The following is a 115343-nucleotide window of genomic DNA, read 5'->3' on the forward strand; positions in this document are numbered from 1 at the left end:
AGCCTGCTTCTTCCACTCGGCGAAGACATCTCCGAGTTCTGGGAACTGTTCGTCTCTAACGGAATCCGACACAATTCGACCCTAACGAGAAACTGTCCATAATAGGTGCTGGCACACCGTGGAACAGTGAGGTTTCTTCTACGCTACACTGGGTGATCGTGGTTGAGGACGACCACCTGGCCCCCGTAGCTCAGGGGATAGAGCACCGCTCTCCTAAAGCGGGTGTCGGCAGTTCGAATCTGCCCGGGGGCGCCAGAACCACCTGTCCGAGCAAGATCCACTTGCCGATGTCGCCCAGACCCACTATCGCCGAGGCGGCCGATCGTATCGATCGGCCGCCTCGGTGATCGTCTTCCGGCCTGAATGATCCGCTCCTCGTGATCGGGATTCACGGACTCAGGCGGGGTCTATAGGCCAGGCTCTGCCGGGGCCTCGTTGCTCTTGCGGCGACCGTGATCGCGGGCGACGCGGACGACCATCGTCGGGCACTGCGAGTACGGCAGCACCGACTGCGAGGTCGAACCGAGCAGGAGGCCGGCGAATCCGCCGCGGCCACGCGAGCCGATGACGAGCACTTCGGCCGTGTCAGAGGCTCGGACGAGCACCTCGGCGGGCTGGCCGTCGAAGAGCGTCCACGTGACGTCGAGATCAGGGAACTCTTCGGCCAGCCGCTGTTTGGCGACGACGAGTTTGTCCGCGCCCTCGTTGACGAGGCGTTCGAGGTCGGCGGTGCTCGGCAGCCACTCGGGACCGATGACCGTTGTGGTGATCACGGCGACGATGTGCAGCGGTGAGCCACGGCGCACAGCCAATCGGGCCGCCTTCCACAGCGCCGGGGATTCGGCGCCGAGGGAGTCGACGCCGACGACGACCTTCCCGTCGAAGCGCAGACCTTCGATCGACTCGGCATTGGGGTCGTGGGTTTCGACCTCGACGCCGTCCTGTCGGATCGGCCGCGACGAGGTCGGGTGCGCGGGGCGCTCGGCCTGGTTGTCCCAGCAGGAGGGGACGACGACTGTCGGGCATGCGGAGTGCGCCGGCAGAGCGCTCGAGACCGTGCCGAGGAGACGACCGGCGAAGCCGCCGCGCCCGCGGGAGCCGACGACGGTGAGGCAGCCGGTCTTCGATTCGTCGATGAGCACACCGGCGGCGTCTCCGATCTCGATGACCGCCTCGACGGGAACACCGGCGGCCTTCACCTCGGCGGCGGCCTCCTTGAGCGTGTTCGTCACGGCCGCACGGATCGAGCTGTCGTCGATGGGCACATAGGACACGTCGATGGCGGCCGCGGCCACGCTCGGGATCGTGTAGGCGCCGACGAGGCGGATCGGACGGTCCAGGGAGCGTGCCTCTTGGATCGCCCAGGCCAGGGCATTGCGGCTCGGCGGCGAACCGTCGATTCCGACGATGACGGCTTCGGGCTCACCGGCCGGGGCCGGGTCGGGGTTCTGTGGGCGATCCTGCTCACTCATCGCAAGCTCCTTGGGTCGAAGCGAACTTCTGTTTCGTCCACCCTAGAGCACATTGACGGTGAGAACTTCACCTATGTCACATCGTTATCCGAATTGCGCCAACATATGGACAACACGGTCCCCTATCTGGGACGATGGCCCGTTTTCAAGCGGCGCTGGAGCTGTTGTCAAGCAGCGCTGGAGTACTCGAGGAATGGTCGCCACTTCTCGACGGGCTTGTCGATCCCACGCATCCACAGCTGACCCAGGCGGGGCTCCTGCGGCAGGAAGCTGAGCTTCCAGCCGATCTCGCTGAGAGTGCGATTGCCCTTGCGATTGTTGCATTCGCGGCAGCACGCGACGAGATTCTCCCAGGTGTTCGCTCCTCCGCGGGACCGTGGGACGACGTGGTCGACGGTGTACGCCGGTTTCGAGCAATAGGCGCAGCGGTGGCCGTCGCGACGCAGGACTCCGCGACGGGAGAGCGAGACGCGGCGGTTGCTCGGCGGGCGCACATAGCGGGTGAGCAGGATGACGGAGGGCTGATCGAGACTCATGTGCTCGGATCTCACCGGAATGTCCTCTGCGGCCAGGACTGTCGCCTTTCCGGTCAGCACGAGCACCACGGCCCGTGTGAACGGAACGATCGACAGCGGTTCATAACCGGCGTTCAGCACGAGAGTCTTCATATCTCGCCCCTCATCTTCTTCTCTACTGGGCCGAAACCGGCTGCCCCGGCCCCAGGGAACACAAAAGGCGCCGTGCTCATGGGCACGACGCCTGGGAAAGAGGGCACGGAGACAGATATGTACTCCGCACCAGAGACTGGAGCGGCTATTCGAATTATTCGACTATGCCCCATCTGCTTTCCTTCGCATCAGCGGTTGACACCACTTGGCGCCCACCATTTATGGAACTCAATCTTCTCCAGAGTAACGCCGCGCGCGCCCGTGACCCAATTCATACGGCTCGCGTCACGGAAACTTCGGTTTCCGTTCACCGAATCTGGTAGGTGCGAGCGGGCGCCCGAAGTTTCCGGGCATACGAAAGCTCCCCGTGCGACTCGAGGACCGTCGAGTCTCACGGGGAGCAATCGGAAAGAAGATCAGAGAACGCGGATGAAGGTGACGTTGCCCATCCAGCTGTAGCTGCGCTTCGAGGTTCCCGAGCTCGGCGAACCGGCATCGTACATCTGTCCGCCACCGGCGTAGATGCCGACGTGGCCGGGGTGCCAGATGAGGTCACCGGGCTTGGCTTCGGACTGCGAGACGATCTGGCCTGCACCCTTCTGTGCACCGGAGGTGCGGGGCAGGTTCACGCCGACGTGGCTGTAGACCCACGAGGTGTAGCCGGAGCAGTCCCAGCCGCTCTGGCTGGTTCCGCCCATGACGTAGGGGGTTCCGACGCCCTTCTGGGCCCAGGCGAGGACCTGCTCGGCCTTGGATCCGTCGATGGATCCGGCATCCGAGCCGGAGTCCTTGGATTCGCCCGAATCGGACGATCCGCTGTTGGCGGTGTCGTCGGAGGTTCCGGCGGATTCGTCGGAGGAGGGAGTGGAGGTTTCGACCGGCTTGGGCTTCGGCTTGGGCTTCGGAGCAGCTTCAGCGGTAATGGCCTTGCTCTCGACACCGAAGGAATCGGACTTCTTGTCGTCCTTCTTGTCCTTCGAGTCGTCGCCGATGGTGACGGTCTGGTTCTCGAAATCGACCTTCTGGGTGGTCTCGGCTTCTGCGGAGACCTTGCTCTGGTCGTCGGCTCCCTGGCCGGCGGCCGGCATCACTGCGGCGGTCAGCAGACCACCGCTGGCAGCGACAACTGCTGCGCGACGGCCGAAGACGCCTGAGTTGGCGTTCAGAAGTTCAGTGAGTTCGGTCAGTGGAGTCTTGACCTTGGCATCGGCGGCGCGGCGGCCATGCTGCTTAGTTGCCACGTTTTCCCTCTCGCACCTATTGGCTTTCCGGGCCAACCGCCGCTCTTGGTCCTTGGTATCCCACAGCGAGCGCGGCGTTCGGTTCTCGCTGTGCAGTCGTCATTGCGTGAACGACCTCCACAACTGTAACCAATCGGTGACTGATTGTCACGTTTTTGTCACAACCACCGGAGGGAAACCGTGATGTTTTCCATAAAACCCCAGGTCAGAGGCTCAAAATGGCTCGAAATATTCGTAACATTTTCTCGTTATACGACGTGACCCAGGGGTGGATAATCCACTCCCTGGGTCAGAGATCACAGTGATTTGTAACGAATCGGAGTTCGGGCACCCGCTCTTTCGTTACCGTTGCTCGGTCTCGTCGTTATCGAGACACAGCCTTGCCGTCACCGAGACACAACCTCGTCGCTACCGGCGAGACACAATCTCGTCGCTACCGGGCGGAGGCTTCTGGGCGTCTCAGCTGCGGTAGGCGAAGACGTGCGAGGCGGTCTCGACCGGAAGGTCGAGTACGTCCTGCGCGCCGGGCACCTGCACGGTGATGTATTCGCCGTTGCGAGAGATCTCGACGTCACTGCCCGGCAGGACGCCGGCGACCTGGAACTGCTGAAGCAGGTGGATATCGACCTGCAGGGGTTCGGCCAGCCAAGCGATCGTCAGCTTCTTCGCACCGTCCCGGCCGACTGCCGTGGCGAGGTCGATGACGTCGGTGGTCTTCGAGGCCTCGCCGCCGATGACGTCGAGTCCGGGGATCGGGTTGCCGTAGGGCCCGGTGGAGGTCTCCGAGAGCAGCGTCACGAGCTTGCGCTCGACCTGCTCGCTCATCACGTGCTCCCAGCGGCAGGCCTCGTCGTGGACGAGTTCCCATTCGAGTCCGACGACATCGGAGAGCAGACGCTCGGCCAGACGGTGCTTGCGCATGACGTCGGTGGCGATCCGTCGGCCCTCCGGAGTGAGCTCGAGATGGCGGTCGTTGCCGACGTGGAGCAGTCCGTCGCGCTCCATCCGCGCCACCGTCTGTGACACGGTGGGGCCGGAGTGATCCAGGCGCTCGGCGATGCGGGCGCGCAATGGCACGATCGACTGTTCCTCGAGCTCGATGATCGATTTGAGGTACATCTCGGTTGTATCAATGAGGTCGTTCACTTCTGACCAGCCACTCCACTCTTCGTCTTCAGGTCGTTTCGACCGTTTCAGGCGTTGTCACCATTTCGGGTCGTTCCGACCCTGCCCCGCCCCGCACAGGCGAACCCGTTCGCGGCCGTTGCGATCTGCCCCAATCCTATCGTGCGTTCAGCAATTCCCGTGATTCGAGGATTCGCCCCGTCCCGGAGGCGACCTCGGTCAGCGCCTGACGGCTCGACCGGGGTCTGCATCTGCCCGCTCGGGAAGAATTCGCACCGCCCGGCTCAGCCCGCGTTCGTGTAGGTCGTCTTGTGCACTGTGAAGAACTCGCGTGCCGCCCGAGCCTGTTCGCGGGGACCATAGCTCGACCCTTTCCGTCCGCCGAAGGACACGTGATAATCCACTCCTGCAGTCGGAGCATTGACCATGACCATCCCGGCATCGGCGTAACGCTTGAAGTGGGTCGAATATTTCAGGGAGGTCGTGAAGATGCCCGCGGACAGTCCGAACTCGGTGTCGTTGGCCACGGCCAGCGCTTCGTCGTAGTCGGCGACCTCGATCACCGAGGCGACCGGACCGAAGACCTCTTCGACGTTGATCGTGTCGCCCGGCTTCGTGCCCGTGACGAGTGCGGGCGCGAGGAAGTACCCCTCCGTGTCCGAATCGATGAGCTCACCGCCGGTGACCTCCCCGCCTTCGGCTCGGGCCTTGGCGATGTAATCGAGGTCCTGGTCGAGCTGGGTCTTGGAGACCACGGGCCCGATGGCGACGCCCTCGGCTCGGGCGTCTCCAACGGTCAGCGCCGCCATCTTCTCCTTGAGCAGCGCGACGAATTCGTCGTGGACACCGGAGGTGACGATGAGGCGGGAGGACGCGGTGCAGCGCTGGCCGGTGGAGAAGAAGGCTCCGTTGATCGCGGCCTCGGCGGCCGCTTCGAGGTCGGCGTCGCCGAGCACGACGAGCGGATTCTTCCCGCCCATTTCGCACTGCACTCTGATCTGGTGGGCCGCAGCCGATGCGATGACGGACCGTCCGACGGCGACGGATCCGGTGAAGGTCACGGCGTCGACCTTCGCCGAGGTGGTCAGTGCGTCCCCAACCACGGAGCCCGGCCCCATGACGAGGTTGAGGACCCCATCGGGCAGTCCCGCCTCGGCGAGGATATCGACCAGTGCGTACGCACTGGCGGGGACGAGCTCGGCAGGTTTGAATACGATCGTGTTGCCGAAGGCCAGAGCCGGGGCGATCTTCCAGGCCGGGATGGCGATCGGGAAGTTCCACGGGGTGATGATGCCGATGACGCCGATGGGCTCGTGCGTCATCTCGGCGATGAGCCCGGGGCGGACCGAGTCGACGACCTCACCGGTGTTGCGAATGGTCTCGCCGGCGAAGAACTTGAAGATCTGGGAGGCGCGCAGCACCTCGCCCTTGGCTTCGGCGAGCTGTTTGCCCTCTTCCCGGGCGAGCAGATCGCCGAGTTCGTCGGCGCGTTCGGCGATGAGGCTGCCAGCCTTGTCGAGGATCGCGAATCGCTGCTGTGAACCGAGGTCCGCCCAGGCCGGGGCGGCAGCGCGGGCGGCATCGATCGCCGAGGCGACCGTGGCGGCATCCGCGCGGGCGTAGCGGCCGATCACATCGGAGGGATCCGACGGGTTCGTATTCGTCGACCGGTCGTCGCTGGGTACCCGGGCTCCGCCGATGAGGTTGTCGAAGACGGCGTCGGGCCCGTACTGGGTGGCTGATGTCTCGGCCATGGATACTCCTTTGTATGTATAGGGCTTGTGTGCAGGCAGGACTCAGGGGTAGAGGCGGACGACCGACCAGGCCGAGGCGTCATCGAGGTCGGCCGCGTCGTGACTGCTGTCGGCGCGGCGGAAGACCCACCGGTCGTGGAACCGGTTCTGCTGACCCTGCCAGAATTCGATCTCGAAGACGCGCACGCGGAATCCGCCCCAATGATCGGGCCGCGGCACGTCCTGACCCTCGAACTCGGCCGCCGCTGCATCGTATTCGGCCTGCATCTGCTCGCGGCTGGTCACCGGCTGGGACTGCTTCGACACGGTCGCCCCGATCTGCGATCCACGGGGGCGCACGGCGAAGTAGGCGTCCGAGTCCTCGGGGGCGGCCACCTCGGCGACACCGCGGATGCGGACCTGTCGTTCCATGTCCTGCCACGGGAAGTTCACGGCGATGCGGGGGTCGGCCCGCAGCTGCCGGCCCTTCGCGGAGTCGTAGTCGGTGAAGAACAGCAGTCCGCGCTCGTCGAGGCCTTTGAGCAGGACGATGCGCGAGCTCGGGCCCCATTCGTCCAGGGTCGAGACGGTCATCGCATTCGGTTCGCGGACATGGTCGGCCGCCTCGTCGTACCACTGGCGCAGAAGGTCCAGGGGTGCGGTGTCCGGGTGTTCGAAGACGGCTGAGTCATAGGACTTCCGGGTCTGCGGGAGACGATCGACGGGCTCACTCATGTCTTCACTCTACGACGCGGCACGGACACGAGTCAGCCGGGTCCCGCCTCGGCGGGCGATCGAGCCGGGTCCCGCCTCGGCGAGGGCAGTCGAGACTCGGAATGTCGAGACGGCACGTCCGTCACATGACGGACCGGTGCCAGGCGCCGGGCGGGCCCGCCGTAGAATGTCGAGCGTGACTGCGACGAATATTGAGATCCCGAAGAACCTCCTGCCCGCCGACGGACGCTTCGGGTCCGGCCCGGCCCGCATCCGCCCCGCCCAGATCGAGGCGCTGACCTCGGCCGCGACCGAGGTGCTCGGCACCAGCCACCGCCAGGCTCCGGTGAAGAACCTAGTCGGCCGCATCCGCTCCGGACTGGCCGAGCTGTTCAGCCTGCCCGAGGGCTACGAAGTGGTGCTCGGCAACGGCGGGTCCACCGTGTTCTGGGACATCGCGGCCTTCGGCCTCGTCCGCGAACGGGCCGCCCACGCGACCTTCGGCGAGTTCGGACAGAAGTTCGCGAAGGCCACCGACACCGCTCCGCACCTGAAGTCGTCCCTCGTCCTGGGCGCCGAACCTGGCACCGCTGCGATCCCGACACCGGAGGCCCTGGCTGCCGCTGGTCTCGTGGACTCCCCCGCCGAGGCGGCCACCGGAGAGTCCGCCGCCGACGTCTTCGCCTGGCCCCACAATGAGACCTCGACCGGTGTGGCCACTCGGATCGCACGTCCGACCGGGATCGCCGAGGATGCCCTCGTCGTCATCGATGCCACCTCAGGTGCCGGCGGACTGGCTGTCGACATCGCCGAGACCGACGTCTACTACTTCGCCCCGCAGAAGAACATGGGCTCCGACGGCGGACTGTGGGTGTCGATCATGTCGCCGCGCGCGATCGCCCGCGCGCAGGAGATCAAGGACTCCGGACGCTGGATCCCGACCTCGCTCGACCTCGTCACCGCGATCGAGAACTCGGCCAAGGACCAGACCTACAACACTCCGGCCGTCGCAACCCTGCTGCTGCTCGCCGAACAGATCGAGTGGATCAACGGCAACGGCGGTCTGTCCTGGGCAGCCGAACGGACCGCTGAGTCCTCCGGGCTCGTCTACGACTGGGCGGATTCCGCCGAGGCGGCCCACCCCTATGTTGCAGACGCTGCGGATCGTTCGTCGGTCGTGGCCACCGTCGATTTCGATGAGTCGGTGAATGCTGCTGCTGTGGCCAAGGTGTTGCGGGCCAATGGCGTCGTCGACGTGGAGCCCTACCGCAAGCTCGGCCGCAACCAGCTGCGCATCGCGACCTTCGTCTCCGTCGACCCCGACGATGTGCGGGCACTGCTTGCCTGCATCGACTTCGTCATCGACGCCCTCAAGTAGCGCAGAGCCGCGACCGGCGGCTGCGGACGCAACGCATACGCAAGTTTCCAGTGTCGGCCGCCAGCACCTCGGCCGCGCAACTCCTCCACTCAGTGCCATAACGACCCGTTGCAAAGGGGTGTTATGGCACTCAGTGCGTCGGATGCGTTTGCCGCGGTAGGAGAAGCCACTCCGAGGACGTATTGCCGCTACCGGTGACGGATGCATGCGCCACGGGCGGAACTTGGGGCATCCCTCACCCTTCGCGACAAAACACCCCACTGCAACGATGCAATTAAGCCCTAACGGTGACGGATGCTTGCGAGCCTCAGGCGAAGAAGTGGATGAGCACGCCGATGCCGAAGGTGATGCCGGCGAGCATCGCGAGGATGAACTCGATGCCCGCACCGAGGCCGATCGCCTTGATCGACTCCCAGCTGGAGTTCCACGCCGTCTTTCCGTCCTTGAGGCGGGAATACTCGGCGAGGTAGAGGCCGGCGACGAAGCCGATCGGCAGGCCCAGCACCGGAATGACGAAGAAGCCGATGACGGCGAGCACCCCGCCCAGCAGCACCGAGGAGTTCGGCACCTGCATGGACTTGAGTTTGCGGCCCGTGAGCACGAGCGAGGCACTCATCCCGGCCGCGACGAACACGGCGACGATGGCGAAGATGATCCACGCGGTCGGTCCGCCGATGATGATCGCCCAGGTGAGAACCGCGATGGCGATGAGGATCGACCCGGGCAGCACCGGCACGATGATGCCCAGGCAGCCGACGAGGATCGCCAGGCCGACGAGCACCGAGGTGATGATGTCAGTTGTCACAGTCCGTCCGTTTCCATTGCTCGACCCTCGAATCCCTCGCCGAGGCGGTCGATCGAAATTCTATGACACGAACCTCCGGGCCCGCCGAGTGCCAACCCCCGCAGAGTGCCGGCTTCCGCCCGACACCGCCCGAGGTCGAACTCCCACCTGCGGACAGTTGCCCCGCCCGCTCGAACCCGTCAGTGTCCGCTGCCGCCCGGCGGCCTGCCCTGATAGCTCATGTGCAGCCGGATCCGCGACTTCGGATCCCGGTGGAGGCGCAAGTCCTTGGCCATGATCATCCACAGCAGGCCCACGGCGAAGGCGATGATCCCCGAGGCGGCTCCGACGACGAGCGCCATCCGCGGTCCGAAGGCATCGGCGACCCAGCCGGCCAGGGGTGCCCCGATCGGGGTGCCGCCCATGACGACGGCCGCGTAGATGGCCATGACTCGGCCGCGGTAGTTCGGCGCGGTGGTCGTCTGCACATAGGCGTTCGCCGAGGTCATCATCGTCAGCGATGCGAAGCCGACGAACATCAGCGAGGCGGCGAAGAGATAGTAGTTGGGCATCAGCGATGCCACGCCGACGGCCACACCAAATCCGCCGGCGGCGCCGAAGATGAAGCGCAGGCGGGGCTTCTCCCGCCTGGCCGAGGCGAGCGCCCCGGTCACCGACCCGATGGCCATGACGGAGTTGAGCAGACCGAAGCCGCTGGCGTCCTTGCCGAATTCGATCTTCGCCATCGTCGCCGTGTAGATGTTGAAGTTGAATCCGAAGGTCGCGACGATGAACAGCACGACGAGCACGACCGTGATGTCCGGGCGTCTGCGCAGATACTTCAGTCCGCCGAGGACTCCGCCCTTGCCGCGCCGACCGGAAGGATGCAGATTCGACTTGTCGAGCCGGAGGAGCACGGTGAGCGTCGCCGCGAAGCCGAGTCCGCTGATGAGGAAGACGGGACCGGGCCCGATGACAGCGGTGAGCACACCGGCCACGGCCGGACCGATCATGCGGGCGCCGTTGAAGGACGCCGAGTTGAGGCTGACGGCATTCGGCAGCAGCTTCTCACCGACGAGTTCGGAGACGAAGGCCTGCCTGGCCGGGTTGTCCAGGGTCGTGAGCATCCCGAGCGTAAACGCGAGCACGTAGACGTGCCAGAGGACGATGACGTCGGTGATGGTGAGGACGAAGAGGACGAGTCCGATGAAGCCCAGCAGCGCCTGAGTGACCATGAGCAGACGCCGTTTGTCGAACTTGTCGACGAGGTTTCCCGCGAACGGGAACATGATCAGCTGCGGTCCCAGCTGCAGCGCCATGGTGAGACCCAACGCCGAAGCGTTGTTGTCCGTGAGCATGGTCAGGACGATCCAGTCCTGCGCCGTGCGCTGCATCCATGTCCCGGTGTTGGAGATCAGGGCACCGGCGAACCAGTGCCGGTAGTTCGGCTCCGACAGCGACCGGAACATCTGGGACATCGAGTGGTTCAGCCCTCCTGGAACTCGAGCTCGCCGGAGTAGTCGTCGACGACCGCTTCAGCAGGCTCGTTGTTCGGCCGTCTCACATCGGTCTCCGAATGCGCACCGCACCCGGATTCGAGTCCGACCACGCGGCCGTCGAACGGCGACCACGCATTGGCGCAGACCCCGAACTTCTGGCGCAGCGATCCGGCTATCGGCATGAGGTAGCCGCAGCTGCCGCAGTGCCCGGCCGCGCGTGAGGCGAACTCGCTGTCGGGTCCGGCATCCGATTCCGACCACCGGCTCGCAGCCGCGCTCAGCCCGTCGGAGGAGAGCACGCGTTCACGACCGAGACCGAATTCGAAGTTCTGGATCTGGTCGACGTTGTCCGCCGAATTGTCCTCGGTCTGCTGGAAGCCCGGCTGCAGGTTCGGATCCTGGTCGAGCTTCGGCAGGGTGTCGCGCGGGCCCATATCGCCGGGTTCGAGCCGTTCCTCCCACGGCACCCACTCAGGGGCGACGAGAGCATCGGGCCCGGGCAGCAGCGCGGTTTCGCAGACCGTGACCTTCTTCGCACGCGGAGCGCGGGCGAGCACGGCCACCCACCGCCAACCGCGGTAGGTCGGGTCGGTGCACACGAAGTAGTGGGTGACCAGGCGGGTCGCCTCGGCCACCGTGCCCAGGTGTTCGCCGACGACGGCAGTGCCGGCCACCTCGGTGATGGCGGTGCGGGCGATGTCGATCGCCGCGGCCAGCTGGGTGTCGAGGACGACCTTCTCCGTGCCCGATCGCGGACGACCGGTCTTCGATGCCTTCGCCGAGGCGGCCGTGCCGGAATCCGCGGCGACCGCACTTCCAGCGGCGGTCGATTCGCCCGCAGCGGTCGGCACATCGCTGCCCGGGGCCGCCTCGGTGGTCTGTTCGGCGTCGTTCTCGGCGGGCGCGGCGGTCTGCCGGGCCAGCCAATCACTGAACAGTGATGACATCAGGACTCCAAATCGTCGGCAATCGCCCGCAGCAGGCTGGCGACCTTGTTCCCATGGGTGGGGTCCGGGTAACGGCCGTGCTGCAGTCCGTTGTTGAGGTCATCCAAAACTTTGATGACATCTTCAACCATAACTGCCATGTCCACGGCCGGACGTCGGCGGGCCTTGGCGACTTTGCCGGGAGTGGTGATCGGGCGGGCCTTGAGCACCTGCGCTCCGCGGCGGGAATCGACGACATCGTATTCGAGCCGGGTGCCCTTGGTGACTTCGACTCCCTCGGGCAGCACGGAGGAATGGAGGAAGGCCTGCGAGCCGTCCTCGGCGATGACGAAGCCGAAGCCCTTGTCGGCATCGAACCATTTCACGCGTCCGGTGGGCATGATGTCCTTTCTGTCTGTTCGTACCCGTTGAAGCGGGCTGATCGTACGGTGCCCGCAGGTGCGGGCTGTGTGTCGGTCGGCTGCGGAGTCGGATTCCGCGGCCGGCAAGCAGGTCGGGTGGTGTGGTCGCAGTGCTCGTGTGCCCTCATCGCCGTCAGTCAGACCATGCCGACTGCGGGACCGAGGGCATCGCATCGGCGCTGTGATCCCTGGCTCTCACCTGTCCGTGGAGGTCACGTGCAGGGTGGCGGTGAGCACCTTGTCCGCGGCGGGAGATCACGGGGGCGTACGCGATTGGGTGGTCGGCCGCCTCGGCGAGGTGGGGATCCGCACCATTCGATCACACTGTGCGGGTGGGGCTCATGCCCGTACCCGAACCTGCGGGGTGAGGCATGAGTGATGGTTTCAGCGGTGGCCCACCCCGGTCTGTCTGCGTCGGATGGCGGCTCGGATCATGGCCACGCAGGCGAGGATGACGGCGATGGGCACGAGGATCATGGGCAGGTAGGTCAGCAGCGGACTGGGCGTGAGTCCCATCCAGGCCTGGCCGAGGACGCCGATGAGGCCGAGCGCCCCGATGGCTGCGGCGGCAACCGCGGCGACGACGATGGTCGTGTCGACTCGAGTGGCTGACAATGCGCGTCCTTCCGTCCGATCTCTGATCCTTCTCTGCGCCTCCATTGTACCCCTCGCGATAGACTGATCTGCGATGTCAATGACCTTCAGCCAGTGGCTGTCCCACAGTGCAGATGCCGACTTCGAGTCCTTCGTCCGGACTCGACGCGACCTCCTCCAACCCGAGTCCCCGACGATGGCGGCCCTGGCCGCGGCCGCGTCCTCGCGCATCGGGGTCTCCCGCGGCATCGAAGCTCTCGATGCGCAGTCGCTCGAGGTCTTCATCGCCTTGGCCAAGGCGGCCCGGACGACGCCGGAGATCAAGATCACCGGCAATCCGCATATCGATCCCGCCCTCGCCGAGGAGGCCCTGCCCCGACTGCGCGACCTCGGCCTGGCATGGCCTGCCGGTGGGGATGCCGATGCGGGTGGGTCTGGTGGATCTGCGGGGTCTGGCGGGTCTGCTGGGTCTGCGGTTGGGGGCGTGTGGAAGATCCAGTCCGAGGCCATCACTCTGCTGCCCACCTCGGCGGCCGAATCCGCCCGAGCCTATCCCTGGCAGATCGACCCCTCATCGATCGATTCGAGCACGGCCGCGATCGGTCAGCCGCTCATCCACAACAGCGAACAGGCCGCCGTGGCCGAGGTCATCTCATCTCTGCGCGGCCTCGTCGATGAGCTCGCCGCCTCCCCGATCTCCCGGCTGACCAGCGGCGGCATCTCGAAACGGGACGTCTCCCGACTCGCCCGCACCCTCGAACTGGGTCTTGAGCAGACGATCACCCTGCTGCAGGCGGCGAAATCGCTGCACCTCATCGGCATCCTCGACGATGCGCTCGATCCGCAGTGGACAGCCGCCGACGATGCCGATTCCGCCCTCGCCGGCGATCGTGCCGAACTGTGGGCGGCGCTGATCGGGGCGTGGCTGCGCGATCTGCTCGACGTCACGCAGCTGGCGGCGGGGGCGAGCGAGAACGAACGCCTCACGGTGCTCGCTGCTCCGAAGAAGTCCCTGTTCAAGGGCTACGGGCTGTCGGTGCCGGCGATGCCGCTGCTGCGCTTCGCCGTGCTCTCCGTCCTCCATGACATCGGTCTGGGGTCGGCACGGTCGGCCGGGTGGATCCATGCCGAGGTGCTGCGTCGGCATCCGCTGCTGCCGGCGCACGAATTCGCGATGACCGAGGCCGTTCTCCACACCTGTGTGAGTTTCGGGTTGGCGACGACTCCGCTGCAGGAGCCGGATCATTTCGGTCCGAGCCGGTTCGGACTCCGTCTGGCCGCCGGACTGGATCGGGTGATGGCCGAGCATGCCGAGCAGGACCCCTCGATCCTGCCGTTGGGTGTCTCCGCCGATGCCCTGACAGTGCCCGGCGATGTCATCGCCGCGGTCACCGAGGGGCTGGGGGCCGAGGTCGACACAGTGCTCATCCAGTCCGATCTCACCGCCGTGGCCACCGGCCCGATCGAACCACGGGTCCACCGTATTCTGCGCAAGTATGCCGTCGTCGAGGCACGCGGCCAGGGCACCGTCTATCGCATCGACGCCGAGACCATCGAAGACACCATGCAGTCCGGGACCACCCCGGAGGAGGCCTTGGCCGAACTTGCAGGCATCAGTGCCGAAGAGCTGCCGTCGACCTTGGAATTCCTCGTGCAGAACACGGCCTCGAAGCTGCGCCGGGTGCGGGTGGCAGGGGCCCGGGCGGTGCTCATCGTCGACGACCCGGTCGACCTCGATGTCATCCTCTCCGATCAGGCGATGATGCCGGCCGGTCTCGAACGTCTGGCCCCGACCGTGGCGATCGCCCAGCTGGGCCCGGAGCGGACGATGCATCTGCTCGAGGCCGGGGATCATCATGCTCTGCTGCATTCGGCGGCCGGACCGGTGCGCAAACGTCGGGTGATCACCGAATCGGAACCCGAGGTCAGCGTGAGGCGACGTCCCCGGGTCAGCGACGGCCACCTCGGCGAATATATTCGGATCCTGCGGTCCGCACCGGCGGCGACCGCCCAGGTGAGCACGGATGAGCCTTTAGGGCATATGGATCGGCTGCGGGAAGCGGCGGAGGAGAAGCGTCGCGTGCTCATCCGGATCGCGGATTCCCACGGCAAGGAACGGACGATCGAGATGCTGCCGGCCACCCTCAACGCCGGCCGCGTCCGCGGAGCGGTGACGACCACCGGCGCCGAGGCTTCCCTGTCCGTCGCCCGCATCGTCTCCGTCGACCCCTCCCCCTAATTGCTACCTGACGGGGGCCCAGCAACCTGGCGCGAGGTATCAGGGCCCCGTCAGGTAGCTCGGAGCGGGAACAATCGAGGTGATGGACGTGTTGTGTCCTCTGGTGTCATCACACTTCGGGAAGGGAAGTATTGAATGAATGGTCCGTTGATCGTGCAGTCCGATCGGACTGTGCTGCTGGAATCGGGACATCCTCTGGCCGTCGAGGCGGCCGTGGCGATCGCCCCGTTTGCGCAGCTGTCACGGACCCCGGAGTACATCCACACCTATGAGATCACTCCGCTGGGGCTGTGGAACGCTCGCGCCAGCGGCCATGATGCCGAATCCGTCGTCGATGTGCTCCTCGAATTCGCGAAGTACCCGGTCCCGCATGAGCTCCTCGTCGACATCGTCGACATCATGGACCGCTTCGGTGTCCTCACCCTCATCGACCACCCGATCCACGGCTTGACCCTGACCTCGACGGAGACGGGACTGCTCGATGAGCTCGTCGGTCAGCCCGACCTCGTCGGCAAGTTCGGCAAACGCATCGATGCCGAATCCGTCCTCGTCCACCCCTCCGAGCGCGGCGAACTCAAACACGCCCTGCTGCAGCTGGGCCACCCGGTCTCCGACCACGCCGGCTACGTTGACGGCGAAGCCCACGAGATCTCCCTGTCCGATGATGCCCACGGCGGGCAGTGGCATCTGCGCGACTATCAGAAGCAGGCGATCGACCAGTCGCTGTCCGGTGAGTCCGGGGTCGTCGTTCTGCCGTGTGGTGCGGGGAAGACGGTCGTCGGTGTGGCCACCATGTCTCGGGTGCAGACGACGACGCTCATCCTCGTGACGAACTCGGTCTCGGCCAAACAGTGGAAGGACGAGATCCTGCGCCGCACCACCCTGACCGAAGACGAGGTCGGCGAATATTCGGGATCGACGAAGGAGATCCGCCCGATCACCATCGCCACCTACCAGGTGCTCACCACCCGGAGGAAGGGCTCGTATCTCCACCTCGAGCTCCTCGATGCCAAGGACTGGGGCCTGGTCATCTACGACGAGGTGCACCTGCTGCCGGCGCCGATCTTCCGGCTGACCGCAAGTCTGCAGGCTCGCCGTCGCCTCGGCCTGACCGCGACGCTGGTCCGTGAGGACGGACGCGAAGACGAGGTGTTCTCCCTCATCGGACCCAAGCAGTACGAGGTGCCGTGGAAGGAGCTCGAACGACTCGGCTATATCGCCTCGGCGGCCTGCCATGAGGTCCGCGTCCGGCTCGACGGCGGAACCCGAACCGCGTATGCCCGCGCCGACGGGGAGGACCGGTACCGGTTGGCCGCGACATCGGATGCGAAGCTGCCGATCGTCTCCGAGCTCGTCGCCGATCATCCTGATGCCCAAATCCTCGTCATCGGTCAGTACCTCGACCAGCTCGAGGAGATCGGAGCCGAACTCGGTGCGCCCGTGCTCACCGGGCAGACCCCGGAATCGGTGCGCCAGGAGCTCTTCCGCGAGTTCCGGTCCGGGGAGATTCCGGTGCTCGTCGTCTCGAAGGTCGCGAACTTCTCAGTGGATCTGCCGGCCGCCTCGGTGGCGATCCAGGTCTCCGGAGCGTTCGGGTCCCGGCAGGAGGAGGCTCAGCGCCTCGGACGGATCCTGCGTCCGAAGGAAGACAAGGGTTCGGCCACGTTCTACACGGTCGTCGCCGCCGATACCGTCGATGAGCATTTCGCGGCTCAGCGCCGCCGCTTCCTCACCGAACAGGGCTACAGCTACAGCATCGAAGTCCGCTGACTCTCCCCTCAATTGCTACCTGACGGGGGCCCAGCAACCTCGCGCGAGGTGGCTGGGCCGATCCTTCTATGTCTGTCAAGCCGGCGTGGGAATTGTTTCTAGCCCGTTGAGAATCTTGAAAACTCGACGCGCGAGATACCATTTGAGCTTGCGCTTGAGTTCCCTCTTCGACTTCTTCGTCGGGTCCTCACCAAAGCGCTGGGCAACATAATCCCTGGTTCTCTCATCGTGGATCATCCGGTTCGTGATCACCGTGTGCAGGGCCCGGTTCAACTGCCGATCCCCACCCCTGTTCAACCGGTGTCGTTGCGTGTTGCCCGACGAAGCAGGGATCGGATTCGCCCCTGCCAGGGCTGCGAACGCAGCCGCGTTACGGACTCGTCCCGGATGCGACCAGGCGGTGAAGAACACCGCGGCAGTGAACGTACCGATCCCGGGTTCGGCCAGCAAGACTGCCGCCGGACTGGCCTCAACAAGTTCAGCGAGCTTGTCATGGTTGTCCTGCAGATCGTCATCAAGATCGAGGACGCGTTGAGCTAAACGGACCGCTTCGTCCCGGGACGTGGCCAGGCCGATGTCTTCCTTCCTCGACCGCCACTTCGAGATCTCGACGAACTGGGCATCGGTCAACGAGTTACGGGCATCAATTCCCAGAGCGACAGTGCGCACCAACGCGGTCAGGGAGTTGATCATCCGGGTCCGTTCGGTGGTCATCGCGTCCCGGGCTGCCAACAGCACGCGCAGGCCCTGGCGGACTCCTTCGCCTTGGCGTGGCCACCGCAGCTGGTCGGTGTGTAGCGCCAGCACGGACTTCGCGATCCGGTAGGAGTCGAGCTCATCGCTCTTACCCACGCCGTACCGGGCTTTGGCATCCATGCGCCCAGCTTCGACCACGGGGTATTCGGTCGTGGCGATATGACCGGTCAGCACCGCCCCGTAGGATGCGGTTCCTTCCACGACCCACAGGGTGTCGAGGTCACCTTTCGTCCACCGGCCTGCCCAGGTCAGGGCCCGTTTGATGCCGGCCCGAGATGTCGGGAAGCTGCCGGTAGCCACGAGGATGCCGGTGTTGGTGATGATCGTGTAGACGTGTTTTCTGGCGTGTGTATCGACGCCGATGAAGAAGTTGTATAAGTGCGCGACAATGGACATAGCGGTTCGAAGCTCCCTGTTTGACCGATAGGTTGTGCGGCCGCTTGCGGCCGGTACCGGTCCGGGATGAGGTCACTTCGGAACAACACTGTGATGAGTCACGCCCCGGCAAGGGGCGGACAGCCTTCTGATCAAGTTACCGAGGTGGGCCGAGTCGGTGCCGGCCGCACCACCCATGTGATCGGACAAATCGGCCCGAAGACACCACCAAAAGGGGGTGGGTCACCGCCAGGTTGAGTCACGATCACGGGGTGGAGAGGCCAGCACCTACTCTGCCAGCCGGTCCCAGACCAGCCACTACCAAGACTCACAGCCGTCAGGTAGTTCGGGGAGACTCACCTCCGGTCGCGAACCACTCGGCCTTCGTCCCAGACCGGTGTTGTCGACTCATAGACTTCGCCGTCGGCCCCGAAGACGAGGAACCTGTCGAAGTCACGAGCGAACCAGCGGTCGTGAGTGACTGCCAATACCGTCCCATCGAACGATTGCAGCGCAGTCTGCAATGCCTCAGCGGAGACGAGGTCGAGGTTGTCGGTGGGTTCGTCGAGCAGCAGAAGGGTTGCGCCCGCGAGCTCGAGCAGCAGGATCTGAAAGCGCGCCTGCTGTCCGCCCGAGAGCGAATCGAAGGACTGTTCTGCAGCACCGGCCAGCTCGTAGCGGGCAAGTGCCCGCGAAGCCGGTTCTCGCGGCAGGCCTGCTCGATGTTCGTCCCCGCGGTGGAGGATGTCGAGCAGGGTCCGCCCGCGCAGATCCGGGCGGCCGTGCGTCTGCGCGAACCAGCCGGGGCGCACGCGGGCTCCGAGTCGCACTGTTCCGTCGTGGGCGACGGGTGCGATGTCGATGTCAGAGACCGGGCGGTGCTCGGGTTCGGGGTCGCTGCCGCCGGCTGCGAGCAGTCTCAGAAAGTGGGACTTTCCCGAACCGTTCGATCCGAGTACGGCGATCCGATCCCCGTAGTGGACTTCGAGGTCGAACGGCAGCATGAGGTCGGTGAGTTCGAGCTCATCGGCGACGATCGCGATCTTGCCCGTGCGTCCACCGCGCAGACGCATTCCGAGGTTCTGTTCACGCGGAATGGCTTCGGGCGGGCCGGCGGTCTCGAAACGCTCGAGACGAGTCTGCGCGGCCCGGTACCGCGAAGTCATGTCCGAGTTGTAAGCGGCCTTCTGCTTGTACATCTGCACCAGCGACCGCAGCTTCGCGTGCTCCTCGTCCCATCGCCTGCGCAGCTCCTCGAGCCGTTCGAACCGGTCCGACCGGGCCGCGTGGTAGGTGCCGAATCCGCCCGGGTGCACCCATGCTGTGTTCCCCGCCGCGGAGAGCTCGACGGTGATGATCTGCGTGGCCGCCTGTGCAAGCAGCTCACGATCGTGGGACACGAAGAGGACGCTCTTGTCCGTGTCCTTGATCTCGGCTTCGAGCCACCGCTTTCCCGGGACATCGAGGAAGTTGTCGGGCTCGTCGAGGATGAGGATGTCATCGGGTCCGCGCAGGAGCGCTTCGAGCACGAGTTTCTTCTGCTCCCCTCCCGACAGGGTGGTGATCTTACGGTCCCGGCAGCGGTCGTACGACATTCCCAGCGCCGAGGTGGTGCAAGTGTCCCACAGCACCTCGGCGTCGTATCCGCCCACGTCCGACCAATCGTTGATCGCCGTGGCGTAGGCCATCTGCACAGCCGTCGACTCGCTCTCGGGTCCGAGCAGCTTCTCTTCGGCCCGACGCAGATTCGCCGCCGCACGACGGATCGGCTTCGGAGCCAGTTCCTCGAGCGCCTCGGCGACGGTATCGGCGGAGATGAACTGACGCATCAATCCGATGCTGCCGGTATGCGAAACAGCTCCCTCATCAGGGACGAGCTCACCGGTGAGGATCCTCAGGAGGGTGGTTTTGCCGGCACCGTTGGCTCCGATGAGCGCGGATTTGGCCCCGTCCCCGACGCGAAACGACACCGATCCGAGCAGAGGCCTGCCGTCGGCGAGGGTGTAGGAGACATCGTTGATCTCGATATGGCCCATGTGGTCAACCTATCAACATCTCTTAACATCGCAGATGTCTTCGAGCTACCTGACGGGGGCCCAGCAACCTGGCGCCAGGTTGCTGGGCCCCCGTCAGGTAGTAATTACGTGGTGATGAGGGAGGGTTCGGACTTGGCGACCACCTCGCGGCGGGCGACGCGGCGGGCCAGGCGGGACTCGCCCCACTTGATGAAGCCGACGCCGCCGAGGATGAAGACTCCGCCGAAGAGCTGGATCGGGGCGGGCATCTCGAAGAGGACCAGCCAGGCGACGATGACGGAGAACGGGACCTCGACGAGGTTGACGAACGATCCGACCGTCGCCCCGACATAGCGCAGACCGAGGATCCCGGTGATGTAGGCGCCGACCGTGAAGACGACGATCATCGCCATCGGCACGACCCACGACATCGACACCCCGCCGAAGTCGACGTCCGCCGTCACCGCGTTCCACGGCATGATGCCGGCGAGCACGATGGCCGACATCGCCAGCGCCCCGATGCCCATGCCCAGACCGGTCAGCGCGACCGGTGGGATCGTGATCGTGTCCTTCGCTGAGACAAGGAAGTAGCTGGCCAGGCAGACCGCGGCAGCCATCGCCATGACCACGCCGAAGATGCTGATCGACGATCCGCGCAGGTTGAGCACGAGCAGGAGCCCGATCATCGAGACGACGACCCCGATGAATGTCACGGTCGCCGGCCGGGTCCGCGTTCGCGCCCAGATCCAGAAGACGATGAGCATCGGCGCGGTCATCTCCAGCAGCAGCGCCACAGCCACGGTGAGGTGTTCGACGGCGACGAAGTAGAACCCCTGGACGCCGGCCATCGAGACCAGGCCGTAGGTGACGACGGTGCGCCAGTGCGTGAGCACTTCGCCCCAGCGTCCGCGCAGAGCGATGAGGGTGGGGATGAGCAGCAGGACCGCGGAGCCGGCCAAGCGGATGAGCACCACCGCCCCCGGCGTCCACCCGATTGCGTACATCGTCTTCGCGATCGGCCCCGACACTGCGAAGAAGAACGCGGAGGCAAGAGTGAGCAGGAACCCTGCGATGACGGTGCGATTCATTCCTGACCTCCTGATGTGGTGAAACGTTGAGTGGCCTACGAGGACAGACGTCCCCGAGGTGGTGGTGCGGTGTTGAGTTGACAGTGCGACGCTGAGCGGATGGCGCGGTGGCGGATCATCCCCTCGCCGAGGCGGCCCGACGGCTGCTGGTTTCAGTATCGACCCTGAATTTGAAATGGGTCAAGTGCATTTTGGTCCTTACATCCTGTGGCAGAATGTCATTCACCATGGCTTTCATCTACGACATTCGCGCGAACCTCACGATGCTCGTCGACCTCCTCAACACCTCCGGCGACATCACGGACGGCGGTGACGAACTGACGACAACCGCGAAACTCCGCGAATTCGCGGCCCGGCACGACTTCTCCGGACCTTTGACCGCCACCAGAAGCGACGTCGACGAGACCCTGGAACTGCGCCGCAGATTCGCCGCAGCACTGGATGCGAGCATCGACGCCGAGACCGACGACGAGGTCGAAGCGGGGACGATCGCGGTCGTCGATGAGATCAATCTCACACTGAGCGACTCGGGGTCAGTGCCGCAATTGGTCAAACACGACCATTGGGACTGGCACCTGCACGCGACCGGCGCTCAAGCCAGCCTGGCCGACCGAGTGGCCGCCGATGTCGCTCTGGTCCTCATCGACCTCATCCGCTCCGGCGATCTCGACCGTCTCGGGCGCTGCGCCGCCGAGGACTGCCGCGCCTACCTCGCCGACTTCAGCCGCAATCGCTCGAAGCGCTTCTGCGATACCGGCAGCTGCGCCACCCGCACACACGTCGCGGCTTTCCGCGCCCGCCACTCCGACGCCGACTCCCACATCTGACCCGAGGAGCCGCCCATGTCGCTTCAGCCCTTGCGCATCACCGCCGGACGCAAGCTCGCCGCCGGCATTGCAGGCATCATCACCATGTCGGCCACGCTGACGTCGGGCTTCGCCATTGCGGTGCTGTCATTCCTTCCCGCGGATCCCGGAGGGCTGCTGAGCGAAAAAGTCGTCTTCAGCGCCCTCGCCGTCATCGTAGCCCTCGTCTCTGCCGCCATCAGCTTCCTGCTCGTACTCGCGGCCCTCGGCCGCTTCCGCACCGGCGGCAGCCTGTCCAGGTTCTTCCGATACCAGCTGGCGGCACTCGGGGCCGGCGGCGGGCTCGGCCTCGGCTTCGTTCCCACCATGACAGACGCGGCTCCGATCTGGTGGGTGGTTGCAATCGCCGCCGGCCTCGGACTCATCGCCGTCTCCCTGCTCGCATTCCGTAAGGCCCGTTATCCGATTCTCGACCGCCCTCCCTGCCCCAATGCAGCCTTGGCCGAAGGCAGCGTTATCGACTACTGGTCCGGTTCCTCGGCAAGAGCACCGAGCCTGACCGTGGTTCACTTCGTCGATAACAAGGGCCGGGACCGCTGGGCCCGTCACCTCGTCCAGCAGGACCCGTCACTACGAGGCACTGTCGGCCAGGTGATCTATGACCGCCACCGCCCCGAGCGGGTTCGGCGCTTCGCCGTCACCCGGCAGCTCTTCGACCTCCGCCCGCCGCGTGAGATCCGAGAGAATCCGACATCCCGGTCGGGCACCGTCTTCCCAATGCCACCCGACCCTCGCCCGCCGCGCCCATACTGAGCCGAACCCGCCCTACCCACACCCGCCCCGACGATCGTTTCTGAACGCAAACTGGTCGCGACCACATTTTTCACTGAAATCAGGCCTTCATTCCTGAGAGCGAATACCCGATCCAGGACTAAAAAGGACTTTCCTGAGAGTTTTCCAGTGACGCATGTCACATTTGCATTCAGCTGACCTCCAGCCCACTCCCAGAATCGGGTCCCAGACTGGAGCCATGACTACAGCACAGAACGACACCGACATCGAAGCCACCCTGCTCGTTGTCGATGATGAGCCCAATATCCGCGAACTCCTGTCCACCAGTCTCCGCTTCGCCGGCTTCGACGTCGTCTCCGCCGCCAACGGCGCCGAGGCGCTGCGCCTGGCCGAGCAGACCGACGTCGACCTCCTCGTCCTCGACGTCATGCTCCCGGACATGGACGGCTTCACCGTCACCCGCCGACTGCGCCAGATCGGTATGAACGCCCCCGTCGTGTTCCTCACCGCCCGTGATGACACCTCGGACAAGATCACCGGTCTGACCGTCGGCGGTGACGACTATGTGACGAAGCCCTTCAGTCTCGAAGAGGTCGTCGCCCGCATCCGCGCCGTCCTCCGCCGCACCCGCAATCTCGAGGACGAAGAAAACGCCGTCATCGTGGCGGGCGACCTCGAACTCGACGACGATACCCATGAGGTCCGCCGCTCCGGCATCCTCATCGACCTCTCCCCCACCGAGTTCAAGCTGCTGCGCTACCTCATGCTCAACACGAACCGCGTCCTGTCGAAGTCGCAGATCCTCGACCACGTGTGGGAATACGACTTCGGCGGAGACACCGGAATCGTCGAGTCCTATATCTCCTACCTGCGCCGCAAGATCGACGTCACCCCGGAGACCGATGCCGCCGGCCACCCCGTCGAGATGGAGTGGACACCGATGATCCAGACCAAGCGCGGGGTCGGCTACATGCTGCGCACACCGGAATCCAAGTAGTCGTCCATGCAAGGACGATAGATTACATACGTGGCAATAGAATCCCGTCCCTCCCGTCCCGGCTTCTGGGAAGAATGGTCTCTGACCACCAAGCTGCTGGCCATCATGATGCTGCTCATGCTGCTCGTCCTCACGGGGACGAGCGCTTGGGTGTTGGAGAACCTGCGCGACAGCCTCGTCCAGCGCACCGATGAACGACTCATCAGCGCCTCCGAGACCCTGGCGAAGCAGGCCTACCAAGATGTGTTCCAGAAGGCCGAACTCCAGTCCGGGGACGACGACGCCGAGGATGCGCCGTCGTCGACGACGATCGATTCGAATTCCTGGGATCAGCTCAAGAGCCTCCTGCCGGGCGGATTCTATGTGCAGTTCTACAACACGGACGGGGATCCGATCCGCGACCCCGTCGCCCCGGAGCCGCAGAACCATCCGATCCTGCCGAAGATCAACGAGAAGGAAGTCTATTCGCGCGGCGGCGAGCCATTCACCGTCGCCGGAACGAGTTCGCAGTGGCGGGCCCGGGCGATGAAGGTGAAGAACACCGACGTGCTCGTGTCCATCGCGGTGCCTTTCGACCGCGAAGTCGACAACATCAACGAGCGGGCCCGGAACACGATGATCGGCATCGGCCTGTTGGCCCTGGCGATGGTCGCCGGAGTCGGCTATTGGGCGATCAACAACACGTTCCGGCCGCTGCGCGATATCGAGAAGACCGCCTCCCGCATCGCCGCCGGAGACCTGTCCCAACGTGTGCCCAGCTATCCGCGCAACACCGAGCTCGGGCGGCTGTCGGCGGCACTGAATACGATGCTCGGGCGCATCGAGGACTCCTTCGACGGGCAGACCCGCTCGGAGAAGCGCATCCGCCAGTTCGTCTCCGACGCCTCGCACGAGCTGCGCACGCCCCTGGTCACGATCCGCGGTTATGCGGAGCTGTACCGGCAGGGTGCGATCACGAAGTCCGAGGACGTCGCCAATGCGATGGAGCGGATGGAGTCCGAGGCCAAGCGCATGGGCGTCCTCGTCGACGATCTCGTCGTCCTGGCCAGGCTCGACGAGCAGCGTGCCGCCGAGATCGGTCCGGTCGATCTGCACAAGGTCGTCCGCGATGCCGCCGCCGATGCCGCGGCACAGGCCCCGGACCGCGATATCAGCTTCATCGGACTCGACGGTGAGGACGCCCAACCCGTGCCGATGATCCGCGGCTCCGAATCGAAGATCCGCCAGGTCATCGTCAACCTTGCCGGCAACGCCGTGCGGCACACCCCCGAGCACGCGGCGATCGAATTCGCCGTCGGCGTCGTCGGTCTCCCCGAGTCCGTCGACCCCGATTCCGCGGACACCGGCGAGATCCGCGAGGGCGGCGCCCGCGGCCAGAACGGTCGCAATGGTGCGAAGAGCGGGGCGAAGGACAAACCCCGTGAACGCGGGTTCGTCACCGGAGGGGTCCGCATCTTCCGCCGAGGCGACTCCGCCGGACACGACCAAACCGACACCCAACCGACCCCCCGGACCGCTGCACAGTCCCCGACCAAGCCCGACCGTCAGGTGGGTCCCGAGAGTCCCGCCGCGAATGCGGAGCGGGGAGAGGGGCAGCACAACGGGCAGCTCAGGACACCGTCCAGATCACAGTCGGCGCAACCCACCGGTCCTCAGAATTCCGGATCGCAGAGTGGGGCAGCGGCCGATTCTCCGGCTATGTCTCAGTCCGATTCATCGACCGACCCCCAGTCCGGTTCGCAGTCCAAGGCTCCCGAGCCGGCGAACATCGTCCCCGATGTCACGGCGGCCGGATCGATCACGGTCGATGAGTCACTGCGAGGATTCCCCAACGGCAGGGTCCGCTTCGAGGTCAGGGACCACGGTGACGGTATCGACCCCGAGGTGGTTCCGCGCATCTTCGAGCGCTTCTACCGCCTCGACGTGTCCCGGACCAGGGACACCGGCGGGTCCGGGCTCGGCCTGTCGATCGTCAAGGCGATCGTGGAGAACCACCATGGTGCGATCTCCGTCCACGAAACTCCGGGCGGCGGTGCGACGTTCCGCATCGACCTGCCCATCTCCGACAACGGCGAAACCACTGCGGACACGCGAAAGGATGAGCGATGAACGAGAACACCGACCCTCAGAATCCGGATGAGGTGTCCCGCAGCTCCCGATCGGATGATCAGACACCGCCTCCGTCGGGGAATCAGGGCAGCGGTTCCGCCGGCGGGGGACGTCGCAGCCCATCGGCCGGTGGCTACCGCGGGTCCGGAGCCGAGGTTCCGCGCACCTTCCCGTCCCAGCCCAACGGTCCTGCACGCGTCAGTCCACCGGTCGCACCGCCGGAGAGACGCCCCGACGTTCCGTCGACTCAGGCGCAGAACCCTGTGGACGGATCCCCTCACCGAGGAGGCTCTCCCTCCCAGCAGCCGTCGCCGTATCAGCCGAACGGGCAGCAGCACTCTTCGTACCAGCCAGGCAGCCAACAGCAGGGCGGCCAGCAGGGACACCAGAGCGCCCACGGCAATTACGGCAGCCAATCGCAGCCGGGTCGGCAGAACGTCCAGCCGAATCAGACTCAGCACCCGTCCCCGTACGGGCAGCACCAGCAGAATGGTCCGCAGTCGTATCAGGGCCAGAACAACGCCGGACAGAGCAGCACCGGCTCGACCGCTGACGGCTCCGGTCCCTCGGCAGCAGTCGGCGCCACGGCGGGAGCCGGAGCAGCAGCTGCTGGCGTTGGGGCTTATCAGGCCGGGGTGAACTCTCAGCAGACAGGTTCCGCCGGCTATCCAGCCGCTCCTGGCCACCCGAACGGCCCCCAGAACCCGCAAGGTCCCGGGTACCCGAACGCTCCGGGCCAACAGCCTGGTTCCGGTCAGCAGGTCGCTTCGAACCCTCAGAACGCTCCCGGCCAGCCGACCGCCTCCAATGCCTACTCGGCGGCACCCGGCTCTGTCCCCTATTCCTCGGAATTCTCGGCCGTCGGTTCCCAGCCCGGACCCGGTGGGCCGGGGAATCCCAACGGTCCCGGTGGTCCGGTCGGACCGGACGGGTTCGGTCCGTACGGAGCTCAGCAGCCGCCTCGGCGAGAGAAGAAAGGACCCGGTTGGGGCGCGACGATCGCGATCGGCCTGGTGGCCGCGCTCCTCGGTGGGGCTCTCGCTTTCGGCGGAAACTATGCGCTCTCGTCGCTGCAGAACGACGAACCGCGCAAGGTCGCCGAGGAGACGATCGAGACCCCCGATTGGACGCAGGTCGCAGAGAAGACCTCCGACAGCGTGATGTCGATCCAGGTCGGCACTCGAGGCCAGGTCCAGGGGCTCGGCTCGGGCGCGCTGTACGACGATCAGGGCCACGTCATCACGAACAACCATGTCGTCGCGCCGGCGGACACCCCCGACGGCGAGATCGCCGTGACCATGAAGAACGGCGAGACGACGGAGGCGAAGATCGTCGGCCGCGATCCCTCGACCGATATTGCCGTCATCAAGCTCGAGCAGGTGCCCGACGGGGTGAAACCGTTGGTCATCGGCGATTCGAAGAAGCTGACCGTGGGCGACCCCGTGATGGCCCTGGGCAACCCGCTCGGCCTGGCCAACACCGTGACCACCGGCATCGTCTCCGCGCTCGACCGTCCGGTATCGACGGAGAACATCGGCGACGATGCCTCCTCGCAGGAGAAGGAGATGACGATCACGAACGCCATCCAGACCGATGCGGCGATCAACCCCGGCAACTCGGGTGGACCGCTGGTCAATGGTGATGGCCAGTTCATCGGCGTGAACTCGGCGGCCGCATCGCTGAGCCAGGGCGAGGGAGGTCAGTCCGGGTCGATCGGCATCGGATTCGCGATCCCCGCGAACCAGGCTGTGATGATCGCCGATCAGCTCATCTCCTCCGGCAAGGCCCAGCATCCGTTCCTCGGCATCACTCTCACCGACGGGCACATCAACAGCGGCGGGATCAGCCGAGGCAGCGCCAAGGTGCAGTCCGTGGCCGGTGGGTCTCCCGCGGCCAAGGCCGGAGTCAAGGACGGAGACGACATCGTCGAGGTGGCCGGAACCAAGGTGAACAATGCCATCGCCCTGCGTGCCCTCGTCCGCGCTCAGCCGGTGAACACCCCGGTCGAAGTCACCGTGGTCCGCGGCGGGAAGGAACAGAAGCTCGACGTCACGCTCGTGCTGCAGTAGGCACGTCGCCGAGTCGGTCCGCTGGCTCAGCGGTCAGCCGCCCGAACGTTCACCACTCGAGCGTCCGCGCGTGGGGATCCCGTCGTGACTCAGCCACCTGGAGGGTGTGGACAGCCGAACGCTGTCCACACCCTCTTTCCGTGCTCTTCCCCTCCTCTGTCGAGTCAGCCGACACTGATGTCGTCTCGCCCGACCGCGGCGGAACGTCTCTGACCAAGAGGAGTGATGATGAGTTTCGAAGTTGACGCCGAACGCGTCCAATCCGCTGCCACAGCCGCCGCGAACACCTCCCGCAATCTCGTGTCCGAATCCGACACGATGATGCGCAATCTGCTCGCCCTCCAGGAATGCTGGCGCGGCAGTGCGGCCCAGAATTTCCAAGCCGTGGTCAACCAGTGGGAGCGTGCGCAGAAGCAGCTCATGGAATCGCTCAACTCCGTCCACGGAGCGCTCCACACCGCGGCCCGGCAGTACTCCGAAGTCGAGGCGGCGAACTCGCGTCTCTTCGCCCCCTGAGCCGATCGGATTCGAGCGCCGGGACCTCTGCCGCTCATCCCCGAGTTTCTGCGGCCGGGATCTGTTCGTTCTCGTAGTCGGCGTCTGGCAAACTATCAGCCTTTCTCAGTAGACTTGAGAGCGATAGTTCGCGGCGGTGTTGGCCAAGAATCTCCGGACCGGAGTGGATCGGGTTGGCAGCGTCGGGTCAAACCAATGCAGGAGTCGACTACGGATGAGTATCTTCCAACGGATCGCGACGATCTTCGGTGCCAAGGCCAACAAAGCTCTGGATAAGGCCGAAAACCCCAACGAAACCCTTGACTATTCGTACCAGAAGCAGCTGGAGCTGCTGCAGAAGGTCCGTCGTGGTGTTGCCGATGTCGCCACCAGCCGCAAGCGCCTCGAGCTGCAGATCAACCAGCTCGAACAGCAGCAGAACAAGCTCTCCGGTCAGGCCGAGAAAGCCATGCAGATCGGTCGTGAAGACCTCGCCCGCGAGGCACTGACCCGCAAGTCGGGGCTGACCCAGCAGATCACCGACCTGCAGACCCAGCACGAAGGACTGCAGGGCGAAGAGCAGAAGCTCACTCTCGCCTCGCAGCGTCTCCAGGCCAAGGTCGACGCCTTCCGCACGAAGAAGGAGACGCTGAAGGCCACATACAACGCTGCCGACGCACAGACCAAGATCGGCGAGGCGTTCTCGGGCATCTCGGAAGAGCTCGGCGACGTCGGACTCGCCGTCCAGCGCGCCGAAGACAAGACCGCGTCGCTGCAGGCGCGGGCCGGTGCCGTCGATGAGCTCCTCGCTTCGGGTGCCCTCGACGACGTCACGGGAACCCAGAAGGACGACATCACCGCCCAGCTCGACTCCCTCTCCAGCGAGAACGACGTCGAGATGGAGCTCCAGCGGATGCGTGACTCCCTGCCTGCCGGGTCCGAGAAGCAGGACCAGAAGTCGCTCGAAGGTGAGGATCAGCAATGATCATCCGCATCATGGGCGAAGGACAGTTCGACGTCAAGAACGTCGACCAGGACCTGCTCCAGAAGTACGACAACCAGGTCGAAGATGCCGTCAACGCCGGCAACGAGGAAGCCGCCCGCACCGCGCTGAGCGCCCTCCACGACTACGTCACGGCCAACGGGCAGCCCGTCGCCGATGACTACCTCGGATCCTCCGATGTCGTCATCCCCTTCGTCGACGCCACCTTGGCCGAGATCGCCGAACTGCTCACCGGCGAGGGTTTCATCCCGGACCCGGCCTGAAACCACAGAGCACCGAAATGCACCCGGCCCATTGTCTTCGACAGTGGGCCGGTTCTGCCACTGCCAGAGAGGAACCCCGATGAAGAATCGCTTCGTCAAAGACAACGGACTGACCATGCGGATGGGATGGACGATCTTCCTCAACGGCCTCATCTATGTCGTCCTCATCCTCGCGATCTGGTGGATCTTCGGACAGAACATTCCCGGAGTCATCATCGCCGTCCTCATCAGCGCCGGCGCGTTCTTCTTCCAGTGGTACTTCTCCGACAAGATCGCCATGCGTGCCATGGGCGGACGGGAGGTCTCCCCCGAGGAGGCTCCGGAGCTGCATACGATCGTCGACCGACTCTGCCAGCTGGCCGATTCGACGAAACCCCGCGTGGCCGTCTCGAACTCTCCGATCCCCAATGCCTTCGCCACCGGCCGCTCCCCTGAGCGCTCGGTGGTGTGCGTGACCCGTGGTCTGCTCGAGAAGCTCGACCGTGATGAGGTCGAGGTCGTGCTCGCCCATGAGCTCTCACACGTCGCCCACCGCGATGTCACGGTGATGACGGTTGCCGGCGTCACCGGTGTCGTCGCCGCGCTGATGATGCGCGCCGGTTACTACATGAGCTTCGGACGGTCGAACAACAATAACAACGGCATTCCGATCCAGCTGCTCTTCATCCTCGTCGGTGCCGTCGTCTACGGGCTCTCGTTCGTCCTCATCCGCGCCCTCTCCCGATATCGCGAGTTGGCCGCCGACCGCGCAGCAGCCATCCTCACCGGTGCACCGTCGACCCTGGCGTCGGCGCTGACGAAGCTCAGCGGAGACATGGCCAAGATCCCGGAGAAGGATCTGCGGTCGTCCGCCTCGGCGAACCACCTGGCTCTCATCCCCGCCATCAGCGGAAAGGCCGCCTTCGGCCAGCTCTTCTCCACTCACCCCTCACTCGAGAAGCGACTGGAGCAGCTGGCCCAGATCTCCGCCCAGCTCTCCCGCCCCGAGTGAGCACCAACTGCACCTTTTGAACTGCGCACCACCGAATTAGGAGCTCCATGGGATTCTTCGACGCACTGCTCGGCCGGTCCAAACCGAAGCGGGCCAACCTCGACGACCTCTTCGCCCTGCCGCCGGCGGCACTGACTCTGCAGGCCGCGACCGGCTTCACCCCCACCGGTGTCGGGGCCGTCGCCTTCCGTCAGGTCGAGGGAGCCGCGTTCCAATCCGCCGAGTCCGAAAGCGTCGCCCTCATCGGCTCCGACCCGGCCGCCTCGGTGAGGCAGGAGAACGACGGGTTCGGGTTCACGTGGCAGGTCGTGGCCGATGAGAACGCCGAGGTGGTCAACCTCGTCACGAACATCCACGCCGTGAACTCGGCGCTGGTCAATCAGGGCTTCGACACGATGCTGCTGTGCACAACCGTGTACTTCGTCCATCCCGATGGACGCCGGATGGCGTTGGTCTACCAGTACAAGCGCGGAACCTTCTATCCGTTCGTGCAATTGGGCCCGAAACAGCGGGACAACCCCCTGGAGATCCAGGTCAAAGGCATCCTCTCCAACGAATTGCCCTTCGAAGAGGACACGTCGAACTGGTCGGCTCTGTGGGACGCCCCGGGCATCAACGACGCCCCGGGAGCTCCTGAGCTGCGGTAGGCAGTTCAGTCCGAACAGAGAACAGTTCAGTCCGAACAGAGAGCAATTCAGTCCGAACAGAGAGCAATTCAGTCCGAACAGACAGATGGAGGGCGTCCCTGCAGGGACGCCCTCCACTCATATCCGAAGCTGTCAGCCTTCCTCAGCTGCCACCTCGATGACTTCGCCGAGAGCTTCGATACGATCGCCGGGACGGATCGTAGCACCGCGGCGGGTCTCGACCTCGCCGTTGACGCTGACCTCACCGTCGGCGATCATGTCCTTGGCCATGGCACCGTGTTCGGCGATTCCGTGGAGTTTGAGCAGCTGACCGAGTCTGATCGACTCGCCGCGGATCTCGATCGTGTCCATCAGAACATGTCTCCGAATCCGTCGAACAGGCCGCCGCCGTCGCCACCGTCGCCTCCGAAGAAGCCGCCGCCGTCACCGCCGCCCGTGTCACCGCCCATATCGCCACCGGCGTCGCCCATGTCGCCGCCGTAGGCGCCGTCCCAGCCGCCGCCCATTCCGCCGAACATCATGGCACCCATGAGGACGCCGGGCAGCAGGCCGGAGCCAGCGTAGGAATTGAAGTAGCCGCGGTTGTATTCGGCGTAGGCCGGCCCGGCCTCCCAGTAAGCGCGACGGGTGTGTCCGTCACCGGTGACGACCTTGCGCACCAGCGGATCGGCGCCGACAGCGACGCGTTCGGCGTCGGCAGCGCACACGGGCACGGGGCGCAGCTGGCCGCCGGCCGGAGCCCAATCGATGTCTTCGGCCGAGGGACCGTGCTGCGGGTTGAAGAAACAGGGCGGACGACGCACCGGCAGGGGTTTGCCTTCGACCCGGGCGCGAACGCATTTGGCGGCATAGCGGCCGTCTTCGAGCGCCTCGGTGACGTGGCGGATGTCAGTGGGTTCGGAGACCTTCTCGAGTGTCTCCTTGGCGACGTCGTACGAGTCGAGCGCCTGCTTGTAGTCCTGCGCTCCGCCCGTGTCGAGGTCGACGCCAGCGGTGATGACGTCGAGTTCGGCGACTTCCTCACCGAATGCGGTGACGTCCTCTTCAGCGGTCTTCTTCACCTGCTGAAGTTCAGCGGCGTGCAATTCCTGCTGCCGCTTCTTCTCCTTGCGGTGACCGATGAAGAAAACGGCCCCGAGAACTACGAGCAGCAACAGAAATACTTCAGTCACGATCCATGCCTCCCAGGCTAGCTTTGTCCTCGAACAGTATGCCCGATGAAACTGGAAGACGTCTGAGCCTGTGCCCCACATCTGCTCAGTCCCCGGCCGTCGATGACGGCTCAGTCCCGGCGGTGGAAGACCGGTGCATGCAGGTCACGCGACGCCGTTGCGCGCGGGTCATCGAACACCGCCGCTCGCCCAGTGCGCCACCGCCTCAGACGGCCAGTGCGCCACCGCCTCAGACGAGGGCCACGAGACCTTTGACCAAGGCCGCGATCCCGCCTCCGAAAGCCAGGACGAGCATCCCGATCCGCGCTGCGCCCACGTCGATATGGCGGGAGAGCCAATCGCCTCCGGCGAGGCCCGCCACAAGGACGAGCCCGAGTCCGATCCAGACTCCGAGCTCCAGGTGAAGCCAGGTCCCTCCGTCGATGATCACCTTCATCACCACCGCCGAGGCGGTCCCGACGACGAGGAACGGCTGCAGGGTGGCCGCGAACGACCGTTGTTCCCAGTTCGTCAGCACAGCGAAGGCGCTCACCGCCGGCCCCCCGGCTCCTGCCGCGGCAGACATCGCCCCGGAGAAGAGACCGGCCGCCAGGCGTGTGCCGATGTTCGCGGGGATCGTCCGCCCCAGCTTCCCCAAGGTCAGTGAACTGATGAGGGAGACGATGATGAGTGCGCCGATGAGGATCTGCAGCGGCGGGGTCGGCATCGATGACGACAGGAGTGCGCCGGGGATGGTACCGATCACCGCGCCCAAGGAAAGATGCCGGAAAGGCGGCCATTCCACCTCTGCGAAGGTGCGGACGAAGACGGAGAATGAGGCGACGATTCCGCAGATGTTGACGAGGATGACGCCGCTGAACGGATCGAGGAGAAGGACGAGGAAGGGACCGCTGACCAGGCCGAATCCCATCCCGGTGACGCGTTGGGACAATGCGCCGAGGAACACGGCGAAGAGGATGAGCACGACAACGGGTTCCACTCGGTCGAGTTTAGTCCAGCCCGATTCCCGGCTGATCCTCAGTCTCACCGCTGATCGCGGGGTTAGAGTATTCACCATGAATGCCAGTCCCCTCTGGTCGCGGTTCAGCGCAGATCCCCGCTCGTATGGGCGGGTCCGGGCCTCTGATGCCGACCGCGCGGTCGTCAGTGATGTCCTCTCGGAGGGTTATGCTCTCGGTCAGCTCGACGTTGAGGAGTTCGATGAACGCACCGAGGCGGCTGCGAAGATCAAGACGCTCGGTGAAGTCCCAGAGCTGATCGAGGACCTCGTCCTCGCCGATCCGGCCGAGGTCGAGCCTGGCAAGCTCGATGATGCGGGCCGTGCGCAGGCACTGGCTCGCCTCGAGGCAGAGCGGGTGCCGATCACGCCGGAGCAGATCGATGCCGCGGCGCATAAGTACTACCGAGATCGGGTGCGTCGTGCACTGCTCGGTGCTGTTGCAGGACCGGTCGGGATCGTGCTGGCGATCTGGGCGATCTCGTCGATCGCATCTGGAGGGTTCATCTTCTTCTGGCCGATCTTCGTCATCATTCCCACGCTGCTCGGCGGACTGGGACACATCGCGCGCAAGGACGAGATCATCCGCAACCGGAAGAAGGAGCTCACTCGACGGGCCCGGGCTCAGCTCGGTGATGCTGAGGCCAAACGACAGCTCGAGGAGGGTGAGCCTCCCGAGCGGGATTATGAAGCGGACTTCGGTACGGGCCTGCAGCCGCCGCATCCCTCTCATCCGCCGTACTCTCCCGGACAGATCTCACGACGGGAAGAGCGGGACCGGCGCCGGTCGCATCGCCGCCATAACCGCGACAATCCCTGGGACTGAGGTTACGTTCCGGGTCTGGCAGGGTCTGGGCCTCTTCAGGCCCGGAAACTCCGTTTCCTACTCAGACCGGGAACCTCCGGGACCGTCTCAGGCCGGGCACGTCCGGAACCGTTTCAGACTTGGAAGATCCGGATCTGTCCGAACTCCTGTGCTTTGTGCGTGGTGAACCACATCGTGTGCGAGAAGTGCCGCAGGTCGTCGCCGTCGGCCTCGGCCTGCCAGTATCCCCACGCGGCCGCGGCTTTGCCGTGGGTGATCGCTGCTTCGAGGTGGCCGACCTCGTGAGAATGGCCGGACAACTTCAACAGCGCTTCGACGACGGCTTCCCGGCCCGTGTGGGTTTCGACGTCGGAAGGGTGAACGACCTGGAGCACGCAATCGTCGGCGATCACCTCGTTGAGTGCTTCTCTGTCGCCGTTGAAGAGATTCTCCTCGAACGTTGCAACGAAGACGTTCTTCGGACTGTTTCCGCAGGCGTCGGTTCCGGTGAAGGTCATGGACCCAGCCTATGCGGGCCCGAGCGGTGTCACAACGGGTCGGCGGGCCGCCTCGGCGATGATGGTCGCCGACGCACGACGAGCGGACACTTCCGCGTGAACGATCTGACCGTCGGGCCGGGACCCGAGAGTCCGAGCACGAAAACGGCCGTGCCGGCACCCTTGCGGGCACCGGCACGGCCGATCGAACAAGCGGTGGCTATCAGAAGCCCATGCCGCCCATTCCACCCATTCCGTCCATACCGGCAGCTGCGTCTGCACCTGCGGCGGCCTTTTCGGGCTTGTCGGCGACGACCGACTCGGTGGTGAGGAACAGACCGGCGATCGAGGCGGCGTTCTGCAGGGCAGAGCGGGTCACCTTGACCGGGTCGTTGATGCCGGCGGCCAGCAGGTCCTCGTACTCACCGGTGGCGGCGTTGAGACCGAATCCGGCTTCGAGGTTGGCGACCTTGTCGGCAACCACACCGGCTTCGAGGCCGGCGTTCGTGGCGATCTGCTTCAGCGGGGCTTCGATGGCAACCTTGACGATGTTGGCACCGGTGGCCTCGTCTCCCTCGAGTGCGAGGTCGGCGAATGCGGCCTTGCCAGCCTGGATGAGCGAGACGCCGCCACCGGCGACGATTCCCTCTTCCACAGCAGCCTTGGCATTGCGCACGGCATCTTCGATGCGGTGCTTGGTTTCCTTGAGCTCAACCTCGGTGGCGGCTCCGGCCTTGATGACTGCAACACCGCCGGCCAGCTTGGCCAGACGCTCCTGCAGCTTCTCACGGTCGTAGTCGGAGTCCGAGTTCTCGATCTCGGCGCGGATCTGAGCGACCCGTCCGGCGATCTCCTCGGCGTCTCCGGCACCCTCGACGATGGTGGTCTCGTCCTTGGTGATGACGACCTTGCGGGCGGTGCCCAGCAGATCGGTGGTCACGCTGTCGAGCTTGAGCCCGACTTCCTCGGACACGACCTGGCCACCGGTGAGGATGGCGATGTCGGCGAGCTGAGCCTTGCGACGGTCACCGAAGCCCGGAGCCTTGACGGCCACGGACTTGAAGGTGCCCTTGAGCTTGTTCAGCACCAGGACAGCCAGGGCTTCGCCCTCGACGTCTTCGGCGATGATGAACAGCGGCTTGTTGGACTGCTGGACCTTCTCGAGGACGGGCAGCAGGTCCTTCACGTTCGAGATCTTGGAGTTGACGATGAGGATGTAGGGATCCTCAAGGACAGCTTCCTGGCGATCGGTGTCGGTGACGAAGTAACCGGAGATGTAGCCCTTGTCGAAGCGCATACCCTCGGTCAGTTCGAGCTCGAGTCCGAAGGTGTTGGACTCCTCGACGGTGACGACGCCTTCCTTGCCGACCTTGTCGATGGCCTCGGCGATCAGTTCACCGATTGCGGGATCTCCGGCGGAGATGCCAGCGGTAGCGGCGATCTGTTCCTTGGTCTCGATGTCGATGGCGTTGTTCAGCAGGACGTTCGTGACGGCCTCAACGGCCTTCTCGATACCGCGCTTGAGGCTGAGCGGATCAGCACCGGCTGCCACGTTGCGCAGGCCTTCGCGGACGAGAGCCTGTGCGAGCACGGTAGCGGTGGTGGTTCCGTCGCCTGCGACGTCATCAGTCTTCTTGGCGACTTCCTTGACGAGCTCGGCGCCGATCTTCTCGTAGGGGTCCTCGAGTTCGATCTCCTTGGCAATGGAGACGCCATCGTTGGTGATGGTCGGTGCGCCCCACTGCTTTTCGAGCACGACATTGCGACCGCGGGGTCCAAGGGTCACCTTGACCGCGTCCGCAAGCTGGTTGAGGCCAGCTTCGAGTCCTCGACGAGCTTCTTCGTCGAATGCAATCATCTTTGCCATAGTGGCTTAGATCCTCCCTGATGGAGTGGAGTGGGCATCCAGAGCAGTCGTCAACGCCCGCGACGGCAGAGAGTGTGTCCGCATGTTCCATTCCACATATGGACCACGCTCTCGAGACGACTGGTGGGAACCCATCGGTTTTCACCAGTACTAGATTTAGCACTCTCCCCATGCGAGTGCAAATGTTTGTCGCCCGCCAAGATGGGCGAGGGCAGTTCAGATCCGCGAGTTGTCGGCGCGCGATGGAGGCGCAGCGGGCAGTTCGGCCCAGCGCGAAACGCTTGGCGCAGGCCCGATTGCCCACGATTTCGAACAGCCCAGTTTAGGGCGAGTAGCCCTGTTTTCAACATGGGCTGCTCAACTCACACTGGGCTGAATCGAAGTCCATGCGCACGGGTGCACCCGACGCGGCCCCCGCGCCCCGCGGGCACTGAAAAGCGCCGAGCAGTTGCCTGCTCGGCGCTTCCCCCGTGCGATTGGTGCCGGTCGGCCCGAAGGCCGTTCCGACTCCCCGCCGCAGCGGATCAGAAAACTGTGCTGACAGCAGCCAGTCTCAGAGGAGGGTGACGGACTCCGCCTGAGGACCCTTTTGTCCTTCTCCAACTTCGAACTGAACCTGCTGGCCCTCTTCGAGAGAGCGGTAGCCGTCCATCTGGATTGCGCTCCAGTGAACGAACACGTCCTGGTTGTCGCCTTCAAGGGTGATGAATCCATAGCCCTTTTCAGCGTTGAACCACTTGACGGTACCTTGTGCCATTACTTCTCCATACAGTGCAGTGCCATTGAAATCCCGCATCGCAGCCGCGATCAGATGACCCCACCCGAGATACGGAAGCTAGTAAAACTCAACTGACCCCGCGACTTCTCTCATTGACCTCTAGAGAATAATCTCGGTGAAGCACGAATAGAACACAAGGTGCTGTGCTTGCCTAGCTGTTGCAACTCTACCGCAGGCGCGCATCCCACCTAGAGCGGTTCAACACTGTTATAGATTCGTTACCTAAGGGTTTCTGCCCTGTTCACAGCGGGGATCGCGGCGAATGGAATCAGACCATTCGGTCAGGAATTCGCCGAGGCGGCCCACCGTCCCATGACCCGACCGCAACCAAGGAGTCCCTCAGCCTCATGGCCTCATGGCCTCATCGCCGAGGCGGCCGAGGCCGAACCGATCGCGCCGACTCAGTCGCGCTGCCGCGCCGCCGAATCGCTTCGGATCACTCCGAGTCCCCGCCTCCACTGGGTTCGGGTCCGCGATCGGCGATGTCCGAACAGATGACGACCGTGATGTCGGCTTCGAAGTCGGACGAGGCCTCGGTGGCGGAGACTCCCAGCGACTTGGCGACGAGTTTGGCCTGGGACGCGTTCTCCTCGCCGTTGTAGTACACGGTCGAATCAGAGAGGTTCGTCGAGTAGTTGCCGACCTGCCCGAGCTTCCAGCCCTTCTCTTCGACAGCCTCGGAGAACTTCTTCGCTGCACCGGAGACGCCGGAGCCGTTGAGCACGTCGACGGTGATCGAATCGTCCGCGACGCTGACTTCGCTCTCACTCGGTGAGGGTTCGGCCGACGCCGATTCGGAGGCCGGAGGGTCGGCGATCTTCGACTCGGGGTTGCCCATCGAGGAGAAGATGATGTTGATGGCGGCCACGACCAGCAGGACAGCGACCAGGGCGAGGATGATGACCAGCGAGATGGCACCGATGTTCGACGACGCCGCGGACTCCTGTCGATGGGCACCGCTGCGCCGGCCGGGCTCGATCTCGTCGAATTCGTCGGTCATGTCTACCTCGAGACGCGGGCTTGGGCGCGTTCGCTCTGCCGCGTGCTGCGGATACGGCGAAGGCGCTTGACCAGCATGGGGTCGCTGGCCAGAGCTGCAGGATTGTCGAGAAGCGAGTTGAGGATCTGGAAGTAGCTGGTGGCTGACATGTCGAAGCGCTCACGGATCGCGTGGTCCTTGGCGCCTCCGTATTTCCACCACCGCCGCTCGAACTCCAAAACGGCCACCTCGAGCTCGCTCAATTCTGAGGTGTCGTCGTTCGGCGGCATAGAGGTTGTGCTCCTTCGAGAGGTGTCTGTGCTTCTATCCTATCGCCGGATCGGCGGTACCGAAATTTCCGGCGCGCCGCCGAGGCTGTGAGGTCGATCGCGACCGGGGCACGGCTCGTGGGACGGCAACTCGCACATGCCCGGCGGCTGCTGCGCCCGCAACTGCATCACCCCGCCGCACGGCACCGGATCGGTGACCGTGTCGACGGGGTGAAGGGAACGACCTGCGCCGAGGCGGGGCCGCCTCGGCGAACCGGGTGACCCGATCACGAGGATCGGATCGACCCCACATTCGACCGCAAGAGCAGGGCCGCCTCAGCGGGATCGGATCAGCGGATACGGATGTTGACCTGCTTGATCTGGGTGAAGCCTTCGAGCATGCCCTCGAGCGAGGCCTCGCGGCCGAAGCCGGAGGTCTTCATGCCGCCGTAAGACTGGCCGGCCAGCTGGCCGCCGCCCTGGTTGACCTGGACCCAGCCGGATTCGATCCGGTTGGCCATGGTCAGGGCCGCGTCGACGTCCTTGGTGAAGACGAAGGCCGCGAGTCCGAAGTCGGAGTCGTTGGCCATGTCGATGACCTCGTCGATGTCCTTCCACGGGATGACCGAGAGGACGGGGCCGAAGATCTCTTCACGGCTGGTCTGCCAGTCGTTCTTCGCCTTCGAGAAGATCACGGGCGCGTGGTAGAAGCCGGGTTCGCCGACTTCCAGCGAATCGGAGCCGTCGTAGGCGATCTCGACGCCGTCCATCGACTTGCCCATCTCGATGTAGCTGGCGACCTGATCGTACTGCTTCTCGTTGATGATGCAGCCGATGTCGGTGGACTCATCGCGGGGGTCGCCGACCTTCATCTTCGACACCGCGTCGACGAGCTTGGACAGGAAATCGTCGTAGATGTCCTCGTGGAGGAACAGACGCGACCCCATGGTGCACGACTGGCCCTGGCGGGCGAAGCGGGTCGACAGCAGCACCTGCTCGAGGGTGTCGTCGTCGTTCGAATCCGGGAAGATGATGTTCGGGGACTTGCCGCCGAGCTCCATCGACGAATGCGCGAGACGGCCACCGGCCACCTCGGCGACGTGACGGCCGACGCTCGTCGATCCGGTGAACGAGACCTTGTCGACGTCGGGGTGGACGTTGAGGGCCTCACCGATGACCGAGCCCTTGCCGGTGACGACGTTGAGCACACCGGCGGGCAGGATGTCGGCGATGATCTCGGCCATCTTGAGGATGGTCAGCGGTGCATCCTCGGCGCATTTGAGGACGATCGTGTTGCCGGCGGCGATCGCGGCGGGGGTCTTGAAGGCGGCGATCATCAGCGGCGAGTTCCACGGCAGAATGCCGGCGACGACGCCCAGCGGCACACGCTTGGTGTACTGGAGCTGCTTGTCTCCGGCGGGCAGGGTGTTGCCCTTGACCTCACCGGCGACGCCGCCCATGTAGCGGAACAGGTCGGCCAGGGTGATCGTCTCCGGGCGAGCCTGGGTGCGGATCGCGTTGCCGGTGTCGAGAGCAGTCAGCTGGGCGAGTTCCTCCGAGGCGGCTTCGAGCGCATCGGCGCAGGCCAGAAGCTTCTTCTGGCGTTCCTTGAACGGCAGGGCCGCCCACTCGGGGAAGGCCTTCCGTGCGGCCTGGACGGCACGGTCGGCGTCGGCCTCTTTGCCATTGGGCACCTTGGCGATGACGACGTTGCGGTCGATCGGGGTGATGACATCGGTGGTGTCGCCGTCAGCGGCATCGACCCATTCTCCGCCGATGAGCATCTTCCAGTTCTTGGCCTCTGGGAATTCCGACATTTCGGTCCTTTCGTTCAACGATGAACTCCTTAGGCCGAGCATAACGCGTGGCGCTGAACGGCAATACACCGGTTCGGTAGGCGATCGCGCACACCCGATCTGCGCTCCGTGCACATGCGCGCAGGTCGATTCCCACCCTCGCCGAGGCGGTGCGGAGGTTAACGTCCACCTCCCCCGAAGCGGTGCGGAGGTTGTCGACTGCCCTCGCAGGGGTGGCGCCGAGGTTACCGTCCACCGTCGCCGAGGCGGTGCCGGGGTTCGCAAAGCTCGCCCCTCTCGCGTCTGCGCGGTGAATGGAGGATTGTTGGGTCGATCCACGGTGATATCGGTGAGGAAACCACTGCGGATCGACCAAACAATGATGTCGGTGGCGTCTTCCCGCCCCCGTCCGCTCCCTGAGGCGGCACTCATCGGTCGTGAGTGGAGCGCCCGTTCTCCCAGTCCTCTCAGGCGATTGCCGAACGGCTCGCTGGCTCGGCTCCATAGACGATGCAGACCGGAGACGACACCTCGGCCAGCAGCGCCGGTTCCGGCCGGTCGGATTCGCTGCCGCTGGTCTCGATGCGCACAATCCGGTGCGAACGTTCGAGCGCAACGTCGAGGCCCGGATACAGAGGGTGAGCCGTCGCAAATCTCGGCCGGACTCCCCCGGCGCCTACGTGCGTCCGCAATGCCAGTCGCCCGTCCTCACCGATATCCCAAAGAGCTGCAGTGTCCTCCTCCGGTCCTCCCGGAGTGGAGTCTCCGGCTCCGCTGCGGTTCGTCGCCCACAGAGTCGCACCGGCGTGGCCCAGCACGATCTCTCCCCCGCGACTGTCGCGGACGTCGTCGTCGGGCAGTGTAGGCACAATCTGCACGGCTTTCATCGCTCCGTGCTCTCGGGATCTCGCTCCGGTGACGACGGTGACGGTGCTGCCGAGTTCGCCGAGCACGTAGGCCCGGTCCATACGAGGGTGGATGACGAGATGGCGTGGCCCGCACCCCTGCCGCAGCCGGAGCTCATCGACGACCTCCATGCGGCCGGTGGCGCGGTCGATGCTGCATTTGAAGACAGTGTCGAGTCCTTTGTCCGGAACGAGGAAGTGCGAGGGGTCCTGCTCGCCGTCCGGCGCCACGGCTGTCGTTTCGGTAAATCCAGCCGACTCCACGGGTTCGATGAACACCGCCTGGTGCGGCTTCGCTCCAGCCTGATCGTCACTGAACGGACCGGGCTCTCCGGTGAAGGCCAGAACGTCGACGACGTCTGTAGGAGTGCCGTCTTCCAAGATCCGGAAGCTCGCCACCGTTCCCGAGGAATGGTTCGTCACGATCAGCCATTCGCCGCTCGGGTCGATGACGATGTGTGCCGGGTTTGTGCCCCCGGTGCTGTGCTGACCTAGTGAAACCAGAATCGGATCCGCCGCCCCGCCTGAAGCTTCCTTCACTGCATAGCTGCTCAACTCGGTCATGTCTCCGTGGACGGCATGCAGGACGGAGTTCTTTCGGTCGAGAGCGAGAAACGAGGGATTGATGACGGGGACCGTCTCGATGTGAGTCCACGGTTCTTGCGTGGCGTCGAAGACTTCGATGCCACGACCACGTGCATTGCGCTTCTCCGTCGTGCGTGTGCCGACGAATGCCAGGTCGTTCATTTTCATGCGTCGGCACCGGCGCTTTCCTGATTCTTCGCCGGCTGACGCTGCACCTTGGGCAGTTTCATGAACACCATCATCGCGGTGGCGATGACGAGCAGGATCCCGAAGAAGTACAGTCCGGCTCGGGCAGACCCGGTGCCGTCGACGATGAGCCCCTGAGCATAAGGACCGACGAATCCGCCGAGGTTGCCGATCGAGTTGATCACGGCCACTGCTGTTCCCGCGGTCGCCGCGTCGAGGAACCGGTTGGGCACCACCCAGAACGGTGACTTGAAAGCGTAGAGCCCGGTCAGCGCCAGGGTGATGGCAGCGATGACGAGGACGGGAGACTGCATCCAGGCGGCGAGGAACATCGAAATCGCTGAAGCACCCAGCGGCAGCCAGCAGTGCATCTGACGTTCTCCGGTGCGGTCGGAATTCCGCGACCACACCACCATGACGACCGCGGCGACGATATAGGGGATCATTCCGATGAGTCCGATCTGGATCGTCGACAGCGAGTCCGAGAGCCCGCTGATGATCTTCGGCAGCCAGTACCCGACGCCGAGACTGCCGACCTGGTAGATGAAGTAGATGGCGCTGAGGTAGAGGACCTTGGGATTGATGATCGTCTTCCAGACGCTGAGCTTGACCGTCGAGTCCTTCACCGCGTCGGCATCTGCCTGGAGCTCACCGAGCAGCCATCCGCGCTCTTCGATCGTCAGCCATTTCGCCTGGGCCGGAGAGTCGATGAGGAAGAACAGACAGACGAAGCCGAGCAGCACCGCTGGTATCCCTTCCAGGACGAACATCCAGCGCCACCCGCTCATGTCGAACCACGAGACGTTGGACATGATCCAGGTGCTCAGCGGGGACGAGATGATGTAGGAGACCGGGATCGAAGCGACGAAGAACGAGATCATCGTCGCCTTATGACGGGCAGGGAACCATGCACCGAGGTAGACGATGATGCCGGGGAAGAATCCGGCTTCAGCCACACCGAGGAGGAAACGGACGATGTAGAGCTGGATGTCGTTCTGGACGAACCCCATCACAACGGCAAGTACGCCCCAGGTGAGCAGGATCCTCGCAATCCATTTCCTCGCGCCGAACTTCGCAAGGAAGACATTGCTGGGGACTTCGGCAAGGAAATAGCCGATGAAGAACAGCCCGGCGGCGAATCCGAAGGCCTGACTGGTCAGAGCCAGTTCCGAGTTCATCTGCAGCGACGCGTAGCCGATGTTCGCACGGTCGATGTAATTGACGATGTAGAGGATGAAGACGAACGGCACGATGCGCCATCCGACCTTGGAGATCACGCGCTTTTCAAGCGTTGTCTGTTGTGAGTGTGTCATCTTCGACTCCATTGGATGATCGACATTGATCGATGTCGTAGGGGTTGGAACCGCTCTTGCGAATTGGATTCCGCAGTGCTGAGAGCAGCCCGGGAAGCTCCGGTGGGTGTCCTTTGCTGCTGAACGGGCTCGGGCGCTACTGCCCCGTCAGCCCGTCAGGCCGAGTTCGTCCGGTTTGGACGGGAGAACGACGATGCCGTCTGCGTCGGCGATGAGGAACTCGCCAGGGCCGAATTCGACTCCGCCGAAAGCGACCGTGACGTTCTGCTCACCTTCGCCGTCTTTGCGGGATCGCCGTGGGTTGAGGCCCAACGCACGGATGCCGATGGGTATGTCGCCGAGCGCGTGGCGGTCCCGAACGGCTCCGTTGACGACAAGTCCCGACCAGCCGTTGCGCGCTGCCCGCGCGGCCATATTGTCGCCGAGCATGGCTCCGGTGAGGTCTCCCCCGGCGTCGACGACGATGACGTGCCCCTCGCCTGGCTGCGAGACGATGTTCTTGAGCTGCATGTTGTCGCCTGGAGAGCGGAAGGTGACGATCGGGCCGCTGAAGGCTTCGCGGCCGCCGAAATCGGTCATCTGCAGCTCGCACGCTCGCAGATCACGTTCCAGCCGGTCTCCGAGCTCGACGGTGGCCGGAATCCGTTCATTCGGATTGTTCATGCTCGTTTCGTCCCTTCCTTTTGGGGGTGATCTGCCTGTTCTGTGTCGGGCGCGCTGTCGAGCGAGACTTGCAACGCGTATGGGAGGATGCCGCCGGCGCGGAAGTACCTCTGCTCCAACTCGGTATCGACACGAGTGGTGACTGTGAAATCCGTGGTCTGCCCCGAGGCGGGGTGCACCGCTCGCACAACAGCCGAGCCGGCGACCGAACCGTTGCTGTCCAGTCCGGAGATCGTGAATTCCTCCGTGCCGTCGAGGCCGAGAGAATCGATGGAATCTCCGCCTGCGAACTGCAGGGGAAGCACGCCCATGCCGACGAGATTGGATCGGTGGATGCGTTCAAACGATTCTGCGATGACTGCGCGAACACCGAGGAGGCTCGTGACTTTCGCTGCCCAGTCCCTGGACGACCCGGTGCCGTATTCTCTGCCCCCGAAGACGACGAGCGGCACTTCGCGATCCGCCGCGGCATCGGCGACCTCGTGAATCGGGCGGATGATCGGTTCAGCATCCTCACCTTGTCCGAGTGTGCCGTTCTCCGCCTCTTCGGCCAGGCTTCGTGTCTTTCCCCCGTTGCCGTAGGGAACCAGCCGGTTCGACAGGTGCATGTTCGTGAACCCGCCCAGCCGCATGACCTGCCAGTTACCTCGACGTGAGGCGTAGCTGTTGAGGTCGCGAGGCTTGACTCCGCGCTCAAGCAGGGCCTGACCGGCCGGGGTGACACTCGGGATCCGGCCCGCCGGGCAGATGTGATCGGTGGTCACCGAGTCCCCGACCACCACCAGTGCTCTAGCTCCGACGATGTCGTCGACGCCGCGGTTCGGGGCGTCGAGGAATGGTGGGCGACGGATGTACGTCGACTCCTCGCCCCAGGAGAAGATCTCGCCCGGGATCGTTTCCAGCATCTGCCAGTTCTCGTCCCCGTCGAAGATCGTCGAATAGACCTCGTGGTAGGTGCCCGGGTCGACCGAGTCCCGGACGACTGCTTCGATTTCGGTGTCCGCGGGCCAGAGGTCGGCCAAGAACACGTCGGTGCCGTCGTCGGCGGTGCCGAGCGGGTCGTTCGTCAGGTCGATGTGCGTCGATCCGGCCAGCGCATAGGCGACCACGAGCGGTGGTGAGGCGAGGAAGTTCATGCCGACGTCGTTGTTGATGCGGCCGTCGAAGTTCCGATTGCCCGAAAGCACGGATGCGACGATCCGGCCGTCTTCCCTGACCGCGCGCGTCGCCTCGGGCAGAAGATCGCCGGAGTTTCCGATGCAGGTCATGCACCCGTATCCGACCAGTCCGAATCCGATGTCAGACAGTGCATCGAGCAGTCCGGCTCTGTCGAGATAGTCAGTGACGACTCGGGATCCCGGCGCCAGGCTCGTCTTCACCCATGGGCGTGGTTTCAGGCCGCGGTCTCTGGCATTGCGCGCCAGCAGTCCGGCAGCGACCATGACCATGGGGTTCGAGGTGTTCGTGCACGAGGTGATCGAGGCGATGGCCACGTCGCCGTCGCGGATTCCGCGCGGTTCGCCTTCGTCGCCGCCAGTCGGCACAGCGGACGGGACCTGCGCCGACGAAACGGTACCGGCCTCGGCTCGTTCGGTCAGCCGGGCGGCGAGAAAGTCATCCGTGACTCTTGGGACGCCGCTCAGTTCGATCCGGTCCTGCGGACGACGGGGACCGGCGACACTGGCGGTGATCTCGCTGAGGTCGATGGTGACGTCGCGGTCGAACCGAATCGTCCGGTGCGGATCGTGCCACAGCCCCTGTTCCTTCGCGTACTGTTCGACGAAGTCGACGTGCCGTCCCGAACGTCCCGAGTCGGCGAGGAACTCCAGCGTGCGCTCGTCGATCGGGAACATCGCCGAGGTGGACCCGAACTCGGGGCTCATGTTGGCGATCGTGCACCGCGTAGGGACCGGCATTGCAGCAACGGCTGGGCCGTGGAATTCCACGATATTGCCGACGACGCCGAGCGCTCGCATGCGCTCGGTCACGGTGAGGACGAGGTCGGTGGCAGTCACTCCCGCCGGCAGTTCGCCGACGAGCCGGACTCCGGTCACCGGCGGCAGCAGCATCGTGATCGGCAGCCCCAGCATCGCGGCTTCGGCCTCGATTCCGCCCACACCCCAGGCCAGCAGCGACATGCCGTTGACCATCGTCGTATGGGAGTCGGTTCCGGCAACGGTGTCGGGGTAGGCGCGTCCACGGTCGAAATGGATGACCTGCGAGAGGTATTCGACATTGATCTGGTGCATGATCCCGGCGCCCGGAGGAATCACCTCGAGACCGGTGAACGCCTGCTTGCCCCATTTGAGGAATCGGTAGCGCTCCGCGTTGCGCTCATACTCGCGCCGGACGTTGAGGGCCGGCGCATCTGGGCGGCCGAAGAAGTCGGTGACGACCGAGTGGTCGACGGTGAGGTGGGAGGGAACGCCCACATCGACAGCCGAGGCGGGGCCGCCTGCCGCCACGGCGGCCTCGCGCAGGGCGGCTAGGTCGGTGAGTACGGGGACCCCGTTGGTGTCGTGGAGGAATACCCGGGAGGGGTGGAACGCGATGTCATGGTCCCCCGTCTCCTGACGGACGACTGCTTCGATGTCACGTTCGGTCACGACCTCGCCGTCGAGGTGGCGAATCAGGTTCTCGAGTATTACGCGCTGGCTGAAACCGAGTTCGTCGATACCGGAGATACCGTCGATGCGCCAGATCTCTGTCGGGCCGTACGCGGTCGAGATGGTGTCCCGGAACCTTTCGTTCGGACCCGACTCAGCATTTTCGACTCGCATCTGTCCCACATTTCTTCGTTGATTATAGGTTATAACCTGTAATCTACAACGAAATCCACGGCAGGACAAACGCATGGAGAGGGAAAGGGACCGCGGAGGTCAGCCGCGTCGTCGATCTACGGTGCCGCGCCTAAGGCGTTCGGGCCGTTCAGGCGAAAGCGCGACCGAACGATCAGCAGTCGGGCAAGGGCAGGCAGGCGGCCACCTGCTTCAGGCTTCGTCGTCGACCGATGCCGGCGATGAGGAGTCGGTGGCCAGCAGGCCGATGGCTCGGCGCCCGAGGCTGCCGGTGATATGGGCGGCCGCCCGGGTCTCGGCGAGAACCGGGTCTCCGGCTGCCACCGCATCTCGCAGTCCCTTGTGTTCGGAGTGGACGCGTGCCCGCCCTTCATCATCGGGCGTCCATGAGCGCAGGGTCTCGAGTCGATAGAGATCCGTGCGGTCCCAGAGGCTCTCGAGGAAGTCGATGAGGACCGGGTTGCGTGAGGCGTCGTAGATCGACCGGTGGAATCGCCTGTGAGCATCGAGGGCGGACTGGGACCCCTGGCCGGTCAGCGGCTCGAGCTCCGAGAGCGCCGCATCGATCGCCTCGATGTCCGCATCGGTGCGGCGCGCGGCGGCCAAGGCACAGGCCCTCGGGTCGAGCGCCGACCGCACCTCATAGAGGCTGCGCGCACCTTCCGAATCCACAGGCACGACCCGCGCGTCACGGTGTGAGCCGAGAACGACCAGACCTTCTGCGGCCAAGCGGCGCAGGGCCTCCCGCAGAGGAGTCGTGCTCAATCCCAGCTCGGTGGCCAGCTTCGCCTGTGAGATGACGCTGTCCGGACGCAGGTCGCCGGTGAGAATGCGCTCGCGCACCTCGGTGTAAGCGATATCGCTCTTGCTGTGGAACGCTGGCGCTGGTCGACCGACTAGGGTCATCACTCACTGTCCATTCATTCGGCCGGTCCGGTTCCATTCCAGCCTATAGCTTATTCGGACGTTCTGCCGCCCTCGGCGGCCGATCTCCGGAGCCCGCGCCGCCGTCGACCGTCAGACTTAGGTGAGCGCCGAGCCTCCGCACCGATGTCACACGTCGCGCCTGGCGCGGGAGCCGAGACGCTTCCACACGGTGATGACGATGACGACGAGAAGGATTCCGTAGAGCGACCAGGTCACGGGACCCGACACGAGCACCGAGACGTGACCTCCACCGGACATCATGGCATTGCGCAGGCTCGTCTCGGCCAACGGGCCGAGGACGACGCCGATCATGATCGGTGCGAGCGGAATTCCGTAGCGTCGCATGATGAACCCGACGATGCCGACGGCGAGGACGATCAGCAGATCGGCGATCGATGAGCTGGTCGCGTAGATGCCGAGCCCGCAGAAGACCGTGATCCCCGCGTAGAGGTACGGCTTGGGAATGAGCATGAGCTTGGCCCACAGCGGCGCGAAGGGCAGATTGAGGATGAGCAGAACGATGAGTCCGATGAAAAGGCTGGCGATGAGCGTCCACACCAGGTCGGAGTTGCGCTCGAACAGCATCGGTCCGGGCTGCAGACCGTACTGCTGGAAAGCCGCAAGCATGATCGCCGCCGTCGCCGAGGTGGGCAGCCCCAATGACAGCAGCGCACCCATGGCCGTGCCCGAGGTCGCATTGCTCGCGGCCTCCGGACCCGCAACTCCGCGAATCGCGCCCTTGCCGAACTGCGGACGACGGCGACGACGGTCGAGCTGGCGCTCCGTGCCGTAGGCCATGAAGGTCGGAACCTCGGCACCACCGACGGGGATGACTCCGAACGGAACACCGAAGGCGGTGCCGCGCAGCCACGCAGGCAGCGCCTCCTTGAATTCAGCAAGGGAGAGGAAAGGCCGTCCCGAGACCTCGACAGCGGTGAGCTTCTCGTCCCGATGGATTCGGGAGGCGACGTGCAGGACCTCGCCGAGAGCGAGGATGCCGACCGTGATGACGATGATGGAGATTCCGTCGAGCAGCTGAGGCGCACCGCCGGTGAAGCGGGAGGCACCGGAGATTCCGTCGATGCCGACGACGGCGAGAGCGAGGCCGATAGCCAGCGACGACAGCCCTTTCACAGCGGAGTCGGAGACCACCGAGGCGGTGGCGACGAAAGCGAATACGGCGAGCGCAAGGTATTCCGCGGGGCCGAACATAACCGCGATTTCGGCTAGCTTCGGAGCGAAGAACACGACGATCATCGTTGCCAGGAGACCGCCGATGAACGCACCGATGGCAGCAGTCGCCAGCGCCTGGGGAGCACGGCCGAGCTTCGCCATCCTGTGCCCCTCGAAAGAGGTGGCGATCGCCGTCGACCCGCCCGGAGTGTTCATGAGGATGCCCATGGTCGAGTCGCCGAAGAGTCCGCCGAAGTAGACTCCGGCGAACATGATGAATGCACCGGCAGGGTCGAGGCTGAAGGTGACTGGCATGAGCAGCGCCACGGCCATCGATGAGCCCATTCCGGGGAGAACGCCGACGGCCGTTCCGAGGAAGGCTCCGACGAAGACCCAGAGCAGGTTCATCGGCGTCACCGCCTGGCCGAAGCCCTCGAAGAGCAGGTTGAGTGAGTCCATCAGCTGTAGATCCCTTCGAAGATGCCGCCGGGCAGAGTCAGACCGAGACCGGCGCTGAATGCGAGTTGGATGGCCGATGAGAAGACCAACGAGATTCCGATGTCGAGCAGCCTGCGACGGCTGCCGAGTGCATGGGCGACCACCCAGAAGAGCAGCGCTGCGGAAAGGATCCAGCCCACGGGGATCAACAGGAGCGCGAAAGCGAGGAAACCGCCGATGACAAGTCCGAGCGACCGCCAATCGGAGTGGAAGCGGTAGTCGGCCGAGCGGGCTTCCGGCGGCGCACGGAACACCCCGATGGAGAGGAGGACACCGAGCACTGCGATCGCAATGGCGATGATGATCGGGAAGAAGCGCGGCCCGGGAGCCATGGCGCCTTCGGGAACATCCATGGTGACGATCCCGTATGTCAGATAGCCGGCGACGGCGAACAGCAGCACGGCGACGGTGAGCTCACTGCGGCCAGTCAAACGGCCGCGCACTGTGGACTCGCCGTGCGTCTGCGTCTCAGCGATCGTCATCGTCGTCTCCCTTCACGGTCAGCACGGGAATCCTCGCCCCGAGGATGATCGTCTGCGCGTCCGAACCCAGGAGGAATTTGCCGACCCGCGAACGCGAGCGGATGCCGATGACGATGAACTCCGCATCGATCTCAGCGGCCATGTCGAGCAATTCGGAGGCCATGTGGTGGTCGCGGCTGTCGCGCTCCAGCACGATGGCACCGGCGGACGCCGCTTCGGCGAGGACTGCATCGTCGTCGCTGCGAACATCGTCGAGCACGAAGACGTTCAGCGGCGCCTGCTTCCATTCGGCGATATCTCGGCCGTGGCGGAGGGCGGCTTCGCCCTCAGAGGTGCTCGTGTATCCGACAAGGATTGTCATTGTGTTTCTCTTTTCGCTGTGCCGCGCGATGGCGGTATGGGGCGTGTGCAAGTGGTTGGAGGCACCGAGGTTGTTGCGCGAGGTCCGAGCGCCGGGAGTCAGTACCCGAGGTCGGCCCAGATCTCGTTGACCGCTTCTGTCTCGGAGTCGACGTATTCGGCGAACTCGTCCTGGCCGGCGTAGCGGTCGACCCATCGGTTGCGCTTGATCGCGTCCTGCCATTCGGGGGTGGATACGGTCTCTTCGACGATCTGCCCGAGCTTCTCTTCGTCGTCGGCACTGAGTCCGGGAGGCGCGAAGACACCACGCCAGTTCGTCAGTTCGATGTCGTACCCCTCCTGCTTGAGGGTGGGCAGATCGATGGATGGCACGGGCTGTGGCGCGGAGACCGCGAGGGCTTTGAGGCTGCCCGATTCGATCTGGGCTTCGAAGTCCGCGTAGCCGCTGACGGAGGCTTTGATGGTTCCCGACAGCAGGGACGTTGCCAGTTCTGCACCGCCGGAATAGGCGATGTAGTTGACGTCCGTGGGATCGATGCCTCCGTCTCCGGCCAGCTGGGCTGCGATCATCTGGTCGAGTCCGCCCAGAGATCCGCCGCCGACCGCGAACTCACGAGGGTTCTTCTTCCACTCCGCGAGGAGATCGTCGACGGAATCATAGGGAGCGTCGGCAGGAACGACGAGGACGTCGTAGTCCTCCGTCAGTCGCGCAATCGGGGTGACGTCGTCAAGGTCGGTCGATGAGCCGTTGATGTTGATGGCACCGAGCATGGTGATGCCCATGACCATAAGTGTCGTGTTCTCACCCCGCATGCCGGCGAGCTGATTGAGCCCGATGGTTCCTCCCGCACCCGGGATATTGACCACCTGGGCATTGTTCACTATGCCGGCAGATCGCATCGCCTGTTGGGCTTCTCGAGCTGCCCCGTCCCATCCTCCGCCGGCGTCGGCCGGGGCGATGAGGTTGAGTTTGCTGGTCGCGTCATGCCCGGCTCCGCTGGCCGAGGCATTCACGGTGGCGAGGGCGATGATGACGGCTCCGGCCACGGCGAGGACGATCATGATGATCCTCTTCGGCCACGGACGCGATCGTTCGGGATTGAATGGCACTGGGCTGTCCTTTCGGGCGGTACGTCGTGCTTCGTGAGCCGGCTGAGGGCATGCCCGGTTCCGCCAGAACCATGAACAGCGGCCCCTTCGCCTCGCTCGTGAGAACAGTCGACCGGAACTCATCCGACTAGATGATCCGCATCACTGCTATTCGCTATAGGTTATAACCTATAAACCAAGAAGTGCAACTGCCGGATCGCTCTGCCCATAGCCTCAACGCGATCTCGTCCGCCGAGCATCGCTACACTCGTGCCCATGACGTCGACGCCCCCGCTGACAGAGATCATGTCCCCCGATTGGGCGAACGCCCTGACCGGAGTGGAAGAGCGCATCCACTCGATGGGCGACTTCCTCCGCGACGAGATCGCCGCCGGTCGCGCCTACCTGCCCTCCGGGGACTTCGTCTTCCGCGCCTTCGCCGAACCGCTGTCCGAGGTCAAGGTCCTCATCGTCGGCCAGGACCCCTATCCGACGCCCGGCCACGCCATCGGCCTGTCATTCGCCGTCGACCCCGATGTCCGTCCCCTGCCGCGGTCGCTGGGCAACATCTACAAGGAACTCGAGTCCGACCTCGGGATTCCGCCGGCCGCGCACGGGGACCTGCGCGCCTGGTCACGCCAGGGAGTCATGCTGCTCAACCGCGCCCTCACCGTCTCCCCCGGCGAACCCGCCTCCCACCGCGGCAAAGGCTGGGAGGAGATCACGGAACGGGCAATCACCGCGCTGATCGAACGCGATCAGCCGCTTGTCGCGATCCTCTGGGGCCGCGACGCCCGGAACCTCGCTCCCCTGCTGACATCAGGAACCGCCGAGGTGGCCATCATCGAATCCGCGCATCCCTCACCTCTGTCGGCACGGCGGGGATTCTTCGGCTCCCGACCGTTCTCGCGCACGAATGAATTGCTCGCACAGAAGGGCATCGACCCGATCGACTGGGCCCTGCCGGATCAGGTCTGAACTCGGCTCAGGCCCTGCCAGATCGGGCCTGAGCCCGGATCAAGGGTGAGCCCGAATCAGTGCTTGGCCCGGATCAGGTCTGAGTCCGGGACCGATCTGAGCCCGGATCAGATCTGAATCGGACCGGTATCGGCCTCGTCCGAGGCGTCCGCTTCTCCGGTCTCGCCCGATTGAGCCTTCTCTACCCCGGCCCCACTCGACTGAGCCTTCGGTCCTCCGGTCCCACTCGACTGGGTCTTCGCGCCACCGGGCTGCACCGAGTCGATGACAGAGGTCGACGTCTCGCCGCTGCGCACCTCTTCGACCTTCTCCTCAGCCGAGCTCTGACTCTTGAGGTTCTTCAACGGCAGCGCCAGATAGCTGCCGAGCACAGCGCCGACAGCGAGCGCAGCATTCGCCAGGATCGCGGTGAACAGCGAGGACAGACCCACAGCGAAGGAGACGTTCTCCGATTCCGACGCGATCTGATAGACAGCGGTGAAGATCGACAGCCCCTGCAGCAGGGTGTAGATGCCGGGAATCATCAGCACGATCGCCGGCGCTCCCAGCCGCAGCGCCAGCGGCCGCGACAAGAAACCGGTGACGGTGGCCGCCAGCAGACTGGCAAGCACATTGTCGATGTCCAACAGCGTCAGCGACATCATCGTGATGTGCGAAGCGAGGCCGACGAGCGCCGCCGGCAGGATGAATCGGCGCCTGGCCGACATGGCCACCGCACCGGACATCGCCACCACGGCCGCCGCGACCATCGACAGGATCGCCGTGACCACATGCGGACTCGTCTTCGGCACGAGCACCTCGATGTGGCTGAGCCCGATGGCCTGACCGCACACGATTCCCAGGGCGATGCCGGAGACGATGCCGGCCAGAGTCATGAATACCCCGACCACCCGCCCGGCCGCGGTCAGCGGGAAGTTCGTCAGCGCATCCTGAACCGCCGAGTACAGCGACTGCGTCGGCAGCAGCAGAACGATTCCGGCGGCCACGAGGTACTGCGGTGAGGCGATGATGCCCACATCGCCGGCGATGGTGGCGATGAGCGTCGCCGAGGCGGCCTGCAGCGCCGTGATGAAGAACGACGGCAGGTGGGTGCGTCCGAGCAGCTTGCCGAACTGGAACACGACGATCGCCATGATGATACCCAGGGGAATCGCGATCGGGCCTCCCCCGAGCAGCAGGACGAGGGCACCGACCATGAAGCCCCAGGCACCAGTGGTGAACCATTCGGGGAACGGTCGCCGCTGCGTGCGTATCGCGTCGAGACGACTGCGTGCCTCATGGAATTCCAAACGCCCGTCGACGAGGTCGGTGACGAGCTTGTGCACAGAGGCGAGCTTCGCGAAATGCGTGGACTCACCGCGGTTGACCCGCATCACCGTCAGCAGACGTCCGTCCGAAGTCGAATAGTGCACGACGAGCGTGTTCGAGGTCAGATCGACCTCGACGGTGGCCAGACCGCACGCGGTGCACGCGGCGATGACGGAGACCTCGACATCGCTGGTGCCGGCACCGGCGCGCATCATCATCGCCGCGATATCGGCGGCGAGGTCGAGGATCATCCGGGCTTCGTCTTCGCTCGGCTCGTTCGCCTGGACGGGCGCCTGGTACGGGGTGCCCTTGAGCGCGGTGACGATCGGGACCGGCTGCGTGTTCTCCGTCGTACCGGAGACGAGTTTGCCGACGGTGCGCCGGGCGACCTTCTGGGCGATGCGCTGAGACGCACCGAGGTGGTCGGTGCGGGATTTCGACCGCCCGCCGCCGCGTTCGGCCTTCGCCGCCTTCGCCGCGGCGGCCTTGGCGAGATCTTCAGGCTGAGGTTCCGGTGAGGAGTCCCTCAGTTCGGCAAGTCGCTGCAGGCGGGTGCGTTCGAGCAGTTCGCGCAGAGCCTGGGATCCGGCCTCCGGATTGCCGCCGGAGGCCGGGGCCGGGGACGAACCCCGGACAGGGCCCGGCTCGGTCGGATCCTCGACCCGAACCTCGGTGGTGGTGGCGTCTTCGAGTTCTCTGTCGCTCACGGCTCGCTGATGAGTGTCGGGCCGAGTGGGTCGGCGATGTGCGCGGTTCCTGAGGCGGCGTCGTAGTCGAAGACGCGACGGCCGGAGACGAAGGCGGTCTCGGCGCGGGAGTTCAGATCGAGCGGATCGCCGGACCAGATGACGATATCGGCGTCGCGGCCCACCGCCAGGGAACCGAGGCGGTCGTCGAGGCCGAAGATCGCGGCCGGGTTGATCGTCAGCGCTTCGATCGCGACGGTCGGGTCGAGTCCTTCCTTCACGGCCAGGGAGGCTTCGTGGATGAGGAAGTTGATCGGGATGACCGGATGGTCGGTGGTCAGCGCGATGCGCACTCCCGCCTCGGCGAGGGAGGCCGCGGTGGCCAGGGTGCGGTCGCGCAGTTCGACCTTCGACCGGGAGGTCATCAGGGGGCCGAGGATGACGTCGATGCCCTTGGCCGCGATGAAGTCGGCGATCTTGTGGCCTTCGGTCCCGTGGTTGATGACGAGGCGGTAGCCGAATTCCTCGGACAGGCGGATGGCGGTGGCGATATCGTCGGCGCGGTGGCAGTGCTGGTCCCATGCGAGCTTGCCGTCGAGGACGTCGGCCAGAGTCTCCTTGACCAGGTCGCGGTCGAACGGGGTGCCGTCGGCTTCGGCTTGCGCACGTTTGGCCTGGTAGTTCCGCGCTTCGACGAAGGCGTCGCGGATGATCTTGACGGTGCCCATCCTCGTCGATGGGGTGACCTTCTTCTCTCCGTATACGCGTTTCGGGTTCTCGCCGAGTGCGGACTTCACGGACAGATCCTGCGTCACGAGCATCTCGTCGACGATCCGACCCCAGGTCTTGAGGAAAGCGGTGCGACCGCCGATGGGATTGCCGGAACCGGGTTTGATGAGCGCCGAGGTGACACCCCCACGCAGGGCATCCTTGAATCCGAGATCGGTGGGGTCGATGCTGTCGAGCGCGCGCAGGCCCGCCCCGTTGGGATCGGTCATCTCGTTCGTATCGTCTCCGGACCAGCCTTCACCGTCCTCATGGACACCGAGGTGGCCGTGGGCTTCGATGAAACCGGGCAGGACCCAGCGTCCACCGGCATCGATGACCTCGGTGTCCGCTGGGAGGGAGGAGGTGTCGACGGAGCCGGGGGCCACCTCGGTGATGCGGCCGTCCCTGACCGTCAGCGTGCCGGATTCGATCGCCTCGGCGCGGTTCCCGGACGCATCGGCCACGGGCACGATCCGCGCGTTCGTGATGACGAAATCTGTGGCTGCTGGGACCGGGACTGACCGATACATTCTGCTCCTAGCGAGGGGGTCGGCGACGACGTCGGGCTGCGGTGTCGAGTCTACGCCACTCGATGTTTCGGCTGGGTGACCTCGGGGCCGTTCGCCGCGTTTGCGCACGGCCTCCGCCAAGGCGAGTTCCCGCCCCCTTCCCCTCCCAATTGCTACCTGACGGCGGCCCAGCAACCTCGCGCGAGGTTGCTGGGCCGCCGTCAGGTAGTTCTGGGGCGGACGGGTCCCCGCGTCGGGTCCGGCGTATAGTCTGGATGAATCGCCCGAAGAGAGAAGGATCCCTGATGCTTGAGCCGATCACCTCATACGTCGCAATCGGAGACTCGTTCAGTGAGGGTCTGATGGATCCCGACCCGCGGGTCGAGGATCGGTACCGCGGCTGGACCGACCGGCTCGCGCTCATGCTCACCGAGTCGTCGGTAGGCAGCCCGGACCTCTCCTATGCCAATCTGGCCATCCGGGGGCGGCTGCTCGACCGCATCGTCGATGACCAGGTGCCGCAGGTGCTCGAGATGAAGCCGGATCTCGTGAGCCTGTGCGCCGGCGGCAATGACTGCCTGCGTCCGAAGGCCGATATCGATGCCCTGGCCGCGAAGTTCGAACGCGCCGTGATCGCGATGCGTGAGGCCGGCATCGAGGTGCTCATGTGCAATGGCTTCGATACCGAATTCAGCACCCCGCTCATCCGTGCGGTGCGTCCACGAGTGGGAATCTACAACGCCCACCTGTGGTCGATCGCGCAGCGACACGGCTGCCATATGGTCGACCTGTGGGGGCTGCGTTCGCTCTACGCCGCGGAGATGTGGGCCGACGACCGCATCCACCTGTCGACGAAGGGCCACCATCTCGTCGCCGAGCAGGCTCTGGCGACCCTGGAGAGCGGCCGCTCCCTGCCGGTGAAGGGCTTCGGCGTTCCCGCTCGTCCGACGCGGGCGATCCGCGAGGTGATGAGCGAGGAGTCGCGGTGGGCCCGTGAGTACCTGGCCCCGTGGGTCGGTCGCCGGCTGCGCGGGCAGTCCTCAGGTGACACTCTGGACCCGAAGCTGGCGGAGCTCACCCGCGTCCGCGACCTCGTCGAACGTTCGCGTGAGGTCGACCGCGCCCGGGAGAACGGTGAGACAGGCGCCGCCGGCGAAGCGGGCGCTGCCGACCGGACCGGCTCGGGCGAAACTCACACAGGTGGAACCGGTGAGGTGAACGCACCTCGGGGTACCGAAGGATGAGCGTCGAGTCCGTGCGCATTCCCGAACTCGCCGCCGCCGGGACCGACGTGGCTCCGTCCTTCCGACATGTCTACGGGGACTCCCCCGAGCAGTTCGTCGAGGTCTATGGTGACCCGGCGACCGCCTCGGCGACGGTAGTCTTCGTCCACGGAGGCTACTTCCGACCCCGCACCGATCTGTCCCACGCCCGACCGTTGGCTCGGGCGCTGGCCGAGTCGGGAGTGCTCGTCGCGTCCATCGAGTATCGACGCCTCGGCGGTCAGCCGCTCCTGCTCGACGATGTCACCGCGGCCATCGAATCGGTGTGCGCCGAACTGCCGCGCTGGGGCGTGAGCGAACGAGCACAGGGCAATCTCATCGTCTCGGGCCATTCGGCCGGTGGCTGCCTCGTCCTCGCCTGGGCTTCGCACCTGCCCGACGAGGGACCGCGGATCCGTCTGCGTCCCCTGGCACCGGTGACCGATCTGCTGCGGGAAGTCGAGGACAACCTCGGCGATGGGGCAATCCTCGACTATATGGGTGTGCGGCCAGACGACGATCTGGACGTCTACCTGCGCCACGATCCGCGATCTCGGGCCGCCCTCATCCCGGCACGCGTCGACGTGCATTCGATCCACGGGGACGCCGATGCCACCGTCAACGTCGAATTCTCCCGTGTCTTCCCCGCCGCCCTGACCGAGCTGCCGGGTGCGAACCATGCCGATGTCATCGACCCCGATTCTCCATACTTCGCACAGATGAGGAACCTGCTGCTCGGCTGAAGGTGCTTCTCAGATCCCTTCGGGGCTGATTCCGGGGCCGTTCTCGATTCCGGTGCGGATGTCGAAGAGCTCGGGGAAGAACGTGAGATCGAGCGCTTTCTGCAGGAATCCGACTCCGCTCGAACCGCCTGTTCCGCGTTTCATGCCGATGATCCGCAACACGGTGCGCATGTGTCGGTAGCGCCAGTTCTGGAAGTTCTCCTCGAGATCGACGAGCTCTTCGCAGCTCTCGTATTCCTGCCAGTACTTCTGCGGGTTCTCGTAGATGATGCGGAAGACATCGGACAGTTCTTCGTCGAAGGTGTGGGCGACCGATTTGTCTCGGTCGAGGAGCCGCTGCGGCACCGGAAGACCGCGCCGGGCCAGGCAGGCGAGGAACTCGTCGTAGATGCTCGGTTCCTCGAGGTACTGCTCCAGGGCCGCACGCGCCTCGGGCTCACCGTCGAAGACCGGGAGCATGGCCCGATTCTTGTTGCCGAGCAGGAACTCCACGGCCCGGTACTGCCAGGACTGGAAACCGGAGGCACGGCCGAGCTGGTCGCGGAACCCGACATATTCGCTCGGCGTCAGAGTGGCGAGGACAGACCACTGCTCGGTCAGGGTCTTCTGGATGTGTTTGACCCGGGCGATGCGCTTGAGCGCGGTCTGCAGCTCATCGGCGGCGATGAGTCGCCGGGCGTCGAGGAGTTCGTGGATGACGAGCCGGAACCACAGCTCCGTGGTCTGGTGCTGGATGATGAAGAGCAGCTCATCGTGGTGTTCGGGACTGCTGACTGGATGCTGGGCGCCGAGGAGACGGTCGAGGTCGAGATACGACCCGTATGTCATCGACTCCCTGAGGTCGGTGTGGACCCCGGCTTCGAGGTCGCGTTCGTTCTTCTCGGCCGTCGTCCGAGCGTCGCTGCCCGGGTCATGGTTGGTGTCGGTCATGACCTCCAGCATAAGGGTCAGCCGGGTTGCCGCCTCTGCGGTTCGGCGACTTCCCGGACGTCATCGACCAGCTGCTTCCACTCCGGCGGCATCTGAGACTCGCCGAAGCGGACTCGCCCGTACCGGCTCTCGATGAGGTAGGCGAATCGATCAGCACCCGTGGCCTGCGGGGCATCATCACTCTGCGTCACACCATCGCTCTGCCCGCTGTCGGACCAGGGAAGTTCGGCGATGCGCGGGCCCAGGTCATCGCGTCGGGTGCTTGCGTCGATGTCGACCTCCCAGACGAGCAGCATCCCGCCGATACCGCCCGAGCGTTCGACGAGCAGATGCCCGAAACCACCGGCAGGCTTCTCGTTCACCAGCTGCTCCCCTGGTTTCCGCGGGCCGAACCTGCGTGGGAGATGCCCACGGTTTCCCACCCGGACACGATCGCATCGTGAACGTCGGATCCGGCGCCGAACTGGTCGGCCGCCGCGGCGATGGTGAGTTCTGCGAACTCCGCGAAATCGGTGCGCTGCGTGATCTCAGCCCCTGTGAGGACGGAGTACCAGACCTGTCCGACGCTTTCCCAGGACGGGCCGCCCACGGCGATGGCGGCGAGCGCGAAGGCCCGGTTCGGGATCCCGGAGTTCAGGTGGACCCCGCCGTTGTCGGAATCGGTGGTGACGAAGTCGTCCATATGCGCAGGCTGCGGGTCCTTGCCGAGGACGTCGTCGTCATAAGCCGTGCCGGGTTCGATCATGGAGCGCAGGGCACGACCGGTCACCTCGGGGGTGAAGATTCCGGCACCGATGAGCCAGTCGGCGTCCTCGGCATTCTGTCCTGCGTCGTGCTGTTGGGTCAGGGCGCCGAAGACATCGGCGCAGTGCTCGTTGAGCGCTCCCGGCTGGCCGAAGTACTCGAGGTCGGCGGTGTGGCTGATGACACCGTGGGAGAGCTCGTGGCCGATGATCGACAGCGAACCGGTGAACCCGATGAACACTTCGTCGTCGCCGTCGCCGAAGACCATGAGGCGGCCGTCGAAGAAGGCGTTGTCGTAGTCCTTGCCGTAGTGGACGCTGGCCATGAGCGGCATTCCCGCGCCGTCGAGCGAATCGCGTCCGAACACCTCGGAGAACAGAGCATACGAAGCGCCGAGCCCGTCATAGGCTTCGTTGACCGGCTCATCGTCGACGGGTTCTTCGCCCTCGGAGCGGACGAGTTCGCCGGGCAGCACCTCGGTGTTCTGAGCATCGTGGACGAGGCGCTGCAGTCCTGCAGGAGCGGGTGCGGCGAGCGCGGATACGTCTCTGCCGAGATCGGCCGGTGGGGTATAGCGCAGCCCGGCCAGGCGCAGGTTCCGACAGCTCTCGTCGGACATCCGGCAGCTTGCCGCGGCGGCCGCGGCCTTCGGGAACCGCTCGGTGCCGCGCTCGGCAATCGCATCGAGAAGGTAGGGCGGGACGACACTGTGAAATGGGACGACGCTCTGAGGGACCATGACTCCAGCGTGCCACTTTCGGCGACGAACCGATAGGGAGCCCGGCACATCTGCGCCGGGCTCCGGCGTTCAGCCCGATCGACCTGGCCGCGTCGAGGCCTCAGCCGATGACCTGAACACAATCCAAAGAAAGTATTGCAAAGACTTATTTGCAAGCGTATCTTTGCATTATGAGCGAGGACACCGGACACGACGCCACTCACGAGATCACCCACCCCGACGGCGTCCGCGAGATCAGCACCTCGGCCCTCAAGGGCCTGGCCCATCCCCTGCGGATGGCGATCTACGACGCGCTGTCGACGCAGGGCCCGCAGACGGCGACAGGCCTGGCCAAGCGCCTCGGCGAATCATCCGGGGCAACGAGCTACCACCTGCGTCAGCTCGCTCGGCACCAGCTCATCCGCGAGGTCGAGGGCGAACGGAGCGGGCGAGAGAAGTGGTGGGAGAGGATTCCCGGGGCCATGAAGGTGCCGGGCCCCGAACGCGACCTCGACCCGTCGGCACGGACCGCCTCGTCCTACGTCAACCGAGAGTTCGTGCGCAATGCGCAGCGCAACTTCGAACACTTCATCGATGCCGCCTATGACGGCCAGCGGATGCCGAAGTCGTGGATCGAAGCCGCGGTCAGCGAGACGAGCAATCTGCGCCTGACCAAGGAACAGCTCGCCGAGATCGCCGCCGAGTACGAGAGGACCACCATGGCGTTCATCAACAAGTACCGCGGCCGCAATGATCCGGGCTCCCGCCCGGTGCAGATCCAGTTCTACGCCTTCCCCCTGACCGATGGAGAGGAAACCCCATCATGAGCACGCTCACCGCACCCATCCGCCCTCCCCTGAACGGCATCGGCACTGCCGACGGCAGGGCATCTCACCAGCGCCGCATCGTCGAACGCACCATCACCGTGACCAGGGAGTTCGTCGTCGACAGCGGCGAGGACACCCGCGCCAGGGCATCCGGCCTCGAGGGTCTGGTCCTGCGCCTGGCGCTGTGGCTCATTGAGCGTCGCCGCGTCCGGGCCCTGCACGTGCAGGTCGACTCCGCGGAGATGTCACGTCGGGTCGACCACGCCAAACAGAGGCACATCGACCGCTATCACGGTCTGCCGTTCTGACGAGGGCGCAGATCGGACCGGCACTCCCGTTCTGTTGCACATGGTCGCGCGAACTCCTCCCCCGGCCCGCGCGCACCCGTCAGCGGAGCACGATCACCGCACGACCGCCTCGGCGCCGGTCCTGCCGTTGTCATCGAGCGGAGGGAACACGACGAGGGTGATGACGATGATGACCATGAAGAATGTGGTGAGGAATGTCGGGACCGGGATGATCGGGTCGAGGAGGACGAGCAGCGCGCAGGCCGGGACGACGGTGTTGACGACGGCATTGGCGTTGGCGCGGATGGCGACCACCCATACCCCGAGGACGAACACCACGATCGGCACTGAGACCGTGAACGTCGCCAGCACCGGATTCAGAGCGCTGGCACCGAGCTGGGAATCGGCCTCCACGCCGACCCCGGCCGAGAACGCACCGGCGGCGGCGAAGATGAAGTAGTGGCCGTAGCCGTATCTGAGCGATCCGCCGAGGCTGCCGATCGCCCGGTGATGCGGCGGCCAGAAGTAGATCCACCACATCGCCGCAGTGACGATGAGGCAGAGGACGCCCAGTGAGATCAGCGGGACGATGTCCTCGACTTCGCCCAACGCGTCGAAGACGGTGTTCGCCGAGGCCAGGAGGCTCTCGCCGAGGACGATGATCGTGAAGCAGCCATAGCGTTCGGTGATGTGGTGCGGGTGCCACGGAGTCTTGCCGCGGGCTTCGGCGATGACCGGCACAGCCACCTCGGCGAGGATGAGCACGACGAGGCCCACGGACCGGATCATGGAGTCGTCGATGGCCAGCCACATCACCCACAGGATCTGGGCCAGGCCGATACCGGCCGCGTAGATGATCGTCGTCCACCGTGCGACCCCGGCACCGCGGGAGGCCCGCAGCCATTGGGAGATCATGATGATGCGCATGAGCACGTAGCCGCCGATGAGCAGCCGGTAGTCATCGTTCTCGAAGACGGGGCCGATGCCGGCGGCGAGGATGAGCACCCCGCCCATCTGCACGATCGTGAGCACTCGGTAGAGCCAGTCGTCGGTGTCGAAGGAGGTCGCGAACCACGTGAAGTTCATCCACGCCCACCAGATCCCGAAGAACACGACCAGGTAGTTGACCACCCCATCGCCGAGGCGGCCCTCCGTGATCGTGTCATGCAGGTGTGAGGACGCGATCGAGACGGCGATGACGAAGACGAGGTCGAAGAAGAGTTCGAGCGTGCTGGCTGCCCGCCCCTCTTCACCCGGATCGCGCGGACGCATCGGACTGAGGCGGAACCGTGGTGCGGCTGAGTGCTGTGCGGTCATGGGATCCTCACCGGTCGGATTGAGTGCTCGCACATTCTATGGCCGTCCGGCCGACTCCGGCACCCCGCTGCGCTGGCCCAACACCCGCCGAACCGGCCCGCCCGGTTTTCCGCATACCCGCAGCCGCTCTCACCTCGGACTCCGCGAACGCCTCGGCCCCGCCTCAACTAAACTTGCCACGTGCTCAAACCCATCCTGTGGCCGGTGCTCGTGCCGTTCGCCCTCTTCGCCGTCGGCCTGGGTGCGATCATGCCGATCCTCGTGCTCGGGGCGCTCTCGCTGGGCTCGACGCAGGCGTTCGCCGCAGCCATCGTCGGCATCATGGGGGCCGTGTCGCTCATGGCCACGGTGCCGGCCGGGATCCTCATCGACCGCCTCGGCGATTTCCGGGCCATGTTCGTGGCCACGTGCGCGGCGATCATCGTGCTCGGCTCCATCGTCGCCGCCTTCATCTGGGATTCGCCGTATTCGCTGCTCGTCTACACGGTCGCGCTCATGGTCTTCGGCCCGGTCTCCGATGTGTGGAGCCTGGCCAGACAGGCCGTCGTCGCCGAGGTGATGCCGCCGGCCGACCTCGCGAAGGCGATGACCGCGCTCGGCGGCACGCAGCGGGTCGGCAACCTCGTCGGGCCGATGATCGGTGCCGGCCTCATGCTTATCTTCCCGATCTGGTCCGTGTTCGTCTTCTCCGGCCTCACCGCCGTCGCCGCTATCGCGATCATGACCCTGCCGATCGCCCAGATCCCCGGCTTCGACGACCATCCGCACCGCCCCGAGGCGGCCCCGACCTCATGTGCGGACGATCCCTCACCCGCCGATGCTCCCAACCCCACCGAGGCGAACGATCCGGCACACGGTGACGTCGCCCCTCCTCGGCGGGGGAAGAAGGATCGCCGGCCGCCGCTGGACGTGCGGTGGAAATCGGTCATCCTCACCGGCGTCACGATCATCGCACTGGCGGCGGCCCGCGCCGCCCAGCCGGTCGTCGTCCAGCTGTGGGGCGTCGAGATCGGTCTGCACAAGTCCTCGATCTCGCTCATCATCGCCTTCGGCGCCGGACTCGAACTCATCGTCATGTTCCTCGGCGCGTACATCAAGGATCACCTCGGTCGGGTCGCGACCCTCGTCGCATGCCTGTCCATCTTCGGCACCGGGTTCGTCATCATGGTCGCAAAACCGGATCTCGCCGGGATGGTCATCGCCGCCGCGGTCATGGCCTTCGGCAACGGCCTCGGCGCGGGCGTGAATATGACGATCGGCGCGGACCTCTCCCCCGCGGTCGGGAGGCCGCGGTTCCTCGGCATCTGGGCGATCTTCAACAACGGCGGCAAGCTCGGCGGGCCGACGCTGCTGTCCCTCATCATCACCGTGACCACCCTGCGGTTCGGGGTGCTCTTCCCGGGACTGCTCGCCTTCCTCGGTGCGGTGTGGATCCTCATCTGGGCCCGTCAGGTGGGTCTGCCCGGAAGGCGGAGGCGCCTCGATCCGCCGCGCACGGACTGACTCGACGGACTAGGCTGGAGATGACCGAATCGACGAAGTTCGGCTGACGGCCCGAAGCTGAAGGCACGCAGCGGCCGGCCCACAGCTGAGAGTCCGAACAGGATCAGGAGAGTCATCGATGGAAGCACTGGACGTCGGCGGATATGTGCTGGTGAGCCTCGCCGCACTCGTCTTCCTCGTCCTCCAGTCATGGTTCGCCGCCACCGTGGTCCGTCGCGTCGTCGGCGTCCCCACCGGCTGGCCGCGCACGCTGGCCGTCGGTCTCGTCATGAGCGCCGTCGTGGCCGTGACCGTCCAGTACCTCTACCGGGCCGGCACCGGGCAGAACGTCGACGGACTTGACGTCTCCCCCGGAGTGGCGGTGCTGTTCATGGTGCTCGCCCTCGGATGGATCTTCGCTCTGGGCGTCGGTGCCCTCGTCATGCTCGAAGCGGCCTTCCCGACCGGGTCCCTGCCGAGCCCGCAGTCGCTGTTCTTCGGGTGGAAATCTCGCCGTCGCCGCGGCCGCCGCTACGCCCAGGTCGTGTCCATCGCCGTGCGGCACGGGCTCGGCTCACAGCTGCGCGGCTTCGGAGGGGATTCGCCTGGTCGCGACGTCAAGACCGCACGAGCGCTCAAGGAATCCCTCGCCGAGGCGGGGGTGACCTTCGTCAAGCTCGGACAAATGCTCTCCACCCGCAGAGACATCCTCCCGCCGGTGTTCGTCCGTGAGCTCGAAACCCTCCAGACCCAAGTCACGCCCGAGCCCTGGTCGGTCATCGAACCGGCCATCGCCGAGCGGCTCGGTCGACCCATCGGAGAGGTGTTCGCACGGATCGGCTCCACGCCGCTGGCGGCCGCCTCGGTGGCGCAGGTCCACGAGGCGACCCTGCTCGACGGCACGGAAGTCATCGTCAAGGTGCAGCGGCCGAAGGCGCTCAATCAGGTCACTCAGGATCTCGACATCATCCTGCGGTTGGCGGGTTGGCTGAACAAGACCACGACCTGGGGCAGGGATCTGGGGGTGCAGTCGCTGGCCGCGGGATTCGCGAACACGTTGGAAGAGGAGCTCGACTATCGGATCGAGCTGGACAATATGGCCAGCATCGAGAACTCTCTCAAACGGTCGGGGAAATTCGACGTCACCGTTCCACACGGCTACCCGGGCCTCAGCGGCGAACGCCTGCTGGTCATGGATCGGCTGCCCGGACAGCCTGTCTCACGGGCGGGGGCGCTGCTGACCGAGCTCAGTGATGCCGAACGGTCCCGATTGGCCACCACACTGTTGGGTGCCACGCTCGAGCAGATCATCGGTGATGGGATCTTCCACGCCGACCTGCATGCCGGCAACATCTTCATCACTCCCGAGGGGAAGCTGGGGCTGCTCGACTTCGGTGCGGTCGGCCGACTCGATCCGGGCACGCAGACCTCGCTGGGACTCATGCTCTACTCGATCGACCAGAACGACAGTGCCGGGGCCACCGACGCCCTCATCGAACTCCTCGGGCGTCCCGACGGACTCGACGATCGGGAGGTCGAACGGGCCGTCGGCGAACTCCTGCTGCGCTACGGCGGCGGCACCCGTGCGGCGCAGGGTCAGAAGCTCTTCGACGACCTGTTCAATCTCGTGCTCGCGCACCGGTTCTCCGTGCCGGCGCCGATCAGCGCCGCATTCCGGGCGATGGCCTCCGTGGAGGGTGCGCTGCTGACGATCGATCCGCACTTCGATGTCGTCGCCGTGTCCCGGCAGGAGGGCAACAGGCTCGTGAGGTCGAAGCTCAAGGGCACGAAGATCACCGATGAGCTGCAGCGTCGGGCCCTGCAGCTGATGCCGATGATCGACCGCATGCCGCGCCGGATCAACAAGATCACCGAGGACCTCGAACACGGCCGGTTCTCGATGAACATGCGTGTGCTCGAGAATCCCTCCGACCGCAGCTTCCTCACCAGTCTGTTTCAGCAGCTCATCGTCGCCGTCCTCGCCGGGGCCGCCGTGGTGGGAGCGATCATGCTCATCACCAGCGATGAGGGTCCGCTGCTGACGAAGGACATCCACCTGTACTCGTTCTTCGGCTTCGTGCTGCTCTTCGGCGGCTTCGTGCTGAGCATGCGCTCCCTCATGCTCGTTTTCCGACGCGACGGCCAGACCTAGCCGGTCAACCAGCCGTCGCCCCTTCACCGCCACGGCGCAGCATCCGAGCTCGCAAGGGCCCAGCGGCTGACTTCAGGTCAGTATCGGATACTTTTCGCCAGTAGAAATGTCCGATAGTGACCTGGAATCGGCGGCCAGTGTCCGATAGTGACCTGGATTCAGTCCTCCTGCACGCACAGAAAGAGCCCCGCGCTCACTGTTTCCAGCGATGCGCGGGGCTTTCCCGAGCGGAGCCCCCTGTCAGACTCGAACTGACGACCTTCGCTTTACAAGAGCGGTGCTCTACCAACTGAGCTAAGGAGGCGTGGTGCGCACCGAGCGTGCGCGCCTACACGATAGTAGTCCATGGCCGGGCCCGGCCACAAAACCGCGGGGAACGAGTCCGGCAGGACACCGTCACCGAGGCGGCCCAGCCTCAACCTGTACCGCCCCCTCACCGAGGCGGCCCCGACCTCACCGTAGGCAATCCCCGTCCGATAGGCACCTCCCATCCTGCGGGGACGACGAAGGCCGGGCCCCACCTCGGCGGGGTCCGGCCTTCATTCGTGCACTGCCGGGCCGAGCGCCGCCCCGGACGATGTCCGATCCAGCCTCGGACAGGAACCGATCAGGTCCTCAGGGACTCAGCCTTTGAACTCTCCGGTGGCCTTGAGGATCTCGGTGGCCAGGGCCTGCGAGTCGCTGGTCTTGTCGGTGTGCTTGCCGTTGATGAGCACCCACGGGGTGGCTTCGACACCGTCGTCCAGAGCGGTCTGGCTCGACTGTTCGACGAACTTGTCGAAGGTGCGGTCCGTAACGCAGGACTTCACGGTCTGCTCGGGATCGGCCTTGAGCTTCTTCGAGGTGTCGACGCCGGCGTCCTCGGCCACCTTGAGCAGCTCCTCATCGGTGCGGCCCTCGGTGCCTTCCTCCGGCTGCTGAGCGTAGAGTGCGTCGAACAGGTCCATGGCGACTTCGGGCTGGCTGTCGACGACACAGGCGGCGAGGTTGGCGGCGCGGGTGGAGTACTCGTTGCCGCTGGACATGCGGTCGAGGAACGACACCGGCTTGTAGTTGACGACGATCGAACCCTCGTTGGCGAGCTTGCGCAGCATGCTCGCATTGCCTTCCTCGAAGGCCTTGCACCCGGGGCACTGGAAGTCGAGGTAGACGGTGACCGTGGCAGCGCCCTTCTTCGCACCCTCCTCGGTCGGAGCCGGCAGATCCGATTCCTCACCTTCCGGCATCTTCAGCGGCTGCACGAGCGTGTTGTCCTTGCCCACGGTGATTCCCTCGGAGACATAGTTCGAGGGGCTGACAGCGGGTTTGCTCTGCTGGAATACGAGCACACCGACCACGGCGAGCACGGCGACGACGACCACTGCGATCCCGGTGTACAGGATCGTCTTCGCGGTCTTCTCCTTCTTCGCCTGATTCGCCGCGATCTGGCGGGCGTTCTCGCGTGCGCGGTTCCGCTTGTCGTCCGCGGAGTTGTTCTTCGCCATTGTTCCTCACGTTGGATCGTCTGACATCGGTGCGGCCTGAGGCCCGAACGGTGCGGGACGGCTTCCGCGACCCGACGGCACCACTGTACCGAAACAGGTGCTTCGCCGACTCCCAGAAACATTCAAGGTTCAACTACAACGTTCAACTACCTCGGACTCTCCCGGCAATCAGTACGGATCGATTCGCACGATCGCACGGTCGCACAGTTGAACAAGTGCCCAGGCGCCCAGGCGAACTCCCACATTCCCGCCCGCGTCGAACCGACCGGACCGCGCCCGGCCAACCGGCCCGCACCAGACCGAACAATCAGTCCGACCTGCTCACACCGGTCCGGGCAAGTAGTCGAAGGGGTTGATCGTCAGCGGCCACCAGGACATGGCCGCCCCCGACTGGATGACCATGACGGCGAGGATGACGAGCAGCGCGATCACCGCCAAGGCGATGAGGCGGCCGAGCTGATTTCGAGTGGCTCCAGAGACGAGCAGACGTGAGCCGAAGCGCAGGCTCGAGGCTCCCGGCCCGACCCACAGCACCAGCGAACCCGCGGCGCCGGCCGCCCACACCGACCATTGTTCGGACGACCCGCTGGGCACGATCCCGGCGATGTCGAGCCGGGTGAGCACGAGCGCGGCGGCGGCCGCGATCGCCGGCAGGATGAGCGAGGCCACCGACGTCAGTATCGAGGCCAGCACGGCCCCCGGCGCCGAGGCGAGCGCGCGGAAGAATCCGCCCGAATCCGTTCCGCGGTCGAACCGGTACCGCTGGACCTTCCGGTCCAGACGTGTGCCGGTGCGGGCGAGCACCGACCAGATCAGGGCGACGACGCTGATGACCAGCGGGCCGAGCGGCATGACGGCGACGGCCAAGGCGACGAGTCCGAAGACGACCCAGCCGCCCGACTGCACTCGTCGGTACCCCATCGGCGTCCACGGCTGACCGCCGGGCTGCATCTGCTGACCGCCCTGCTGCGTCGGCTGGCCGCCGGGCCCCATGTGCTGGCCGCCGGGACCGGACTGGTCTCCCCACTGTCCCTGGGCAACCTGGCCATGCTGTCCGCCGGGACCGTTCGGTCCGACGAGGTTCTGTCCGTGGCCGGGTTGGACGAAGCCGGAACGGCCGAGGTCGGCACCGGCCATCGGGGAGCCCGGGCCCGCCTGGATGCCGCCGTTGGGGTTGCTGATCGGCGGTGCGGTCGCCTGCTGCGGCGGCTGCCCGTGCATCTGCCCGGGACCGTAGCCCGGTCCCTGGTTGGACCCGACACCATGACCGGACCCGGCATGATTGGTCGGTCGGCTGGATCCGGGGTACTGCGGCTGCCCGCTGCCGGAAGGGCCGGCTCCCGGGTACCCCGTGCCCGCGCCCAGAGCCGCACCCCCGAGCGCTGCCCCAGCGGCTCCGGCACCACCAAGGCCGGAACCGCCGTGACCGCTGCCGCCGTCGTCGACGGCAGGCATGACCGCGGTGCCGCTCGATGTCCGCTGCGGTCCGCCCGCGCCGGCACCGCCGCTGGGACCGGAACCGAGCTGCGGCATCCGCCCGGACTCGATGTCGACGAGAGCGTCGAGGATCATCTGCCCCGACGGACGACGTTCGGGTTTCGGGTCGAGGCAGGCGGAGATGAGCGGAGCGAAGTTCTTCGGCGCCCCGTCGAGGTCGAATTTGCCCATGGCCACACGACCGAGCACGGCTTCCAAGGGTCCGGAGCCATAGGGGTTGCGGCCGGTGGCGGCGAACGCCATGGTCGCGGCCCATCCCCACCAGTCGGTCTTCTCACTCGACGTCTTGCCGTCGGCGATCTCCGGGGAGAGATAGCCGGGGGTGCCCATGACCAGCCCGGTGGCGGTCACGCGCACTTCGTCGGCGACCTGGGCGATGCCGAAGTCGATGACCATCGGCTCACCGTCCATGATCATCACATTGGCGGGTTTGAGGTCGCGGTGGATGACGCCGGCATCGTGGACGGCGTTGAGAGCGTCGAGGAGGGCGTGGCCGAAGTGGACGAGCTCATCCTCGGCGAAGGGGCCGTTGTCGCGGACATCATCGGACAGGGTCTGCCCGTCGACGAATTCGGTGATGATGAACGGCTGCGCGGAATCGAGTTCGGCGTCGAGCACCTCGGCGATGCGGGGATGGCGGATCCGGCGCAGGGTGCGGGTTTCGCGGGCCAGACGCTTCCTGGCGGTCTCGTCATTGGCGATATGCGGATGGAGGACCTTGACCGCGACCGGGTTGTTTCCGCCGTCGACACCGAGGTAGACGACACCCATGCCGCCCGAGCCGAGCTCCTCGATGAGGCGGTAGCCTCCCAGTTCCTGATCCATCACCTGGCCAAGCCTAGTCGAGCGAGTACAGTTCATTCCAAGGACCGACACAGGAGGAGGCGCAGATGAGCACCGTCGACTCTGCCGAGCCCAGCACCGAGATCCCCTACGGCGACAGCGATTTCGTCGTCGTGGCCAACCGCCTGCCCGTTGACCGCGATCCCGACGACGAGAATCGCGGATGGCGCACCTCACCTGGGGGTTTGGTCACTGCAGTGGCTCCCGTGATGAAGGCCCAGGAGGGGGCGTGGATCGGGTGGACGGGCGTCGCCGACGAGGATTTCGAACCCTTCACCATCGACGGCATGCACCTGACCCCGGTGACTCTGACAAGCGAGGATGTCCTCAGGTACTACGAAGGGTTTTCCAACGCCACACTGTGGCCGCTCTATCACGATGTCATCGTCCCGCCCGAGTACCACCGCACGTGGTGGGATGCGTATGTGCGGGTCAATGAGCGCTTCGCGGCCAAGGTCGCCGAGGTGGCTGCGCAGTCCGCGACCGTGTGGGTTCACGATTATCAGCTCCAGTTGGTTCCGCAGATGGTCCGACGCCTGCGCCCTGACCTCGCGATCGGGTTCTTCAACCACATTCCCTTCCCGCCCTACGAGCTCTTCGCTCAGCTGCCGTGGCGCGACGAGATCCTCCGCGGCCTCCTCGGCGCCGACCTCATCGGGTTCCAACGGCCGGCGGACGCAGCGAACTTCCGCCGTGCCGTCCGCGGGCGTCTGGGATACGCGACGAAGGGGTCGACCGTCTCGGTCCCGCCGGGTGACTTCCTCCCGGCCCACCTCGTCCGCGCCGAGCCGTTCCCGATCTCGATCGACACCCCTTATCTCGAGGAGCTCGCCCGCGATCCGAAGATCCTCGAGCGGGCGAAGCAGATCCGCGAGGAGGTCGGCAATCCTCGGGTGGTCATGCTCGGCGTCGATCGGATGGACTATACGAAGGGCATCCGCCACCGGCTCAAGGCGTTCGGGGAGCTGCTCGCCGAGGGCCGACTCGATGTCGAGGATGTCGTGCTCATTCAGATCGCGACCCCGTCGCGGGAACGCCTCGAGCAGTACAAGATCATCCGCCACGACGTCGAACTGGCTGTCGGGCGGATCAACGGCGAGCAGGTCGATGTCGGATCGATTCCCGTGCGCTACCTCCACCATTCCTATCCGCGCGATGAGATGACAGCGTTCTTCCTCGCCGCCGATGTCATGCTTGTGACCGCTCTGCGTGATGGGATGAACCTCGTTGCCAAGGAATATGTGGCGTGCCGAAGGCGAGACGACGGAGCCCTGGTGCTCTCCGAATTCACCGGGGCTGCCGAACAGCTCAAGGGCGCGGTGATGGTCAATCCCCACGACATCGCCGACCTCAAGGCGGGCATCCTCGAAGCCGTGCAGATGGATGAGAGGACCCGCACGCGTCGGATGAAGCAGATGCGCAAGCGGGTCGCAACGGACACCGTGAGCCGGTGGTCGAAGAACTTCCTCGCCGAACTCGAGCACATCAAGGACAATCCCGAGGTCATCGTCCCCGAACGGCCCGTGGTGCAGAAGAACCGCACCGCACCGCCGCCGGATGTGCCGGCTGCCCCGTCCGATCGCGCCGACAGACCCGATGATGCCGAGTGGACAGACGATATCTCCACCGCCCGCTAGGAGACGAACAGTGACATCGAAGCCGACCGTGCTCGGTCCTGCCCCCTCCGCCACCGCCGAGGTGACCCTGCGTGATCTCGCCACCGCCGATTCGCTGCTGCTGGCCTTGGATTTCGATGGGGTGCTCGCACCTCTTCAGGACGACCCGTCGACATCCCGGATGGTCCCCGAATCGGCCTCGGCCATCGCGGCGCTTGCCGGTCTGCCGCGCACTCGGGTGGCACTGGTGTCCGGACGCGATATCGCCACCCTGCGACGCCTGTCCGAGGCGCCGGACTCGGCGTGGCTGATCGGTTCGCACGGCGCAGAGGCCGAGCTCGGCACCGACGCTGATCGCAATCCCGACACCGCAATGGGCCGGTCCCCCGAGCTCGCTCCGGCCGAGGCAGCGATGCTCGCCGCCATCGACGCACACCTCGACGCGTTCGAACACACTCTTCCGGGCGCTGATGAACGCCCCGGTTCGGCCGCGGCGACCACAGGTGCGGCCGCGACGACGGGTTCGGCCGCAACGATTGACGCGAGCGACTCAGGCCATGCCGACGGCCCCTCGGATTTCCTCATCGAGCGCAAACCCTATTCGCGGACGGTCCACACTCGCGGACTCGCCCCCGAGGCCGCCGCGGCCCTCCATGAACACGCCCTCGACGTGGTCGAGGAGTTCCCGGACATCCGTGTCATCGAAGGCCACGACATCACCGAACTCGCCGTCAAACAGGCGACGAAAGGCGACGGCATCGGGCTGCTCGCCCGTGCCGGCGAACCGACGGCAATGGGCTACCTCGGCGACGATGTCACCGATGAGGACGCCTTCGCGGCCCTCGACGAACTCACGGACTCCGGCGCTCTGAACGCTGGTCTCACCGTCAAAGTCGGGTCCGCCCCGACTCGCGCTTCATGGCGGATCGCCGATCCTGCAGCCGTGGCCGAACTGCTCGGCCGCCTCGTTGCCGAACGCACGGAATTCCTCCGCACCGTCCACGACTGAGGTCGAGCCGCCTCGCCGAGGATGATCCGGTTCGCGACCGGCATCGGACCACCTCGGCGCGCTCCGGTCGGTCCGACTCACCGTTCGGATCCACGTCACGGCAGGACCGCCTCGGCGAGGATGATTGCGATCGAAACCCGAGATCAGCGGCGCTGCGGGGGCACGGCGCTGGCCCGGAGGACGAGATCCGGGTCGACCGTGTAGTCGACATGTACGCGCGCGTCACCGGCGGCGATCATCTCGCGGATCTCGTCGATCGCCGACTGCGCCACGGTCGCCCAGTCGTAGACGACCTGCGACAAGGGCGGTTGGACGACATCGGCGTCGGGGACGTCGCCGACCGTGAGCAGGGACAGGTCCCTGGGAACGTCGAGTCGCAGCCGTTGGGCGGCCTCGAGCATGCCGAAGGACAGGGACGGGGCGCAGGCGATGACAGCGGTGCAGCGCAGGTCGAGCAGCTCCTCGGCGGCTGCGACTCCGGCCATGGCTCCGCCGGCAGCCTCGACGACGGGGGCCTGATCACGGGTGGCGGGAATGTGGAGGATCCCTGCCATCGATCTGCGGAAGCCGGCGATGCGGGCCGGGGCAGCCGAATCGCGCAGCACGGCGAGCCCGATGCGTTTGTGGCCGAGGTGGACCAGGTGGGCCACGGCGGTCTCGATTCCGCCGGTCGCGTCGAGGTAGATGCGCGAGATCCCATCGTCGTGGCGGGCATTCGAAATGCGGATGAGCGGCAGCCCACGTTCGGCGAGCATCCCCGCAAGCACACCAGCGGCACCGCCGCCGACGACGACGGCTCCGGAGATCGTGGGCCCGCCGTGTTCACTGCCGAGGATCGTCTCGAGGAGGGCCTCATTGCGTTCGGCGATGGCCTCGATGTGGACGACGGCGATGCCGAGTCCGAACATCCGGTTCGTCAGGATCTCCGCAAGCCGCGAATACGGGTCCACGTTGCCTGCTGACACTGCGGGTTTGATGAGCGCGATGAGCGACGAGCCGGCACCCGATCCAGCCCCAGCACCGGATCCTTCCCGTGTGCCGGATTCGGCGTACGGGGTCTGGCCGGCAGCGCCGAGGATCGCCAGAGCCTGCCGCACCTTCGCCGACGAGGCGGCCGACACCGATTCGGGATCGCGCAGAGCTCGTGAGGCGGTGGCTTTCGAGACTCCGGCAGTACCGGCGATCTCGGCGAGACGGACGTGCCGGTGCTCGGGCAGATGTTCGCTCATTGACGGGCCGCCGTCGTCGAAGTTCGGGCGACGAGTCGAGGACGGAACACCGGAGGCACCGAAGGCAGACCCGTCGTCGAGATCCGCAGGGTCTGCAGCGTCGCATCGATGAGGGCATTCGACAGCCCCTCGACGTCGAGGCCGAGCACCGTGGCCGGCGGGCCCGTGAACTTCATCGTCGGGGAATCGCCGAATCCGACGACCGACATGTCCCGCGGCACCTGCAGATGCCGGTTCCGCAGACCGTGGAGGGCTCCGTGCAGCTGCAGCGCGGACTGGACGATCACCGCTGTGCAGGTCGCATCCTTGAGTTCGAGCACCGCACGCGATCCGCCGGAGAACGACTTCGGCACCCGTGAGATCCAGTCCTCGAGGTTGAGCCCGAGATTTCTGGCCGGATGTTCGGCGAGGAAGCGGCGGATGAGCTGGACGGCCAGTTCACCGCTGTCGTTGCAGATCAGCCCGATGCGCCGGTGTCCGATCGCCCGCAGATGTTCGAAGGCCGTGGTCATCCCACCGCCGAGGTCGAGGCGCGCGGCGATGACCTCCGTACCGGCTTCGGAGACCTCCTCGGTGGCGGACTGTTCGGCGACGCGGATGCAGGGGATCTCCGTATTCAGACTCGTCATCGTCGTGGTCACCAGGGCCACTGCGCCCGCCTCGATTGCGGTCTGCAGCGGTTCCGGGTCGGTTTCGACGAGCGGGCGGGTGACGAGGAGATCATGATCCTGCAGGGCCTTGGCCACGCGGGTGCAGACCTGGACCTGCCAATGTTCGGGATTGCCTGGAGCGCTGACGGCCACGAGCCGCCTCGGCGCATCATGGAGCAGGGTCGAGCGCGAATAGCCGAGCTCGCTCATCGCCTCCAGCACCTTCGCCCGGGTCGACTCGGCGACGGCACCGCGGCGACCGAGCACCCGGGAGACCGTGGCCAGAGAGACTCCGGCCCTGGCGGCGACCTCGTCCAACGTGACCTTCATACGAGTCAGTCTACTTTCGCGCCGCGGTATGCGTCGGCGCACAGCCATCGTGCTGAGAATCACTCTACGCTTTGTCGAATTCACAGAGCACCCCAATCATCCACCCCTTAGGATGAGAGTGACTGAGCATCCCTGCCGGGTCACCGACGACCAGCTGCTCACGGAGTTATTCAGAAGTTTTAGGAGGACTTATGTCAACGGTGTCGTTGAATGGCCTCAGTCATGTCTACGAGAACACGACGTCCGAATCCGTCCACCCGTTCAATCTCTTCGTCGATGACGGAGAGTTCCTCGTCCTCTACGGACCCAGCGGGTCGGGCAAGTCGACGATCCTGCGAATGCTGCACGGACTTGAGACCCCGAAGTCCGGCACGATCCTCATCGACGGCGCGGATATCACCCACGCCGCCGTCAACGACCGCGATGTCACCCTGGCCCTGGAGAGCTACGCGCTCTACCCGCATATGAGCGTGCGCGACAATCTCGGCTTTGCGCTGCGCGTCGACGGCCTGCCCGCCGACGAGATCACCGAACGCGTCGAATCCGTGATGGACAAGATCGGGCTGAGCGACATCCTCGATTCGGTTCCCGGTGACCTCACCCAGCTGCAGCGCCAGACCGTGGCCCTGGCGCGTGCCGTGGTGCGCCGACCCAAGGTGCTCATCATGGACGAGCCCGTGGTCAATCTCGTCCCCGAGCAGCAGGCTGAGACCCTTGCTCTCATCAAGCAGCTGCAGCAGGAATTCGGGCTGACGACGATCTACGCCACTTCCGATCTCGAGGATGCGAAGGTCCTCGGCGACCGGATCGCCTTCCTCGATCGCGGACGGCTCATCGGCGTGGAGACACCCGACCTCGCCGAGGCGCTCGTGGCCTCGGTGTCCGACACGGACTCCTGAGCCGTGCCGGGAACCCTGCCCCCGCCGGACCCGTCAGCACAGGCCTCACCGTCGGCGACGACGCCGATCGACGCAACCGCATCGGTCGACGCAGCCGCATCGGTCGGGACCGCCGTTCCCGCACCGGAGATCCACACTGTCCGGAACGCCGATCATGCGGCCCTGGCCGAGCTCCCCTGGCACCTGCCCCTGGCCGAGTGGCCGGAGAAGCTCCTCGGCGGTCTGCCCCGCGGAATCTCCCGCCACATAGTGCGCTATGTCGAGATCGGAGACGAAGTCCTCGCGATCAAGGAGACCGACGATGCGCAGGCCACGCGTGAGTTCGACATCCTCGGCGCGCTCGGCAACCTCGACGTCCCCCTCGTCGAAGCCCGCGCCGTCGTCGGAAAGCGCAGGACCGCATCGGGCCAGGCACTCAAGGGCGCTCTCATCACCGCCTATCTCGAATTCTCGCTGCCCTACCGCGCGCTGTTCTCCCGGGACCTGGCCGAGGACACCGGCGGCCGCCTCGTCGACGCTCTGGCTGTTCTGCTCGTCCGCCTCCACCTCGTCGGCTTCTACTGGGGAGACGTGTCGCTGTCGAACACGCTCTTCCGCCGCGACGCTGATGCCTATGCCGCCTATGTCGTCGACGCCGAGACCGGCGAGCTGCACGACCAGCTCTCCGACGGACAGCGGAACTTGGACCTGCGGATCGCGCGGATGAACATCGCCGGGGACTTCCTCGACCTGCAGGCCGCGGGACTCGTCGCTCCCGAGACCGATCCGCTGGCGGCCGGTGAACGGCTCTGCGAGTCGTACAACGCGCTGTGGGCGGAGCTGACCCGGGTCGAGGAATTCAGCGTCAACGAACGCTGGCGCATCGACGAACGCATCCGCCGCCTCAACGACCTGGGCTTCGACCTCGGCGAACTGACCGTGACGACGGATCTCGACGGCATCAGCCTCCTCGTATCCCCGAAGGTCGTCGAACCCAACCACCACTCACGGCGTCTGCTGCGCCTGACCGGGATCGGCGCGAACGAGAACCAGGCCCGAGCGATGCTCAACGACCTCGATTCGTTCCGTTCGGCTCCCGAGATCGCCGAATTCGACGAACTCGACGAATCCCAAGCCGCCCGCCGCTGGCTCGACGAGGTGTACAAACCCCTCATCCAGGCGATCCCGGAGAACCTCACCCGCAAGCTCGAACCCGGGCAGATCTTCTACGAATTCGCCGAGCACCGCCGCACCATGGCGCGCGCCCGTCAGCGCGACATCCCCACGATGGAGGCCATCGCCTACTTCATCGTCGACTACCTGGCGAACCTCCCCGACGAGATCCGCTACGTCGACAGCAAGAAATTCTGACCCCCTCCCCGAGGCGGTCCTGACCTAAGCCGATGTTCCACAAGGTGAAACGGGGACGGCGGGGCCGCCTCGGCGGGCATACCTTTGAAGTCCACGGAGCGACACCGGTGTCGCTCCGGAACCGAACCCCGCCCGGAAGGATTCCCGATGTCGACGAACGAGCCGATGCCCACGAACGAGAACAACCCGTCGATCCCGTCCCTGTTCGACCTCAGCGGCCGCACGGCCGTCGTCGTCGGGGCCGGCTCCGGACTGGGGCAGGCCAGCGCGATCGGGCTCGCCGATGCGGGGGCGCACGTCGTCGCCGCCGACCTCAACCTCACCGGCGCCGAGGAGACCGCCGCCCTCATCGCCGCTCGCAGGAGCGGGTCGGCCGCCCACTCATCGGCGCAGGGTTCGGAGTCGGACGGATCGGCTGCACCGGGAGCGGACGGAACGGCCACGGCTGCAGCCGTTGACATCACGGACACGGCCTCCGTCGATGCCCTCGTGGACGCCTGGGCCGATGCCGAGATCCTCGTCATCACACCGGGAGCGAACGTGCGCAAACGCCTCGTCGACACCACCGATGACGAGTTCGACCGGGTCATCGACATCAACCTCAAGGGCACGTACCGGCTGATGCGCGGTTTCGGCCGTGAGATGGGTGAGCGGGGTCGCGGATCGATCGTCACCTACGCCTCATTCCGGGCGCTGGCCATCGAACCCGGCCAGGGAATCTATGCGGCAGCGAAAGCCGGTGTCGTCCAACTGACGAAGACGATGGCCAGCGAGCTCGGAGGCAAGGGCGTGCGCGTCAATGCGATCCTGCCCGGCCCGTTCGACACGCCCCTGACGCAGCAGATCAAGGCCGACGGCAAGTGGTGGGACGCGTATGCGGACAAGACCGCCCTGGGCCGCTGGGGTCGCCTGCACGAGATCGCCGGGCCCGTTCTGTTCCTCGCCTCGGACGCCTCGAGCTATGTCACCGGGCACTCGCAGCTCGTCGACGGCGGCTGGATGGCGCAGGACGGCCGGTTCACCCCCGACGTGTGAGATCCGCGACGCTGCGGGGCGGAGTGACCAGTGACCGCGCGGGGAACCGGCGAGACAATATTCATGATTATGCAAGAATATTCAGATGACCGTTTCGCACACTCCGCCCACCCCTCCGGCGCACACTCCCACAGGAGTGCTGCGGCAGCTGGGGCGACGTAAGTCGATCAGCGCCATGACCGCCGAGGCCCACACCGATGCGCAGTCCGCGCAGCAGGGTGGACTGCGGCGGACCTTCGGCGTCTTCCAGCTGACGATGATCAGCGTCGGCGCCACCTTGGGCACGGGAATCCTCGTCATCCTCGGCGAGGCCGTGCCTGTGGCCGGACCCGCTGTGTGGCTCGCCTTCGTTCTCGCCGGAATCACCGCGCTGCTGTCGGCGGTCAGCTATGCCGAGATGGCCGGAATGGTGCCGGTGTCCGGGTCGAGCTACTCGTATTCCTACGCCACCCTGGGTGAGGGCGTCGCCTGGGTCTGCGGCTGGTGCCTCGTCCTCGAATACGCGGTCTCGGTCGCGGCGGTCGCCGTCGGCGCCGCCGACTACGTCAACGAGACCCTGCGCGTCTTCGGCCTCGAGCTGCCCGCGTCCCTGACCACAGGGCCGGGCCTGGCCGAGTATCCGGACGGAGTCATCAACGTCTCGGCCCTCATCGTCGTGGCCTTGGCGACCGTGCTGCTGATGCGCGGCGCCCGCGAATCCGGTGTCGTCAACACGATTCTCGTGTTCGTCAAGATCGGCATCCTCGTCTTCTTCGCCATCGTCGCGTTCACCGCGTTCAAGGCCGGCAACTTCGCGCCGATGCTGCCGATGGGTGCCGCCGGAGTCACTGCGGCCGCATCCAGCGTGTTCTTCTCCTATATCGGCTTCGATGCCGCGTCCACGGCCGGTGAGGAAGCGAAGAATCCGCGCCGGGATCTGCCGCGGGCGATCATCTTCTCGATGCTCATCGTCACCTCGATGTACGTCCTCGTCGCCGTCACAGCGATCGGTGCACGGCAGTGGCAGTGGTTCGACGGCGCTCACGCCCCGCTGGTCCAGATCGTCGAGGAGATCACCGGGTCGAATATCGCGGTGCTGCTCTTCGCGGTGGCCGCGGTGCTCGCGATCTTCTCCGTCGTCATCACCGTGCTCTACGGTCAGTCGCGGATCCTGCTGACGATGGCCAGGGACGGAATGGTGCCGAAGATCTTCGGCCGCGTCTCCCAGCGCACCGGTACCCCGTTGGTCGGCACTCTCATCGTCGGCGGCCTCGTGGCCATCACGGCGGCGTTCATTCCGCTCGGCGAACTCGCCGACGCCACGAGCATCGGCACCCTGTTCGCGTTCTGCCTCGTCAACATCGCCGTCATCTACCTGCGGTTCAAACGCCCCGACCTCGAGCGCTCATTCAAGGTTCCGTTCGGGCCGGTCGTGCCCGCGCTGGGAGCCGTGGCGTGTGCGTTCCTCATGGTCAACCTCGGCGGGCGGACATGGATCGTCTTCGGAGCGTGGATGGCCGTCGGCGCGATCGTCTACTTCACCTACAGCCGCCGCCACTCAAGAGTCGGGGCATTGGACGAGCAGACCTACCGCACCTCCCTCTAATTGCTACCTGACGGCGGCCCAGCAACCTCGCGCGAGGTTGCTGGGCCGCCGTCAGGTAGTAAGAGGGGTCAGGGGCGGCGGGCTCTTGCCACCTCGTAGAGGGACACGGCAGCGGCGATGCCCGCATTGAGCGACTCGGTGGTCGCGGCGATCGGGATCGACACGATCTGATCGCACTTCTCCGCGATGAGCCGCGACAGCCCCTTGCCTTCGGAACCGACGACGATGCACAGCGGGTCGCGGGTGAAGGTCAGCTCGGGCAGCTCGACGTCACCGTCCATGTCGAGGCCGACGACGAAGACGTTCTGCTTCTTCAGCTCGTCGATCGCCCTGGCCAGGTTGACCACCTGTGCCACGCGGATGCGCGATGCGGCGCCGGCCGAGGTCTTCCAGGCCGCGGCCGTCATCGAGGCGGCGCGACGTTCGGGGATGATCACTCCGTGACCGCCGAAGGCCGCCGTCGACCGAACGATGGCACCGAGGTTGCGCGGATCCGTGATCCCGTCGAGGGCCACGAGCAGCGGCGTTTCGGCGCGTTCAGCCGCGAACTCGAGCAGATCGGAGGGATCGGCGTAGTCGTAGGGCGGGACCTGCAGGGCGATGCCCTGGTGGATCGCGTCATCGGTGAGCCGGTCGAGGTCGGGCTTGCTCGCTTCGAGCATCGAGATGCCGCGCTGAGTCGCGAGAGTGATGGACTCGCGGACCCGATCGTCGGAGTCGATGCGCCCGGAGACGTACATCGCGGTGGCCGGAACGCCCTCGCGCAGAGCTTCGAGGACCGAATTGCGCCCGGCGACCATATTCGGTCCGAGTTCCTTCTTCTTCCGCTTCGCCTGCGCCGAGGCGTTCGAGCTCTTGCGCTGCTGCGCGGCCTTGTGCGCCTTATGGTAGACGCGGTCCTCGGCTTTCGGCGTCGGTCCCTTGCCGCGCAGGCCGCGCTTGTTCTTACCGCCCGACCCCTTGGTCGGACCCTTCTTCGAACCGCCGGAGCGGGGATTGGAAGCCATCTGATTCCTTCAAATACGTTGGGGCCGCGAGCTCGTGCCCGTGGCCGAAATTCGTCGCCCTCAGCCCTCGCCGAGGTGGTAGCGGTAGCCGTCGGCCGTATCCTCGATGACGACGCCGGCCGCGGCCAGTTCGTCCCGCAGAGCATCCGCGGTGGCGAAGTCCTTCTCCGCCTTCGCCTCGGCCCGTCGCTCGGCCATGGCGGCCACGAGGGAGTCGAGCGCCGACTCCGCCTTGGCATCGGCCGCCGAACCGGCCCAGACCGCAGCGCTGGGATTGACACCGAGGATGTCGAGCATGAGCTCCACCTCGGCGACGATCCGCGTCAGGCCCTCCCGGTTACCGCCGGAGTCGAGGAGCTTCGCCCCTTCGCTCACAGAGGCGAAGACCACGGACAGGGCACGAGGCACACCGAGGTCGTCGTCGAGGGCGGCGGCGAATTCGGCGGGCACGTCGACGCTGCGTGAACCGTAGGCGTCGCTGACGTCCGGCAACGCCGGCCCGTCCGCGCCGAGCGTCTGGCGGGCGCGCTGGAGGAAGTTCTGCAGCCGTTCGAGCGAGGCCGCTGAGCGTTCCATCGCCTCGTTCGAGAAGTCGAGGATAGACCGGTAGCTGGCGCCGGTGAGGAAGTAGCGCACGGCCAGCGGGCTGAACGTGTCGAACAGGTCGGAGGCGAAGACCGAATTGCCCAGAGACTTCGACATCTTGTCCCCGCCCACGTTGAGCAGGCCGGAATGCATCCAGATGTTCGCGAACTGGTCCCCGGCGGCACGGGACTGCGCCAGCTCGTTCTCATGGTGCGGGAAACGCAGGTCGAGTCCGCCCCCGTGGATGTCGAAGTTCGACCCCAGGTACTTCGTCGACATGGCCGAGCACTCGATGTGCCAACCCGGTCGGCCCCGACCCCACGGTGAGGGCCAGGAGGCGGTGATCGGTTCGGAGTCCTTGTGGGCCTTCCACAGGGCGAAGTCCCGGGCGTCCTTCTTCCCGCGCAGCTCAGCGCCCTCCGACAGTTCCATGTCGTCGAGTCTCTGGTTCGTCAGTGCCCCGTAGTCGCTCCACGAGGCGGCGTCGAAGTAGACATCGGCGCTGCCGTCGAGCGCGGGGTAGGCATGACCGGCTTCGATGAGGCGGGAGATGAGTTCGATCATCTCCGTGATGTGCCCGGTCGCGCGCGGTTCGCTGCTCGGCGGCAGAACATCGAGCGCGTCGTAGGCTGCGGTGAAGGCGCGTTCGTACTTGTACGCGTGAGCGAACCACTCCCGCCCCTCTTCGACGGACTTCGACAGGATCTTGTCGTCGATGTCGGTGACGTTGCGGATCACGGTCACCCGGTAGCCGCTGTAGAGCAGCCAGCGGCGCAGCGTGTCGAACACCGAGGCCGACCGCAGGTGGCCGATGTGCGGCTCGCCCTGCACCGTGGCGCCACAGACGTAGATACCGACCTGACCGTCGTTGACGGGGCGCAGTTCTTCGGTCGTGCGGCTGGCGGTGTTATAGAGCGAGATAGTCACGCCCACAAGTCTACCGGGCCTGGCTGATTTCCCCGTTTCCCGATATTCGATACACGACTGTTACGCGGCTCACGTGATGCGTGGCACATCACTCAGCAAGTTCCCAGTAAAGTGGACGCAAGAAATGAAGACCGAGGCGAGAGACCTTCTCGCATAGCGGACTTCGAACGAGCCCGACCGTCTCACAGACGAGACTGCGTGGGCTGACTCGGTCACGAATCCCCGGGACCGCCACAGAAAGGACACCATGTCTCTCAAGACATCACCCCAGAGGGAGGTCTTCGCCACCCGCGGCGCGTTCATCTTCGCTGCCATCGGTTCGGCCGTCGGCCTCGGCAACATCTGGCGCTTCCCCTATGTCACCTACGACAACGGCGGCGGCGCCTTCATCATCCCCTACCTCGTCGCACTCCTGACAGCGGGCATCCCGCTGCTGTTCTTCGACTACGCCATGGGGCACCGTTCACGCGGCTCGGCCCCGCTCTCGTTCCGCATGGCATCGAAGGTCGCCGAACCCATCGGCTGGTTCCAGACCGGAGTCGCCTTCGTCATCGGCATCTACTACGCAGCCATCATCGGCTGGGCCGGCTGCTACATGTTCTTCTCCCTCAACCAGGCCTGGGGAGACGATGCGGCCACCTTCTTCCAGTCCGACTTCCTCAACCTCTCCGACCCGGGAATCTCGATGGAGTTCGTGCCCGCGGTGCTCATCCCGATCATCATCGTCTGGATCATCACCCTGGGCATTCTGCTTCTGGGTGTGCAGAACGGCATCGCCGGATTCTCGAAGATCTTCATTCCGCTGCTGGTGATCCTGTTCCTCGCACTCGTCGTCAGGGCACTGTTCCTGCCCGGCGCAGCCGAGGGCCTCAACGCCCTCTTCACGCCCGACTTCGCAGCTCTGACTGATCCGAATGTGTGGATTGCGGCCTACGGGCAGATCTTCTTCTCACTGTCCATCGGCTTCGGCATCATGATCACCTACGCCTCGTACTTGAAGAAGAAGACGAACCTCACCGGCTCCGGCCTCGTCGTCGGCTTCTCGAACTCCGCGTTCGAGATCCTCGCCGGCGTCGGTGTCTTCGCCGCTCTCGGATTCATGGCAGCAGCACAGGGCACTCAGGTCTCCGAGGTCGCGGACTCCGGCATCGGCCTGGCGTTCATGGCCTTCCCCACACTCATCTCCGAGATGCCCGGCGGCGGACTGTTCGGCTTCGCGTTCTTCGCCTGCCTCGTCTTCGCCGGCCTGACCTCGCTCGTCTCGATCGTCCAAGTGCCGATCCAGGCGCTGCGTGAGAAGTTCAGGTTGGGGAACAAGGCATCGATCATCCTGGTCGGCGGTGTGATGGCAATCATCTCGATCCTGCTCCTGCCCACCGTCACCGGACTCTACGTGCTCGACACGATCGATGCCTGGGCCAACAACATCGGCATCGTCGGCGGCGCCGTCGTCGGCCTCATTGTGATCGGATGGGCGCTGCGGAAGCTGCCGGTCCTGCGCGATCACCTCAACGCGATCTCGAGCTTCAAGGTCGGCTGGTTCTGGATGATCATCCTCGGCGGAGTGACCACGCTGGTGCTCGCCTATATGCTCATCCATCAGATCATCACCTACGCCACCGAGGGATACGAGGACTACCCGACCCTGATCACCGGGGTTATGGGCTGGGGCATGATCGGCCTGCTCGTCGTGGCAGCGATCGTCCTCACGCTCATCAAGTGGCCGAAGCAGACGATCGACGAGGCGGAGGCGGCGATCGCCGATTCCGCAGCCGAAGAGAATTTCCGCAACGAAACCAAGGGAGCCTGAAATGGGTACCTCAGCAATCATCATGATGGTCATCGCCATGGTCACCGTATGGGGCGGACTCGGCGCCGCGATCATGCACCTGCGCAAGCACCCCGACGAGGAGTGAGCACCGCGCCCACTCCGACGGCATGAGACGACGAAGGCGGTCCGATCCCCGATAACAGGGATCGGACCGCCTTCCTCGTGCTCATGTGTAATTCCCTCGCCGAGGCGGCCGGGCCGTGGTCACGGCCGCCTCGGCGAGGCCGGGGTGACCCTGCGGTCATCCCGGCGACAGTGCCGCGGTTACGCTTCGGCCACCTCGGCGGGCCGGTTGAGTCGACTGTGCTTCCGCGAATAGGCGAAATACACGACGAGGCCGATGACCAGCCACACGAGGAAGCGGATCCACGTGTCCATGTTGAGGTTGAGCATGAGATAGAAGCAGACGATCGCGGAGACGATCGGCAGCACCGGGACGAACGGAACCTTGAACGGGCGCTCGAGCTCCGGACGGGTCCGACGCAGCACGATGACACCGATCGAAACAAGCACGAAGGCCGAGAGCGTGCCGATGTTGACGAGCTCGGCGAGCGTCGACAGGGGCACGAACGCGGCGATGACCGCGATGATCACGCCGGTGATGATCGTGAACCGGTACGGAGTGCCGAACTTCGGGTTGGTCTTCGCCAGCCACTGCGGCAGCAGGCCATCGCGAGCCATGGAGAAGCCGACGCGCGTCTGCCCCATGAAGAGGATCATGCACACGACGATGAGGCCGATGCAGGCTCCGATCGCAATGAGGTTGCCCATCAGGGGAAGACCTGCATTGACGAACGCGGTCGCCAGCGGGGCGCCGTCTTCGGGGTCGATGTCCTTGTAGTTCTGCATACCGGTGATCACCAGGGAGACGGCGATGTAGAGTCCGGTGACGATAGCCAGGGAGCCGAAGATGCCGATAGGCAGGTTTCGCTGCGGATTCTTCGTCTCCTCTGCTGTGGTGGCAACGACGTCGAAGCCGATGAACGCGAAGAACACCATGGCTGCTGCTGCGAAGATGCCTCCGATGCCGAAGACGCTCGGGTCGAGTCCGAAGAGCCCCTGAACGACAGGCAGGTGCATCATCGATCCGCCGGTGTCGGCAGGCTCTTCCGCCGGCGGGATGAACGGCACCCAGTTCGAGACCTTGACGAAGAAGAGCCCGACGATGATGACGGCGAGGACGACGAGGACCTTGAGGAAGGTGACGATGATGTTGATCCGGCTCGACAGCTTGATGCCGGTGACCAGAACGATCGTCAGACCCAGTACAAGCAGCCCCGCGGGCAGGTTGATCCAGCCGCCCTCGGCTGTGGCGATGGCATCGGGGATGGCGAACGGCGTGCTCTCGAGGACTACCGCGAGGTACTGACTGAATGAGGTCGCGAGCGCTGCCGACCCGACGGTGAATTCGAGGATGAGATCCCAACCGATGATCCAAGCCAACAGTTCGCCCATGGTCGCAAAGGTGAACGTGTAGGCGCTGCCGGCAACCGGCACCGTCGACGCGAATTCGGCGTAGCACAGCGCCGCAAGGCCACAGGCGACGCCGGCGATGAGGAAGGACAGCGCGATGCCCGGCCCGGCGTTCGTCGCGGCGGCGTGCCCGGTGAGGACGAAGATGCCGGCGCCGATGCAGACGCCCACGCCGAAGATGACGAGGTCGAGTGCGCCGAGGTTCTTCTTCAGCTGATGTTCGGGGTCTTGAGTGTCACGGATGCTCTGCTCGATGGACTTCGTGCGTTTCCATTCGCCTGCCATGACTCCTCCTTTGCAGTATGGCAGTGAGAACCGCACCGCCGAAAGTGACGCGGATCACTGAGATTGAGTTTACCGGTCAATGATAAACCACAATGTGAGACGTATTCACCACTCTGGCCGTCGCCTCAGATCGCGGCTCCGCCCACCGCCTGCGATCCCCGTTCCGCCAGGGAAGAACCGCCGGACGCAACAGCGCCGACTTCCGCTCCGCATGCCCCTCAGAGTGCACGAGACCGACGACCGATCGAGGCTGCCCGACGGACGGTTCCGCCCTCTCTGAACCATGTCAGCGCACGTAGGTGCACTGATTTCCGGACCGACCTGGTCGAGCCCAGCGTGCTTGGTTAGGGTGGGGACTGTGAGCACCCCATTCCGGGGTACGCTCAGTCCACTTCGGGTGTTCCCATCCGCGGACACCCGTCACCGAAGACATTTAGGAGACGCAATGCCACAGACCGTCAAGGGCGTCATCTCCCGCAGCAAGGGAGCCCCGGTCGAACTCACCGACATCGTCATCCCGGACCCGGGACCAGGCGAGGTCGTCGTCGATGTGAAGTCGTGCGGCGTCTGCCACACAGACTTCCACTACCGCGAGGGCGGGATCAGCGATGACTACCCGTTCCTGCTCGGCCACGAGTCCGCCGGAGTCGTCTCCGAAGTCGGCGAAGGAGTCACCGAGGTCGCGGTCGGCGATTTCGTCATCCTCAACTGGCGCGCCATCTGCGGCGACTGCCGGGCCTGCAAGCGCGGAGAACCCTGGTACTGCTTCGACACCCACAATGCCTCGCAGAAGATGACCCTGCCCGACGGCACCGAGCTCGAAGCAGCTCTGGGCATCGGATCGTTCGCCGAGAAGACACTCGTCGCAGCGGGCCAGTGCACGAAGGTCCCCGAGGCGGATCCTGCAGTCGTGGGTCTGCTCGGCTGCGGAATGATGGCCGGGATCGGAGCTGCCATCAATACCGGTGAGGTCACCCGCGGCAAGTCCGTGGCCGTGATCGGCGCCGGCGGTGTCGGCTGCGCGGCGATCGCCGGTTCGGCTCTGGCCGGGGCGAACACGATCATCGCCCTCGACATCGATGAGAAGAAGCTGTCCTGGGCCAGCGACTTCGGTGCCACGGACACGGTGTCGACGAAGGACATGAGCGAGGACGAGGTCGTCGCAGCGATCCAGGAGCGCACCGGAGGCTTCGGCGCCGATGTCGTCATCGACGCCGTCGGACTCCCCGCCACCTGGCGCCAGGCCTTCTACGGCCGCGACCTCGCAGGCACCGTCGTCCTCGTCGGTGTGCCGACCCCGGAGATGGAGCTCACGGTTCCGCTGCTCGATGTGTTCGGCCGCGGCGGCAAGCTCAAGTCCTCCTGGTACGGTGACTGCCTGCCCGACCGCGACTTCCCGATGCTCGTCGACCTCTACCAGCAGGGACGTTTCCCGCTCGAGAAGTTCGTGTCCGAACGCATCGGCATCGGCGATGTCGAATCCGCTTTTGAGAAGATGGCCAAGGGCCAAGTCCTACGATCGGTGGTGGAACTGTAATGACAGCTATTGAGCATCTCGTCACATCAGGCACGTTCTCCCTGGACGGAGAGACGCACAACGTCGACAACAACGTGTGGATCATCGGCGATGATTCCGAGGTCATCGTCATCGACCCTGCCCATGATGTCGACGCGATCGCCGAGGCGGTCGGATCCAGAGACGTCAAGGCCATCCTGCTCACGCACGGTCACGACGATCATGTGCGCGTCGTCCGCGACTTCGCACAGCGAGTGGGCAACCCCACCGTGTACCTCAATCCCGACGACTATGTGCTGTGGGATATGACCTTTGAGAACTACCGTCCCGACGGACAGATCGCCCACGGCGACACCTGGACCGTCGGCGGAATCAAACTCAAGGCCCTGCACACTCCCGGCCACTCCCCCGGTTCGACGTGCTTCTTCGTCGAGACCGGCCTGCCGGCTCCGGCATCGGCCGGTGCCGGACGGGCCGTCGGTCCGGTGCTGTTCTCCGGAGACACCCTGTTCAACGGCGGCCCCGGAGCCACGGGACGGTCGCATTCGAGCTTCGAGACCATCATCGAATCGATCCGCGACGTGCTCTTCCCGCTGCCCGAGGCGACCGTCGTGCTCACCGGGCACGGCGATTCCACGTCGATCGGCGCGGAGAGCCCGGCCCTCGAGGACTGGATCAAACGCGGCCACTGAGCCGCCGCGGGCCGGGCTCAGACCGCTCGCCGACTAAGACGCAGATCGCATAGCCGACCTGCCTGCGGTCAGGCTGTGACCGACCAGCGCAACTCGCAGACGCGGGTCGCGACCCACACGGGTTCGCGACCCGCGTCTGCGCATTCCGCCCCTGCCGGATAGACTCGTCGGGTGCCTGAATCACAGTCTTCGCAGCCCGCCGAGTCAGCGTCCGCCTCGGCCTCGGGTTCTTCTGATACCTCGTCCAACGGCCTCAAGGTGGGGATGAAGCCCCGCCACCTGGTGATGATGAGCCTCGGCTCGGCGATCGGCGCCGGTCTCTTCGTCGGCTCCGGTGCCGGAGTGCAGGCGGCTGGTCCCGCCGTGCTCATCTCATACGTCGTCGCGGGTCTCATCGTCATCTTCGTCATGCGGGCGCTGGGCGAACTCGTCGCCGCCGACCCGAATCCGGGTGCGTTCTCGCACTATGCGGGCAAGGCCATGGGCCCGACCGCGGCCTTCGCCGTCGGTGCTCTGTGGTGGGTCCAGCTGTGCCTCGTCGTCGCCGCCGAGGCCACCGCCGCCGCGCAGATCGCCGCTTCCTATATTCCGGCAGTCCCCCAGTGGGTCATCGCCTTGGCGATCATGCTCGTCTTCACGGCCATCAACCTCACCACTTCGGGCAGCTTCGGTGAGTTCGAGTTCTGGTTCTCACTCATCAAGGTCGCCTTCGTCGTCCTCTTCGTCGTGCTCGGTGCCGCGTACCTGTTCGGGTGGACCCCGGCCGAACCGCCCGCTCAGATCTTCGCCGACGGGTTCATGCCCACCGGCATCTCCGGCATCGCCGCCGGACTGCTCGTCGTCGCGTTCGCCTTCGGCGGCATCGAGATCGTTGCGGTCGCCGCGGCCGAGACCGCGAATCCCGAGCGCAGCGTCTCCCAGGCGATCAAGACGATCGTGTGGCGCATCCTGTTCCTCTACATCGGGTCGGTGGCAATCATCGTCCTCGTCCTGCCGTGGACGGACGACCGCCTGGCAGAGTCGCCTTTCGTGGCCGTTCTCGAGACCGCCGGGCTGCCGTTCATCGCCTCGCTGCTGGCCGCGGTCATCGTCATCGCGCTGCTGTCGTCGATGAACGCGAACATCTATGGGGCGTCCCGGATGTCGTTCTCGATGTCGCAGCGGTCCATGCTGCCGCGCGGGCTCGGCCGGACCAATCGCCGCGGTGTCCCCGTGCCTGCGGTGCTGGCCACCTCGGCGTTCGGCTTCGTCGCCGTCGCACTCAACTATTTCTGGGCCGCCGAGGTCCTCGGGGTCCTGCTCAACATCGTCGGCTCGACGCTCATCGTCACCTGGGTCGCCACCCTTGTATCGCAGATCGTTCTGCGTCGTCGCGCCGAGGCGGCCGGTCGGTCCCTGCCGTTGCGCATGTGGGGCTACCCGTGGCTGTCGTATGTCACCTTGGCCGGGATCGCCGTGATCATCGGGCTCGGCCTGACCGTCGAATCCGTGCGCTTCCAGATCGTCGGCACGCTCATCTTCGTCGTCGCGCTCTACCTCGTCGGAGTCATCGTCACGAAGCGTCACCCGAACGCGAAGGTCTGAGCCCGCCGTTCACCGCCACCGAGGCGGCTGTCGGCTTCCGCGCCCGGACCGCGGCAGTCCCCCACCCCCGGACCGCGGCAATCTCCAGCGGCCGGACCGTTGCGATCTCCCTCGCGGCCGGTTGCTCAGTCGCAGCCTTCGTCCAATGCGGGCATCTGAACTCGTCGAGCCTCAATCGTCAAGTGCGTCCAATGCAGCAACGAGCTCCCGCAGGGCGTGGGCTGAATCTGCCGTTTCCGCCCAGCCGGCGAGCATGTCCCGGGTCTGGCCCACGTGCCGGTTGAAGTGCCTGCCCGCATAGCTCGTCACGTCGATCGGCACGATCCTCTCGACTGCTTCGAGCACGAAGTGCGCGGCGGAACCGAACACGGGAACCTGCGCCCCGAGGCGGGTCCGCACTGCTTCGCTCGCTGCCTTCACGGGGCGATCAAGGTGTGATTTCAGTGCGGCCCAGCTGCCGTCGCGGACGCTGAGTTCGGCGACGAAGGGAATGAACACCCTCGGCGGCAGAAGCACGGCTTCCATCGGCACTGGCAGAACGAGTCGACCCAGCCTGCTGACAAGCGAACGCACCGCGGTCGAGGGTCCGGCGACGAAGAACCGCGGCGCACCTGCAGGTGCCCAGAACCTCACTTCATGCCCGGGTTCGGCCTTTCTGCCGACCTCTCCGTCGAGACCGCCGGTTGTGAGCACACCTCCGTCGGCCGCCTCGGTCCGGTTACCCTCTGTACGCACACCTCCGTCGGCATCCCCGGCACGGCTGCCCTCAGCGCGAACAACCTCAGCCGGCGCGCCTGGGTCCAGTCGCTCGGACAGGAACGCGGGTCCGAATATGACTGCTTGAGTGCCGGGGAAGACTGCTCGTGCTCGATCGAGGTCTCCCTCGACCTGGCTCGTCGTCGCAATGAACGCGGGCGAGATGTCCCGAATCGCCGAGACCACCTCTGCATCGAGATCATCCGGCCGAGTCGTGAGCACGATGAGGTCCCAGCTCCCATCTGCGGCAGCAGCAGCCCAGTCTGAGATCGTCACCCGCCGAGTCGCAGCTACGCGAGTCACCGACCAGCCACTGCCCGCGCTCGCTTGTCTGCCTTCAGCTCCCTCGGTTTCTCGCTCGTTTTCTCGCTCGTTTTCTCGCCCGGTTCCTCCCCCGGTTTCTCCCCCGGTTGCTCCCCTGTTGTTGCCTCCGGCTCGCCCACCTCCTTGCCTGCAGCTGCCGTGTCCACCTCCCACCCCGCCGGGATCGGTCGGGTCGAAGGTGCTCACGCGCCACGGAAAGGCCGCCCGCCCATTGGGACCAGCGGTGCGGGAGACGACGGCGACCTCATGGCCATCGGTGAAGAGCGCGGACCCGGCGATGCCGATGGCGCCGGCTCCTTGGAAGAGGACTCTCACTGCTTGTTCCTTCCTCGGCGCACCTGGCTCGGTTCGAACAGAGAAGTGCGTCTGACTCGATACTGGTGGTTCAGAGCTGTTGAATCAGTTCGGATGAATCAAGGCGGTGGCGATGGCGGCGATTCCTTCGCCTCGCCCGGTCAGTCCGAGTCCGTCAGAGGTGGTGCCCGAGACCGACACGGGTGCGCCGGCAGCAGCCGACAGCACCTGTTGGGCCTCTGCACGGCGCGTGCCGATCTTCGGTCGATTGCCGATCACCTGGACGGAGATGTTTCCGATCTCGAAACCCGCCGCGCGCACGATGCGGGCCGCCTCGGCGAGCAGCACCGAACCCGAGGCACCGGCGAATTCCGGACGATCGACCCCGAAGTGCTCACCGAGGTCGCCGAGCCCCGCGGCGGAGAACAGCGCGTCGCAGCAGGCGTGGGCGGCCACATCGGAGTCCGAGTGTCCTTCGAGTCCTCGTTCGCCCGGCCACAGCAGTCCCGCAATCCACAACTCGCGCGCGGGATCGGCGGCGAAGGCATGGACATCGACGCCGGTGCCGATGCGTGGAATGATCTGATTCATCGTGGCTCCTTCGCCGCATCCAACGCATCTGCTCTGTGGACTTCAGCTCGGTCGCGCATTCGGGCGAGCTGTTCCGCGAGGACGAGGTCGAGCGGATAGGTGATCTTCAGCGCCTCTTCGTCACCGTCGACGGCGACAACCTCAACGCCGAGGCGTTCGACGAGCCCCGCATCGTCCGTCGGCAGCACTCTGCCCTGCCGGCCTTCCCCGGCCGTCGGATCTGCCTCTGCAGTCGAGCCCGCGCCGTCGGTTGGGCAAGCGTCATCGGTCGTGACAGTGCCATCGGCCAAGCCAGCCCTTTTTGACGCGCCGACCCAGTCGGCAGCAAACTCGTCATGGGCCCGCCTGAGCACCTCGGCGCGGAACCCCTGAGGCGTCTGGACCCGTCGCAGCTCGGCCCGGTCAAGATCGCCCCACACCACTGCACGCCCGCCGGCGCCCACAGCGACGGCATGATCCGGATTGTCTGGTCGATCCGCGGTGGTTTCAGCGCCAGAATCGCCGTGGATCGACCAAACAATCCCATTGGAAGCGCGCTCCGCACCCGTGCCTGCACCTGAGCTCGGATCCGCACCGACGGTCTCGTGCGAAACGACCCTCCGCACGGTGTCGATCATCGGCAGAACCGGAACGACCGCCTCGGCGCCGGATTGCAGCGCGGCGACCACTCGGGTGAACACATCGGGCGGGGTCAGACACCTCGCCGCATCATGGATGAGAACGTATTCCGCATCTCGGTTAAGTTTCAAGGCTGTTTGCACCGAAGAATTTCGATCACCGCCACCTGCTACGGCTGTAATTGAAATTTCGCATTTCATCCGCGTGGCCACTTCGGCGATTTCTTCTTGCGCCCGCAAAAGAAACTCCTCAGGAGCAGCCACCACGATTGTGGAGGCGACTCCCGAGGAGATGATCGTCTCGAGGCTGCGGGCCAGAAGGGTCCGACCGTTCACACGGACGAAGGCCTTCGGCTCGCTGCAACCCAGACGGGATCCCGACCCTGCGGCCGGGACGATGACACAGGTGCTCAGGATGCGAGCACTTCGTCCAGCAGAGCTTCTGCTTCGGACTCTTCCTTCTTCTCGGCCAGTGCGAGTTCGGAGACGAGGATCTGGCGGGCCTTCGAGAGCATGCGCTTCTCGCCGGTCGACAGGCCACGGTCCTGCTCTCGGCGCCAGAGGTCACGGACGACCTCGGCTACCTTGATGACGTCACCGGACTGCAGCTTCTCGACATTGGCCTTGTATCGACGGGACCAGTTCGCGGGCTCTTCGACGAATTCGGCACGCAGGACGTTGAAGACCTTTTCAACGCCTTCTTCACCGACGACATCTCGCACACCGACCAGATCGCAGTTCTCTGCCGGAACTTCGATCACGAGATCGCCATGGGCGACCTGGAGCTTGAGATACAGCTTCTCCTCACCTTTGATGGCACGTTTCTTGATTTCTTGGATTGTCGCTGCACCGTGATGTGGATAGACAACAGTGTCGCCGACCTGGAAACTCATATTCTCTTCAAACCCCTTTCGCGGAATACCAGTTTACCATGAGGCTCGCCACAGAAATCGTTCAGGGTAGCGAATCTTCATGCTAGGCTCCGCCTCTGCCGCGCACCGCGATGAGCCCGGCTGCCGCCTCTGCCAGCGAGTACATCGGGAGAGGGCGCATTGCCGAGAAGCTCGGCCGAGATCCTCGACCAACCACGATGCAGACCGAACTTCGCTGCCTCTTCACCGAAACTTCAACCGCGACGCGCCCGAGCGTCGCGGAACCTCGTCCACTCCGACCACCCGGTTCTACAGCGGGTCAAAAACCGGGTAGTATACAGACTGATCTTGTATTGCCACTTCAAGGAGCATAATGAAACGGCACAACCGCGCGGCTCTCGCCGTTGCCGCACTCGCTCTCGTTATCCCCGTCAGCGGATGTGCAAGCCTGCTGTCTCCCCATCAGACCGCCGAATACCACTACAACGGCGGCGATGGAGCCTCGGGAGCCGTCGGCGACGTCGAGGTCCGTGGGCTCATGCTCATCACGGATCAGGAGAGCTCCGGTCCGGCTCAGCTGTTCTTCACCCTCATCAACAAGGGTGACTCCACCGCCAAGGTGTCCATCGAGGTTGCCGACACCACGGTGAGCGAATCGATCAAGGCCGGCGACACCTTCGTCCAGGACCCGAAGAGTCCCGAGACCTCGTCCAAGGAAGTCGTCACCGTCGACAGCCTCAAGGCGAAGCCCGGCGACCTCGTCGACATCACCGTCAAGAACGGCGGCGAAGAGAAGGTCATCGAAACTCAGCTCCTCACCGACACCCTGCCGTATTACAACGAGTACGTGCCGTCGGAATCGCCGTCCGAGTCCCCGTCGGACATGCCGACCGAGGATGCAGGTTCCGCGGAAGGAACCGCGACAGCCAACGGCTGATCCGTCTTCCTCGAGCACCGGGACCAATCCCGCGCGGGAGCACAGAAGGAGCCGCTCACATGATGTGAGTGGCTCCTTCTGCATTCCCGTCCGGCCAGCGATCCCGACCTCACCAACCCGGCTTCGCCGGATGGCGCCCTCAGGCTTCGAACTTGTACCCGAGCCCGCGCACCGTGGTGAGCAGACGCGGCTCCGACGGGTTCTCCTCGATCTTCGCACGCAGTCGCTTGACGTGGACGTCGAGCGTCTTCGTATCGCCCACGTAGTCCTCGCCCCAGATCCGGTCGATGAGCTGACCGCGGGTCATCACTCGGCCGGAGTTGCGCACGAGGATCTCGAGCAGCTCGAACTCCTTGAGCGGCATGGACTGCTCTTCACCACGCACGGACACGACGTGGCGTTCGACGTCGATGCGCACTCCCCCGGCCTCGAGCACGGACTCGTCCTCGAACTCCTCGGTCTCGACATTGCGGCGCAGCACGGCTCGCACGCGAGCCAGCAGCTCCCGTGAGGAGTACGGCTTCGTCACATAGTCATCGGCGCCGAGCTCGAGTCCCACGACCTTGTCGATCTCCGAATCCTTGGCCGTGAGCATGATGATCGGCACATTGGACTTCGCCCGCAGCTCGCGGCACACCTCGGTGCCGGAAGCACCGGGCAGCATGAGATCGAGCAGGACCAGATCGGCGCCGGTGCGGTCGAACTCCGCCAGAGCCTTGAGCCCGTCATCGGCGACCGTCACCTCGTACCCTTCCTTACCGAGCAGGTACGACAGCGGGTCCGAGAACGAATCTTCGTCCTCGACAAGCAGAATACGAGTCACGTTGTGAGCTTCCTTTGTTCGCTTTCTTCGGTCAGTTCCTTGGGTGGGTCGGCGGTCGCCCCGCCGTCTCCATTATCACCGGAGGGCGCGTCGTTGTCGCCGGCCGGGTCGTCCGCGCCGGACGCGGCGGTTCCGTGCCCGTCGTCATCCGCCGAGGCGATCCCCGTAGACTCGCCCTCTGTCGCCGAGGCGGCTCCGGTCGGTTCGTCATCATCCGCCGAGGCGGTCCCGGTCGAATCCGCGGAATGTTCGATGAGGACCCCTGCCGGGGCCGAATCGGCAGCGGAGGCTTCGGTCGCAGTTCCGGCCAACGGGAGCACGATCGTGAACGTCGAGCCCTTGTTCAGCTGACTCCACACACGCACCTCACCGCCGTGGGTGGCGACGATGTGCTTGACGATGCTCAACCCCAGTCCGGTGCCGCCGGTGATCCGGGAGCGTGCCGGGTCCACTCGGTAGAAGCGTTCGAAGACGCGCTCGGTGTCCTGGGCGGTCATCCCGATGCCCTGGTCGGTCACGGCGATCTCGATGCGCTCGTCGACGAGGTCGACTCCGACGCCGACGCGGGTGCCCTCGGGCGAGTAGTTCACGGCATTGTCGATGAGATTGCGCACCGCGTTGACAAGCAGTTCGTAGTTGCCTTCGATGAGCAGATCGCTCGGCGGGGAGACCTCGATGTGGATGTTCTTGCCTTCCGCCCCGGTCCGGGCACGGTCAGCGGCATCGTCGACCACCTCGGCGACGGAGATCTTCTCGGTCGTCGCGGGAGCGGCGTGGTCCTGGACGCGGGAGAGGTCGATGATCTCCTGCACGAGCTGGGTCAGCCTCTTCGACTCCCGCTGCATCCGCCCGCCGAAGCGTTCGACAGCGGCCGGATCGTCGGCGAAGTCGGTGACCGCCTCGGCAAGCAGTGCCATCGCACCGATCGGCGTCTTGAGCTCGTGGGAGACGTTGGCGACGAAGTCACGGCGGACGGCGTCGACGCGCTTGGATTCGGTCTGATCGTCGCAGAGGACGAGGACGAAGGAGGTGCCCAAGGGAGCGACGCGGGCGTGGAGGTAGCGGATCACGGAGTCGGAGTTCTCCCGTGTCTGCTCGAGGTCGATCTCTTCGATGAGACCGCGCGCGCGGACGCGGCCGACGACCCGCAGCATCTCGGGCGATGCCAGCGAATGCCCCCTGACCAGGCCGAACGTGTATGCGGCCGGCGACGCCTTGACGACGTCGTCACCGGCGTCGATGACGATCGCGGCCGAGGGCAGGACGGCCAGCACTTCGGCGATGCCTTCGGGCAGGTCGTCCTCGGAATGCAGATCGGCAGCATCGCGGGAGCGTTCGCTGAATCGGAACGCAAGAATTCCCGCTATACCCAGGCCCAGGCCGACGACGCCGGTCAGGACCGCCACGACTAAGAGATCCACAGCCTCAAGCTTAGGCGCTGTCCATCGTCCCGGCGCACCGAATTCACTTCTGCTGGAAGTATTTGCCGAGGAATTCACCTTCCCGTCTGGAGTCGTTCACTCGATCGTGCGATGCTGACGTCTGTGTGCCTGCGCTCCCTGCCGTTCCTGCCTTCTGCTTTCCCCCGCTGAGGGTGCGGACCGGAAGCGCCGGCACCCCTCATGACACCATGCACCACCGACAGTCAGTTCCGATTGTCACAATCGAGAGTTAAGGAACCGCAGTTCATGCGCGAAGTCTTCAGAAACGAATTGGACGATCTGGCCACCCAGCTGGTCGGCATGTCCACCAAGGTCCTCGACGCCATCCGCCTGGCCAATCAGTCGCTGCATTCGAATGATCTCGAGCTGGCCGAGCAGGTCATCGAGGCCGACTCCGTCATCGACAATATGCAGTTCACCCTCGATCAGCAGGCCGCCGAGATGCTCGCCCTGCAAGCTCCGGTGGCCGCAGATCTGCGTGCCGTCATCGGTTCGCTGCGGATGTCGGCATCGCTCGAGCGCATGGGCGACCTCGCCCGTCACATCGCCCAGCAGGTGCGCATCCGCTATCCCGAGTCCGCAATCCCCGAGGGCTTCGAATCGACGTTCGCGCGGATGGGCGAGTCCGGTGAGAGGATCGCCGAGGCGACGCAGAGCCTGCTCTCGAATCCCGGCCTGTCCGATGTGCCCACGATCAACGCCATCGACGAGGAGCTCGACGAGCTTCACCTGAGCGTGTTCGGGAAGCTCGGCGAAGCTCCGGCCGGCTCGCTGGCTCCCCGTCATATCGCCGATGTCACCCTGCTCTCGCGCTACTACGAGCGCTTCGGTGATCACGCAGTGTCCGTGTCGCAGAAGGTCGAGTACCTGCTCACCGGAAACTGGGAACCCTACCTGTCGAAGAAGTAGGAACCCGGCTCGAAGAAGCACGAATCGAGCGAAGCGCCCCGACACTGTCGGGGCGCTTCGCGCATTCTGCGCCAGCGGTTCACTGACGCGACCGAAGCCTCAGCTGGAGGCGGGCACCTCTTCCGGCGCCTGTCTGACGACGATCTTTCGGCGACGTCTGGGCCCGTTCCTGATGCCGCGGGTCAGATTCTTGAGCACTCCCGTCGTCACGGCGACACCGAGGAGCAGCAGAACTCCGCCGATGAGTTCGGCGATGCTCGGGCGGTCTCCGAGCACGATCCAGGCGGAGATCACTCCGACCGGCGGGACGAGCAGGGAGAACGGCGCGACCTGCGAGGCCGGGAAGCGAGCGAGCAGCGAGTTCCAGATGACATAGCCGACCAGCGACGCCAGTCCGGCGGTGTAGACGACCGAGGCCACGACACCCCAGGTCGGGTGCGTGAGTGCATGGGCCACCTCGGCGGGACCGTCGATGAGCATCGACAGTGCGACCATCGGAATCGGGACGACGAGAGCCGACCACACCGTCATCTGCACTCCGTTCGTGCCGGGTTTCACGCCGCGCGCGATGACGTTGCCCGTCGCCCAGGACAGGGCGGCGCCGACCGCGACGAGGAAGGCGACGATCGGCACGTTCGCCTGCAGGCTCAGACCGATGACGGCCAGGCCGACGAGGCCGACGAGGACGCCGATGATCTGGCGGCGACTCGGGATCTCGTGCAGCACGAGGGCCGCGACGATGACGGTGAACGCGGCTTGGATCTGGATGACGATCGAGGTCAGGCCGGCGGGCAGGCCGAGCGCCATGGAGGTGTAGAGAAGGCCGAACTGGCCGGCCGACATGAAGGTGCCGATGAGGAGGATGCGGCCGAAGGAGCCACGGGGGAAGCGGACGAAGAAGATCGCGGGCACCACGACGAAGGTGAATCGGGCGGCGACGAGGAGCAGAGGCGGCCAGTCGCGCAGACCGAGGTCGATGAAGATGAAGTTGACTCCCCAGAGAACGACGACGAGGAGGGCGAGCATGTAGTGGACCGAGCGCATAACTCCAGCATTCCAGCCCCGTCGTCAAATTTCCATTGAAAGTCCGTCCACTGTTTCATTAAGATTATTTGATGATCGATACCGTTGCACTGCGCACCCTCGTCGCCCTCGATTCGCTCGGTTCGGTCACGGCGACGGCCGAGTCTCTGGGATATACGCCGGCGGCGGTGAGCCATCAGCTGCAGAAGCTCTCGCGCTATCTCGGTGCACCGGTGACTGAGCGGACGGGCCGCGGCATTGCGCTGACACCGGTGGGCCGGGAGCTCAGCCGACGCGGGGCCGGGCTGCTGGAGGAGCTGGAGAGTCTCGAGACCGCGGCCCGAGCGCAGTCAGGTGAGCCGCGGGGACGGATCACGGTCGGCGGGTTCTCCACGGGGATCCGCGGACTGCTCGTACCCGCGCTGCCGCGATTGGCCGCCTCGGCGCCGGAGCTGACGGTGTCGAACTTCGAGGAGGAGCCGGACGAGCTCATCGAGATGGTCACGGCCGGCAGGATCGATGCCTCGCTCGTCTTCGGCTGGGATTCGTCCTCGCTGCACCTGCCCGCGACGCTGATCTCGGAGACGATCACCGTGGATCGGGCCGATATCGTCATGCACCGGGATCACCATCTGGCCGCCTGCACCGAGGTGACCCGCAGCGATCTGCTCGGCGAGATGTTCGTATCGGCTCCGCGCAATGCCGTGTGCCATCGATGGCTGACGGCACTGTTCGAGGAGCTCGGCAGCAAGCCGCAGATCGACTACTGGGCAATCGAGTACGACACGCAGATCGAATTCGTCCGAGCTGTCGGGGCGTTGGCGCTCGTGCCGCGGTTGGGTAGGCCGCACCTGCCGGCCGATGTCGTGGCGGTGCCGCTCGATGATCCGAGCATTGCCCGCACGATCTCACTGGTGTGGCGGAAATCGATGTCGGCCTCCCCCGCGATCGCTTTTCTGCTCGAAGAGATGAAGGCGATCGCCGGGAAGACCGACTCGATCGGTGCATGAGTGGGGCCGGGGTTCGGCGTCCGAGTGTCGTCTCGGCGCCCGAGCCCGAACGGATCCCGCCCCGTCTGCGGTGGGGCCGGGGGTCAGCGCCCCTGGTTGGCGACCTGGCCGATGGCGGCCGCTGCCGCTTCGGCATCGAGGTAGGTTCCGCCGGGGGTGACCGGGGTGAAGTCCTCGGTGAGCTCGTAGTGCAGCGGAATGCCGGTGGGGATATTCAGCCCGGTGATATCGGCATCGGAAATCCCATCGAGGTGCTTGACCAGCGCACGCAGCGAGTTGCCGTGGGCGGCCACGAGCACGGTCTTGCCGACGGTGAGTTCGGGCACGAGGGTGTCGTACCAGTAGGGCAGCAGGCGATCGATGACGTCGGCGAGGCATTCGGTGCGGGGCAGCGCATCGCCGAGGTTGGCGTAGCGGGCTTCACCGGCCTGAGAGAATTCCGAGCTGTCGGCCAGGGCCGGCGGCGGAGTATCGAAGGAGCGGCGCCAGGTCATGAACTGCTCTTCGCCGAACTCGTCGCGGATCTCCTTCTTGTTCTTGCCCTGCAGTGCGCCGTAGTGGCGTTCGTTGAGGCGCCAGCTGCGGTGGACGTCGAGCCAGGACAGATCCGCTGCCTCGAGTGCGATGTTCGCGGTCAGAATCGCACGCTTGAGCCGCGAGGTGTAGACGACATCGGGGATGAGGTCTTTCTCGCGCAGCAGCTCGCCGGCGCGCTTGCCTTCGGCACGGCCTTTGTCGGTGAGGGTCACGTCGACCCATCCGGTGAACAGATTCTTCTGGTTCCATTCGCTTTCGCCGTGGCGCAGCAGGATGAGGTTATACGTCATGGCTCCATTTTGACACGACCGTTCAGTCTCGGTCGCCGACGACCGTCATCACCGCCGGTCTCCTCCGGAGGTGGCCCGCCAACACCCAGCCGCTCCTCCTCGCCGATCGGGTCTCAATTTCTGGGCGTGTGTCTCGAATGACAAAATCGTCGGAGTAGCCTGGACCCATGTCACAAACGCCAGCACATCAGGCTTCCGGAGGCACAGCCGCTCCCGCTGCCGATCGCAGTTCGATCATCGCCGTCACGGCTCTGCCGGTCCTCGTCGTCATTGCGGGAGTGCTCGGGTTCCTGCTGCCCAATGCCTTCACACCTCTGGCGCCGTCGATCACGTGGGCGCTCGGCGTGGTCATGTTCTTCATGGGCCTGACCCTGACGCTGCCCGACTTCGCCCGCATCGCGAAGCGGCCGTGGATTGCGGTGCTCGGAGTCGTCACTCAGTTCGTGGCGATGCCGCTGCTCGGCCTCCTCGTCGTGACCGTGTACTCGCTTCCGACCGAGATCGCCGTCGGCGTCATCCTCGTCGGCTGCGCGCCCGGCGGCACTGCGTCGAATGTCGTCACCTATCTGGCCAAGGGCGACACAGCACTGTCGGTGTCGATCACGACGCTGTCGACGCTGCTCGCTCCGGTGCTCACCCCGCTGCTGACTCTGTGGCTGGCCGGTTCGTATATGGACGTGCCGTTCTGGTCGATGTTCGTCTCGATCTGCCAGACGGTGCTCGTCCCGGTCATCGTCGGCGTCCTCGTCCGTGTGTTCGCGTCGAAGTTCGTCGACAAGATCTCGCCGGTGCTGCCGTGGCTGGCCTCGATCGCCATCGCCTATATCGTCTCGATCGTCGTGGCCGGATCCGCGAGTTCGATCGCCACTGCCGGTGTGCTCGTTCTGCTGGCCGTCGTCACACACAATCTGCTCGGGCTCGGTGTCGGCTACGGTGTGGCCGCGGCCTGCCGTCTCGACACCCCGACCCGTCGCGCACTGTCGTTCGAGGTCGGACTCCAGAACTCCGGTCTGGCATCGACCCTGGCCACCACGTACTTCTCACCGCTGGCAGCACTGCCCGGAGCCGTCTTCAGCGTGTGGCACAACGTCTCCGGCGCCGTGCTGGCCTCGCTCTTCGCGCGTCGTCCCTACGGCAAGCCGCCGGTCGATGCGTCCAACCGTGAGCCGGCCACTGCCGGAGCGACCTCCGCTGGGATCGCGGGCTGATGACCACCGAGGCAGCCCCGGGCGAGGGCGAATCGGGTCAGGGCGAATCGGGCCGAGGCTTCGACGGGTTCTCCCGTCAGACCCTGGACCTGGCGGGCCGGACGTTCGTCATCCGCCGCGCGACCGAGGCCGATGTGTCGGCCATTGTTGCGCTCCTGCGTGACGACGTGCTCGGGGCCGCCCGTGAGGCCGAGGTCGAAGTGGTCGACCGTGCGGGCGCTGTCGCAGCCGGCGCTGCATCTGCCATCCCCGACGCCGAGGATGCGGCCCCCTATGCTCGTGCGTTCGCGCTCATCGACGCCGATCCCAATCAGCTCCTCGTCGCCGTCACCGAAGCAGCAGGACAGGCTGACACGCCAGGCCGGGCCGAGTCAGCCGAACAGGCCGAGTCAGCCGAACAGTCCCGATCAGCTGGCCAGACCCGCGACGGTTCGACCGTCGTCGGGACCCTGCAGCTGAGTCTGCTGCCCAGCCTGTCTCGCCGCGGCACGCTCCGCCTGCAGATCGAGGCGGTGCGAGTCGGCCCCTCGGCTCAGGGCATCGGGCTCGGCACGGCGGTCTTCGAATGGGCTCACGAGTGCGGACGTCGCTTCGGCGCCGGACTCGTTCAGCTCACCACCGATAAGTCGCGCACCGGTGCTCAGCGTTTCTACGATCGGCTCGGCTATGTCGCCAGCCACGAGGGAATGAAGCTGCCCCTCGACTGAGACCGGCGCGCCCTCACATCCACTTCACTCCGTCGACCTCGAATTCGCGGATCCGGTGGGCGATCATCTCGGTCAGCAGCTCGGTCGGAATCTCGCCGTCATAGGGCAGTTTGATCGAGCCCTTACCGGTGTCGAAGTCCTGCAGACGGTCGGCGAAGGCGTCTTTCGTACTCGGAGTGAAGACGACGTTCGCGTGCTTCTTGTACCCGGCGAACACGAACAGGATCGAGCCGAGGGCATAGGCGGGGCTGCCCCATTTGAGGCTCTCCTCGGCTCGCGGTGCAGCGGCACGACTGAGCTCGCGCAGCCGGGTGAGGAAAGCTCGGTGTCGCTCGTCGTCGAATGAGTCGATGTATTCGTCGACGCTCGCCGGCTTGGAGGTGGACGCACTCATGAGCGCGAGCCGTCACTCGCACGATCGGCCGACACCGCCGGGGGTTCGGAATCGCCGTCGCCGAAGTTGCCGAGGAATTCGTTGTCATCCCCGCTGAGCACCTTCTCGAAGGCCGCAAGGTTGCGCGTCGACTCGCCCCGGCCGACCCTCCAGGCCCACTCTTTCTTCATTCCGGTGAGGAACCCGATCTGGAGGAGTTCGTTGAATGAGGAGTCCGCCGTGGCGAGCATCGCCCCGAGAAGTCCGTCGAGGTCATCGAGCAGGTGCTCTCGGGGCACGCTCGCGCGCAGATAGACATCGCCGAGGCTGTCGATCGCAAATGCCACCGGCCCGGGTTTGAGGTTCTTCTGCAGCAGCCACCGATTGAATGCGGCCGAGTTCTCGTCTGGATGACGGATGACGAACGCCTGCAGATGGGCGGTGCGAGCGAAGACGCTGATCGCCACGTTCGTCTTGAGCTTCTTCTCCCCCGGCAGGGTGACGACGATCTCGGCATCCTCGATCGAATCGACAGGAACGTCGTTGCTCTCGGCCCAGGTGCGTACTCCGGACAGGATCGCCTCGGTGTCGGTGCTCATGCTCTCACGCCTTTCGCTCGGCTCTCGTGCTCACCGCCGACTCTAGTCGTTCAGCACGCTCCCAGCGCTTCCGAGCGCCGCGCAGATGCGCGGGAGATGTCCGGCACAGCGTCGAGGACGGCTGCGACGGTGTGGCCCCAGTCGAAGCGTTCGGCACGGTCGACGGCATGGCCGGCGAGTTCGGCTCGCAGCTGCGTGTCAGTGAGCAGCGTTTCGATCGCCGTCGCCCAGTGGTGCGGGTTGTGATCGGCGATGAGCAGTCCCGAATGTCCGTGTTCGACGATTTCCGGGAGTCCTCCCACCGCCGAGGCGATCGCGGGCAGACCGGAGGCGGCCGCTTCGGCGGCCACGAGTCCGAAGGATTCGCTGCGGGAGGGGACGATGAGCAGGTCAGCGGCCCGGTAGTAGTCGACGAGGATGTGGGAGGGAACGGGCGGGCGGACCTCGACGCTGGGTTCGCTCGCGATCGCCGCGGTCAGCTCCCGCAGATACGTCGAGGACGGTCGGACCTCTCCCCCGCCTGCTTCGACGCCTGCCCCCGAGGCGGCTCCGAGGAGGATACCGCGGGTTCGGGAGGCCAGGTGCGGGTTGCGTTCCCGCAGATCGGCCAGGGCGTCGACGGCGACGTCCGTGCCTTTGATGAACTGCATACGCCCGACGTAGAGGACGATCGCCTCGTCCGAGTCGAATCCCAGACGCTTGCGCGCGTCCGACTGTGAGTCCGGTGCGTAGAGCGCGTGATCGACACCCGGTCGGGCGACGACGACCGAGTCGGGGTCGGCTTGGAGCTCCGACACGAGATCGCGACGTTCGGCGGGGGTGGCGGCGACGAGCAGATCGGCCTCGGCGGCGATGCGCTCTTCGGCTTCGAGTCGTTGGGGTCGTTCGTGGCTGGTGTCGGAATCGCGGTTCTTCACGGCCCCGATCGTGTGCATGCTCACCGCGATCGGAGCCTGCGCCGCACGGTCCTGCCCGACCCCGACAACGGCGTCGGCACCGCTGTCTCCGGATTCGGTGCCGCTATCTCCGGACTCGGCGGCGTTGTCGAGGGCGTTGTCACGGGCGCGCAGGGCCGCCTCGGCGGAGATCCAATAGTGGCTCCAGATGAGATCGGCGGAGCGGAAGTCGGGGTGGGCATTGAGCAGGTCGGCGAGTTCGTCGATCGCGTCGGCGAGTTCGTCCTTCGTCGCGGCGCCGACCGGCAGGTGGTGGAGGGTGATGGATTCGGTGATCTCCAGCCTCGCACTCTGACCCTCTGAGGGGCCCGCGCCGCGTCCCCGGTCAGCGCCGGCTCCGTCGAAAGCGACTTCTGCACTGCCTCCCGTGCCGTCGAGTCCGCCGGGGTCGGCGGTGAACACGTCGACTCGGTGTCCGGCGGCGGCGAGCGCGCGCACGGATTGGTCGACGTAGACGTTCATTCCTCCGGCGTCGCCCTGGCCGGGTTGGGCGACGGGCGAGGTGTGGAGGGAGAGGACGGAGATGCGCACGGAGACAGTCTAGCCAACGACCTCTGTCGGGTGACCAGCCGAAGCCAGCGCTGAACCGAATCCAGAACCTAACCGAAGAACGTGACTAACCGAAGCCGGCGCCTGGTCGAAGCCGGTGCCTAACCGAAGAACTCGCCGAGGATGCGCCGTACGTCATGACGGCCGCGCCACAAGATCGATCCGGCAGGGAGCACCTCGAGGCGGGAGTTCGGAATCGCACGGTGGATGGCTTCGGCGACGGGGACCGGATGTGCTGGGTCGTCTTCGTGGGTGAGCACGAGGACATCGCCCGGGAAGGAGCGCAGGTTCCGGGCTGCCTCTTCGGTATCCGCGACAGCGATTTCGAGGGCGAGTCCGAGTCCGTCGGACATGTCCGTGTGGACGAGGTTCTCGGCCTTCGCCTTGGTCCAAGCACGCGCGGGAAGCATCTGGGCCACCTCGGCGGGTTCGCGGGAGAGCATGAGTTCGACGATGCCGTCGATGTCCTCATCGGCGACGAGGCGGCGCAGTCTCTCCAGGTGGGAGCGGTTGGCGGCGGCCACCTCGGCGGGGAACCCGGTGAAGGAGGCGGGGAGGACGAGGGCGATCTTGTTGAGGCCGCGGGTCACGGGGTGGGCGATGCTCAGCAGGTGCAGGAGTCCTCCGGCGGACATCGAGACGCCCAGCGCTCGGCTCGCCGAGGTGGTGCTCACGGCGTCGGCGAGCACCTCGGCGATCTGCGGGTAGGTCCAGCCGGGGCCGGGTGAGGGGCGGCCGCCGTGGCCGGGCAGGTGGAGGAAGTGACGGGTGCCGGTGATGCCGGTGCCGAAGGGGCGGGTGTCGCGGATCGCGCCGGCGAATCCGTGGCCGAAGAGGGTGTGCGGCTCGCCGCTTCCGAACGTGGCGATGAAGCCGGATTCGGGGCCCGGCAGGTTGAGGTCGGTGCTCATAGGGTGAGTCTAGTCAGCGTGTGCTGGGCGCTTGCCGATCGGGTCCGCGAATGCAGTTACGGCGTCAAGTCGGTCAGCGGTTGCGGTATCGCGGGTCGACGGCGCGGACCTTCGGGCGCACATCGGTGAGGTAGACGATGCCGGCCACGAGGGCGATGATGTTGAGGAAGATCATGCTCATGCCCATCGGCGGCAGTGCGATGAGGGCGAGCGCGAGCCCGACGCCGAGGAGGATGACCCAGAACTTCTTGCTCTGCTTGTCCACGGCACGGTAGTTCTCGTCCTTGAAGCGGAGGCAGTCGATGAACGCCCAGAGCTGGACGACGAATGCGGCCACCGTCAGGGCAAGAAAGACGAGACGCTGAAAACCCGCGATGTATTCCATGGTCCCAGCCTAGCAATCTCGGGCTTTCGGGGCAGTTCCGGGCGGGAGATCCTCGGCAATTGCCCACCCGCATCCCACGGCTTTCACAGTGGGTGCCTGCCGTCCCTGCTCAGAGGATCCCGGTGGTGCGGATGAGCGCGCACACGCCCATGCCGATGACGACGGCGAGCAGCATCGGCACGCGCAGAATCGAGGCGAGAACGCCGGCGCCGACGCCGATGAGGCGGGCCGGATCGGCGATGTCAGTGCCGTCGAAGACCGCGGTCGTGGCGAAGACGGCGCCGATGAGCACGACCGTGGCCCGGTCCATCCACATCGTCACGCGCTCGGTCGAGTCGGCCGAATCACCGGCCCCCGCCGAGGCGGCTGTGCCCTGTCCGTCGGCCCCTGCAGGGGCGGTTGTGCCCTGTCCGTCCACGCCCGAGGAGGAATCGGCCCCCACAGAGGAGTCAGGCCCTGCCGAGGCGGTCGCCGGGGTCCGCCGGCGCCCCTTCGTGGCGATGGCCGCTCCCACCTTCACACCGGCGAAGCGCATGAGATAGGTTCCGAGGCTCAGCCCGGCAAGGGCGATGAGGAAGCTGACGGCGCTCATCGGCGGCTCTCCTCTCGGGTTGAGTGCTGCGAGTGGGCGGCATCGTGCGGGTCTGCGCTGTTGTCGCCTGCGCGGCGGCGACGGATGAACCAGCGCACACCCCAGCCGGCGGCGACGAAGACGAAGACGGACAGCGAGGTCACTGCTCCCAGCCCGAGCGGCAGCAGCGGGGTCAGGCCCACGGCGATGAGGATGCCGATGACGGTCAGCGAGAGTGTGACCCGGTTCTTCAGGTCCCCGCGGATGAGGCAGAAGAGGATGATCGGGAAGGCCGCATCGAGTCCGAGCAGGTCCGCGTTGATGACATTGCCCAGCCACTGCCCGACCATGGCACCGCCGGGCCACATGATGGCGATTGCGGCGCCCATGAGCAGGAACGCATGCCATTTCGCCCGGTCGTTGTGCCCGAGGCGCGAGATCGCGGTGGATTCGTCGTTGATCCAGTGGGAGGCGATGAGAGCTCGCCAGTCCTGTGGGAAGAAAGCGCCGACTGCGACGCCGAAGGCGAAGTTCCGGGAATTGACGAGGAGACCCGCCAGCACCGCGAGGATCGGGGCACCGCCGGCGGCGATGACGCCGACGAAGGTGAATTCGGCGGCGCCGCCGAGAGCGAACATCGCCAGCAGCAGAGTCTGCCACCAGGCGAATCCGGAGACCGCGGAGATCGCCCCGTACGACAGCGCGACTGCGATGATCGTGACGGTGACGATGGCGACCGCACGATAGGTCGAGCCGGGGAGCACCCGATCAGCCGTGCGAAATAATGAACCCATGTTCTATACAGTGCGCCCTCGGCCATCGTTCGTCAACCCGAACGGCCTAACCGCTATAGTGAACCCATGACTTCTCGAAGCAACGACGATTCGCTGAATGACGCTCAGGGCAGCTCCGACCCCGAGTCCGCTCCCAGCGCCACCGATTCCGACGCCACAGCGCCCGGCCCGTCGCTCTCACCGAGTCAGCAGATCGCGGCGGCGCTGAAACGAGAACGACTGCGCGCCGGACTCTCCCTCTCCGAGGTCGCCAGGCGCGCCGGCATCGGCAAGTCGACGATGTCCGGGCTTGAGACGGGAAGCGGAAATCCGAGCCTGGAGACGATGTGGGCTCTGGCCGCTGCGCTCGACATCCCCCTTGCGCGCCTGCTCGACCCGCCCCCGCACGAGGTCGCCTTCCAACACGTCGGCGATATGCCCAGCCTGCCCTCGACCACCGCGAACTATGTGGCCACCCTGCTCTCGCCGTCGCCGACGAATGCCCGACGCGACGTCTACTTCATCCAGGCCGAACCGGGTGAACCCAGGGAGTCTCAGCCGCACCCGCAGGGCACGATCGAACATGTCATCCTCGGCCGCGGGGCCGCACGCATCGAAGTGCTCGGCAAGTCCTACGAATTGGGCGTCGGCGACTACCTCACCCATCCGGGCGATCAGCCTCACCGGTTCACGGCTCTGGAGCCGGGCACGAACGCCGTCTTCGTCGTCGAAAGCAGCTGACCGCCTCGACGGCTATTCGACAGCCGGTCCGTCTTCCTCATCGGCGTTCACGGCCAGCGGTGGAAGCCGGGACTGGGCCTCCTCACGAGTGAGTCCCGCGGCCTGCAGCAGGTCGACGGCGACAGTCCGCAGGAGCAGGACCATCGACTCGTCGTGGATGTCCCAATCGGGCTTCGCTCGCGGATCCAGAGCCCCCGCCGCTTCGGACAGGGCCGCCTCGGCGAGGGAACGGTCGGTGCCGCGGCGCAGAGCGATCTCGAGCTTCTTCGCACCGTCGGCCAAGGATCCGACGTAGTCGGCGATGACGGGTTTGGCGACGCCGAGCTCGGTGATGCCGACGACGCGGCGGGCGATGACTCGCATGGTCCGCATCGCGCGGTCGGAGAAGGTGTGGGCACGTGACAGGCGGGTGACTTCGGCCGCATGCCGGCGGGCACGTGCGTTGATCTTCGCGGCTTCACGAGAGATCCGCAGGGATGAACCCCAGGAGTCGATGATGTCCTGGGTTTCGCGAGCACGCTCGAGGGCTCGTCCTGCCATCGTCACATCGGCTTCGCGCAGGGCTCGTTTCATCATCCTGAGGACTGCGTCGACCTCCTCGAGCATGTCCGCGGCCAGGCGACGCGGAGCCTTTCGAGCGTCGCGCGGGATCAGCAGTGCCAGGAGGATGGCGCAGACGGATCCGGTGAGAGCGTCGAGGGTTCGCGGGAACGGCATGGTGGTGGCGCTGGCAGGGACTACGACGACGTAGACGGATTGGACGGCGATCTGGGTGATGAAGATGCCGCCGGAGTTCAGTATCGTGCCGATCGTCAGGCCGATGATCAGAGTCAGGGCGAGCTGCCAGATGCCGGAGCCGTAGAAGTTGACGAGTATCTCGCCCACGAGCACCCCGAACGTCGCTCCGATGCCGATCTCGAGGGCGCGGCGCAGGCGACGGTCGACGACGGGGCCGATGCCGACGGCGGAGGCGACCGCGGCAAGGAACGGATACGGGTGGCCGAGCACATAGACGCAGAAAGCGTAGGCGGCGGTCGCGGCGATGGGGATCTGGATCAGCTGACCGGAGTTCACCCACACACGCTTGAGCCCTAAGCGCAGGCGGTGGGCGACGACGTTGAACCCCCGCCGAGGCAGTTCGCTGACCCGATTGTCCGCCATCAGTCCCCTCTGCCGTTCGCCGGTGCTGTACTCAGAATACCGGAAATGTGGCATGCTAAAGTCTGTCCGCCGAGGAGGCTATTGAATGACAACGAATCTCACCCGAAGCGAAGCGCAGAGCCGAACACAGCTGCTCGAGGTCGATTCCTACTCAGTCCATATCGACGTCAGCAACGCCGAAACCGATGCCGACACGTACCTGTCTCGCACTGTCGTCGACTTCTCCGCCCGCTTCGTCGATTCGACATTCATCGACCTCATCGCCGACTCCGTGACCTCAGTTCTGATCAATGGTGAGAGTCTCTCCCCCGCCGAGGTCTTCGACGGCGCCCGAGTCACGTTCCCCGTCCGCGCCGGCCGCAATTCCCTGACGATCGAGGCGCAGGCCCGCTATTCCACCTCGGGCGAGGGTCTGCACCGGTTCACTGATCCGGCCGACGGCAAAACCTACCTCTATACACAGTACGAACCCACCGACGCCCGTCGCGTCTTTGCGAATTTCGACCAGCCCGACCTCAAGGCCGAGTTCATCTTCACGGTCACCGCTCCCGCACATTTCCAGGTTCTGTCGAACCGGGCCGAGGCGCGGACGGAACCGGCCGATGGTGCGGCGGGGGCCGCCTCGGCGGGATTCGAGCCTGCGAACGGATCTGCCTCGGCGGCCGCGGTCACCCATTACTTCGAACCGACGCTCAAGCAGTCGAGCTACATCACCTGCATCACCGCGGGTCCCTACGAGGGGGCGACGGACGAGTGGACGGATCCGCGCACCGGGCAGACCGTGCAACTGGGCGCCTGGACGCGCGCGAGCCTCGTCGACCACCTCGACGCGGAGGACATCTTCGGCGTTACGAAGGCGGGCCTCGCCTTCTTCACCTCCGAATTCGACTACCCCTATCCATGGGGAAAGTACGATCAGATCTTCGTTCCCGAGTACAACCTCGGCGCGATGGAGAACCCCGGTCTGGTGACGTTCACGGACAATCTGATCTTCCGGGACAAGGTCACGGACGCGAACTACGAGTCCCGTGCCAATGTCATCCTGCACGAGATGGCGCATATGTGGTTCGGCGATCTCGTCACGATGAAGTGGTGGGATGACCTGTGGCTCAAGGAATCCTTCGCCGATTTCATGGGCGGGCTCGCGCTTGCCGAGGCGACGCGGTTCACCGATGGGTGGGTGACCTTCGCGTTGCGCCGCAAGGCGTGGGCGTACACGCAGGACCTGTATCCGACGACGCACCCTATCGTCGCCGACATCCCCGATGTCGAGGCCGCGAAGCTCAACTTCGATGGCATCACCTATGCCAAGGGCGCATCCGTGCTCAAGCAGCTCGTCGCGTTCGTCGGCCGGGAGGCTTTCTTCGCCGGTTCGCGGCTGTACTTCAGACGGTTCGAATACGGTAATACCGAGTTGGCTGATTTCCTCGAATGCCTCGCCGAGGCGGCTCCCGACCGGGACATCGCGAACTGGGCGGCCGCGTGGCTGGGGACGTCCGGAGTCTCGGAGCTGTCCCTGCAGCTCACGACGGCAGACGGTTCGTCTGGGTCCCCGGATGGGTCGGCAGGGTCCGCGGACGGGTCAGCTGGGTACTCGGCCGGATCCGCGGTCGGGTCGGCCGTGTTCTCCCAGGGTGGGGCCGGGACCGGGGCCGAAGGAGGTTCTGCCGGTACCGATGCCGCCGCGCAGAGCGCGGGACGCGGGAAGCTCGTGGCTTCGAGCTCGGGCGCAAGGCTGCGCAGCCCGGATGCGGTCGGCGACGATTTCGACGGGGCTGCCGGGGACGCTCACGAGGCAGGGCCCGGGTCGAGCGGCAGGACAGAACCGCCTCGGCGACGGTCCGGTTCGGAGAAGGTCACGGGTGCCACGATCACTCAGTCCGATTCGGCCGAGGGCACAGCCCTGCTGCGGCCGCACACGATCGAGATCGCCACGCTCGGGCGGTCGGGGCGGGCGATCGTTCCCCTCGATTCCTTCCGTTTCGAGTTCTCGACCGAGTCGGCCGACGTCGAGCAGCTGATCGGTCGCAGCGCCGGCGTGATCACTCTGCTCAATTACAACGACCTGGACTATGCGCGGGTGCGCCTCGATCCGGAGTCGACGGAGGCGGCGGTCACCTCGGCGTCGCGGATCACGGATCCGCTGTCACGGGCCCTGGTGTGGTCGGCCTTGGACAATGCGGTGCGCGATGGGCTCATGCCGGTGCAGAAGTACCTCACCGCCTATGCCCGCAGCCTGGGCAAGGAGAGTCATGCCGGGATCATGGCGGGGCTCAGCCAGACCGCTCTGACCTGCATCGATCAGTGGGTGGCGGACCGGAATTTCGATGCCGCGATCATGGGGCTTCTGGGAGCGGCGTTGGATGCGTTGGCGGCGGCGAAAGCAGGGTCGGATGCGCAGCTGCATCTGGCCAACCTCGTATTGGCGCTGACGTCGCGGACGGCCCGCTGCGCCGCCGGCAGTTCCGCGGTGGCTATGGGGCGTGGGTTCGCCAGCCAGATCCTGACGGTGCCGGTCGGTGAGGAGATCGACCGGATGTATGCCGGAGCTCCCGGGCAGGCCGGTTCGGCTGATCGGGCTGGTTCGGCTGGGCAGGCCGGTTCGATGAGCCAGTCGGCCGAAGCTTCCGGTGGTGCCCGCACGGGTCGCGGCGCCGAGCATTCGACTGCGACGCTGCCGTTCCGGGGTCTCATCAATGATCATGCGCTGCGATGGAATGCGCTGACGGCGCTCGTGTGCCTCGGGTGGGCGGATCAGACGGATATCGCGCGGGAGAATCATTCGGATCCCAGCTCTTCGGGTCGACTTCACGCCGAGACGGCCAGTGCCGCACTGCCTCTGCCGATCGTCAAGATCCGTGCCTGGGAGGCGATCAGCGAGGCGGGAGCGCTGAGCAATGATGTTCTGTCGGCGATCATCGCCGGGTTCATCGCGCCGAGCGCGATGCCGCTCATCGAGGAGTATGTCGATGAGTACTTCGATGGTCTGCTCGGGTTCTGGACGGACAATTCGATTGAGATCGCTCGCCGCCTGGTGCTCGGCCTCTATCCCCGGTGGTCCGTCGACGAGGAGGCTGTGGTCGAGAAGACCGACGCATGGTTGGCCGCCAACGACGATGCACCTGCGGCTCTGCGCCGGCTGGTCATCGAACGTCGGGATGATCTGGCCCGTGCCATCTTCCTGAAATCGACTCAGAGCTCGCGGCACTGACCGGCGGTCGCCTCGGAGAAACCATACGGCGGTCGCCTCGGTGGGCGAGTTTCGATGAAATCGGGTCGCCGGTCATTCCGGTCGACTCTGCTCGATAGCCGCCTCGGCGGGCACCTCTCCCCAGGCCAGGCCCCTCCCCTCCCCTGGCCAGGTCTCTCAGCAATCGCCATGCTCAGCAGACCTGGCGATGCTCCCCAGCTAGAGCCGTGCTCAGCAACCTTGGCGATGTTCCCAGCTAGGCCCTACTGAAATCATTGATGGCCGGTGCCCTCCTCAGGGCACCGGCCATCAGTGTGTCGGCTGGTCACTCGACTGAACTGGTCAGGTCCTGGTTGGAACCGGGACCATCTGACTCGATCCAGATCAGAGGATGCGGCGGGCTCCGGAGAATTCGTTTCCGGTGTCCCACTTCTTCCAGTCGGTGATGTAGACGTCTTTCGACGCGTTCGGCGAGTGGATCATCTTGCCGTCGCCGACGTACATTCCGACGTGATGGACTGTTCCCGAGCTGGTCGAGAAGAACAGCAGGTCTCCGGGCTTGAGGTTCGACGAGGAGACAGCCTTGCCCGCCTTCGCCTGTTCTCCCGAGTCGCGAGGCAGATCGATGCCGTGGGCTTTGTAGATGGAGTAGGTGAATCCGGAGCAGTCGAATCCGTAGGCGGAGACTCCGGCCCACAGGTAGCGCAGGCCCTCGAACTGCTTCGCGGTCTTCACGAGGTCTTTGCCGCTGGGCTTCTCGGGTTTGTCGCCGACGTCGTAGACATCCACGTCATCGATGTCGATCCAGGCGGCTCCACCTCCGGGGAGAGCGACGCGGACATCATCGACGTCCTGGGCGATGAGCGGCAGGTCGACGTTGAAGCTGACGTCGGCACCAGTGTCCTTGGTGAATTCGATGCCTTCGAGTTCGCTCTTGGGCTTCGTGACCACTGCGCGGGGCTGGTCTTCGGCGAGCTTTCCGAAGCGGTCGTTTTCGACCAGCTGCTTCTTGGGCAGCCAACCCGGGTAGCCCTTCTTGTTCTTCGGGGTCTTCTGGTCGGTCACGGCGACCTTGGCCCAGCTGCCCTTGGTTTCGAGGACGGAGACTTCCGAACCGTAGGTTGCCTGTGTCTCGGTTTTTCCAGTCAGGCCCCGGCGCACATCGGTGGATTCGAGGTTCTTGTTCCACTTCTTGAGGTCGACGGGGTGCTGGAGCGCGGGCTTGTCGACCTTGCGAGGGGCCTTCGGGTCGGTCCACAGTGTCGCGACCGTGACATCGACGTAGGCGGTCTCGCCCTTTTCGATCTTGCCGTCGGTGATTCGTTCGAGTTCTTGGCCGGGCACGACATCAGCGGAGATGCCGGACGTTTTTGCGGCGTCAGTCGACGACAGATTGCTCGACAGTGCGGGAGCACCGGCGCCGAAAACCAGTCCGACCCCAAGTGCTGCCGAAACAGCAATTTTGGTACGCATTATTTCTCTTTCGGTCTGCAGGCCGGGGCCCGCGTGGGGGAAGTCTCCGAAGGTGCGCGAGCGCATTCGGCGTACAGCATTCGCCTCCGTTTCGACCTCTCCGCAAGGAGCGGCCTCGCCGTAGACGAGGTTCTGCACGGTGTCGATTCTACTGGCTGTCACACGACTGTCAGCTTTCATGACACTGTGACAGGATAACGCGGACTGGTCGTGGATTGAAGTCCACTTGCCCGAATCGATGCTGAGCTGAGACTTCGGCCCGGTGCCGATGGCCGATATCGGCCCCGATCGGAACCGGGGACAGACCTCAGCCAGGTGTCACATATCGGTGCCTGCATCAGCGACGCCGGAAGCTCCGGTGGAGCCGAGGAATTCCGTGGCAAGCAGGTCGATCGTCTGAGTCCGTCCTGGGTCTTCGCGTACGTCTTCGCCTTCCACGGCACCCGCAATCGGCTGAATCATGATCTCGTCGACCTCGAAGCGCTCGGCGAGTTCCTCGAGCTGCGCGGACACGGATTTCGTGTCGCCGATGATCCAGTTGCCGGAGAGCTCTTCGCCGACCATACGCTCTTGGTCGGTCATCACCGATCGCACGTCGTCGCCGGCCAGGTGCAGCTTCTCCATCGGTCCGCCGGTGCGCATTCTGGCCATCTGCAGCATGAATGGCTCCGAGCGCAGCCGCGCTTCTTCCTCGGTGGGTGCTGCGACGACGTTGGCCGTGACAAAGGTCTGCGGCTTGTCTCCGTAAGCGCCAGGCGTGAAATTGTCGCGGTAGATCTTCATTCCGGTGGTGGCACCCGATGCGAAGTGGTTGGCGAAGACATAGGGCATGCCGAGTTCAGCTGCCAGCCTGGCCGAGTAACCGGATGAACCGAGCAGCCACGGCAGCGGCTGCGTTCCCGGAGCTGCCGCGGGCGTCGCCTTGAGCACATGTTCGCGTCCACCGTGAAGCGGAACTCGCATCCCCTCGGGCCGCATGAGGCTGAGAGTGTCGATCACGTGCTGGGGGAACTGTTCGACGGGATCGATTGCTCGTCCTTCACGGTCGACCATCCGTCCTTCACCGAGGTGGCCGCGCATTGCCGCCGAAGTGATCGGGTCCGTCCCCGGTGCGCGACCGATTCCCAGATCGATGCGGTCGCCGTAGACAGCGGAGAGCAGAGCGAACAGCTCGGCGACCGCCAGCGGGGCGTGATTGGGAAGCATGACTCCACCGGAACCGAGGCGGATCTGCTGTGTTCCCTGGCCGAGGTGCATGAGTTCGGGCCCTGGCATCGTCGATGCGATCGAGGGCATGTTGTGGTGCTCGGCGACCCAATAGCGGGTGAATCCGAGCTTGTCAGCCGTGTCGATGATCTGCTTTGAGGCGGCGAAGGAGTCTGCTGTCGTCTGTCCTGTACGGACAGGAACGAGGTCAAGGATCGAAAGCTTCATAACGAGGCAACAGTGCATGTGAGAAGAACATTCCGTTCCCCGCGGACCACGCCGCCGATGAACCGCACCATTGGTCTCGGCCACGTGTCCCGCGAATAACTGTCACATTGCCGGGGTTTTGCCAGCCGAACCCAAGTGCTTGTCAGCTGAACCTAAGTGCTTGTCAGCCGAAGAGAGTCTCTCCGATTTCCCGCGCGATGAACCGTGCGTGGAGCACCGGTTCTTGTGCTGGATCGATGGTCGCCGGTGGCACCCACGCGGGCCGACCGTCGATGAGCATTCTGCAGTCCCAATCGGTGTAATCAAGCAGGTGGTGATGCGCTGAACAGGCCAAAGTGAGATTGTTGACGTCAGTCTTGCCGTTCTGCGCCCATGGGACGATATGGTGCGCTTCGCACCAGCCGGGAGGAGTGTCGCATCCGGGGAACGTGCATCCCTGGTCACGGCTGGCGAGAATTGCCAGCTGTTTCTCTGTGGCCAACCGTCGTTCTGTCGCGAGTGCCAACGATTTCGCTCTTTCGCCCATGAGGTGGAAGAAGACCGATCCGTTCAGTCCTTCCAGAGCAGCGGAATCGATCGGGAACGGCGTTTCGACTCCCGTGACGGCCTTGCCGGTCTGGTTCGCCAGATCTTCCGCCT

The 115343-nt window shown here is 65.4% G+C and carries 104 protein-coding genes and 2 tRNA genes (2 of these 106 only partly in view); 40 read left to right on the plus strand and 66 right to left on the minus strand.

Going from position 1 to position 115343, the window contains the following annotated elements; genetic code table 11:
• A protein-coding gene (locus ACVZTU_RS14655; protein WP_482400715.1) for a DUF4011 domain-containing protein crosses the window boundary here: on the minus strand, positions 1–72 show its start. The gene continues 4896 nt to the left of window position 1, outside the view; 72 of the gene's 4968 nt are visible here — the first part of the coding sequence; its start codon is at positions 70–72; the stop codon falls past the left edge of the window.
• Positions 73–179: 107 nt separating this feature from the next.
• Between ACVZTU_RS14655 and ACVZTU_RS14660 the strand changes: the two genes are divergently transcribed.
• A tRNA-Arg gene (locus tag ACVZTU_RS14660) sits at positions 180–255 on the plus strand.
• Between the two features lie 152 nt (positions 256–407).
• Here the strand turns inward: ACVZTU_RS14660 and ACVZTU_RS14665 are convergent.
• From ACVZTU_RS14665 to pdxH, 6 genes are all read right to left on the minus strand, one after another.
• Complete coding sequence (locus ACVZTU_RS14665) at positions 408–1472, minus strand: universal stress protein (RefSeq protein ID WP_139468173.1); 1065 nt, start codon at positions 1470–1472, stop codon at positions 408–410.
• A gap of 167 nt (positions 1473–1639) precedes the next feature.
• A complete protein-coding gene (locus ACVZTU_RS14670; protein WP_139468172.1) occupies positions 1640–2140 on the minus strand; it encodes an HNH endonuclease in 501 nt (166 codons plus the stop codon).
• A gap of 416 nt (positions 2141–2556) precedes the next feature.
• Complete coding sequence (locus ACVZTU_RS14675) at positions 2557–3381, minus strand: C40 family peptidase (RefSeq protein ID WP_139468171.1); 825 nt, start codon at positions 3379–3381, stop codon at positions 2557–2559.
• A 459-nt stretch (positions 3382–3840) separates the two neighbouring features.
• Positions 3841–4527 carry an iron-dependent transcriptional repressor DtxR gene (locus ACVZTU_RS14680; RefSeq protein WP_139908932.1) on the minus strand — a complete coding sequence of 229 codons (687 nt, stop codon included), beginning with the start codon at positions 4525–4527 and terminating at the stop codon, positions 3841–3843.
• A gap of 263 nt (positions 4528–4790) precedes the next feature.
• A complete protein-coding gene (locus ACVZTU_RS14685; protein ID WP_482400716.1) occupies positions 4791–6260 on the minus strand; it encodes an aldehyde dehydrogenase family protein in 1470 nt (489 codons plus the stop codon).
• Positions 6261–6302: 42 nt separating this feature from the next.
• Positions 6303–6974 carry a pyridoxamine 5'-phosphate oxidase gene (gene pdxH, locus ACVZTU_RS14690; RefSeq protein WP_139468168.1) on the minus strand — a complete coding sequence of 224 codons (672 nt, stop codon included), beginning with the start codon at positions 6972–6974 and terminating at the stop codon, positions 6303–6305.
• 175 nt (positions 6975–7149) lie between these two features.
• Between pdxH and serC the strand changes: the two genes are divergently transcribed.
• Entirely contained in the window at positions 7150–8331 is a 1182-nt protein-coding gene (gene serC, locus ACVZTU_RS14695; RefSeq protein ID WP_139468167.1) for a phosphoserine transaminase, read from the plus strand.
• Positions 8332–8638: 307 nt separating this feature from the next.
• Here serC and ACVZTU_RS14700 read toward each other — a convergent pair whose 3' ends face one another.
• The 5 genes from ACVZTU_RS14700 to ACVZTU_RS14720 all read right to left on the minus strand — a co-directional run bounded on the left by ACVZTU_RS14700 (position 8639) and on the right by ACVZTU_RS14720 (position 12577).
• The gene (locus ACVZTU_RS14700) at positions 8639–9136 is read right to left on the minus strand and encodes a DUF456 domain-containing protein (RefSeq protein ID WP_139468166.1); all 498 of its coding nucleotides are present in this window, start codon (positions 9134–9136) and stop codon (positions 8639–8641) included.
• 179 nt (positions 9137–9315) lie between these two features.
• On the minus strand, positions 9316–10593 hold the full coding sequence (locus ACVZTU_RS14705; protein ID WP_482400717.1) for an MFS transporter: 1278 nt from the start codon (positions 10591–10593) through the stop codon (positions 9316–9318).
• An 8-nt stretch (positions 10594–10601) separates the two neighbouring features.
• On the minus strand, positions 10602–11561 hold the full coding sequence (locus ACVZTU_RS14710) for a DUF3027 domain-containing protein (protein ID WP_482400718.1): 960 nt from the start codon (positions 11559–11561) through the stop codon (positions 10602–10604).
• Positions 11561–11941, minus strand: a complete 381-nt coding sequence (locus tag ACVZTU_RS14715) for a cold-shock protein (protein WP_101543626.1) — start codon at positions 11939–11941, stop codon at positions 11561–11563. The genes ACVZTU_RS14710 and ACVZTU_RS14715 overlap by 1 nt, the downstream gene beginning before the upstream one ends.
• Positions 11942–12346: 405 nt before the next feature.
• Positions 12347–12577: a hypothetical protein gene (locus ACVZTU_RS14720; protein WP_101543627.1), complete on the minus strand. Its 231-nt coding sequence runs from the start codon at positions 12575–12577 to the stop codon at positions 12347–12349.
• A 73-nt stretch (positions 12578–12650) separates the two neighbouring features.
• Here ACVZTU_RS14720 and ACVZTU_RS14725 point away from each other — a divergent pair, with 73 nt between their 5' ends.
• Entirely contained in the window at positions 12651–14795 is a 2145-nt protein-coding gene (locus tag ACVZTU_RS14725) for a helicase-associated domain-containing protein (RefSeq protein WP_482400719.1), read from the plus strand.
• Positions 14796–14930: 135 nt separating this feature from the next.
• Positions 14931–16565 carry a DNA repair helicase XPB gene (locus tag ACVZTU_RS14730; protein ID WP_137211323.1) on the plus strand — a complete coding sequence of 545 codons (1635 nt, stop codon included), beginning with the start codon at positions 14931–14933 and terminating at the stop codon, positions 16563–16565.
• A 75-nt stretch (positions 16566–16640) separates the two neighbouring features.
• Here ACVZTU_RS14730 and ACVZTU_RS14735 read toward each other — a convergent pair whose 3' ends face one another.
• The 3 genes from ACVZTU_RS14735 to ACVZTU_RS14745 all read right to left on the minus strand — a co-directional run bounded on the left by ACVZTU_RS14735 (position 16641) and on the right by ACVZTU_RS14745 (position 20799).
• A complete protein-coding gene (locus ACVZTU_RS14735; RefSeq protein WP_139470449.1) occupies positions 16641–17717 on the minus strand; it encodes an IS110 family RNA-guided transposase in 1077 nt (358 codons plus the stop codon).
• A 335-nt stretch (positions 17718–18052) separates the two neighbouring features.
• Positions 18053–19732: an ABC-F family ATP-binding cassette domain-containing protein gene (locus tag ACVZTU_RS14740; RefSeq protein WP_482400720.1), complete on the minus strand. Its 1680-nt coding sequence runs from the start codon at positions 19730–19732 to the stop codon at positions 18053–18055.
• Positions 19733–19836: 104 nt separating this feature from the next.
• Positions 19837–20799, minus strand: coding sequence for an EamA family transporter (locus ACVZTU_RS14745; RefSeq protein ID WP_262778116.1), 963 nt, complete (start codon positions 20797–20799; stop codon positions 19837–19839).
• A 215-nt stretch (positions 20800–21014) separates the two neighbouring features.
• On the opposite strand from ACVZTU_RS14745, the gene ACVZTU_RS14750 reads away from it, so the two are divergent.
• From ACVZTU_RS14750 to pspAB, 10 genes are all read left to right on the plus strand, one after another.
• Positions 21015–21626, plus strand: a complete 612-nt coding sequence (locus ACVZTU_RS14750) for a CGNR zinc finger domain-containing protein (protein ID WP_482400721.1) — start codon at positions 21015–21017, stop codon at positions 21624–21626.
• Positions 21627–21641: 15 nt separating this feature from the next.
• A complete protein-coding gene (locus ACVZTU_RS14755; RefSeq protein WP_482400722.1) occupies positions 21642–22418 on the plus strand; it encodes a hypothetical protein in 777 nt (258 codons plus the stop codon).
• 217 nt (positions 22419–22635) lie between these two features.
• Positions 22636–23394 (plus strand): response regulator transcription factor, encoded by a 759-nt coding sequence (locus ACVZTU_RS14760; RefSeq protein WP_039208507.1) that lies wholly within the window; start codon positions 22636–22638, stop codon positions 23392–23394.
• 30 nt (positions 23395–23424) lie between these two features.
• On the plus strand, positions 23425–25503 hold the full coding sequence (locus ACVZTU_RS14765; protein WP_482400723.1) for a sensor histidine kinase: 2079 nt from the start codon (positions 23425–23427) through the stop codon (positions 25501–25503).
• Positions 25500–27572, plus strand: a complete 2073-nt coding sequence (locus tag ACVZTU_RS14770) for a S1C family serine protease (protein ID WP_482400724.1) — start codon at positions 25500–25502, stop codon at positions 27570–27572. The genes ACVZTU_RS14765 and ACVZTU_RS14770 overlap by 4 nt, the downstream gene beginning before the upstream one ends.
• Before the next feature lie 228 nt (positions 27573–27800).
• Positions 27801–28088, plus strand: coding sequence for a WXG100 family type VII secretion target (locus ACVZTU_RS14775; RefSeq protein ID WP_035321190.1), 288 nt, complete (start codon positions 27801–27803; stop codon positions 28086–28088).
• A gap of 214 nt (positions 28089–28302) precedes the next feature.
• On the plus strand, positions 28303–29052 hold the full coding sequence (locus tag ACVZTU_RS14780) for a PspA/IM30 family protein (RefSeq protein WP_101543641.1): 750 nt from the start codon (positions 28303–28305) through the stop codon (positions 29050–29052).
• Positions 29049–29333, plus strand: a complete 285-nt coding sequence (gene pspAA / locus ACVZTU_RS14785; protein WP_139468159.1) for a PspA-associated protein PspAA — start codon at positions 29049–29051, stop codon at positions 29331–29333. The genes ACVZTU_RS14780 and pspAA overlap by 4 nt, the downstream gene beginning before the upstream one ends.
• A 79-nt stretch (positions 29334–29412) precedes the next feature.
• Positions 29413–30324 (plus strand): zinc metalloprotease HtpX, encoded by a 912-nt coding sequence (gene htpX, locus ACVZTU_RS14790; RefSeq protein ID WP_101543644.1) that lies wholly within the window; start codon positions 29413–29415, stop codon positions 30322–30324.
• A 47-nt stretch (positions 30325–30371) separates the two neighbouring features.
• Entirely contained in the window at positions 30372–30971 is a 600-nt protein-coding gene (gene pspAB, locus ACVZTU_RS14795; protein WP_482400725.1) for a PspA-associated protein PspAB, read from the plus strand.
• A 132-nt stretch (positions 30972–31103) separates the two neighbouring features.
• Here the strand turns inward: pspAB and ACVZTU_RS14800 are convergent, their stop codons facing one another.
• From ACVZTU_RS14800 to ACVZTU_RS14810, 3 genes are all read right to left on the minus strand, one after another.
• Positions 31104–31322 carry an RNA-binding S4 domain-containing protein gene (locus ACVZTU_RS14800; RefSeq protein ID WP_025780455.1) on the minus strand — a complete coding sequence of 73 codons (219 nt, stop codon included), beginning with the start codon at positions 31320–31322 and terminating at the stop codon, positions 31104–31106.
• Positions 31322–32143, minus strand: a complete 822-nt coding sequence (locus tag ACVZTU_RS14805; protein WP_482400726.1) for a hypothetical protein — start codon at positions 32141–32143, stop codon at positions 31322–31324. The genes ACVZTU_RS14800 and ACVZTU_RS14805 overlap by 1 nt, the downstream gene beginning before the upstream one ends.
• A 229-nt stretch (positions 32144–32372) precedes the next feature.
• Entirely contained in the window at positions 32373–33122 is a 750-nt protein-coding gene (locus tag ACVZTU_RS14810) for a sulfite exporter TauE/SafE family protein (RefSeq protein ID WP_482400727.1), read from the minus strand.
• A gap of 76 nt (positions 33123–33198) precedes the next feature.
• Here ACVZTU_RS14810 and ACVZTU_RS14815 point away from each other — a divergent pair, with 76 nt between their 5' ends.
• The gene (locus ACVZTU_RS14815; RefSeq protein ID WP_482400728.1) at positions 33199–33966 is read left to right on the plus strand and encodes a DUF1707 SHOCT-like domain-containing protein; all 768 of its coding nucleotides are present in this window, start codon (positions 33199–33201) and stop codon (positions 33964–33966) included.
• A gap of 113 nt (positions 33967–34079) precedes the next feature.
• Here ACVZTU_RS14815 and ACVZTU_RS14820 read toward each other — a convergent pair whose 3' ends face one another.
• The 15 genes from ACVZTU_RS14820 to ACVZTU_RS14890 form a co-directional block, all read right to left on the minus strand.
• Complete coding sequence (locus tag ACVZTU_RS14820; protein ID WP_181270736.1) at positions 34080–34463, minus strand: DUF4440 domain-containing protein; 384 nt, start codon at positions 34461–34463, stop codon at positions 34080–34082.
• 202 nt (positions 34464–34665) lie between these two features.
• Complete coding sequence (gene groL / locus ACVZTU_RS14825) at positions 34666–36309, minus strand: chaperonin GroEL (protein ID WP_039208485.1); 1644 nt, start codon at positions 36307–36309, stop codon at positions 34666–34668.
• Positions 36310–36862: 553 nt separating this feature from the next.
• Positions 36863–37066: a cold-shock protein gene (locus tag ACVZTU_RS14830; protein ID WP_025780447.1), complete on the minus strand. Its 204-nt coding sequence runs from the start codon at positions 37064–37066 to the stop codon at positions 36863–36865.
• Between the two features lie 457 nt (positions 37067–37523).
• A complete protein-coding gene (locus tag ACVZTU_RS14835) occupies positions 37524–38087 on the minus strand; it encodes a LytR C-terminal domain-containing protein (RefSeq protein WP_172171477.1) in 564 nt (187 codons plus the stop codon).
• A gap of 2 nt (positions 38088–38089) precedes the next feature.
• Positions 38090–38356 (minus strand): DUF3263 domain-containing protein, encoded by a 267-nt coding sequence (locus ACVZTU_RS14840; RefSeq protein ID WP_025780444.1) that lies wholly within the window; start codon positions 38354–38356, stop codon positions 38090–38092.
• A 329-nt stretch (positions 38357–38685) separates the two neighbouring features.
• Entirely contained in the window at positions 38686–40152 is a 1467-nt protein-coding gene (locus tag ACVZTU_RS14845; RefSeq protein WP_139468152.1) for an aldehyde dehydrogenase family protein, read from the minus strand.
• A 446-nt stretch (positions 40153–40598) separates the two neighbouring features.
• On the minus strand, positions 40599–41789 hold the full coding sequence (locus tag ACVZTU_RS14850) for a lactonase family protein (RefSeq protein ID WP_482400729.1): 1191 nt from the start codon (positions 41787–41789) through the stop codon (positions 40599–40601).
• Positions 41786–43120 carry an MFS transporter gene (locus ACVZTU_RS14855; protein WP_482400730.1) on the minus strand — a complete coding sequence of 445 codons (1335 nt, stop codon included), beginning with the start codon at positions 43118–43120 and terminating at the stop codon, positions 41786–41788. The genes ACVZTU_RS14850 and ACVZTU_RS14855 overlap by 4 nt, the downstream gene beginning before the upstream one ends.
• A gap of 147 nt (positions 43121–43267) precedes the next feature.
• Positions 43268–43783, minus strand: coding sequence for a ribonuclease E activity regulator RraA (rraA, locus tag ACVZTU_RS14860; RefSeq protein WP_458311819.1), 516 nt, complete (start codon positions 43781–43783; stop codon positions 43268–43270).
• A complete protein-coding gene (gene acnA / locus ACVZTU_RS14865; RefSeq protein WP_482400731.1) occupies positions 43780–46563 on the minus strand; it encodes an aconitate hydratase AcnA in 2784 nt (927 codons plus the stop codon). The genes rraA and acnA overlap by 4 nt, the downstream gene beginning before the upstream one ends.
• Positions 46564–46773: 210 nt before the next feature.
• Positions 46774–47487 carry a GntR family transcriptional regulator gene (locus ACVZTU_RS14870; protein WP_458311817.1) on the minus strand — a complete coding sequence of 238 codons (714 nt, stop codon included), beginning with the start codon at positions 47485–47487 and terminating at the stop codon, positions 46774–46776.
• A gap of 147 nt (positions 47488–47634) precedes the next feature.
• The gene (locus ACVZTU_RS14875) at positions 47635–49140 is read right to left on the minus strand and encodes a tripartite tricarboxylate transporter permease (protein ID WP_458311815.1); all 1506 of its coding nucleotides are present in this window, start codon (positions 49138–49140) and stop codon (positions 47635–47637) included.
• Positions 49140–49661, minus strand: coding sequence for a tripartite tricarboxylate transporter TctB family protein (locus ACVZTU_RS14880; RefSeq protein WP_458311813.1), 522 nt, complete (start codon positions 49659–49661; stop codon positions 49140–49142). Before ACVZTU_RS14880 ends, ACVZTU_RS14875 begins: the two co-directional genes overlap by 1 nt.
• The gene (locus tag ACVZTU_RS14885; RefSeq protein ID WP_458311812.1) at positions 49648–50022 is read right to left on the minus strand and encodes a universal stress protein; all 375 of its coding nucleotides are present in this window, start codon (positions 50020–50022) and stop codon (positions 49648–49650) included. Before ACVZTU_RS14885 ends, ACVZTU_RS14880 begins: the two co-directional genes overlap by 14 nt.
• A 98-nt stretch (positions 50023–50120) precedes the next feature.
• Positions 50121–51131 (minus strand): Bug family tripartite tricarboxylate transporter substrate binding protein, encoded by a 1011-nt coding sequence (locus tag ACVZTU_RS14890; RefSeq protein ID WP_482400732.1) that lies wholly within the window; start codon positions 51129–51131, stop codon positions 50121–50123.
• Positions 51132–51386: 255 nt separating this feature from the next.
• On the opposite strand from ACVZTU_RS14890, the gene ACVZTU_RS14895 reads away from it, so the two are divergent.
• Positions 51387–52088: a uracil-DNA glycosylase gene (locus ACVZTU_RS14895; RefSeq protein ID WP_181270739.1), complete on the plus strand. Its 702-nt coding sequence runs from the start codon at positions 51387–51389 to the stop codon at positions 52086–52088.
• Positions 52089–52195: 107 nt separating this feature from the next.
• On the opposite strand, the gene ACVZTU_RS14900 is transcribed toward ACVZTU_RS14895, so the two are convergent.
• Complete coding sequence (locus tag ACVZTU_RS14900; protein ID WP_482400733.1) at positions 52196–54103, minus strand: threonine/serine exporter family protein; 1908 nt, start codon at positions 54101–54103, stop codon at positions 52196–52198.
• Positions 54100–55380 (minus strand): amidohydrolase, encoded by a 1281-nt coding sequence (locus ACVZTU_RS14905; protein ID WP_482400734.1) that lies wholly within the window; start codon positions 55378–55380, stop codon positions 54100–54102. Before ACVZTU_RS14905 ends, ACVZTU_RS14900 begins: the two co-directional genes overlap by 4 nt.
• Positions 55381–55664: 284 nt before the next feature.
• Between ACVZTU_RS14905 and ACVZTU_RS14910 the strand changes: the two genes are divergently transcribed.
• Positions 55665–56603 (plus strand): SGNH/GDSL hydrolase family protein, encoded by a 939-nt coding sequence (locus tag ACVZTU_RS14910; RefSeq protein WP_482400735.1) that lies wholly within the window; start codon positions 55665–55667, stop codon positions 56601–56603.
• A complete protein-coding gene (locus ACVZTU_RS14915) occupies positions 56600–57364 on the plus strand; it encodes an alpha/beta hydrolase (RefSeq protein ID WP_482400736.1) in 765 nt (254 codons plus the stop codon). Before ACVZTU_RS14910 ends, ACVZTU_RS14915 begins: the two co-directional genes overlap by 4 nt.
• Before the next feature lie 9 nt (positions 57365–57373).
• Here ACVZTU_RS14915 and ACVZTU_RS14920 read toward each other — a convergent pair whose 3' ends face one another.
• The 3 genes from ACVZTU_RS14920 to ACVZTU_RS14930 are packed head-to-tail and all read right to left on the minus strand — an operon-like array spanning position 57374 to position 59777.
• Positions 57374–58294: a tryptophan 2,3-dioxygenase gene (locus ACVZTU_RS14920; RefSeq protein WP_482400737.1), complete on the minus strand. Its 921-nt coding sequence runs from the start codon at positions 58292–58294 to the stop codon at positions 57374–57376.
• A 17-nt stretch (positions 58295–58311) separates the two neighbouring features.
• On the minus strand, positions 58312–58656 hold the full coding sequence (locus ACVZTU_RS14925; RefSeq protein WP_139908957.1) for a protealysin inhibitor emfourin: 345 nt from the start codon (positions 58654–58656) through the stop codon (positions 58312–58314).
• Positions 58653–59777, minus strand: coding sequence for a M4 family metallopeptidase (locus tag ACVZTU_RS14930; protein ID WP_482400738.1), 1125 nt, complete (start codon positions 59775–59777; stop codon positions 58653–58655). Before ACVZTU_RS14930 ends, ACVZTU_RS14925 begins: the two co-directional genes overlap by 4 nt.
• Before the next feature lie 170 nt (positions 59778–59947).
• Here ACVZTU_RS14930 and ACVZTU_RS14935 point away from each other — a divergent pair, with 170 nt between their 5' ends.
• Both ACVZTU_RS14935 and ACVZTU_RS14940 read left to right on the plus strand, forming a co-directional pair.
• A complete protein-coding gene (locus ACVZTU_RS14935) occupies positions 59948–60583 on the plus strand; it encodes an ArsR/SmtB family transcription factor (protein ID WP_172171493.1) in 636 nt (211 codons plus the stop codon).
• Complete coding sequence (locus ACVZTU_RS14940) at positions 60580–60891, plus strand: hypothetical protein (protein WP_172171495.1); 312 nt, start codon at positions 60580–60582, stop codon at positions 60889–60891. The genes ACVZTU_RS14935 and ACVZTU_RS14940 overlap by 4 nt, the downstream gene beginning before the upstream one ends.
• A 93-nt stretch (positions 60892–60984) precedes the next feature.
• On the opposite strand, the gene ACVZTU_RS14945 is transcribed toward ACVZTU_RS14940, so the two are convergent.
• Positions 60985–62187, minus strand: coding sequence for a low temperature requirement protein A (locus ACVZTU_RS14945; protein WP_482400739.1), 1203 nt, complete (start codon positions 62185–62187; stop codon positions 60985–60987).
• A gap of 180 nt (positions 62188–62367) precedes the next feature.
• Between ACVZTU_RS14945 and ACVZTU_RS14950 the strand changes: the two genes are divergently transcribed.
• Positions 62368–63690, plus strand: a complete 1323-nt coding sequence (locus ACVZTU_RS14950; protein WP_482400740.1) for an MFS transporter — start codon at positions 62368–62370, stop codon at positions 63688–63690.
• A 118-nt stretch (positions 63691–63808) separates the two neighbouring features.
• The gene (locus ACVZTU_RS14955; protein ID WP_482400741.1) at positions 63809–65821 is read left to right on the plus strand and encodes an ABC1 kinase family protein; all 2013 of its coding nucleotides are present in this window, start codon (positions 63809–63811) and stop codon (positions 65819–65821) included.
• 231 nt (positions 65822–66052) lie between these two features.
• On the opposite strand, the gene ACVZTU_RS14960 is transcribed toward ACVZTU_RS14955, so the two are convergent.
• From ACVZTU_RS14960 to ACVZTU_RS14970, 3 genes are all read right to left on the minus strand, one after another.
• Positions 66053–66125 (minus strand) — tRNA-Thr (locus ACVZTU_RS14960).
• 319 nt (positions 66126–66444) lie between these two features.
• Positions 66445–67305 (minus strand): DsbA family protein, encoded by an 861-nt coding sequence (locus ACVZTU_RS14965; protein ID WP_482400742.1) that lies wholly within the window; start codon positions 67303–67305, stop codon positions 66445–66447.
• A gap of 321 nt (positions 67306–67626) precedes the next feature.
• On the minus strand, positions 67627–69627 hold the full coding sequence (locus tag ACVZTU_RS14970) for a serine/threonine-protein kinase (RefSeq protein WP_482400743.1): 2001 nt from the start codon (positions 69625–69627) through the stop codon (positions 67627–67629).
• A gap of 65 nt (positions 69628–69692) precedes the next feature.
• On the opposite strand from ACVZTU_RS14970, the gene ACVZTU_RS14975 reads away from it, so the two are divergent.
• Both ACVZTU_RS14975 and ACVZTU_RS14980 read left to right on the plus strand, forming a co-directional pair.
• Positions 69693–71282, plus strand: a complete 1590-nt coding sequence (locus tag ACVZTU_RS14975; protein WP_482400744.1) for an alpha,alpha-trehalose-phosphate synthase (UDP-forming) — start codon at positions 69693–69695, stop codon at positions 71280–71282.
• Positions 71283–71292: 10 nt separating this feature from the next.
• Positions 71293–72270: a trehalose-phosphatase gene (locus ACVZTU_RS14980; protein ID WP_482400745.1), complete on the plus strand. Its 978-nt coding sequence runs from the start codon at positions 71293–71295 to the stop codon at positions 72268–72270.
• A gap of 143 nt (positions 72271–72413) precedes the next feature.
• Here ACVZTU_RS14980 and ACVZTU_RS14985 read toward each other — a convergent pair whose 3' ends face one another.
• Entirely contained in the window at positions 72414–73499 is a 1086-nt protein-coding gene (locus tag ACVZTU_RS14985) for a substrate-binding domain-containing protein (RefSeq protein WP_482400746.1), read from the minus strand.
• Positions 73496–74479 (minus strand): LacI family DNA-binding transcriptional regulator, encoded by a 984-nt coding sequence (locus tag ACVZTU_RS14990; RefSeq protein ID WP_139468135.1) that lies wholly within the window; start codon positions 74477–74479, stop codon positions 73496–73498. The genes ACVZTU_RS14985 and ACVZTU_RS14990 overlap by 4 nt, the downstream gene beginning before the upstream one ends.
• Before the next feature lie 191 nt (positions 74480–74670).
• On the opposite strand from ACVZTU_RS14990, the gene ACVZTU_RS14995 reads away from it, so the two are divergent.
• The 4 genes from ACVZTU_RS14995 (at position 74671) to ACVZTU_RS15010 (ending at position 79348) form a co-directional block, all read left to right on the plus strand.
• Complete coding sequence (locus ACVZTU_RS14995; RefSeq protein WP_229663984.1) at positions 74671–75378, plus strand: ABC transporter ATP-binding protein; 708 nt, start codon at positions 74671–74673, stop codon at positions 75376–75378.
• Between the two features lie 3 nt (positions 75379–75381).
• Entirely contained in the window at positions 75382–76728 is a 1347-nt protein-coding gene (locus ACVZTU_RS15000) for a DUF4032 domain-containing protein (protein WP_482400747.1), read from the plus strand.
• A gap of 147 nt (positions 76729–76875) precedes the next feature.
• Entirely contained in the window at positions 76876–77763 is an 888-nt protein-coding gene (locus ACVZTU_RS15005; RefSeq protein ID WP_482400748.1) for an SDR family NAD(P)-dependent oxidoreductase, read from the plus strand.
• An 85-nt stretch (positions 77764–77848) separates the two neighbouring features.
• Complete coding sequence (locus ACVZTU_RS15010; RefSeq protein WP_482400749.1) at positions 77849–79348, plus strand: amino acid permease; 1500 nt, start codon at positions 77849–77851, stop codon at positions 79346–79348.
• Positions 79349–79416: 68 nt separating this feature from the next.
• On the opposite strand, the gene rlmB is transcribed toward ACVZTU_RS15010, so the two are convergent.
• Positions 79417–80355 (minus strand): 23S rRNA (guanosine(2251)-2'-O)-methyltransferase RlmB, encoded by a 939-nt coding sequence (rlmB, locus tag ACVZTU_RS15015; RefSeq protein ID WP_139468133.1) that lies wholly within the window; start codon positions 80353–80355, stop codon positions 79417–79419.
• Between the two features lie 60 nt (positions 80356–80415).
• Complete coding sequence (gene cysS, locus ACVZTU_RS15020; RefSeq protein ID WP_434591551.1) at positions 80416–81867, minus strand: cysteine--tRNA ligase; 1452 nt, start codon at positions 81865–81867, stop codon at positions 80416–80418.
• Positions 81868–82114: 247 nt separating this feature from the next.
• Here cysS and ACVZTU_RS15025 point away from each other — a divergent pair, with 247 nt between their 5' ends.
• Complete coding sequence (locus ACVZTU_RS15025; RefSeq protein ID WP_482400750.1) at positions 82115–83677, plus strand: sodium-dependent transporter; 1563 nt, start codon at positions 82115–82117, stop codon at positions 83675–83677.
• A gap of 1 nt (position 83678) precedes the next feature.
• Positions 83679–83783 carry a methionine/alanine import family NSS transporter small subunit gene (locus tag ACVZTU_RS15030; protein WP_139468130.1) on the plus strand — a complete coding sequence of 35 codons (105 nt, stop codon included), beginning with the start codon at positions 83679–83681 and terminating at the stop codon, positions 83781–83783.
• A 179-nt stretch (positions 83784–83962) separates the two neighbouring features.
• Here the strand turns inward: ACVZTU_RS15030 and ACVZTU_RS15035 are convergent, their stop codons facing one another.
• A complete protein-coding gene (locus ACVZTU_RS15035) occupies positions 83963–85456 on the minus strand; it encodes an amino acid permease (protein WP_139468129.1) in 1494 nt (497 codons plus the stop codon).
• Positions 85457–85901: 445 nt separating this feature from the next.
• On the opposite strand from ACVZTU_RS15035, the gene ACVZTU_RS15040 reads away from it, so the two are divergent.
• The 3 genes from ACVZTU_RS15040 to ACVZTU_RS15050 all read left to right on the plus strand — a co-directional run bounded on the left by ACVZTU_RS15040 (position 85902) and on the right by ACVZTU_RS15050 (position 89248).
• Entirely contained in the window at positions 85902–86993 is a 1092-nt protein-coding gene (locus ACVZTU_RS15040) for an S-(hydroxymethyl)mycothiol dehydrogenase (protein WP_482400751.1), read from the plus strand.
• Positions 86993–87664, plus strand: coding sequence for an MBL fold metallo-hydrolase (locus ACVZTU_RS15045; protein WP_139468127.1), 672 nt, complete (start codon positions 86993–86995; stop codon positions 87662–87664). The genes ACVZTU_RS15040 and ACVZTU_RS15045 overlap by 1 nt, the downstream gene beginning before the upstream one ends.
• Before the next feature lie 171 nt (positions 87665–87835).
• The gene (locus ACVZTU_RS15050; protein ID WP_482400752.1) at positions 87836–89248 is read left to right on the plus strand and encodes an amino acid permease; all 1413 of its coding nucleotides are present in this window, start codon (positions 87836–87838) and stop codon (positions 89246–89248) included.
• 171 nt (positions 89249–89419) lie between these two features.
• Here ACVZTU_RS15050 and ACVZTU_RS15055 read toward each other — a convergent pair whose 3' ends face one another.
• From ACVZTU_RS15055 to ACVZTU_RS15070, 4 genes are all read right to left on the minus strand, one after another.
• Entirely contained in the window at positions 89420–90643 is a 1224-nt protein-coding gene (locus ACVZTU_RS15055; protein ID WP_139468126.1) for a hypothetical protein, read from the minus strand.
• An 84-nt stretch (positions 90644–90727) separates the two neighbouring features.
• Positions 90728–91213, minus strand: a complete 486-nt coding sequence (gene ispF / locus ACVZTU_RS15060; protein WP_139468125.1) for a 2-C-methyl-D-erythritol 2,4-cyclodiphosphate synthase — start codon at positions 91211–91213, stop codon at positions 90728–90730.
• Positions 91210–92247: an IspD/TarI family cytidylyltransferase gene (locus tag ACVZTU_RS15065; protein ID WP_482401758.1), complete on the minus strand. Its 1038-nt coding sequence runs from the start codon at positions 92245–92247 to the stop codon at positions 91210–91212. Before ACVZTU_RS15065 ends, ispF begins: the two co-directional genes overlap by 4 nt.
• Complete coding sequence (locus tag ACVZTU_RS15070) at positions 92241–92723, minus strand: CarD family transcriptional regulator (protein ID WP_025779034.1); 483 nt, start codon at positions 92721–92723, stop codon at positions 92241–92243. Before ACVZTU_RS15070 ends, ACVZTU_RS15065 begins: the two co-directional genes overlap by 7 nt.
• A 352-nt stretch (positions 92724–93075) precedes the next feature.
• On the opposite strand from ACVZTU_RS15070, the gene ACVZTU_RS15075 reads away from it, so the two are divergent.
• Positions 93076–93639, plus strand: coding sequence for a hypothetical protein (locus tag ACVZTU_RS15075; RefSeq protein ID WP_139468124.1), 564 nt, complete (start codon positions 93076–93078; stop codon positions 93637–93639).
• 139 nt (positions 93640–93778) lie between these two features.
• Here ACVZTU_RS15075 and ACVZTU_RS15080 read toward each other — a convergent pair whose 3' ends face one another.
• Positions 93779–94462, minus strand: coding sequence for a response regulator transcription factor (locus ACVZTU_RS15080; protein WP_039208435.1), 684 nt, complete (start codon positions 94460–94462; stop codon positions 93779–93781).
• Positions 94459–95883, minus strand: a complete 1425-nt coding sequence (locus ACVZTU_RS15085; protein ID WP_482400753.1) for a sensor histidine kinase — start codon at positions 95881–95883, stop codon at positions 94459–94461. Before ACVZTU_RS15085 ends, ACVZTU_RS15080 begins: the two co-directional genes overlap by 4 nt.
• A 267-nt stretch (positions 95884–96150) precedes the next feature.
• Between ACVZTU_RS15085 and phoU the strand changes: the two genes are divergently transcribed.
• A complete protein-coding gene (gene phoU / locus ACVZTU_RS15090; protein WP_139468122.1) occupies positions 96151–96813 on the plus strand; it encodes a phosphate signaling complex protein PhoU in 663 nt (220 codons plus the stop codon).
• Between the two features lie 99 nt (positions 96814–96912).
• Here the strand turns inward: phoU and ACVZTU_RS15095 are convergent, their stop codons facing one another.
• Positions 96913–97857, minus strand: a complete 945-nt coding sequence (locus ACVZTU_RS15095) for an EamA family transporter (protein WP_139468121.1) — start codon at positions 97855–97857, stop codon at positions 96913–96915.
• 71 nt (positions 97858–97928) lie between these two features.
• On the opposite strand from ACVZTU_RS15095, the gene ACVZTU_RS15100 reads away from it, so the two are divergent.
• Positions 97929–98846, plus strand: coding sequence for a LysR family transcriptional regulator (locus ACVZTU_RS15100; RefSeq protein ID WP_139468120.1), 918 nt, complete (start codon positions 97929–97931; stop codon positions 98844–98846).
• An 83-nt stretch (positions 98847–98929) separates the two neighbouring features.
• On the opposite strand, the gene ACVZTU_RS15105 is transcribed toward ACVZTU_RS15100, so the two are convergent.
• Positions 98930–99673, minus strand: a complete 744-nt coding sequence (locus ACVZTU_RS15105) for a phosphoglyceromutase (protein ID WP_139468119.1) — start codon at positions 99671–99673, stop codon at positions 98930–98932.
• 167 nt (positions 99674–99840) lie between these two features.
• Here ACVZTU_RS15105 and ACVZTU_RS15110 point away from each other — a divergent pair, with 167 nt between their 5' ends.
• Both ACVZTU_RS15110 and ACVZTU_RS15115 read left to right on the plus strand, forming a co-directional pair.
• Complete coding sequence (locus ACVZTU_RS15110) at positions 99841–100881, plus strand: bile acid:sodium symporter family protein (protein ID WP_446656859.1); 1041 nt, start codon at positions 99841–99843, stop codon at positions 100879–100881.
• Positions 100881–101588 (plus strand): GNAT family N-acetyltransferase, encoded by a 708-nt coding sequence (locus ACVZTU_RS15115; RefSeq protein ID WP_482400754.1) that lies wholly within the window; start codon positions 100881–100883, stop codon positions 101586–101588. Before ACVZTU_RS15110 ends, ACVZTU_RS15115 begins: the two co-directional genes overlap by 1 nt.
• Before the next feature lie 13 nt (positions 101589–101601).
• On the opposite strand, the gene ACVZTU_RS15120 is transcribed toward ACVZTU_RS15115, so the two are convergent.
• The 7 genes from ACVZTU_RS15120 to ACVZTU_RS15150 form a co-directional block, all read right to left on the minus strand.
• On the minus strand, positions 101602–101982 hold the full coding sequence (locus ACVZTU_RS15120) for an iron chaperone (protein WP_482400755.1): 381 nt from the start codon (positions 101980–101982) through the stop codon (positions 101602–101604).
• Positions 101979–102560 (minus strand): YbjN domain-containing protein, encoded by a 582-nt coding sequence (locus ACVZTU_RS15125; protein WP_482400756.1) that lies wholly within the window; start codon positions 102558–102560, stop codon positions 101979–101981. Before ACVZTU_RS15125 ends, ACVZTU_RS15120 begins: the two co-directional genes overlap by 4 nt.
• Before the next feature lie 50 nt (positions 102561–102610).
• On the minus strand, positions 102611–104047 hold the full coding sequence (locus ACVZTU_RS15130; RefSeq protein WP_482400757.1) for a glycosyltransferase: 1437 nt from the start codon (positions 104045–104047) through the stop codon (positions 102611–102613).
• A gap of 119 nt (positions 104048–104166) precedes the next feature.
• On the minus strand, positions 104167–104976 hold the full coding sequence (locus tag ACVZTU_RS15135) for an alpha/beta fold hydrolase (RefSeq protein ID WP_482400758.1): 810 nt from the start codon (positions 104974–104976) through the stop codon (positions 104167–104169).
• A gap of 73 nt (positions 104977–105049) precedes the next feature.
• The gene (locus ACVZTU_RS15140) at positions 105050–105361 is read right to left on the minus strand and encodes a DUF2516 family protein (RefSeq protein WP_092010787.1); all 312 of its coding nucleotides are present in this window, start codon (positions 105359–105361) and stop codon (positions 105050–105052) included.
• A 109-nt stretch (positions 105362–105470) separates the two neighbouring features.
• On the minus strand, positions 105471–105953 hold the full coding sequence (locus tag ACVZTU_RS15145) for an AzlD domain-containing protein (RefSeq protein WP_172171529.1): 483 nt from the start codon (positions 105951–105953) through the stop codon (positions 105471–105473).
• Positions 105950–106726, minus strand: coding sequence for an AzlC family ABC transporter permease (locus ACVZTU_RS15150; RefSeq protein WP_482400759.1), 777 nt, complete (start codon positions 106724–106726; stop codon positions 105950–105952). Before ACVZTU_RS15150 ends, ACVZTU_RS15145 begins: the two co-directional genes overlap by 4 nt.
• A 66-nt stretch (positions 106727–106792) precedes the next feature.
• Between ACVZTU_RS15150 and ACVZTU_RS15155 the strand changes: the two genes are divergently transcribed.
• Complete coding sequence (locus ACVZTU_RS15155; RefSeq protein WP_139468112.1) at positions 106793–107446, plus strand: helix-turn-helix domain-containing protein; 654 nt, start codon at positions 106793–106795, stop codon at positions 107444–107446.
• Between the two features lie 12 nt (positions 107447–107458).
• Here the strand turns inward: ACVZTU_RS15155 and ACVZTU_RS15160 are convergent, their stop codons facing one another.
• The gene (locus tag ACVZTU_RS15160; protein ID WP_139468111.1) at positions 107459–108607 is read right to left on the minus strand and encodes an FUSC family protein; all 1149 of its coding nucleotides are present in this window, start codon (positions 108605–108607) and stop codon (positions 107459–107461) included.
• Between the two features lie 85 nt (positions 108608–108692).
• Here ACVZTU_RS15160 and pepN point away from each other — a divergent pair, with 85 nt between their 5' ends.
• Positions 108693–111818 carry an aminopeptidase N gene (gene pepN, locus ACVZTU_RS15165; protein ID WP_482400760.1) on the plus strand — a complete coding sequence of 1042 codons (3126 nt, stop codon included), beginning with the start codon at positions 108693–108695 and terminating at the stop codon, positions 111816–111818.
• Positions 111819–112181: 363 nt separating this feature from the next.
• Here pepN and ACVZTU_RS15170 read toward each other — a convergent pair whose 3' ends face one another.
• From ACVZTU_RS15170 to ACVZTU_RS15180, 3 genes are all read right to left on the minus strand, one after another.
• Entirely contained in the window at positions 112182–113270 is a 1089-nt protein-coding gene (locus tag ACVZTU_RS15170; protein ID WP_139468109.1) for a C40 family peptidase, read from the minus strand.
• Between the two features lie 318 nt (positions 113271–113588).
• Complete coding sequence (locus ACVZTU_RS15175) at positions 113589–114704, minus strand: LLM class flavin-dependent oxidoreductase (RefSeq protein ID WP_139468108.1); 1116 nt, start codon at positions 114702–114704, stop codon at positions 113589–113591.
• A gap of 163 nt (positions 114705–114867) precedes the next feature.
• Positions 114868–115343, minus strand: partial view of a DUF222 domain-containing protein gene (locus ACVZTU_RS15180; RefSeq protein WP_482400761.1) — the 3' portion only. 1477 nt of this gene lie beyond the right edge of the window; 476 of the gene's 1953 nt are visible here — the last part of the coding sequence; the start codon falls outside the window, past its right edge; the stop codon is at positions 114868–114870.

The organism is Brevibacterium sp. OS20 (assembly GCF_056837565.1).

Coding starts and splice junctions, on each gene's coding strand:
- ACVZTU_RS14665 (WP_139468173.1), bottom strand. CDS start 1,472: ATGAGTGAGCAGGATCGCCCACAGAACCCCGACCCGGCCCCGGCCGGT.
- ACVZTU_RS14670 (WP_139468172.1), bottom strand. CDS start 2,140: ATGAAGACTCTCGTGCTGAACGCCGGTTATGAACCGCTGTCGATCGTT.
- ACVZTU_RS14685 (WP_482400716.1), bottom strand. CDS start 6,260: ATGGCCGAGACATCAGCCACCCAGTACGGGCCCGACGCCGTCTTCGAC.
- pdxH (WP_139468168.1), bottom strand. CDS start 6,974: ATGAGTGAGCCCGTCGATCGTCTCCCGCAGACCCGGAAGTCCTATGAC.
- ACVZTU_RS14705 (WP_482400717.1), bottom strand. CDS start 10,593: ATGTCCCAGATGTTCCGGTCGCTGTCGGAGCCGAACTACCGGCACTGG.
- ACVZTU_RS14710 (WP_482400718.1), bottom strand. CDS start 11,561: ATGTCATCACTGTTCAGTGATTGGCTGGCCCGGCAGACCGCCGCGCCC.
- ACVZTU_RS14715 (WP_101543626.1), bottom strand. CDS start 11,941: ATGCCCACCGGACGCGTGAAATGGTTCGATGCCGACAAGGGCTTCGGC.
- ACVZTU_RS14725 (WP_482400719.1), top strand. CDS start 12,651: ATGTCAATGACCTTCAGCCAGTGGCTGTCCCACAGTGCAGATGCCGAC.
- ACVZTU_RS14730 (WP_137211323.1), top strand. CDS start 14,931: ATGAATGGTCCGTTGATCGTGCAGTCCGATCGGACTGTGCTGCTGGAA.
- ACVZTU_RS14735 (WP_139470449.1), bottom strand. CDS start 17,717: ATGTCCATTGTCGCGCACTTATACAACTTCTTCATCGGCGTCGATACA.
- ACVZTU_RS14740 (WP_482400720.1), bottom strand. CDS start 19,732: ATGGGCCATATCGAGATCAACGATGTCTCCTACACCCTCGCCGACGGC.
- ACVZTU_RS14745 (WP_262778116.1), bottom strand. CDS start 20,799: ATGAATCGCACCGTCATCGCAGGGTTCCTGCTCACTCTTGCCTCCGCG.
- ACVZTU_RS14750 (WP_482400721.1), top strand. CDS start 21,015: ATGTCATTCACCATGGCTTTCATCTACGACATTCGCGCGAACCTCACG.
- ACVZTU_RS14755 (WP_482400722.1), top strand. CDS start 21,642: ATGTCGCTTCAGCCCTTGCGCATCACCGCCGGACGCAAGCTCGCCGCC.
- ACVZTU_RS14760 (WP_039208507.1), top strand. CDS start 22,636: ATGACTACAGCACAGAACGACACCGACATCGAAGCCACCCTGCTCGTT.
- ACVZTU_RS14770 (WP_482400724.1), top strand. CDS start 25,500: ATGAACGAGAACACCGACCCTCAGAATCCGGATGAGGTGTCCCGCAGC.
- ACVZTU_RS14775 (WP_035321190.1), top strand. CDS start 27,801: ATGAGTTTCGAAGTTGACGCCGAACGCGTCCAATCCGCTGCCACAGCC.
- ACVZTU_RS14780 (WP_101543641.1), top strand. CDS start 28,303: ATGAGTATCTTCCAACGGATCGCGACGATCTTCGGTGCCAAGGCCAAC.
- pspAA (WP_139468159.1), top strand. CDS start 29,049: ATGATCATCCGCATCATGGGCGAAGGACAGTTCGACGTCAAGAACGTC.
- htpX (WP_101543644.1), top strand. CDS start 29,413: ATGAAGAATCGCTTCGTCAAAGACAACGGACTGACCATGCGGATGGGA.
- pspAB (WP_482400725.1), top strand. CDS start 30,372: ATGGGATTCTTCGACGCACTGCTCGGCCGGTCCAAACCGAAGCGGGCC.
- ACVZTU_RS14800 (WP_025780455.1), bottom strand. CDS start 31,322: ATGGACACGATCGAGATCCGCGGCGAGTCGATCAGACTCGGTCAGCTG.
- ACVZTU_RS14815 (WP_482400728.1), top strand. CDS start 33,199: ATGAATGCCAGTCCCCTCTGGTCGCGGTTCAGCGCAGATCCCCGCTCG.
- ACVZTU_RS14820 (WP_181270736.1), bottom strand. CDS start 34,463: ATGACCTTCACCGGAACCGACGCCTGCGGAAACAGTCCGAAGAACGTC.
- groL (WP_039208485.1), bottom strand. CDS start 36,309: ATGGCAAAGATGATTGCATTCGACGAAGAAGCTCGTCGAGGACTCGAA.
- ACVZTU_RS14830 (WP_025780447.1), bottom strand. CDS start 37,066: ATGGCACAAGGTACCGTCAAGTGGTTCAACGCTGAAAAGGGCTATGGA.
- ACVZTU_RS14835 (WP_172171477.1), bottom strand. CDS start 38,087: ATGACCGACGAATTCGACGAGATCGAGCCCGGCCGGCGCAGCGGTGCC.
- ACVZTU_RS14840 (WP_025780444.1), bottom strand. CDS start 38,356: ATGCCGCCGAACGACGACACCTCAGAATTGAGCGAGCTCGAGGTGGCC.
- ACVZTU_RS14845 (WP_139468152.1), bottom strand. CDS start 40,152: ATGTCGGAATTCCCAGAGGCCAAGAACTGGAAGATGCTCATCGGCGGA.
- ACVZTU_RS14850 (WP_482400729.1), bottom strand. CDS start 41,789: ATGAAAATGAACGACCTGGCATTCGTCGGCACACGCACGACGGAGAAG.
- ACVZTU_RS14855 (WP_482400730.1), bottom strand. CDS start 43,120: ATGACACACTCACAACAGACAACGCTTGAAAAGCGCGTGATCTCCAAG.
- rraA (WP_458311819.1), bottom strand. CDS start 43,783: ATGAACAATCCGAATGAACGGATTCCGGCCACCGTCGAGCTCGGAGAC.
- acnA (WP_482400731.1), bottom strand. CDS start 46,563: ATGCGAGTCGAAAATGCTGAGTCGGGTCCGAACGAAAGGTTCCGGGAC.
- ACVZTU_RS14870 (WP_458311817.1), bottom strand. CDS start 47,487: ATGACCCTAGTCGGTCGACCAGCGCCAGCGTTCCACAGCAAGAGCGAT.
- ACVZTU_RS14875 (WP_458311815.1), bottom strand. CDS start 49,140: ATGGACTCACTCAACCTGCTCTTCGAGGGCTTCGGCCAGGCGGTGACG.
- ACVZTU_RS14880 (WP_458311813.1), bottom strand. CDS start 49,661: ATGACGATCGCTGAGACGCAGACGCACGGCGAGTCCACAGTGCGCGGC.
- ACVZTU_RS14885 (WP_458311812.1), bottom strand. CDS start 50,022: ATGACAATCCTTGTCGGATACACGAGCACCTCTGAGGGCGAAGCCGCC.
- ACVZTU_RS14895 (WP_181270739.1), top strand. CDS start 51,387: ATGACGTCGACGCCCCCGCTGACAGAGATCATGTCCCCCGATTGGGCG.
- ACVZTU_RS14905 (WP_482400734.1), bottom strand. CDS start 55,380: ATGTATCGGTCAGTCCCGGTCCCAGCAGCCACAGATTTCGTCATCACG.
- ACVZTU_RS14910 (WP_482400735.1), top strand. CDS start 55,665: ATGCTTGAGCCGATCACCTCATACGTCGCAATCGGAGACTCGTTCAGT.
- ACVZTU_RS14915 (WP_482400736.1), top strand. CDS start 56,600: ATGAGCGTCGAGTCCGTGCGCATTCCCGAACTCGCCGCCGCCGGGACC.
- ACVZTU_RS14920 (WP_482400737.1), bottom strand. CDS start 58,294: ATGACCGACACCAACCATGACCCGGGCAGCGACGCTCGGACGACGGCC.
- ACVZTU_RS14930 (WP_482400738.1), bottom strand. CDS start 59,777: ATGGTCCCTCAGAGCGTCGTCCCATTTCACAGTGTCGTCCCGCCCTAC.
- ACVZTU_RS14935 (WP_172171493.1), top strand. CDS start 59,948: ATGAGCGAGGACACCGGACACGACGCCACTCACGAGATCACCCACCCC.
- ACVZTU_RS14940 (WP_172171495.1), top strand. CDS start 60,580: ATGAGCACGCTCACCGCACCCATCCGCCCTCCCCTGAACGGCATCGGC.
- ACVZTU_RS14945 (WP_482400739.1), bottom strand. CDS start 62,187: ATGACCGCACAGCACTCAGCCGCACCACGGTTCCGCCTCAGTCCGATG.
- ACVZTU_RS14955 (WP_482400741.1), top strand. CDS start 63,809: ATGGAAGCACTGGACGTCGGCGGATATGTGCTGGTGAGCCTCGCCGCA.
- ACVZTU_RS14965 (WP_482400742.1), bottom strand. CDS start 67,305: ATGGCGAAGAACAACTCCGCGGACGACAAGCGGAACCGCGCACGCGAG.
- ACVZTU_RS14970 (WP_482400743.1), bottom strand. CDS start 69,627: ATGGATCAGGAACTGGGAGGCTACCGCCTCATCGAGGAGCTCGGCTCG.
- ACVZTU_RS14975 (WP_482400744.1), top strand. CDS start 69,693: ATGAGCACCGTCGACTCTGCCGAGCCCAGCACCGAGATCCCCTACGGC.
- ACVZTU_RS14985 (WP_482400746.1), bottom strand. CDS start 73,499: ATGAGCGAACATCTGCCCGAGCACCGGCACGTCCGTCTCGCCGAGATC.
- ACVZTU_RS14990 (WP_139468135.1), bottom strand. CDS start 74,479: ATGAAGGTCACGTTGGACGAGGTCGCCGCCAGGGCCGGAGTCTCTCTG.
- ACVZTU_RS14995 (WP_229663984.1), top strand. CDS start 74,671: ATGTCAACGGTGTCGTTGAATGGCCTCAGTCATGTCTACGAGAACACG.
- ACVZTU_RS15005 (WP_482400748.1), top strand. CDS start 76,876: ATGTCGACGAACGAGCCGATGCCCACGAACGAGAACAACCCGTCGATC.
- ACVZTU_RS15010 (WP_482400749.1), top strand. CDS start 77,849: ATGACCGTTTCGCACACTCCGCCCACCCCTCCGGCGCACACTCCCACA.
- rlmB (WP_139468133.1), bottom strand. CDS start 80,355: ATGGCTTCCAATCCCCGCTCCGGCGGTTCGAAGAAGGGTCCGACCAAG.
- ACVZTU_RS15025 (WP_482400750.1), top strand. CDS start 82,115: ATGTCTCTCAAGACATCACCCCAGAGGGAGGTCTTCGCCACCCGCGGC.
- ACVZTU_RS15030 (WP_139468130.1), top strand. CDS start 83,679: ATGGGTACCTCAGCAATCATCATGATGGTCATCGCCATGGTCACCGTA.
- ACVZTU_RS15035 (WP_139468129.1), bottom strand. CDS start 85,456: ATGGCAGGCGAATGGAAACGCACGAAGTCCATCGAGCAGAGCATCCGT.
- ACVZTU_RS15040 (WP_482400751.1), top strand. CDS start 85,902: ATGCCACAGACCGTCAAGGGCGTCATCTCCCGCAGCAAGGGAGCCCCG.
- ACVZTU_RS15045 (WP_139468127.1), top strand. CDS start 86,993: ATGACAGCTATTGAGCATCTCGTCACATCAGGCACGTTCTCCCTGGAC.
- ispF (WP_139468125.1), bottom strand. CDS start 91,213: ATGAATCAGATCATTCCACGCATCGGCACCGGCGTCGATGTCCATGCC.
- ACVZTU_RS15070 (WP_025779034.1), bottom strand. CDS start 92,723: ATGAGTTTCCAGGTCGGCGACACTGTTGTCTATCCACATCACGGTGCA.
- ACVZTU_RS15075 (WP_139468124.1), top strand. CDS start 93,076: ATGAAACGGCACAACCGCGCGGCTCTCGCCGTTGCCGCACTCGCTCTC.
- phoU (WP_139468122.1), top strand. CDS start 96,151: ATGCGCGAAGTCTTCAGAAACGAATTGGACGATCTGGCCACCCAGCTG.
- ACVZTU_RS15095 (WP_139468121.1), bottom strand. CDS start 97,857: ATGCGCTCGGTCCACTACATGCTCGCCCTCCTCGTCGTCGTTCTCTGG.
- ACVZTU_RS15100 (WP_139468120.1), top strand. CDS start 97,929: ATGATCGATACCGTTGCACTGCGCACCCTCGTCGCCCTCGATTCGCTC.
- ACVZTU_RS15105 (WP_139468119.1), bottom strand. CDS start 99,673: ATGACGTATAACCTCATCCTGCTGCGCCACGGCGAAAGCGAATGGAAC.
- ACVZTU_RS15110 (WP_446656859.1), top strand. CDS start 99,841: ATGTCACAAACGCCAGCACATCAGGCTTCCGGAGGCACAGCCGCTCCC.
- ACVZTU_RS15115 (WP_482400754.1), top strand. CDS start 100,881: ATGACCACCGAGGCAGCCCCGGGCGAGGGCGAATCGGGTCAGGGCGAA.
- ACVZTU_RS15120 (WP_482400755.1), bottom strand. CDS start 101,982: ATGAGTGCGTCCACCTCCAAGCCGGCGAGCGTCGACGAATACATCGAC.
- ACVZTU_RS15125 (WP_482400756.1), bottom strand. CDS start 102,560: ATGAGCACCGACACCGAGGCGATCCTGTCCGGAGTACGCACCTGGGCC.
- ACVZTU_RS15135 (WP_482400758.1), bottom strand. CDS start 104,976: ATGAGCACCGACCTCAACCTGCCGGGCCCCGAATCCGGCTTCATCGCC.
- ACVZTU_RS15140 (WP_092010787.1), bottom strand. CDS start 105,361: ATGGAATACATCGCGGGTTTTCAGCGTCTCGTCTTTCTTGCCCTGACG.
- ACVZTU_RS15145 (WP_172171529.1), bottom strand. CDS start 105,953: ATGAGCGCCGTCAGCTTCCTCATCGCCCTTGCCGGGCTGAGCCTCGGA.
- ACVZTU_RS15150 (WP_482400759.1), bottom strand. CDS start 106,726: ATGGGTTCATTATTTCGCACGGCTGATCGGGTGCTCCCCGGCTCGACC.
- ACVZTU_RS15155 (WP_139468112.1), top strand. CDS start 106,793: ATGACTTCTCGAAGCAACGACGATTCGCTGAATGACGCTCAGGGCAGC.
- ACVZTU_RS15160 (WP_139468111.1), bottom strand. CDS start 108,607: ATGGCGGACAATCGGGTCAGCGAACTGCCTCGGCGGGGGTTCAACGTC.
- pepN (WP_482400760.1), top strand. CDS start 108,693: ATGACAACGAATCTCACCCGAAGCGAAGCGCAGAGCCGAACACAGCTG.
- ACVZTU_RS15170 (WP_139468109.1), bottom strand. CDS start 113,270: ATGCGTACCAAAATTGCTGTTTCGGCAGCACTTGGGGTCGGACTGGTT.
- ACVZTU_RS15175 (WP_139468108.1), bottom strand. CDS start 114,704: ATGAAGCTTTCGATCCTTGACCTCGTTCCTGTCCGTACAGGACAGACG.